Origin of the sequence: Maribacter sedimenticola (assembly GCF_900188415.1) — a bacterium.
GTDB lineage: Bacteria > Bacteroidota > Bacteroidia > Flavobacteriales > Flavobacteriaceae > Maribacter > Maribacter sedimenticola.
This window is the reverse complement of record NZ_FZNV01000001.1, coordinates 1-115343: the sequence shown is the minus strand read 5'-3', so window position 1 is coordinate 115343 and position 115343 is coordinate 1. Positions and strand designations below refer to the sequence as shown.

The 115343-nt window shown below is 36.6% G+C and carries 99 protein-coding genes, 1 tRNA gene and 1 pseudogene (1 of these 101 running past the window's edge); 33 read left to right on the top strand and 68 right to left on the bottom strand.

Features of this window, described 5'->3' with window-relative positions:
* From CHB68_RS00510 to CHB68_RS00470, 9 genes are all read left to right on the top strand, one after another.
* Positions 1-224 carry the 3' portion of a cupin domain-containing protein gene (locus CHB68_RS00510; protein ID WP_089258510.1) on the top strand. 115 nt of this gene lie to the left of the window's left edge, so the window shows 224 of its 339 coding nt (coding positions 116-339); its start codon lies off the left edge, out of view; its stop codon occupies positions 222-224.
* Positions 225-239: 15 nt separating this feature from the next.
* Positions 240-629, top strand: coding sequence for a DUF2721 domain-containing protein (locus tag CHB68_RS00505; RefSeq protein WP_089258508.1), 390 nt, complete (start codon positions 240-242; stop codon positions 627-629).
* An 87-nt stretch (positions 630-716) separates the two neighbouring features.
* Complete coding sequence (locus tag CHB68_RS00500; RefSeq protein WP_089258506.1) at positions 717-1151, top strand: hypothetical protein; 435 nt, start codon at positions 717-719, stop codon at positions 1149-1151.
* Between the two features lie 165 nt (positions 1152-1316).
* Positions 1317-1994 (top strand): succinate dehydrogenase cytochrome b subunit, encoded by a 678-nt coding sequence (locus CHB68_RS00495; protein ID WP_089258504.1) that lies wholly within the window; start codon positions 1317-1319, stop codon positions 1992-1994.
* Between the two features lie 12 nt (positions 1995-2006).
* Entirely contained in the window at positions 2007-4022 is a 2016-nt protein-coding gene (locus CHB68_RS00490; protein WP_089258502.1) for a fumarate reductase/succinate dehydrogenase flavoprotein subunit, read from the top strand.
* A 65-nt stretch (positions 4023-4087) separates the two neighbouring features.
* The gene (locus tag CHB68_RS00485) at positions 4088-4834 is read left to right on the top strand and encodes a succinate dehydrogenase/fumarate reductase iron-sulfur subunit (RefSeq protein WP_089258500.1); all 747 of its coding nucleotides are present in this window, start codon (positions 4088-4090) and stop codon (positions 4832-4834) included.
* A gap of 63 nt (positions 4835-4897) precedes the next feature.
* Positions 4898-5380 carry a very short patch repair endonuclease gene (locus CHB68_RS00480; RefSeq protein ID WP_089258498.1) on the top strand — a complete coding sequence of 161 codons (483 nt, stop codon included), beginning with the start codon at positions 4898-4900 and terminating at the stop codon, positions 5378-5380.
* A 133-nt stretch (positions 5381-5513) separates the two neighbouring features.
* Complete coding sequence (locus tag CHB68_RS00475) at positions 5514-6059, top strand: type 1 glutamine amidotransferase domain-containing protein (protein WP_089258496.1); 546 nt, start codon at positions 5514-5516, stop codon at positions 6057-6059.
* An 83-nt stretch (positions 6060-6142) separates the two neighbouring features.
* A complete protein-coding gene (locus CHB68_RS00470) occupies positions 6143-7303 on the top strand; it encodes a methionine aminotransferase (protein WP_089258494.1) in 1161 nt (386 codons plus the stop codon).
* On the opposite strand, the gene CHB68_RS00465 is transcribed toward CHB68_RS00470, so the two are convergent.
* Positions 7296-8447, bottom strand: coding sequence for a serine hydrolase domain-containing protein (locus tag CHB68_RS00465; protein WP_089258492.1), 1152 nt, complete (start codon positions 8445-8447; stop codon positions 7296-7298). The two genes, CHB68_RS00470 and CHB68_RS00465, sit on opposite strands and share 8 nt — an antisense overlap.
* A 215-nt stretch (positions 8448-8662) precedes the next feature.
* On the opposite strand from CHB68_RS00465, the gene CHB68_RS00460 reads away from it, so the two are divergent.
* Positions 8663-13075, top strand: a complete 4413-nt coding sequence (locus CHB68_RS00460) for a PQQ-dependent sugar dehydrogenase (protein ID WP_089258490.1) — start codon at positions 8663-8665, stop codon at positions 13073-13075.
* A 27-nt stretch (positions 13076-13102) separates the two neighbouring features.
* Here the strand turns inward: CHB68_RS00460 and CHB68_RS00455 are convergent, their stop codons facing one another.
* From CHB68_RS00455 to trhO, 8 genes are all read right to left on the bottom strand, one after another.
* On the bottom strand, positions 13103-13636 hold the full coding sequence (locus CHB68_RS00455) for a GNAT family N-acetyltransferase (protein WP_089258488.1): 534 nt from the start codon (positions 13634-13636) through the stop codon (positions 13103-13105).
* A 115-nt stretch (positions 13637-13751) separates the two neighbouring features.
* Positions 13752-14120 (bottom strand): hypothetical protein, encoded by a 369-nt coding sequence (locus tag CHB68_RS00450; RefSeq protein WP_089258486.1) that lies wholly within the window; start codon positions 14118-14120, stop codon positions 13752-13754.
* A 498-nt stretch (positions 14121-14618) separates the two neighbouring features.
* The gene (locus CHB68_RS00445; RefSeq protein WP_089258484.1) at positions 14619-15275 is read right to left on the bottom strand and encodes a CoA transferase subunit B; all 657 of its coding nucleotides are present in this window, start codon (positions 15273-15275) and stop codon (positions 14619-14621) included.
* A gap of 4 nt (positions 15276-15279) precedes the next feature.
* Positions 15280-15978, bottom strand: a complete 699-nt coding sequence (locus CHB68_RS00440) for a CoA transferase subunit A (RefSeq protein WP_089258482.1) — start codon at positions 15976-15978, stop codon at positions 15280-15282.
* A gap of 107 nt (positions 15979-16085) precedes the next feature.
* The gene (locus tag CHB68_RS00435; protein WP_089258480.1) at positions 16086-18434 is read right to left on the bottom strand and encodes a transglycosylase domain-containing protein; all 2349 of its coding nucleotides are present in this window, start codon (positions 18432-18434) and stop codon (positions 16086-16088) included.
* 2 nt (positions 18435-18436) lie between these two features.
* Positions 18437-18922, bottom strand: a complete 486-nt coding sequence (locus CHB68_RS00430) for a gliding motility lipoprotein GldH (RefSeq protein ID WP_089258478.1) — start codon at positions 18920-18922, stop codon at positions 18437-18439.
* A complete protein-coding gene (locus tag CHB68_RS00425) occupies positions 18915-20096 on the bottom strand; it encodes a PSP1 domain-containing protein (RefSeq protein WP_089258476.1) in 1182 nt (393 codons plus the stop codon). Before CHB68_RS00425 ends, CHB68_RS00430 begins: the two co-directional genes overlap by 8 nt.
* Positions 20097-20340: 244 nt before the next feature.
* Positions 20341-21372: an oxygen-dependent tRNA uridine(34) hydroxylase TrhO gene (gene trhO / locus CHB68_RS00420; protein ID WP_089258474.1), complete on the bottom strand. Its 1032-nt coding sequence runs from the start codon at positions 21370-21372 to the stop codon at positions 20341-20343.
* A 352-nt stretch (positions 21373-21724) separates the two neighbouring features.
* Here trhO and recA point away from each other — a divergent pair, with 352 nt between their 5' ends.
* The 4 genes from recA (at position 21725) to CHB68_RS00400 (ending at position 25375) form a co-directional block, all read left to right on the top strand.
* A complete protein-coding gene (gene recA / locus CHB68_RS00415; RefSeq protein WP_089258472.1) occupies positions 21725-22732 on the top strand; it encodes a recombinase RecA in 1008 nt (335 codons plus the stop codon).
* A gap of 78 nt (positions 22733-22810) precedes the next feature.
* Positions 22811-23236 carry a hypothetical protein gene (locus tag CHB68_RS00410; RefSeq protein WP_245838723.1) on the top strand — a complete coding sequence of 142 codons (426 nt, stop codon included), beginning with the start codon at positions 22811-22813 and terminating at the stop codon, positions 23234-23236.
* A 15-nt stretch (positions 23237-23251) separates the two neighbouring features.
* Positions 23252-23818 (top strand): RNA polymerase sigma factor, encoded by a 567-nt coding sequence (locus CHB68_RS00405; protein ID WP_089258468.1) that lies wholly within the window; start codon positions 23252-23254, stop codon positions 23816-23818.
* 33 nt (positions 23819-23851) lie between these two features.
* Positions 23852-25375, top strand: a complete 1524-nt coding sequence (locus CHB68_RS00400; RefSeq protein WP_089258466.1) for a hypothetical protein — start codon at positions 23852-23854, stop codon at positions 25373-25375.
* Here CHB68_RS00400 and CHB68_RS00395 read toward each other — a convergent pair.
* Positions 25372-26112 (bottom strand): lysophospholipid acyltransferase family protein, encoded by a 741-nt coding sequence (locus CHB68_RS00395; RefSeq protein ID WP_089258464.1) that lies wholly within the window; start codon positions 26110-26112, stop codon positions 25372-25374. The two genes, CHB68_RS00400 and CHB68_RS00395, sit on opposite strands and share 4 nt — an antisense overlap.
* Positions 26113-26182: 70 nt before the next feature.
* Here CHB68_RS00395 and trpS point away from each other — a divergent pair, with 70 nt between their 5' ends.
* A complete protein-coding gene (trpS, locus tag CHB68_RS00390) occupies positions 26183-27151 on the top strand; it encodes a tryptophan--tRNA ligase (RefSeq protein WP_089258462.1) in 969 nt (322 codons plus the stop codon).
* A 181-nt stretch (positions 27152-27332) separates the two neighbouring features.
* On the opposite strand, the gene dprA is transcribed toward trpS, so the two are convergent.
* Positions 27333-28451, bottom strand: a complete 1119-nt coding sequence (gene dprA, locus CHB68_RS00385) for a DNA-processing protein DprA (protein ID WP_089258460.1) — start codon at positions 28449-28451, stop codon at positions 27333-27335.
* 92 nt (positions 28452-28543) lie between these two features.
* Here dprA and CHB68_RS00380 point away from each other — a divergent pair, with 92 nt between their 5' ends.
* On the top strand, positions 28544-29506 hold the full coding sequence (locus tag CHB68_RS00380) for an HU domain-containing protein (RefSeq protein ID WP_089258458.1): 963 nt from the start codon (positions 28544-28546) through the stop codon (positions 29504-29506).
* A gap of 59 nt (positions 29507-29565) precedes the next feature.
* Positions 29566-30081: an acyl-CoA thioesterase gene (locus CHB68_RS00375; protein WP_089258456.1), complete on the top strand. Its 516-nt coding sequence runs from the start codon at positions 29566-29568 to the stop codon at positions 30079-30081.
* Here the strand turns inward: CHB68_RS00375 and CHB68_RS00370 are convergent.
* The 22 genes from CHB68_RS00370 to CHB68_RS00260 form a co-directional block, all read right to left on the bottom strand.
* Positions 30078-30923: an aldo/keto reductase gene (locus CHB68_RS00370; protein WP_089258454.1), complete on the bottom strand. Its 846-nt coding sequence runs from the start codon at positions 30921-30923 to the stop codon at positions 30078-30080. The two genes, CHB68_RS00375 and CHB68_RS00370, sit on opposite strands and share 4 nt — an antisense overlap.
* Before the next feature lie 10 nt (positions 30924-30933).
* Positions 30934-32157: a murein hydrolase activator EnvC family protein gene (locus CHB68_RS00365; RefSeq protein WP_089258452.1), complete on the bottom strand. Its 1224-nt coding sequence runs from the start codon at positions 32155-32157 to the stop codon at positions 30934-30936.
* A gap of 3 nt (positions 32158-32160) precedes the next feature.
* Positions 32161-32946, bottom strand: coding sequence for a DUF4292 domain-containing protein (locus tag CHB68_RS00360; protein ID WP_089258450.1), 786 nt, complete (start codon positions 32944-32946; stop codon positions 32161-32163).
* The gene (locus CHB68_RS00355; RefSeq protein WP_089258448.1) at positions 32946-33887 is read right to left on the bottom strand and encodes a tetratricopeptide repeat protein; all 942 of its coding nucleotides are present in this window, start codon (positions 33885-33887) and stop codon (positions 32946-32948) included. Before CHB68_RS00355 ends, CHB68_RS00360 begins: the two co-directional genes overlap by 1 nt.
* Before the next feature lie 15 nt (positions 33888-33902).
* Entirely contained in the window at positions 33903-34337 is a 435-nt protein-coding gene (gene dut / locus CHB68_RS00350; RefSeq protein ID WP_089258446.1) for a dUTP diphosphatase, read from the bottom strand.
* Complete coding sequence (locus CHB68_RS00345) at positions 34334-35794, bottom strand: lipopolysaccharide biosynthesis protein (RefSeq protein ID WP_089258444.1); 1461 nt, start codon at positions 35792-35794, stop codon at positions 34334-34336. The genes dut and CHB68_RS00345 overlap by 4 nt, the downstream gene beginning before the upstream one ends.
* 679 nt (positions 35795-36473) lie before the next feature.
* Complete coding sequence (locus CHB68_RS00335) at positions 36474-37694, bottom strand: TCR/Tet family MFS transporter (protein ID WP_089258440.1); 1221 nt, start codon at positions 37692-37694, stop codon at positions 36474-36476.
* Positions 37695-37830: 136 nt separating this feature from the next.
* Positions 37831-38691: an ATP synthase F1 subunit gamma gene (gene atpG / locus CHB68_RS00330; RefSeq protein ID WP_089258437.1), complete on the bottom strand. Its 861-nt coding sequence runs from the start codon at positions 38689-38691 to the stop codon at positions 37831-37833.
* 81 nt (positions 38692-38772) lie between these two features.
* A complete protein-coding gene (gene atpA / locus CHB68_RS00325; RefSeq protein WP_089258434.1) occupies positions 38773-40353 on the bottom strand; it encodes a F0F1 ATP synthase subunit alpha in 1581 nt (526 codons plus the stop codon).
* A 58-nt stretch (positions 40354-40411) separates the two neighbouring features.
* Positions 40412-40951, bottom strand: coding sequence for an ATP synthase F1 subunit delta (gene atpH / locus CHB68_RS00320; protein ID WP_089258432.1), 540 nt, complete (start codon positions 40949-40951; stop codon positions 40412-40414).
* A gap of 9 nt (positions 40952-40960) precedes the next feature.
* On the bottom strand, positions 40961-41461 hold the full coding sequence (locus CHB68_RS00315) for a F0F1 ATP synthase subunit B (RefSeq protein WP_089258430.1): 501 nt from the start codon (positions 41459-41461) through the stop codon (positions 40961-40963).
* A gap of 95 nt (positions 41462-41556) precedes the next feature.
* Complete coding sequence (gene atpE / locus CHB68_RS00310; protein WP_089258428.1) at positions 41557-41748, bottom strand: ATP synthase F0 subunit C; 192 nt, start codon at positions 41746-41748, stop codon at positions 41557-41559.
* A 42-nt stretch (positions 41749-41790) separates the two neighbouring features.
* On the bottom strand, positions 41791-42960 hold the full coding sequence (gene atpB, locus CHB68_RS00305) for a F0F1 ATP synthase subunit A (protein WP_089258419.1): 1170 nt from the start codon (positions 42958-42960) through the stop codon (positions 41791-41793).
* An 87-nt stretch (positions 42961-43047) separates the two neighbouring features.
* Positions 43048-43437: a DUF6168 family protein gene (locus tag CHB68_RS18845; protein WP_394339884.1), complete on the bottom strand. Its 390-nt coding sequence runs from the start codon at positions 43435-43437 to the stop codon at positions 43048-43050.
* Positions 43438-43442: 5 nt separating this feature from the next.
* The gene (locus tag CHB68_RS00295; RefSeq protein ID WP_089258414.1) at positions 43443-43667 is read right to left on the bottom strand and encodes an AtpZ/AtpI family protein; all 225 of its coding nucleotides are present in this window, start codon (positions 43665-43667) and stop codon (positions 43443-43445) included.
* A complete protein-coding gene (locus CHB68_RS00290) occupies positions 43645-44064 on the bottom strand; it encodes a bactofilin family protein (RefSeq protein ID WP_089258409.1) in 420 nt (139 codons plus the stop codon). The genes CHB68_RS00295 and CHB68_RS00290 overlap by 23 nt, the downstream gene beginning before the upstream one ends.
* Before the next feature lie 3 nt (positions 44065-44067).
* Positions 44068-46623: a type IX secretion system periplasmic lipoprotein PorW/SprE gene (gene porW / locus CHB68_RS00285; protein ID WP_089258408.1), complete on the bottom strand. Its 2556-nt coding sequence runs from the start codon at positions 46621-46623 to the stop codon at positions 44068-44070.
* 349 nt (positions 46624-46972) lie between these two features.
* A complete protein-coding gene (locus CHB68_RS00280; protein ID WP_089258407.1) occupies positions 46973-47692 on the bottom strand; it encodes an ABC transporter ATP-binding protein in 720 nt (239 codons plus the stop codon).
* A gap of 51 nt (positions 47693-47743) precedes the next feature.
* On the bottom strand, positions 47744-49213 hold the full coding sequence (locus CHB68_RS00275; RefSeq protein ID WP_089258405.1) for a DUF5687 family protein: 1470 nt from the start codon (positions 49211-49213) through the stop codon (positions 47744-47746).
* A gap of 106 nt (positions 49214-49319) precedes the next feature.
* A complete protein-coding gene (locus CHB68_RS00270; RefSeq protein ID WP_143815146.1) occupies positions 49320-52814 on the bottom strand; it encodes a T9SS type B sorting domain-containing protein in 3495 nt (1164 codons plus the stop codon).
* A 121-nt stretch (positions 52815-52935) separates the two neighbouring features.
* Positions 52936-54171: an RNA polymerase sigma factor gene (locus CHB68_RS00265; protein WP_089258403.1), complete on the bottom strand. Its 1236-nt coding sequence runs from the start codon at positions 54169-54171 to the stop codon at positions 52936-52938.
* Between the two features lie 5 nt (positions 54172-54176).
* Positions 54177-54524 carry a YciI family protein gene (locus tag CHB68_RS00260; protein WP_071340838.1) on the bottom strand — a complete coding sequence of 116 codons (348 nt, stop codon included), beginning with the start codon at positions 54522-54524 and terminating at the stop codon, positions 54177-54179.
* A 241-nt stretch (positions 54525-54765) separates the two neighbouring features.
* Between CHB68_RS00260 and CHB68_RS00255 the strand changes: the two genes are divergently transcribed.
* Together CHB68_RS00255 and CHB68_RS00250 are read left to right on the top strand one after the other, a co-directional pair.
* Positions 54766-55815 (top strand): ferredoxin--NADP reductase, encoded by a 1050-nt coding sequence (locus tag CHB68_RS00255; RefSeq protein ID WP_089258402.1) that lies wholly within the window; start codon positions 54766-54768, stop codon positions 55813-55815.
* 217 nt (positions 55816-56032) lie between these two features.
* Positions 56033-57883, top strand: coding sequence for an SLC13 family permease (locus CHB68_RS00250; RefSeq protein WP_089258394.1), 1851 nt, complete (start codon positions 56033-56035; stop codon positions 57881-57883).
* Here the strand turns inward: CHB68_RS00250 and CHB68_RS00245 are convergent.
* Entirely contained in the window at positions 57880-58653 is a 774-nt protein-coding gene (locus tag CHB68_RS00245; RefSeq protein ID WP_089258392.1) for a patatin-like phospholipase family protein, read from the bottom strand. The genes CHB68_RS00250 and CHB68_RS00245 overlap by 4 nt on opposite strands.
* A gap of 78 nt (positions 58654-58731) precedes the next feature.
* A complete protein-coding gene (locus tag CHB68_RS00240) occupies positions 58732-60246 on the bottom strand; it encodes a Do family serine endopeptidase (RefSeq protein ID WP_089258386.1) in 1515 nt (504 codons plus the stop codon).
* A gap of 375 nt (positions 60247-60621) precedes the next feature.
* On the opposite strand from CHB68_RS00240, the gene CHB68_RS00235 reads away from it, so the two are divergent.
* The 8 genes and pseudogenes from CHB68_RS00235 (at position 60622) to CHB68_RS00200 (ending at position 70912) form a co-directional block, all read left to right on the top strand.
* Positions 60622-61338: a TIGR04282 family arsenosugar biosynthesis glycosyltransferase gene (locus CHB68_RS00235; protein ID WP_179213117.1), complete on the top strand. Its 717-nt coding sequence runs from the start codon at positions 60622-60624 to the stop codon at positions 61336-61338.
* Between the two features lie 27 nt (positions 61339-61365).
* Positions 61366-64569, top strand: a complete 3204-nt coding sequence (locus tag CHB68_RS00230; RefSeq protein ID WP_089258384.1) for a SusC/RagA family TonB-linked outer membrane protein — start codon at positions 61366-61368, stop codon at positions 64567-64569.
* A gap of 6 nt (positions 64570-64575) precedes the next feature.
* Positions 64576-66000 (top strand): SusD/RagB family nutrient-binding outer membrane lipoprotein, encoded by a 1425-nt coding sequence (locus CHB68_RS00225; RefSeq protein WP_089258383.1) that lies wholly within the window; start codon positions 64576-64578, stop codon positions 65998-66000.
* 31 nt (positions 66001-66031) lie between these two features.
* Positions 66032-67372 carry an SLC5/6 family protein gene (locus tag CHB68_RS00220; protein WP_089258382.1) on the top strand — a complete coding sequence of 447 codons (1341 nt, stop codon included), beginning with the start codon at positions 66032-66034 and terminating at the stop codon, positions 67370-67372.
* A pseudogene (locus CHB68_RS00215) lies at positions 67357-67992 on the top strand (metallophosphoesterase family protein); the annotation flags it as partial. The gene CHB68_RS00220 and the pseudogene CHB68_RS00215, both read left to right, overlap by 16 nt.
* Positions 67993-68226: 234 nt before the next feature.
* Positions 68227-68562, top strand: coding sequence for an arsenosugar biosynthesis-associated peroxidase-like protein (locus CHB68_RS00210; protein ID WP_081819435.1), 336 nt, complete (start codon positions 68227-68229; stop codon positions 68560-68562).
* 198 nt (positions 68563-68760) lie between these two features.
* Entirely contained in the window at positions 68761-69816 is a 1056-nt protein-coding gene (gene arsS / locus CHB68_RS00205; RefSeq protein ID WP_089258381.1) for an arsenosugar biosynthesis radical SAM (seleno)protein ArsS, read from the top strand.
* 478 nt (positions 69817-70294) lie between these two features.
* On the top strand, positions 70295-70912 hold the full coding sequence (locus CHB68_RS00200) for a TetR/AcrR family transcriptional regulator (RefSeq protein WP_089258380.1): 618 nt from the start codon (positions 70295-70297) through the stop codon (positions 70910-70912).
* Positions 70913-70918: 6 nt separating this feature from the next.
* Here the strand turns inward: CHB68_RS00200 and CHB68_RS00195 are convergent, their stop codons facing one another.
* The 3 genes from CHB68_RS00195 to CHB68_RS00185 are packed head-to-tail and all read right to left on the bottom strand — an operon-like array spanning position 70919 to position 73531.
* Positions 70919-71974, bottom strand: a complete 1056-nt coding sequence (locus tag CHB68_RS00195; RefSeq protein WP_245838720.1) for a glycosyltransferase family 9 protein — start codon at positions 71972-71974, stop codon at positions 70919-70921.
* Positions 71961-72563, bottom strand: coding sequence for a DUF4254 domain-containing protein (locus tag CHB68_RS00190; RefSeq protein WP_089258371.1), 603 nt, complete (start codon positions 72561-72563; stop codon positions 71961-71963). The genes CHB68_RS00195 and CHB68_RS00190 overlap by 14 nt, the downstream gene beginning before the upstream one ends.
* 38 nt (positions 72564-72601) lie before the next feature.
* Positions 72602-73531, bottom strand: coding sequence for a DUF6427 family protein (locus CHB68_RS00185; protein WP_089258370.1), 930 nt, complete (start codon positions 73529-73531; stop codon positions 72602-72604).
* A 40-nt stretch (positions 73532-73571) separates the two neighbouring features.
* Here CHB68_RS00185 and CHB68_RS00180 point away from each other — a divergent pair, with 40 nt between their 5' ends.
* The gene (locus CHB68_RS00180; protein ID WP_089258369.1) at positions 73572-73796 is read left to right on the top strand and encodes a DUF6341 family protein; all 225 of its coding nucleotides are present in this window, start codon (positions 73572-73574) and stop codon (positions 73794-73796) included.
* 60 nt (positions 73797-73856) lie between these two features.
* Here the strand turns inward: CHB68_RS00180 and purD are convergent, their stop codons facing one another.
* The 23 genes from purD to CHB68_RS00065 form a co-directional block, all read right to left on the bottom strand.
* Complete coding sequence (gene purD / locus CHB68_RS00175) at positions 73857-75128, bottom strand: phosphoribosylamine--glycine ligase (protein WP_089258368.1); 1272 nt, start codon at positions 75126-75128, stop codon at positions 73857-73859.
* A 25-nt stretch (positions 75129-75153) separates the two neighbouring features.
* Positions 75154-76137, bottom strand: a complete 984-nt coding sequence (locus CHB68_RS00170) for a UDP-glucuronic acid decarboxylase family protein (protein ID WP_089258367.1) — start codon at positions 76135-76137, stop codon at positions 75154-75156.
* A gap of 5 nt (positions 76138-76142) precedes the next feature.
* Positions 76143-77441 carry an exopolysaccharide biosynthesis polyprenyl glycosylphosphotransferase gene (locus tag CHB68_RS00165; RefSeq protein ID WP_317043801.1) on the bottom strand — a complete coding sequence of 433 codons (1299 nt, stop codon included), beginning with the start codon at positions 77439-77441 and terminating at the stop codon, positions 76143-76145.
* Positions 77442-77522: 81 nt separating this feature from the next.
* The gene (locus CHB68_RS00160; RefSeq protein WP_089259723.1) at positions 77523-78419 is read right to left on the bottom strand and encodes a GDP-mannose 4,6-dehydratase; all 897 of its coding nucleotides are present in this window, start codon (positions 78417-78419) and stop codon (positions 77523-77525) included.
* Entirely contained in the window at positions 78403-79437 is a 1035-nt protein-coding gene (gene gmd, locus CHB68_RS00155; protein ID WP_089258365.1) for a GDP-mannose 4,6-dehydratase, read from the bottom strand. Before gmd ends, CHB68_RS00160 begins: the two co-directional genes overlap by 17 nt.
* A 7-nt stretch (positions 79438-79444) precedes the next feature.
* Entirely contained in the window at positions 79445-80590 is a 1146-nt protein-coding gene (locus CHB68_RS00150) for a glycosyltransferase (protein WP_089258363.1), read from the bottom strand.
* Entirely contained in the window at positions 80587-81633 is a 1047-nt protein-coding gene (locus CHB68_RS00145; protein WP_089258361.1) for a glycosyltransferase family 4 protein, read from the bottom strand. The genes CHB68_RS00150 and CHB68_RS00145 overlap by 4 nt, the downstream gene beginning before the upstream one ends.
* On the bottom strand, positions 81630-82847 hold the full coding sequence (locus tag CHB68_RS00140; RefSeq protein ID WP_089258357.1) for an O-antigen ligase family protein: 1218 nt from the start codon (positions 82845-82847) through the stop codon (positions 81630-81632). The genes CHB68_RS00145 and CHB68_RS00140 overlap by 4 nt, the downstream gene beginning before the upstream one ends.
* A 58-nt stretch (positions 82848-82905) precedes the next feature.
* Positions 82906-84198 (bottom strand): O-antigen ligase family protein, encoded by a 1293-nt coding sequence (locus CHB68_RS00135; RefSeq protein WP_089258351.1) that lies wholly within the window; start codon positions 84196-84198, stop codon positions 82906-82908.
* Between the two features lie 47 nt (positions 84199-84245).
* On the bottom strand, positions 84246-85433 hold the full coding sequence (locus tag CHB68_RS00130) for a CDP-glycerol glycerophosphotransferase family protein (protein ID WP_089258349.1): 1188 nt from the start codon (positions 85431-85433) through the stop codon (positions 84246-84248).
* Positions 85430-86680, bottom strand: a complete 1251-nt coding sequence (locus CHB68_RS00125; protein WP_089258347.1) for an oligosaccharide flippase family protein — start codon at positions 86678-86680, stop codon at positions 85430-85432. Before CHB68_RS00125 ends, CHB68_RS00130 begins: the two co-directional genes overlap by 4 nt.
* Positions 86681-86772: 92 nt before the next feature.
* Positions 86773-87489, bottom strand: a complete 717-nt coding sequence (locus CHB68_RS00120; RefSeq protein ID WP_089258340.1) for a phosphocholine cytidylyltransferase family protein — start codon at positions 87487-87489, stop codon at positions 86773-86775.
* Entirely contained in the window at positions 87489-88580 is a 1092-nt protein-coding gene (locus CHB68_RS00115; RefSeq protein WP_089258338.1) for an iron-containing alcohol dehydrogenase family protein, read from the bottom strand. The genes CHB68_RS00120 and CHB68_RS00115 overlap by 1 nt, the downstream gene beginning before the upstream one ends.
* A gap of 1 nt (position 88581) precedes the next feature.
* Complete coding sequence (locus CHB68_RS00110; RefSeq protein WP_089258330.1) at positions 88582-90099, bottom strand: xylulokinase; 1518 nt, start codon at positions 90097-90099, stop codon at positions 88582-88584.
* 3 nt (positions 90100-90102) lie between these two features.
* Positions 90103-90933: a class II fructose-bisphosphate aldolase gene (locus CHB68_RS00105; RefSeq protein WP_089258329.1), complete on the bottom strand. Its 831-nt coding sequence runs from the start codon at positions 90931-90933 to the stop codon at positions 90103-90105.
* Positions 90930-91787 (bottom strand): dTDP-4-dehydrorhamnose reductase, encoded by an 858-nt coding sequence (rfbD, locus tag CHB68_RS00100; RefSeq protein ID WP_089258328.1) that lies wholly within the window; start codon positions 91785-91787, stop codon positions 90930-90932. Before rfbD ends, CHB68_RS00105 begins: the two co-directional genes overlap by 4 nt.
* A complete protein-coding gene (rfbC, locus tag CHB68_RS00095; protein WP_089258327.1) occupies positions 91784-92329 on the bottom strand; it encodes a dTDP-4-dehydrorhamnose 3,5-epimerase in 546 nt (181 codons plus the stop codon). Before rfbC ends, rfbD begins: the two co-directional genes overlap by 4 nt.
* Complete coding sequence (gene rfbA, locus CHB68_RS00090; RefSeq protein WP_089258326.1) at positions 92329-93195, bottom strand: glucose-1-phosphate thymidylyltransferase RfbA; 867 nt, start codon at positions 93193-93195, stop codon at positions 92329-92331. The genes rfbC and rfbA overlap by 1 nt, the downstream gene beginning before the upstream one ends.
* 18 nt (positions 93196-93213) lie before the next feature.
* Complete coding sequence (gene rfbB, locus CHB68_RS00085; protein WP_089258325.1) at positions 93214-94257, bottom strand: dTDP-glucose 4,6-dehydratase; 1044 nt, start codon at positions 94255-94257, stop codon at positions 93214-93216.
* Positions 94258-94259: 2 nt separating this feature from the next.
* Positions 94260-95258, bottom strand: coding sequence for a hypothetical protein (locus CHB68_RS00080; protein ID WP_089258324.1), 999 nt, complete (start codon positions 95256-95258; stop codon positions 94260-94262).
* Between the two features lies 1 nt (position 95259).
* Positions 95260-96942 (bottom strand): DUF6909 family protein, encoded by a 1683-nt coding sequence (locus CHB68_RS00075; RefSeq protein ID WP_089258323.1) that lies wholly within the window; start codon positions 96940-96942, stop codon positions 95260-95262.
* A 52-nt stretch (positions 96943-96994) separates the two neighbouring features.
* Positions 96995-98494 carry a GH3 family domain-containing protein gene (locus CHB68_RS00070; protein WP_089258322.1) on the bottom strand — a complete coding sequence of 500 codons (1500 nt, stop codon included), beginning with the start codon at positions 98492-98494 and terminating at the stop codon, positions 96995-96997.
* A gap of 8 nt (positions 98495-98502) precedes the next feature.
* Positions 98503-99372, bottom strand: a complete 870-nt coding sequence (locus tag CHB68_RS00065) for a M23 family metallopeptidase (RefSeq protein ID WP_089258319.1) — start codon at positions 99370-99372, stop codon at positions 98503-98505.
* A 192-nt stretch (positions 99373-99564) separates the two neighbouring features.
* On the opposite strand from CHB68_RS00065, the gene tatA reads away from it, so the two are divergent.
* From tatA to CHB68_RS18480, 3 genes are all read left to right on the top strand, one after another.
* Positions 99565-99750: a twin-arginine translocase TatA/TatE family subunit gene (tatA, locus tag CHB68_RS00060; protein WP_079512276.1), complete on the top strand. Its 186-nt coding sequence runs from the start codon at positions 99565-99567 to the stop codon at positions 99748-99750.
* Positions 99751-100097: 347 nt separating this feature from the next.
* On the top strand, positions 100098-102563 hold the full coding sequence (locus CHB68_RS00055) for an OmpA family protein (RefSeq protein ID WP_089258318.1): 2466 nt from the start codon (positions 100098-100100) through the stop codon (positions 102561-102563).
* Positions 102564-102821: 258 nt separating this feature from the next.
* Positions 102822-102998 carry a DUF6747 family protein gene (locus CHB68_RS18480; RefSeq protein ID WP_179213116.1) on the top strand — a complete coding sequence of 59 codons (177 nt, stop codon included), beginning with the start codon at positions 102822-102824 and terminating at the stop codon, positions 102996-102998.
* Positions 102999-103112: 114 nt separating this feature from the next.
* Here the strand turns inward: CHB68_RS18480 and CHB68_RS00045 are convergent, their stop codons facing one another.
* The 3 genes from CHB68_RS00045 to CHB68_RS00035 form a co-directional block, all read right to left on the bottom strand.
* Positions 103113-104114 (bottom strand): DUF4837 family protein, encoded by a 1002-nt coding sequence (locus tag CHB68_RS00045; protein ID WP_089258316.1) that lies wholly within the window; start codon positions 104112-104114, stop codon positions 103113-103115.
* 12 nt (positions 104115-104126) lie between these two features.
* Positions 104127-105770, bottom strand: a complete 1644-nt coding sequence (locus CHB68_RS00040; RefSeq protein ID WP_089258314.1) for a LysM peptidoglycan-binding domain-containing protein — start codon at positions 105768-105770, stop codon at positions 104127-104129.
* Between the two features lie 119 nt (positions 105771-105889).
* Positions 105890-107080, bottom strand: coding sequence for a phosphoglycerate kinase (locus tag CHB68_RS00035; RefSeq protein WP_089258312.1), 1191 nt, complete (start codon positions 107078-107080; stop codon positions 105890-105892).
* Between the two features lie 125 nt (positions 107081-107205).
* Here CHB68_RS00035 and CHB68_RS00030 point away from each other — a divergent pair, with 125 nt between their 5' ends.
* Positions 107206-108366: a DNA polymerase III subunit gene (locus CHB68_RS00030; protein ID WP_089258310.1), complete on the top strand. Its 1161-nt coding sequence runs from the start codon at positions 107206-107208 to the stop codon at positions 108364-108366.
* Positions 108367-108372: 6 nt separating this feature from the next.
* A complete protein-coding gene (locus CHB68_RS00025; protein WP_089258308.1) occupies positions 108373-108768 on the top strand; it encodes a DoxX family membrane protein in 396 nt (131 codons plus the stop codon).
* A gap of 143 nt (positions 108769-108911) precedes the next feature.
* Here CHB68_RS00025 and CHB68_RS00020 read toward each other — a convergent pair.
* The 4 genes from CHB68_RS00020 to CHB68_RS00005 form a co-directional block, all read right to left on the bottom strand.
* A tRNA-Cys gene (locus CHB68_RS00020) sits at positions 108912-108982 on the bottom strand.
* A gap of 103 nt (positions 108983-109085) precedes the next feature.
* The gene (gene folB, locus CHB68_RS00015; protein WP_089258306.1) at positions 109086-109445 is read right to left on the bottom strand and encodes a dihydroneopterin aldolase; all 360 of its coding nucleotides are present in this window, start codon (positions 109443-109445) and stop codon (positions 109086-109088) included.
* A 44-nt stretch (positions 109446-109489) separates the two neighbouring features.
* Positions 109490-110443 (bottom strand): PorP/SprF family type IX secretion system membrane protein, encoded by a 954-nt coding sequence (locus tag CHB68_RS00010; RefSeq protein ID WP_449288632.1) that lies wholly within the window; start codon positions 110441-110443, stop codon positions 109490-109492.
* 16 nt (positions 110444-110459) lie between these two features.
* Positions 110460-115343 (bottom strand): T9SS type B sorting domain-containing protein (locus CHB68_RS00005; RefSeq protein WP_143815145.1); only part of this gene is annotated, 4884 nt, incomplete at its 5' end.

The following is a 115343-nucleotide window of genomic DNA, read 5'->3' as shown; positions in this document are numbered from 1 at the left end:
CGGCAACATTCAAGTCTGGCCAACGTGTAGAACTTCATAAACACGACACTATGTATGAGGTATTCCACATACAATCCGGCAAGGCAATATTTACTGTTTCGGGAAAAGAATATGAATTGGGACCGGGCATGTGCATAACCATAGAACCTGGTGAAATGCATGGGCAAAACAATCCCTTCAATGAAGATGTAAGTTGGGTATATTTTGGAATAGCAACGGATTAATTTAAATATTTACACATGGAACTTACATTAGGAATACCCGCTTTGCTATTTCCTGCCATCTCATTGACCATGTTGGCCTATAATGCAAGGTATTTGGCTATAGCGGCACTTATAAGGCAATTACATAAGAAATACCAAGAAACCGCATCTGCATCCGTTGGGCTACAGGTCAAAAAATTACGAAAAAGATTGACCATCATTAAAAATATGCAGGCCACGGCAATATTTAGCTTTCTCCTGGCCGTTATTACCATGGCCCTTATTTTTTTCAATATAGAAATCGCGGCAAATGTGGTCTTTGGAATTAGTCTGCTCTCATTGATCGCATCTTTAATACTAAGTTTTGTTGAGGTACAATTGTCTACAAAGGCATTGTCCATTCAACTGAAGGATATGGAAAAATAACAAAATTAACTGCGTTCATGTATTTGTAGGCTCTACTATGTACCAATCATAAAATATCAATATATTTAACCCTTTTGCCCTCTGTTTATGAAGCGTGTAAAAGAGCATAATATATATAATTCCATACGGGAAATTAGGGAATTTGATTTTGGTGTTTTCTATTTTTTTACGGGAGGAATCATTATTTCCGAAATGAACGAAGGAGTACTTTTTAAATGGAAAGATGCCTTAAAAATAGTACTTGCGGCAGAAGAAATTTATGGTTTGGAAATTCCTATTATATATGTGGCCAACCGTATCAATAGTTATTATGTTGTACCTTCTAATTGGGTCATGTTCTATAGGAACAGGACCAAGATGGCCCATTATGGGGTAGTGGGCCAAACAAGAGGCAGTTTTGCCAGTATTTTACTTGAAAAGCTGTTTTTTAAAAATTCAATAGCTCAATTTAAAAATTTGGACCAAGCCATAACTTGGGCAAAAAATATTTCTGAAAAGGCATTATGGCCAGATAAGGGATGACCTTTTTTGTTCAACATTTTTCGGTTAGAACGAACCTTAGCACATTCAAATCTTAAACATCGATAAAATTGATTTTAAAATCAATCTAAATAGATATACTAAACCCTTTGAAAACTTGTTAATAACTTGCTTGTGATGTAAATTCGCATATAAAATTAACAACTAATGGGCAGATTTTTTAAATCTTCGATTGGTAGAAAGTACGCAATGGCACTTTCTGCTTTCTTTTTAATGTTTTTTCTACTTCAGCATTTTGCAATTAATATTTTATCGGTTTTCAGTCCAGATGCTTTCAACGAAGCATCACATTTCATGGGTACGTTTTGGGCCGTTCAATATGTATTGCAACCAATTCTGATTTTTGGTGTTGTGTATCACTTCGTCATGGGTTTTATACTGGAAGCCAAAAACAGGGGTGCTCGGGTAAAAAAATATGCAAAAAACAACGGTGCGGCCAATTCATCTTGGATGAGCCGAAATATGATCTATAGCGGTTTGGCTATATTGGCGTTTTTGGTATTGCATTTTATTGATTTCTGGATACCTGAGATCAATACTAAGTATATTCAAGGCGATATGTCTGGATTGCTTGGGGATGGTGATGGATTTCGCTATTATGAAGAGCTGGTGCATAAATTTGTCAATCCACTAAGGGTAGGCGCCTATGTAGCGGCATTTATTTTCCTTTCGCTTCATCTTATGCACGGTTTTAGTTCTGCATTTCAATCTGCGGGCGCTACTAGTATGAGAAAAGAAAAACTACAATTGTTTGGAAAAGCTTACGCAATCTTAATTCCGTTAGGATTTATTTTCATTGCACTTTTTCATCATTTTAATCATTAATACCTATTACTTATGTCTGTATTAGACTCAAAAGTACCTAAAGGTCCGTTGAAAACGAAATGGACCGATTATAAGAACAAGATAAATTTGGTGAACCCTGCCAACAAAAGAAACATTGATGTTATTGTTGTAGGTACAGGATTAGCCGGGGGTTCAGCTTCAGCTACTTTAGCGGAATTAGGGTATAACGTAAAAACATTCTGTTACCAGGATTCTCCTAGAAGAGCACATTCCATTGCTGCTCAGGGTGGAATCAACGCGGCTAAAAATTATCAAGGTGATGGTGATTCTACGTACCGCTTATTTTATGACACGGTTAAAGGTGGAGATTACCGATCAAGAGAGGCCAATGTTTATAGATTGGCCGAGGTTTCCGCAAATATTATTGACCAATGTGTTGCACAAGGGGTTCCCTTTGCACGTGATTATGGCGGCCTTTTAGATAACCGCTCATTTGGTGGTGTATTGGTTTCAAGAACTTTTTACGCCAAAGGACAAACCGGACAACAATTGCTATTAGGTGCCTATTCTGCGATGAACAGACAGATTGCCCGAGGTAAAATTACCCCGTTCAACCGTCATGAAATGCTGGATGTTGTAAAGGTAGACGGCAAGGCTCGTGGTATTATTGCCCGTAACCTGGTTACCGGTGAAATTGAGCGCCATTCCGCACATGCGGTCGTTATAGCATCCGGTGGATATGGAAATGTCTATTTCTTATCGACCAATGCCATGGGGTCTAACGCTACGGCTGCTTGGAAAATTCATAAAAAAGGAGCGTTTTTCGCTAACCCTTGCTATACTCAAATTCACCCTACCTGTATTCCACGTTCAGGAGATTATCAGTCCAAACTAACTTTGATGTCTGAATCTTTACGTAACGATGGTCGTATTTGGGTTCCAAAAAGTTTGGACGATGTGAAGGCCATACGCGAGGGCAAGAAAAAACCAACGGATTTATCCGAAGACGAAAGGGATTATTACTTGGAACGTCGTTATCCTGCATTTGGTAACCTAGTTCCCCGTGATGTAGCCTCAAGAGCTGCCAAAGAACGTTGTGATGCCGGTTATGGTGTAAATGCTACAGGAGAGGCGGTATATTTGGATTTTGCATCAGCGATCGAGCGTTATGGGAAAGAGCAGGCAAAAATCCATAACATTACAAATGCATCCGCAGAAAAAATCTATGAATTGGGTGCTGCTATAGTGAAGGCCAAATATGGCAACCTTTTTCAAATGTATGAGAAAATCGTAGATCAAGATCCATACAAGACACCAATGATGATTTATCCTGCGGTACATTATACCATGGGCGGTGTATGGGTAGACTATAATTTAATGACTACAGTAGAAGGCTTATATTGCATAGGAGAGGCAAACTTCTCCGATCATGGAGCAAATAGACTGGGCGCCTCTGCATTAATGCAAGGTTTGGCCGATGGTTATTTTGTATTGCCCTACACAATAGGCGATTATTTATCGCACGAGATAAGAACTGGTAAAATTTCGACGGACAGCCCAGAATTTGATGCTGCGGAAAAAGAAGTAAAGGAAAAAATAAACTTCTTTATCAATAACAAAGGATCGCACTCAGTAGATTACTACCATAAGAAATTAGGTAAGATCATGTGGGATAAATGTGGTATGTCTAGAAATGCGGAAGGATTAAAAGAAGCCATGGCTGAAATTAAGGCACTACGTGAGGATTTTTATAAAAACGTGAGTGTTCCCGGAAATGCAAATGAATTGAACGCAGAACTTGAAAAGGCCGGCCGTGTTGCAGATTTCCTAGAACTTGGTGAGCTATTTGCCAAGGATGCATTGGTAAGGGAAGAATCATGTGGAGGTCACTTCAGGGAAGAGTCCGTAGAAATTGGTGGTGAACAAGCAGGTGAGGCCAAACGTAACGATGTGGATTTCGCATTCGTTTCTGCTTGGGAATATAAAGGGGAACCTGCTGATGCAGTCCTGCATAAGGAGCAACTGGAATTCAATGAAATTGAATTAAAACAAAGAAGTTATAAATAAATAGTATTGAGCTATTAGATCTGATGTTCATCAGAGATTAATACTCATTACTCAATACTTAAAATATGAATCTGACATTAAAAATTTGGAGACAACCTAATGCCCAAACCAAGGGTAAAATGGTCGATTATAAAGTGACAGAGATTTCAGAACATATGTCGTTTCTAGAAATGATGGATGTTTTAAATGAACAACTTATCAATAAAGGTGAAGAGCCTGTTGCTTTTGACCATGATTGTAGGGAAGGTATCTGTGGTATGTGTTCCATGTTCATAAACGGTGAGGCACATGGCCCGGATAGAGGCGTAACTACTTGCCAGTTACATATGCGTATGTTCAAGGACGGTGATACGATTACAATAGAACCATTTAGGGCAAAGGCATTCCCGGTGATTAAGGATTTGGTGGTAGATAGAAGCTCTTTTGACCGTATACAACATGCAGGCGGTTATATTTCAGTAAATACCTCTGGAAACACCCAAGATGCAAATGCCATACCAATATCCAAACATGCAGCGGATGAAGCAATGGATGCAGCAACCTGTATTGGTTGTGGGGCTTGTGTAGCAAGTTGTAAAAATGCATCGGCAATGTTGTTCGTTGGTGCTAAGGTTTCCCAATATGCATTATTGCCCCAAGGGCGTATAGAGGCAGTTGATCGTGTTAAAAACATGGTGGCACAAATGGATCTGGAAGGCTTTGGAAACTGTAGCAATACGGGAGCTTGCGAAATAGAATGTCCAAAAGGAATTTCATTGGAGAATATTGCCAGGATGAACCGTGAGTACTTAATGGCCAATGTAAAGGACTAATCTTGTAATCATAAAGTTTTATAAATCCCGGCCATTTTGGTTCGGGATTTTTTAATTTTAAAAATGTCCAAAAAGTATCCCGAAAAACGTATTATCGTACCAAGGTTCAATGAAGCATCTGGGTTTTATACTACACCACAGCGCTCCAAGATTATGAGCAAAATACGTGGAAAGAACACCTTACCTGAACTTGCTTTTAGAAAAGCGCTTTACGCAGCCGGGTACAGATACCGTATTGACTATAAAAGATTAATTGGCAAACCAGATATTGCCATGCCTAAATATAAAACGGTCATTTTCATTGATGGCGAATATTGGCATGGAAAGAATTGGGAGAAACGTAAGCCTAACATTAAAACCAATCGTGAATTTTGGATTGCCAAAATAGAACGAAATATGCAGCGAGATCAAGAAGTAAACCAAGAATTAAAACAATTGGGGTTTACGGTATTCAGATTTTGGGAAACCGAGATAAAGAAAAATCTAAATTCGTGTCTTGCCACAGTCATAGAACATCTAAATGAGATGCAAAGGAGCACAAAATGAATTTTTTAAAGTTCATTTAATATATGTTTAACCCTTCACAACCCTTATTTAATAAGGCCTTAACGGACCATGGGATTCATAATTTGTAATTTGGTATCAAACAAATTATTAATCTATTAAAACAATATATATTATGAAGAAGATAGCAATTTTAGCTACAAATGGTTTTGAGGAAAGTGAATTAAAATCTCCAAAAGAAGCAATGGAAAAAGAAGGTTTTAAGGTAGACATTGTAAGTTTGGAAAAAGGGGAGATAAAAGGATGGGCAGACGGAAATTGGTCCAATAGCTATACCGTAGACAAAACTTTAAATGAAGTAAGGGCCGAAGATTATAATGCCTTGGTTTTACCGGGTGGAGTAATCAATCCAGATTTGCTAAGAAGGGAAGAAACAGCTTTAAGTTTTGTACGTGACTTCTTTAAATTGAAAAAACCTGTAGCAGCAATCTGTCATGCTCCATGGACTTTAATCAGTGCTGGTGTAGTTGAAGGGCGCAAAATGACCTCTTTTAACTCCATTAAAGATGACTTGGTAAATGCAGGGGCCAATTGGGTAGACCAAGAGGTTGTTGTTGATGAAGGTTTTGTAACAAGTAGAAATCCAGATGATTTGCCGGCTTTTAATTCTAAATTGATAGAGGAGATAAAAGAAGGAAAACATGAAATGCAACATGCATAATTCATGGTATTGGAATAAAAAAGGCCCAACCTTGAGGTTGGGCCTTTTTTATGTGCATTTTTGAATTTCTTACATTTACTACCATGGAATATAGTTCACATATAGGCAACTCTAAATTACCAAAGGTAGAAACCACAATTTTTACGACCGTAGGAAATCTAGCCAGAAAACATAATGCAATAGACCTGTCCCAAGGATTTCCCAATTTTGAAGCGGACCGGACATTGATGTCTTTGGTAAATGATGCCATGCAACATGGTCATAACCAATATGCCCCTATGCAAGGGTATTATGGACTTAGGGAAGTGATCTCAGAAAAAATAGAACAGTTGCACGGTCATAGCTATAGTCCGGAACGTGAGATAACTATTACTGTGGGGGCCACTCAAGCTATCTTTACGGCCATTACGGCATTTATTCATAAAGGTGATGAGGTAATTGTCATAAAGCCGGCTTACGATTGTTACGAGCCTGCTATTAGGTTAAATGGTGGAATACCCGTATATCTTCAATTAAATGCTCCCGATTATAAAATAGATTGGCATCTTTTCCGGCAAAAATTAACCGATAAGACCAAAATGGTCATCATCAACACTCCACATAATCCCAGTGGTACAATTTTGTCAAAAAGGGATATGGAACAATTAGAAGCAATTTTAAAGCCGACCAATGTTATTTTATTAAGTGATGAAGTTTATGAACATATTATTTTTGATGGGGCAGATCATGAAAGTGCTTCCAGATTTCCAGGTTTAGCAAATAGAACCTTTGTATGCGCTTCCTTTGGAAAGACTTTTCATGTTACCGGATGGAAAATGGGGTATTGTGCTGCGCCGGAAAGCCTTATGGCTGAATTTAGAAAAGTACATCAATTTGCTGTTTTTTGTGTTGACCATCCAGTGCAACGCGCAATGGCAACCTATTTAAAAAATGCATCGCACTATTTAGGATTGAATGATTTTTACCAGAAAAAACGTGATTTCTTTCTAGATGGGATAAAATCGTCTAAATTTAAATATAAACCTTCCCAAGGCACCTATTTTCAACTATTGCAATACACTCCCTTAACTAAGGAAAGAGATGAAGTATTGGCAGAACGCCTTATAATAGAAAACGGATTGGCTTCTATTCCTATATCTTCCTTCAATGTAGCTAATAGAAATGATTATATGCTTAGGTTTTGTTTTGCCAAAAAGAAAGAGACATTGGAAAAAGCGGCAGAAATATTATGCAACCTTAATTAAATGCCGAGTTGATTTTAGTCATGAAATCCCCTATTTTGTTCGGTTCTAACCAACGTGTAACAACGACCATATTATTGGTTTTATCAATCACGATAAAATTTCCTCCAAAACCTGCGGCGTAATAAATATCTTCAGATAGACCTTGCCAATGCCTATCACCTTTTTTGTTAAGCCACCACATAAACCCATAATTTACATTAGGAATAGACGGTGTGGTTGCTTTTTTAATCCAATTGGATGAAACTAATTGTTCATTTTGCCATTTTCCATTATTTAAGAATAGAAGACCGAAACGTGCCATGTCCTCTGCACTTATAAATATACCTGCACCGGAATGCCCACCGCCAGTAACTGATTTCATTTGCAAACCATCAATTTCTGTCCAAGCATTATCATAACCAAACCACCGCCATGTAGAAGAAGCCCCAATTTTATCCATGATATGTTCTTTTAATACAAGTGGCATAGGTTTACGCCAAACATGGGTCAAAGCATAGGCAAGTACGTTAACCCTAACATCGTTATACTCCATTACGGTACCAGGCTCATTTGGGGTGTCCAGTTTCCAATCATCAATACCCCCGTTCCGTGGTGGCCTATCTGCCCAGTCCTTACCTCCCCAAAGTTCACCAGACCAAGCGGAATTTTGCTGCAATAAATGTTCCCAGGTAATCTTAGCATTGTGTGCCCCATCAAAGGTGCCGTCCCAAATATAATCGCCAACCAAATCTTTAGTGTCCCGTATCAACCCTTTATCCTCGGCCAGACCAGCCATTGTACTTAAAAAGCTTTTAGTGACGCTAAAGGTCATATCCACTCTTTTGATATCTCCCCATTGCGCAACTATGTAACCATCTTTAATAATCAATCCGGCCGGGCCTCCCCGTTTTTTGGTAGGTCCCATAATCTGGTGGAAGGGCTCGCGCTCAAAACCCTTTAATATAGCAATCCTTAAATCTCTGGATCCAGAATATTCATTGGCTTCTGCGAAAGCAACTGCTGAATTTAACTTTGACTCATCTATATGAAAATCATTTGGTGACCGTTGTTCCCAATTGGCGTTTAATTCTGGAAAATAATATTCCTGTGCATATAAATCGGCAAAGTAGAAAAGGGCAATGAGTGCTATAAATTGTAGTCTCATATAGTTAGTTTGACGTTATAAGGTACAAGGTTTAATAATAACTTGTAATTACAAAAAATATATTGTTTCCATTTTAAATTTATTTATAAAAACCCTGTAGGATTAAAAAATTGTTAAATATGTAAGAATAATACTCTAAGAATTAAGTAAATATCTTTTTAATTATAAGAAATTATTACATTAGGTGTACTATTAACACCAACTAAAACCAAGTCATGAAAAACAGATTTCTCTTAATTTTAACAATTATTATTTCACACTTTATTAGCATTATCAATGCACAGGGTGTAGGTTACGAAAACGCATTTCCCAATATAACATTTGACACTCCATTAGAAATAGTACCAAGTAATGATGGGTCAAATCGGCTATTCATTGTTGAAAAAAAAGGTTTTATATATCAAATAGATGAACAGACTGGTATCAAAACCCTAATTCTAGATGTTAGTGATAAAATTAACGCTGGGGCTTTCGATACAACAGAACTGGGGCTATTAGGCATGGCATTACACCCAAATTTTTTAACTAACAAACTTTTTTACATATATTATACCACAGGCAGTGAGCCTAGCTCTGTTAATTTAGCACAAATTACCTTGGTGGAAGGGAATCCCTCGGCAACCAAAAGTTCCTTTCCTGCTACCCCGATATTTTCGGATGTCAAGCAGACTACCCACCACACTCATAATGGTGGTCATATGGAATTTGGACCTGATGGGTATCTTTATATAGGTGTAGGCGATGGTGGATTTTCTACTAATGGTGGTGGTATAAGAGGACAACAACTAAACCATATTTTCGGGAAGATGCTTAGAATCCAAATAAATACTAACGGTACTTATTCTATTCCAGCATCCAATCCTTTTGTAAACGTAAGTGGTATTGATGATAGAATATGGATATATGGTTTAAGAAATCCTTGGAAGTTTAGTTTTTATAACAATACCATGTGGATTGGTGATGTTGGTGCAGATCAGCAAGATGAGATAAATAGAGTGCAACCTAGTCATGCAGGTAGTAATTACGGTTGGGGACATTGGGAGGGTGTTTATGAGGACACTGATATTAATTTGCAAGAAACCGGAATCTTAAGACCACCATATCTTACAAAAGATGCATCTTCTATAACCGGTGGTTATGTATATCAAGGCAACTTAACAAATCCGGAAATTGTTGGTAAATATATTTTTGGCAACCACACAACTGGAGAGGTATGGGCTATAGATCCCAATATTAGTTCAGACAGTACCAACCCAAATAATGCGACATTAACAGATGTGAATAAGGCTAATCACAATCAATTACTTAATTCAGCGAAATTATTTACCACTGCATCTGCAGATGCGTCAATCGTTTCTTTTGGAATGAACGAAAGCAAAACTGAATTGTATTTTCTACGATATGGTCAAAATTATAATATTACACCGTTTAATTATTCTCCAAATTCCGGAGCATTATTCAAAATTACTGGTCAACAAACCAATGCCCCCACTGCAGTACAAGGCATTGGAAGTTTTGATAGTTGTGACAATGATTTAAATGCACGTGTTAACGTTATTAAAGAAATTAATGGTTCACTTTGGTTAGGTGGAAACTTTACAAGTGCTGAAGGGCTACCCGTTTCCAGATTAGTCCAATATAATCAAGCTACAGGATTTAGTGCAACATATTCGATCTCTGGTGAAGTAGCTGATATTCATCAAACAACGAATGGAGATATTTGGTTAGGAGGTAATTTTACAGCAGTTGATGGAATTACAGTCAGTAATTTAGTACAAATATCTAATGGATCTATTATTAATCACAATGCTATTGGTGCCGTTTTTAATATAGATAGCGACACCAGCGGTAATGTTTACTTCGTAGGTGGAACAACAAGTGTTGGTGGAGTATCCATAAATGGTTTTGGCAGATTTAATGGCACTATTTGGGATGATATGAATACAAACCCTAATAATGAGTTTCGAACCATTGAAGTAACCACAAACGGAGATATTTATGTTGGTGGTAATTTTACAGCAATTAGTGGAACTAATGCCAGTAGAATAGCTAAATATGATGGTACTAATTGGCTATCTTATAGTGGAACGAATTCCATATTTGTTAAAGAAATTAAAGAAATTAATGGATATTTATACGTCGGGGGACAAGGTTCCGTTGGCCGTTATAATTTAACTACAAATACCCATCAGGTACTATCCAATGATATTTCTGGTGAAGTAACCTCGATTACGGCAAATGGAAATGATATTTATATTGGAGGTGATTTTGCTACTACCTCAAATAATGGAACAACTGATTTAATAATGAACAATCTGGCACAATGGAATGTTTCTACAAATGAATTTAAAGCGCTTGGACAAGGTTCAGGTTCTGCTGTTGGTACAAATGCACCTATTAATGATTTATTATTTTTAAATAATAATTTATATATGGGAGGCCAATTTAATGATATTGGTGATTACTTTGCTATTTGGTCGACCGACACGATTAACTGCCCAACAAATACGAGCTGTCCTAACGATTTAGCGAATGAAGATACTTCAGTAGTACTTTCTCCAGGCTTTATGACTGGTGGTTTAGATGAGGCAATCGGTATATCCAGCAACACTAACGGTTCAGCATGCGCTCTTCAACTTTCAAATACAGAAACAGGTCAACCTTGGACAAAGTTTAATATTACCATAGATTTAGCTTCTAATAATTTGGTCGCTGGAGATGAATTGTTCATTAGCATAGATGGTAACAGTACTAATAATGGTAACGCCAGAATAGAAGTAACGCTAGATAACCAGCCAAATACAGCACCCATGCACCACACCTTTGGGAATGGTTGGAGTACCTATTCACAAACAATTACTATACCTTCAGGTCTTTCAACCTTAAATATTTGGCTGTTTCCAAAATATGGAGAAACCACAGTTGGAACATCGTTATTTGACAATTTAATTGTACAAAAAGTTGAAGAAGAAAACGATGAGAATATTTGCTACTCTCCTTCAAATAATGGTGGTTTATCTATAGATGAAATACAGGTTTCATCATTCGATACCGGAACGGGGCCGTGTTATTTAACTGATGGAAATCTTAACACTAGGTGGAGTGATTATGGTGTTGGGAAATGGGCTCAATTTGATTTAGGTAGTGTTCAACAATTTAATGAAATTGAAATTGCCTATTTTAAAGGTGACGAAAGAACGGCAACTTTTGATTTACAAATTTCAAATGATGCATCTAATTGGACCAATGTTCTTACCGATGCTACTAGTAACGGTACTACATTGAACTTAGAAAATTTTAACTTTCCAATTCAATCAGCCCGATATATTCGTTATTACGGTAAAGGTAATTCAAGTAATCCCTGGAACAGTATTACCGAATTTAAAATTAATAATACTCAAACAAATATATGTTCGTCAGACCTTCCAAACGAAGATCAATCCGTTACACTTACCGCTGGTTTTAAAACCGGCGGTCTAGACGAGGCCATTGGTGTTTCTACTAATACAAATAATTCGCCATGCGCCTTACAGCTTTCAAATACAGAAACCGGACAACCTTGGACTAGGTTTAATATTACAATAGATTTAGCAAGTAATAATTTGGCGCCAGGTGATGAATTGTTTGTCAGTATTGATGGTAATAGTACCAATAATGGCAACGCCAGAATAGAGGTAAACCAAGACAATCAACCCAATACGGCACTTTTGCACCATACCTTTGGTAGTGGTTGGAGTACGCATTCCCAAACTATTACTATTCCTAGCGGTATTTCCACATTGGATATTTGGCTGTTTCCAAAATATGGGGAAACTGCAGTAGGAACTTCATTATTCGACAATTTAATTGTACAGAAAATAAATACTAATACTATTTGTGCAAATGACCTACCAAATGATGACGCTTCTGTAGTGCTTTCTCCGGGTTTTATGACAGCTGGTTTGGATGAAGCAGTTGGTACAAATAGCAATACCAACAATTCACCATGCGCCTTACAGTTATCAAATACAGAAACCGGCCAACCTTGGACTAGGTTTAATATTACTATAGATCTAGCAAATAATAGTTTGGTGGCAGGAGATGAATTGTTCATCAGTATTGATGGTAACAGTACTAATAATGGCAACGCCAGAATAGAGGTAAACCAAGACGACCAACCTAATACGGCCCTTTTGTACCATACCTTTGGTAGTGGTTGGAGTACGTATTCCCAAACTATTACTATACCTAGTGGAATTTCAACATTGGATATTTGGCTGTTTCCGAAATATGGGGAAACTGCAGTAGGAACTTCATTGTTCGATAATTTAATTGTACAGAAAGTAAGCACTATTGCATTAAAATCAACTTTACAATTCAATGAAAATTTAAATAATAAAGAGTTAAAGTCAGTTTTAATAACACCAAATCCAAGTTCAAGTATAGTTGAAATAAAATTACCATTTGATTCAAGTTTTGTTCATTATCAAGTAACTAGTTTGAATGGGTCCTTATTAAAATCAGGAGAAATAAGTGATAATCAACAGATTATTTTACTTAAAATTGAAGATTTTGAAAATGGTATTTACATTCTAAATTTAGAAGATAAGAAAGGTGGAAGTATTACTTATAAAATAGTGAAGAATTAAATTTTATACTAATAATAAAAGGTGCATTCAATTGTTGAATGCACCTTTTATGCTAATATGCATTAACCAATCGGTCTGCTCATCAGTACCAATGAAATATGGATGAGTATCAAATTTTTGAAATCCGTGGCGTTGATAAAATTGAATTGCGCGTTTATTTTCCTCCCACACCCCTAACCAAAGCATTTTCTTATTTTTTTCTTGAGCAATACTTTTGATATGATGTAAAAATTGTTTGCCTAGACCTAAACTTTGATATTCCTTTAAAACATAGATGCGTTCCAACTCTATGCTATCATCTCGTTTAACGTCTGATTGCGCAGAAAGCACGTTGAGCTTAAAATAGCCTACCAATTCTTCATTTCTATATACAAAGTAGAAATCACTATAAGGGTTTAAAAGTTCTGACTTGATTTTTTCAAGGGCAAAAGCTTTTTCTATGTAATTCTTAAAATCGATTGGGTCGTTATCTTTTTCAAAAGCTTTGACGAAGGTCTGCTCAGAAATCAATCTTAATTGTTCTACATCTTCAAGAGAACATTTGGTTAATGTGAGTTCCATACCACTAAAATAAAAAAAGGAGCAAATTTCTTTGCTCCTAGTCGGGGGAAATATAAATTATAGTTTAGATGGGCATTCAACGGTTAATTCATTGTAAATAATTGTAAAACTATTTTTAATTGGTCTTAAGGGCAAAAATATTGCCTTGTGCACGTATGAGCATGGTGCCTTCCTCTGTCTCTTTCATTTCCAGAACATCGTTAGGAAAATCCGTTCCGGGATAGCTAACTATATAATGACCGTTTTCATAAGTCCATTTAAAATCGGTCAGAAATACTATTTGACCATCTTTATACCCATGAAATCTGCCTAGATATACATCATTAAAGATATACTCCTCATTATCTATGACCATTTTGTTGGTATTTGTAGCGGTTTTGACCGTGTGTTTCCAAATACCTATAATTGGATCATTGTTTTCCTCAATTTTGGAACAGGACGTAAAAAATATTGTCAGTAACAGGCAATTCAACAAGAGCTTCATATTAGGTTAAGTTTATAGCGCGATTTGGGATTCACTCTAAATTACATTTCAAATATATGTAGTCTTTTTCTTACATTTTAATTTATGTGGTCAATCGCTTAAAACTTGTTGTGAAATCAAAATATTTAGAATGGCAACGTTCAACAACCTAATATTAGGGTTAGGTACAATTTTGAAAAATCAAAAAAAGAGCAAAAAAAAAGAGCGACTCAAAAAGTCGCTCTTTACATTTTGTTAAAAGTAATTTATATCATAAATAACTTTTTTGTAAGTCTCAAGAAACCGCTGATAAAATCGTTACGGTAAACTTGTACTTTTTCCTCAGAAGCAATGTGGTTAATTTGGGAGTTCATGTGGTTTTACTGTATTAAAAGGTTATCTGGTTATTTTACATCTTAAAGATACAATATAACTCCGTTATTTTTAAAATTATTGTTGTGTAGTCTTTATCTAATGTGGTAAAAAATATAAAAATCAAATTTCATCGACCAATGAACCTTATTGAATACTCATTTCGGGAACATTACCATTAACGATCAATACACCTTCCGTTGCTTCCCTAATATCATCTACAGAAACTCCTGGAGCACGTTCCAACAATAAAAAACCATCTTCAGTAACTTCTAGCACAGCCAAATTGGTCACTATTTTCTTTACACAACCTACACCGGTTAAAGGTAAGGTACATTGCTTCAATAATTTAGATTCTCCAGCCCTGTTCGTATGCATCATTGCTACGATAATATTTTCTGCAGATGCGACCAAGTCCATAGCGCCGCCCATGCCTTTGACCATTTTACCCGGAATTTTCCAATTAGCGATATCTCCGTTTTGCGCCACCTCCATGGCTCCTAATATTGTAAGATCTACATGTTTGCCCCTAATCATACCAAAACTAGTTGCAGAATCAAAAAATGATGCTCCTGGTAGGGCGGTAATGGTCTGTTTTCCTGCATTAATCAAATCCGCATCCTCTTCTCCATCAATGGGAAAAGGTCCCATACCCAAAATACCGTTTTCACTTTGAAATTCCACACTTATATCATCACGCACATAATTGGCCACCAATGTTGGGATACCAATGCCAAGGTTAACATAAAAGCCATCCTCTACTTCTTGTGCAATTCTTTTAGCAATGCCGTTTTTATCTAACATGGTTTTATTTTTGACGTACTGTTCGTTGTTCTATTCTTTTTTCGTAATCGGTACCTTGAAAAATGCGTTGTACAAAAATACCGGGAATATGTATTTGATTTGGGTCTAATTCCCCCGCTGGGACCAATTCTTCCACTTCCGCTACGGTAATAGTGGCGGCACCGCACATACAAGGGTTGAAATTTCTTGAAGTTCCCTTAAAAATTAAATTTCCCGCCATATCTCCCTTCCATGCTTTTACAAATGCAAAGTCAGCTTTAAACGCCTTTTCAAGAATATACATTTTACCATTGAACTCCCTGACCTCTTTTCCTTCTGCGACCTCTGTTCCGTAACCCGCGGGTGTATAAAAAGCCGGTATACCCGCTTGTGCGGCCCTGCATTTTTCCGCTAGAGTTCCTTGTGGTGTCAATTCAACTTCTAATTCGCCGCTAAGCATTTGTCGTTCAAACTCATCGTTCTCCCCAACATAGGATGACACCATTTTTTTAATTTGATGTTGATGCAACAATAAGCCTAGGCCAAAATCATCAACTCCCGCATTATTGGAAATACAGGTAAGATCTTTTACACCCAATCGTACCAATTCACTAATAGCGTTCTCAGGTATACCACATAGGCCAAAACCACCTAACATAAAGGTCATTCCGTCATGTACACCTGCCAATGCATCACTTACATCTTTTACAGTCTTACGTATCATTTTCTTATTAATTATCTTGTCACTAATTTACCGATTAAAAATGGGATTAAATAAAAAAAGTCTTAGCGAATGCTAAGACTTTCATAATATTTCATAGTTCAAATTTCTTAAAAATCAAGGTCTTCAAGGTCATCTTCAATATCATCTTCCTCCTTATTGGTAGCCGAAAACTTTTCACAGTCTATCTCAATTGACATATTCTCGGGCTTCTCAAAATCATCCTTGGAAATACCTAGTTCTTCATCCGCATAATTCTTGGTCATATATAACCCCCAAATAGGTAGAGCCATTGAGGCGCCCTGCCCATAGGTAATACTTTTAAAATGCACAGATCTCTCTTCGCCACCTACCCAAACACCGGTTACCAAGTTGGGTACCATGCCCATAAACCAACCATCACTATTATTTTGTGTAGTACCCGTTTTACCCGCAATAGGGTTCGTTAATTTATAAGGATACCCGGTAATGATCTCATCATACTCTCCTCTCCATTTATTAACTCCCGTTGTTCTCAATCGTGTACCGGAACCCCCTTGGGTTACCCCTTTCATCAAATCTAAAATTGCGTAAGAAACATCCTTGCTCAAAACATCCTTGGTTTCGGGTACATATTCATATAGAACAGTACCATCCTTGTTTTCTATACGTGTAACCATTACCGGTTTTACATAAACACCTTGGTTTGCAAATGCTCCATACGCACCTACCATTTCATATACATTGGCGTCCAATGTACCCAAGGCTATAGCAGGTACTTCCAGAATATCACCGGTAAGCCCTAGATTACGCACCATGCTTACTACAGATTTAGGTCCTACCTCATCAATTAATTGCGCGGTTACGGTATTTACGGAATTTGCCAAGGCCGTTTTTAATGTAAAACTCTTACCTGAATATTTTAAGTCCGAGTTTCTGGGGCACCAAGGCTCAATATTACCATGCTTACCGGCTTCTATACAATATTGTGTATCTGGTCTAGTTTCGCAGGGAGATAATCTCAATTGATCTATAGCGGCAGCATACACAAAAGGTTTAAAGGTAGATCCGGCCTGCCTAGCTCCTTGGATAACATTATCATATTGAAAATGTTTGTAATTTATACCCCCTACCCAAGCCTTTACATGGCCTGTCTGAGGTTCCATGGACATCATGGCCGTTCTTAAAAAAGTTTTGTAATAACGAATGGAATCCATTGGGGTAAGTACGGTATCCTTTTCCTTTGTATCACTGTTCCAATCAAAAACAGTCATTTCCGTTTTTTTGTTAAAAGACTCGCGAATCTCCTTTTCAGATTTTCCGGCCTCTTTCATAATACGCCACCTCTCCGATGTTTTCATGGCCCGTTCCATAATCATGGTCGTTTCCTCTGGTGTAATATCCGAAAAAGGTGTGGTCTTATTTCTAGCAGGGGTATTTTGGTTAAAGAATTCTGCTTGAAGTTTGGTCATATGTTCCTCAACGGCCTCTTCCGCATTGGCTTGCATCTTTGAATCTATGGTCGTGTAAATCTTTAGGCCGTCCAAATAAAGATTGTAACGATCACGCCCCCCATCTATGGCAGGCTTAGGATTCTTTTCTATCCACTCCTTCATAAAACGTTGAAGGTACATTCTAAAATAGGTGGCCAAACCTTCCCTATGGTTTTCAGGATTAAAATTAATATCCATTTTTAGGGCTTGTAGGGAATCTTTCTCTACTGGGGTAATGTAATCGTACTTGGCCATTTGGGCAAGTACTACATCTCTCCTATTCTTGACCATTTCTTCCCTTCGTAATGGGTTGAACAAGGATGAATTCTTGAACATACCCACCAACATGGCAGATTCCTCTGTTTTAAGATCTTTTGGTTCTTTGCCAAAATAGATACGTGCCGCTGATCTAATTCCGTCTGCATTATTACCAAAATCATAAATATTAAAATACATACTTATAATCTCTTCCTTGGTATAACTACGCTCTAACCGGATTGCCAAGACCCATTCCTTTATTTTCTGCTTTATGGCATCGAACTTACTTCTGGAACGCACACCTACAAAAAGTTGTCTTGCCAACTGTTGAGATATGGTGCTTGCCCCACCTTTGCTACCTAAATATGCAAAAGCCCTAACCGTACCCCTAGCATCTATTCCAGAATGGTCTCTAAAACGGGCATCTTCGGTTGCGATCAATGCATTGACCAAATTATCTGGCAGATCCTCAAATTTTACATCCGTGCGGTTATCGTCCAAATAAAATTTTCCTAATAGCGTACCATCGGAAGAAATGATCTGCGAAGCCAAATTGGTCTGCGGGTTTTCTAGATATTCATATGGTGGCAATTCTCCGAACAAGCCCCAAGAAGCCGATAGAAATATTAGGGCTACCAAGGCAAAGCCTGAAATGAATAAAATCCAAAACCATAAAATGAATTTGGTGAAACTATTGTTCGTTACTTTCTTTTTAACCGCTTTTGCCATAATTACGGATTGTTTTTTGTTACTTCTATTCCTACGTCTGTTATACCTTCAAGGCCAATAATACCAGTAACACTGCCATTTTTACGCATTGCATGCGAAACCTCTATAGTATATACGCCAGAAGACCCAAAAACGATGTCTTCCTTATACCATAATTTATTTTCCTTGACACTACCACTTCCTTTTCCTAACCACGTGCCGTCCGGTAAGGCCATAGCATATTCCAACGTATCTTTCGTTACCTCACCTTCCGGAGTTGTCATTGCAGCGATGATAAATAGATTGCTATATGGATATTTGGTATCATTTCGCACATTTATAAATATATTATGCGGTTGCACCGTATCATTGGTCTCAACAGAAAATTCAAGAACATTGTCCTTGTCCCAAACACCGTCCTTTAAAGATTGGTATTCTGACTGTACGATATTGGAATTACAGGAGGAAATAAACATTACCGCCAAAATGCAAAAAGATAGATTACGCATTTTTTTGATTTCTTTTACGATTTCTGTTCTTGTTCTTATTTCGGTTTCTATTCTTGTTCTTATTTCTATTGTTCTTGCCCTTGGGCTTATCAAAACGGGTTAAGCTATCTTGACCAACAACATTTTCAAAAACCACTTTTTCTTCTACATTGACATCAATTGCATACATTTCCAAACTAGCAACTTTTTCCTTCTTTTTATTCTTGGTCAAAATTGTATTCACTTGGTCCTTGGTAAGAACATGCCAGTTGCCCGGGTCTTCTTTATAGGAAAACCACAACATTTCCTTAAAAATGTCTGTCTTCTGACAAAATGCCAATCCCTTATCGGTAAATAATTTGGTGTCTTGGGAAGGAAAATCCTTTAGGGCGTCCAAATATACGTCCAACTCATAGTTAAGGCAACATTTGAGTTTACCACATTGTCCTGCCAATTTCTGTGGATTTAGAGATAATTGTTGGTAACGTGCCGCAGAAGTACTCACCGATCTAAAGTCCGTAAGCCATGTAGAACAACATAGTTCCCTACCACAAGAACCAATGCCTCCTAAACGTTGTGCTTCTTGACGGTAACCTATTTGGCGCATTTCAATACGTATACCAAAAGCTTTTGCCATATCCTTAATGAGCTGGCGAAAATCTACGCGTTCATCTGCGGTGTAATAAAATGTGGCCTTGGAACCATCTCCCTGAAATTCCACATCTGAAATTTTCATCTGAAGTTTAAGGATAATGGCAATTTCGCGCGCTCTCTTTTTAATCTCCTCTTCCCTATTACGACATTTTTGCCAAATATCGATATCTTTTTGTGTGGCCTTACGGTAGATTTTAGAAGCGCTTGTTTCGTCAAAAGATTCCTTCTTTCGCTTCATCTGTACCCTTACCAGTTCTCCCGTTAGGGTAACCATACCAATATCATGCCCGGATTGGGCCTGCGTGGCAACGATATCGCCAATAGAAAGTGAAAGATTTTCCGTATTCCTGAAAAATTCCTTCCTGCTATTCTTAAATCTTACCTCAACAAAATCGAATGGCCGTTCCCCGTTGGGGAGCGACATATTTGAAAGCCAGTCAAAAACTGTCAGTTTATTGCAACCATCTGTACCGCAAGTACCGTTATTCTTGCATCCCTTTGGTTGTCCATCCTTACCGGTAGAACAACTACTACAACCCATATTATATATATTGATTTGGCCGAATTTTTAAAAATTCACCAAAAAAGGTTCATAAAAAACTTATAGGTAAAGATACAGTTTTTTTAATGTGAAATGAAAGCATAGTTTATGGCCATCATTTAATAAAGTTACCAGAGGCGGGCCTTTAACAACGCAATTACTATTTACTTACTCCACATTTCTTTCCTAATAAAATAATGCTGATTTAAGCGCAAATCCTGTATTTTACTATATAGTACGCACATTACTTTTTAAACTTAAGCACTTCTGACCTACCTTTTTTAAAAATTTTATTACTGACCACTTTACCTTTTCTTAGTGCCTTTTGTTCTTCATATGGTAATTCATGAATTTCCTTACAAGCGTCTGAACAACAGTTGTTCATCTTTTCTGCACAACTTTTACATTGTATGAATAGTAAATGGCAAGCTTCATTGGCACAATTGACATGATCATCACAAGGTGCACCACATTGGTGGCAATTGGCAATAATGTCATCACTTATACGCTCGCCCCTTCTATGGTCGAACACAAAATTTTTGCCCCTAAATTTATTTTCAAGTTTCTTTTTTTCAACTTGGCGCGTATACTCTATGATACCTCCTTCCAATTGGTAAACCTGCTCAAATCCTTTATGTTTATAATAAGCACTGGCTTTTTCACAGCGGATTCCGCCAGTACAATACATGACCAGTTTTTTATCCTTTTTATGGTCTGCCAAATCCTGCTCAATAATATCCAATGAATCCCTAAATGTATCTACGTCAGGTGTTATTGCATTTTTAAAGTGGCCTATTTCACTTTCGTAATGATTGCGCATATCTACCAATACGGTATCAGGGTCTTCAATAAGTTCGTTGAACTTTTCTGCATCTACATGAATGCCTTTATTGGTAACATCAAAAGTATGGTCGTTTAGTCCATCTGCTACAATTTTATGCCGCACTTTCACCTTTAATTTTAAAAAAGAAAGATTGTCCTGCTCAATGGCAATGTTCAGGCGAACGTTTTCCAAAAAGGAAATGCTATCCAGATGTTGCTTGAATTTATCAAAATTCTCTGCCGGCACGGATAATTGTGCGTTAATTCCTTCATGAGCGACATAGATTCTTCCAAGGACCTCCAGTTCGTTCCAATGAATGAACAGATGATTTCTAAATATTTCCGGATTGCCAATATGTGCATAGGTGTAGAAAGAAATGGTTAGGCGCTCCTTACCCGCTTCTTCAATTAAAGCGGCTCTTTCTTTTGCACTTAATGTATTGTACAGTTGCATGCTATACCAATAGTTTTAAGTTAAAAAAATAAAGTAAGGTGCAAAAGTAAGCATTATTAAGAAATCAAAAGATATAGTGACCGTCCAGCGGTAGGTCATAAAAAGAGCCTAGGTGCATCTAGGCTCTTTTTGACTATTCCATTTTCTTTCTTCTTCATAGCATTCTTTCAGAATATAAAAAAAGGAAATAGCCACCAGTAGTCCGTTGACACTAAAACAACGGATAATATTTTTATTGAACTACGTTCAATTTTAAATAAGATGCTTAAAGATTAAAATGGTTGCGTTATCAGATTCATAATTATACAATTCAAAAAAGAAATGGTAAATTAGCCTTCCAAAAAAACAAAAAATGAGTTCGGAAAAAGAAGCAAAATTAAAAGCATTAAAGTTGACCCTTGATAAAATGGATAAGACCTATGGCAAGGGCGCTGTAATGAAAATGGGCGATAGTGTTGTTGCAGACGTTGAAGTAATACCTTCCGGCTCATTAGGATTGGATATTGCGTTAGGTGTAGGCGGATATCCAAGAGGTCGTGTAATTGAAATTTACGGACCGGAATCTTCGGGTAAGACCACATTAACCTTACACGCCATTGCCGAAGCCCAAAAAAATGGAGGAATCGCGGCATTTATAGATGCTGAACACGCATTTGATCGTTTCTATGCCCAAAAATTGGGTGTAGACATAGATAATTTAATTATTTCACAACCGGATAATGGTGAACAAGGTCTGGAAATAGCGGACAACTTAATTCGCTCTGGGGCTATTGATATTGTCGTTATTGATTCCGTAGCTGCCTTGACCCCAAAAAGTGAGATCGAAGGAGAAATGGGTGATTCTAAAATGGGACTTCATGCCCGTTTAATGTCACAGGCATTGAGAAAACTTACAGGATCGATCAGCAAGACCCATTGTACCGTAATTTTCATTAACCAATTGCGAGAAAAAATTGGGGTTATGTTCGGAAATCCGGAAACCACCACCGGTGGTAACGCCCTTAAGTTCTATGCTTCCGTTCGTCTGGATATAAGAAGGTCTACCCAGATCAAGGATACGGACGGTAATGTACAAGGTAACAAGACCAGGGTCAAAGTTGTAAAGAATAAGGTTGCACCACCATTTCGTACAACAGAATTTGATATCATGTATGGTGAAGGCATTTCTAAGGTCGGTGAAGTAATTGACCTAGGTGTTGAATATGAAATTATCAAGAAAAGTGGATCGTGGTTTAGCTATGGTGATACCAAGCTAGGTCAAGGTCGTGATGCCGTAAAAGGAATTTTACTGGATAATCCAGAACTATTTGAAGAACTGGACGGTAAAATTAGGGAGGCTATTAAAGCATTGAACGCTTAAAAGCCCATATATTAGAAAATCACAATAGCATCTACGCAACCATTGCCAGCTATTTTCATCTTATGAAAAAATATTTATATGATGAGAACAAAATTTATGCTGTTGGCCGCATTGGTAGCTTTTTTAAGCAATGGTTGTTCACTAGATGACGATGCGCCAAACTTCCATTTTACCGCATTGGAGATTGTTGATGCAGAATTACCGGAATCCTTTGATTTTAACAGAACGTATGAAATCAAGGTCAATTATATAAAACCGGACAGTTGCACAAATTATGAGGGTTTTGATGTAATCAAGGATTCATTGACCGTTAGAAGTGTCGTTGCCATTGGTTCTGTAAGATTGGATGTTGATGACTGTACGGAGGAAGCTGTGGAGCAAACCGCTTCGTTCAACTTTACCGTTATATATAATGAACCCTATAAATTCAAATTTTATACAGGTGACAACAGCGAAGGCGAAGCTGAATATTTTGAAGTAATAGTGCCGGTAAACGAACCTTAATCTAATAATCCCTTTGTGAGTCTAGAAGAGCTCATACAAAATTGTAAAAAAAACGATCGTAAAGCACAGGAACTATTGTATAGGGCCTATGCAACGACCTTATATGGCATTTGCCTAAAATATTCCAATTCCAAGTCAGAAGCGGAAGATAGCCTTCATGATAGCTTTATGACCATCTATGATAAAATTGGCCAGTATAAAGGAAAAGGCTCTTTTGAAGGGTGGATCAAAAGAATAACCATAAATACGGTACTACAGAAATATAGAAGAGAAGAATATTTAAAAGTAGTTACCGATAATGTTGAAGAAGAGGTCACTATAGATGATGCGTATAGTGACATCTGTCTTCAGACCTTGTTAAGGTATATTCAAGAATTACCTAATAAATATCGTACAACGTTCAATTTATATGTTCTGGACGGTTATACCCATAAAGAAATTAGCGAGCTACTTGGAACCTCTATAGGAACCAGCAAGTCCAATCTTGCAAGGGCCCGTACATTATTAAAAGAAAAAATAGAAGCAAAAGCTTCCCAATCAATTATTGGAATATTAATGCTGATAACAACACATGTATTTTAACGACAATTGGTTGAAAACCTGAAATCTTAAAAGATGCAGAAAAAGAAATTAGACGAATTTTTCCAAGAAAAATTCTTGGACTTCAAGGAAGCACCGGACAATAAGGTATGGCGTTCCATTGATGCGTCACTTGACAAAAAAAGAAAAAAGCGCGGTATACCCCTTTGGTGGCAAATAGGAGGTATAGCGGCCGCAATTACATTAGGGGTGTTTTTACTTAATCCGTTTACGGAAAAGGAACATTTACAGGAAATAATTGTGGATACCAATAAAAGTATTGACGATAAGGATTCCTTAAAAACTTTGGAAAATGGGTTGGATACAAATATTAAAACCGATGAAATTTTAGTTCAAGAGAACACTGCTACCCAAGCACATTCACAAGTTGAAAGTAATGGGAGCGAAAGCCATACCAATGGCCAAAAAGCTTTGGTGCGGCAAAATGACGACCCTAATGACCTAGGTAACGAATCTAATGAAAAGTCTCAACTGGCAACCCATGACCAACAAATAAATAACAATACAGAAAAAACCCCTTCCGCATCAAAATTATTTGGTCAAAGAGTATATAGTGAACAAAGTTTGGCTAACACTACCATGAAGGAGAATCAGCAAGAACATTTACACGATCAAAAATTATCATCAGGGGATGTCCTTTTGACAAATAAGGCTCAAGACACCCAAAAAGAAATCGAGAAACAAGTGAAAGGCACTACCGTTCTAAATCCTGATGAAAATGCGGTAGCCGAGAATGAAGGGAAAAAATCCATTTTTGAGGAAATTCAAGAGCAGGATACAGAAGATAAAATTGCCGTAAACAAAGATAAATGGTCTGCCGGACCAAGTGTTGCCCCTGTATACTTTAATGCCGTTGGCAAGGGGTCACCCGTGAATTCAATTTTTGTTCCTAATTCTAAATCTGGTAATATCAATTTAAGTTATGGGGTTTCCGTAGCATATGCCGTTTCCAAAAAATTGACCATACGTTCAGGTATTAATAAGGTAGATTATGGATATAATACAGAGGATGTGGCATTTTCTTCTTCACAAAACGCCTTATCCGCAAACGGACAGCTTTCAACAATTGATTATGCCGAAACCTCAAGTTCATTGACCATTTCAAGTAAAAAGGTCACTTCAGATAAATTCAGCACTGCCACTACTTCTTTTGACGTAAGTGCAAAAACTGCTGCCAGGGAGGGTTTTATGTCGCAACAACTAGGCTATCTGGAATTGCCTTTGGAAATGAATTATGCACTAATGGACAAAAAATTTGGCATTGACCTTATTGGTGGTGTCAGCTCCTTATTTTTGATTGATAATGCGGTTTCATTGACCGCTGGTGAACTGACTACGGAAATAGGCAAGGCCAACAATATAAACAGTGTCAATTTTAGCGCCAACATGGGTTTTGGCCTAAATTACAAGTTCACCCCCAAGATCAGGTTTAATATTGAGCCTATTTTTAAATACCAACTAAATACTTTTTCTGAAATCAACGGTACGTTTAGACCATATTCCATAGGGGTATATAGCGGGATTAATTTTAAATTTTAAACCATCGATGTCAAATCCTTTAAAATTAACGTTCTTACCGTATTGCGTAAATTTACGGTATCGGTTACATTCAAATTTTCTGTAGTGATAAATGAATGGACTTTGGCCCTACATTTGCCAGGGCCACCGCTAAAAAATGTAAAGGGGAAACGTTTTTTATTATCATAAAATGTCATAGGTACCACAGGAATTTGGTGCGCAATGGCCATTTTAAAGGCACCGTCCTTAAATTTATCCAAAATGATATGCTCATCCGGAACCCCGCCTTCCGGGAAAATACAAATGCTTAAACCTTGTTGGAGCCTTTTTTGCGCCCTTCTGTAAACACCCGTTCTACTGCGCGAGTCCTCACGGTCTACCATAATGCAAACCCTCTTATAAAAAAACCCAAACAAAGGAATATCAACCAATTCCTTCTTACCTACAAATACAAACGGATTTTTACTGGTTACAAGCATCAACATGATATCCAACATACTGGTATGATTGGCTACGAGCATATAACTTTTTCCTTTCTTCAATTTTTCTTCATAGGTTATCTTAGGCCAACAAAACATACCGTACAAAATAGGTTTGGCCCAAAAATTACGGGCAAGCCAAAAAAATTGGGGGTACCAACGTTCTTTTGATGCGAATATGAGCAATATGGGAAAAAACAGGATAATAGGTACGGCAACCAAAATATAAAACCAGATCCGGTAGATACTTTGACCGATTTTAGATAACGTTTCAAGCATAAATCAAAAGTAGTTATTTAGGTTAGTTTTTTTGTATTTGTTTTACCTTTGCTTCTTAGAGAAAAAGCACATGGCAAGAATTTTAACAGGTATACAAAGTACGGGAACCCCCCATTTAGGGAACATTTTAGGTGCTATAATACCAGCGATACAAATGGCTCAAAATCCAAAAAATGAATCTTTTTTATTCATTGCGGATATGCATTCCCTAACACAGATTAAAGATGGGGCAACATTAAGGCAAAATACCTATGCTACGGCCGCTACTTGGTTAGCTTTTGGTTTGGATATTGAAAAAACCGTTTTTTATAGACAAAGTGATGTACCTCAGGTAACGGAACTCTCCTGGTATTTAAGTTGTTTTTTCCCTTACCAGCGTTTAACCTTGGCACACTCCTTTAAGGACAAGGCAGATAGGTTGGAAGATGTAAATGCAGGACTATTTACCTACCCGATGTTAATGGCCGCGGATATTTTACTTTATGATGCCAATATAGTTCCTGTTGGAAAAGACCAAATGCAGCATATAGAAATAACTCGCGATGTAGCCTCGCGTTTTCATGCACAACTAGGGGAAACATTTGTACTGCCCGAAGGAAAAGTTCAAGAGGAAACCATGTATATACCGGGTACAGATGGCTCAAAAATGAGTAAAAGCAAGGGCAATTTGATAAGTCTTTTTCAGACCGATAAGCAATTGAGAAAGCAGATCATGGGTATACAAACGGACAGCACACCAATGGAAGATCCAAAGGACCCCACCAATGATAACGTTTTTGCACTTTATAAAATATTGGCAACACAGCCTCAAATAGAAGAAATGAGTGCCAATTATCTAGCCGGTAATTATGGATACGGACATGCCAAACAAGCTTTGTATGAAGTAATCTTGAACAAATTTGAAGAACCACGCGAAAAGTTCAACTATTACATGAACCATCTAAACGAAATTGATGATGCTTTGGCACTTGGTGCCGAAAAGGCAGGTAAAATTGCAGATGGGGTGTTATCTCGAGTGCGTGAAAAACTAGGATATTAAAAACTAACATCACCATATTGTAGAAACCACAAAACCGACTAAAAAGTCGGTTTTGTGGTTTCTTAGTCTGAGTAAGCCATTGAATTTAACGACATAATGCTAATTTTCAATGTTGTTACAATAATTTTTAAAGTAGGTTTAAGAAAACTGGGATAATACAGACCAATTGGTTTGTGTACTCTTAGATGGCCTCAAATAATTTCCCGGGCAAAGGCCTAATCACCCCTTTCATTTCCATACCCAACAATGTAGATGAAGCTTTAAAAATAGGTAAGCTACAATCCAAAGCTATACTGTCCAACATCTGTTTGCCGTTATTTTGCAAATAAGTATAAATACCTTGTTCGGTTTCATCTAGCTCTATAAAAAGTTGTTTTTGAATCGTCTTTTGTTTTTTTTCTTCAACTTCCCAATTCAATAAATAGACAAGGTCGGCCGCGGAGGTCATAACATGTGCCTTTTGTTGCTTTATTAAATTATTACATCCCAGGCTATATTTATCCGTAGTCCTACCGGGTACCGCAAAAACATCGCGGTTATATCCATTGGCAATATCGGCAGTTACCAAACTACCTCCTTTTTCTGCGGATTCAACTACCACGGTAGCCTCACTTATACCTGCTATAATACGGTTGCGTTTTAAAAAATTTTCCCGTTCAGGGTTGCTTGTACTCCAAAACTCAGTAAAAAAGCCTCCATTCTTAAGTACATCAGATTGGTATTTTGCATGTACTTTAGGATAGATTTGATTTAGTCCATGTGCAAGACATCCTATGGTCTGCAGGCCTTGATTTATGGCTTCCCGTTGAATACAAATATCTACACCATATGCAAAACCACTAACTATTATAGGGTTAAGCGGGGCAATATCAGCTATGAACTGTTCACAGAATGCTGTGCCATAACTGGTAATATTACGGGTTCCAACCACACTAATAATTTTTTGACGTTCTAAATCAATATTTCCTTTTTGAAATAATAGGATAGGGCCATCTATACAATGCTTTAGGTATGCAGGATACGTATCATCCTTAAAATAGGTACATGAAATTTGTTGCGCTGTAATGTATTTGTATTCATCCTCGGCAGCCTCTTGGTGAATGCCATCGAATAAATGCTTGGTGGTATGGGTACCTATACCATCTATTTTTAATAAATTTTGTCGTTTCTCCTCAAATACTGCTGACGGGCTACCACAATGTGCAATTAATTTTTTGGAAAGGGTATCGCCTATATGTGGTACATGTTGCAATCTAAGAATTGCAATGAGTTCATCCGCAGTATGTTGTGTGGTATTCATTATTTGTTCACAAATTAGAGAAAAAAATATGTTAATAAAAACTTACCAAAGGTGTTTTTAAGCCCCATATTTTTTTTCATATTTGCGCAAGTATGGTACTTGAACACTATATAAGCGATTTACTTTATAGGTACAACTGTGTGGTTGTCCCTGGATTTGGTGCGTTTTTGACACAGAGAACATCTGCAAAGATCAACCAAGATACCAATACATTTTACGCACCCACCAAATTATTGGCATTCAATGGTCAATTGACCTCTAATGATGGATTATTGGCCTCTTATATTTCCGAAACCGACAGGATATCTTTTGAGGTTGCCCACAATTTTATTGAGGAGCAAGTAAAAAAATGGGAAAGGACCTTAGCTAATGAGAGTTCTTTGTTGGTAAAGAATATAGGTGTACTTAGCAGGAACAATGAAGGGTCTTTATTATTTCAACCCGCTTCGGAAATAAATTACCTTACCTCTTCATTTGGGTTATCCAATTTTAGTTCCTTACCTATAACAAGAGAGGTATTAAAAGAGGAAATAGTAGAGCTTGAAGAAAATATACCACTTGTTATAACTTCGGAAAGAAGGCAAAGTACAGGTTTTAGACCCTATCTTAAATATGCGGCTGTATTATTATTGGCGTTTTCTACCGGTTTAACGGCATATAAAGTATTTGAAAAACAACGGACCAACGAGGAAGTTGCAAGGACAAACGCCAGGGAATATGTTACCAAACAAATACAGGAAGCTACTTTTTTTGACTTAACACCATTGGAACTGCCCACTGTTACGGTAGACGCAACAAGCTCAAAGTTGCCTTCCGAAAAAGAAGGTGAAATGCATCATATCGTTGCCGGTGCATTTAGAATAAAGGCAAATGCCGAAAGAAAAATAGAGGAATTAAAGGCCAAAGGATATAATTCTACCTATTATGGCACCAATGACTATGGGTTACATGTGGTAACATACGAAAGCTTTTCAGATGCCACCGATGCATTGAACGCATTAAAGGAAATAAAGCGCGTACAGTCCAAGGATGCTTGGTTGCTATCCAAAAAATAACCTTTACAACATTTTCTTACCATCTTACATGACCGTATCTTTGCGGAAAAATTCAGTTGATGGAATCAAAGACACCTGCACAGTCAAGAACTACGATGACCGATATGGTACTACCCAGTGAGACCAATGCACTTCAAAATCTCTTTGGAGGCGAACTATTGGCACGTATGGACCGTGCCGCAAGTATTGCTGCAGGAAGACATAGCCGTAGAATAACCGTAACGGCATCCGTAAATCACGTAGCCTTTAATTTGGCCATACCTTTGGGCAGTGTAGTTACGGTAGAAGCAGCCGTTTCAAGAGCTTATAACACCTCTATGGAGGTTTATATAGATGTGTGGATAGAAGACCGTTACAACGGAAAAAAAACCAAGGCTAATGAGGCCATTTATACCTTTGTTGCCGTTGACGAGACGGGTAAACCAACAGAAGTGCCAGAATTACGTCCAGAAACGGATTTGGAACATATACGTTATGAAGGCGCCCTAAGAAGAAAACAATTGAGTTTGGTCCTTGCGGGTAAGATGAAGCCAGATGATGCTACTGAATTAAAGGCACTGTTCACCAAAAATTAAAAATCAAAATTATCCGGGTCAGGGCCTGTGCGCTTACCATTTTCCAAGCTATCCAAATAGGCAATATCCTCCTTGCTCAGTTCAAAATCAAAAATATCGGCATTAGACTTTATGCGTTCTGCATGAACAGATTTGGGTATGGCCACAATCCCCTTTTGTAAATTATAGCGCAGGATAACCTGTGCTACAGATTTAGCATATTTCTTTGCTAATTCATTACAAATCTCCAGTTTAAAAACTTCACCCTGCATAAATGGCGACCAAGATTCATATTGAATAGCATAGGCACTACAAAAATCAATAAGGTCTTGTTGTACCACATGTGGATGAAATTCCATTTGATTCACCATAGGAACTACGGTACAATCCTCAAGGATATCCTCTAAATGATGTTGTAAAAAGTTACTGACCCCAATGGCCCTTATTCTTTTTTGGTTGTACAAATATTCCAAAGCTTTCCAAGTTTCGGTATACTTGCCCCGTACTGGCCAGTGTATTAGATAGAGGTCTAGGTAATCCAAGCCCAATCGCTCTAGACTCTGCTCAAACGCTTTAATAGTACTTTCATAACCTTGATCATTGTTCCACACCTTGCTTACTACAAACAACTCGCTACGATCAACCTTACTTTCACGCAGGCCTTTTCCAACACCTTCTTCATTTTGGTAAATGGCTGCTGTATCTATATGGCGATACCCAATCTCTATTGCCTTTTTAACCGCCTCAACTACTTCTTGTTCATTATCGGCCTGGTAGGTACCTAAGCCCAAATAGGGCATTTTTACACCGTTGTGTAAGGTAAACGACCCATTTAAATCCGAAATTGAAAATCTTTTTTCCATAAGCCAACTATTAAAGACGGTATACCCACTCCTCTGGGTTTAACCGTGATGTATCTTGATATAAATAAAATTTTAACCGTGTTTGTCCATTGGACCGATTGGTATAAACAGTGCCCAATTCATCCTTAATGGAAACCCTATCCCCTTTTTTGACCGTTAATTCAGAAAGATTATAGTACGTACTGATAAAATTACCGTGTTTTATTTGAACTCCTTTATTACCCCCCGGAACGGCCAATATTGCAATGACCTCACCTTCAAAAATAGCCCTTGCTTTGGACCCCTCGTCCGTTGCAATGATTACCCCGTTACTTTGGTGTTTTATGCCCGGATATACAGGATCGCTATAAATACCAAAACCTTGACTTTTAATTCCTTTTTCCACCGGCCAAATGAGTTTACCTTTGTTGGCCGAAAAATTATTGGCTACGATAGCTGCTTCTGGTGTCAGCACAAACTTGCTTGTACTCTTGGAAGTACTACCAGATTTTTTGTTGCTGGCGGCTATAGCGTTCCGTATCAAAAGCTCTATTTGCCTATCTATCTTCCTGGCTTCTTTCTTTTTGGCATCTATGGCGCTTGCGTATTTACTTTCATTTTTACGGATCGTTCCCAATAATGCCTTTTGTGCCTGTATTTCTGCAAATAATTGGTTTTTGGCCTTTTTGTTCTGTGCCAGTAATACCTCCTTGACCTTGCGCTCCTCGTTTAAATCCGCATTAAGTCGCGCCAATTCCTCTGTCTTTGCCAATATTTGTGTCCCTTGCTCCTTTCTATAGTCCGTATATTGCTTCATGTACTGTAGACGCTTAAAGGCTTGAAAAAAACTTTCAGAGGACAATAAGAACATAAGTCTATTTTGTTTGGATTTGTTCTGATATGATTTTTGAATCATAGCAGCATACTCGTCCTTAACTTTTTGGAGCTCGGTTTTAAGCTTTCCTATATTCCTGATGTTTGTATTGATCTGCCTATTCAATAAATTGGACTGTTGATTGGTAACACGTATGAGTTGTTGTCTTACGGTAATCTTTTTGTCCAAGGCCTCCATTTGATCCAATACATTGCCTTTTTCCTTTTTTTCCGCAAATAGTAACCGGTTAATATCCCGAATCTCTGATTGCAACCGTTCACGTTTCTCCTCTAAAGCCTTTTGTTCAGTAGTCTGTGCATTACCGGCAATTGACGCTAACAGTACAAAAAAAATGACGTGATGTCTAAGAAGGCTACACATTATTTATAGTTCTATTTCTTTAAAACCCTTTGGTATTGAATAAGGAAAATTTACCGCTCCGTTCAATTCTATATTTCTAAACTCCATCTTAATGGTGTTCTCACTATCCTTGGTCAACGCTTTAATATGGATTTCATTTGGTAAAATCTCATTATCGATTTTCTGATAATTTTGATAAGCAATCTGCAACAACCGTTGTTCTGATGGTTGTGATAGCTGTTGCAAGTTCATTTTAAAATTCTTAGGCTCTATCCTAAAGAGAATTTTATAAAGTGATCCCGGTAATTTAGGGGTAAGCCTATAGGTGTCCTCATCAATATCAATAGTATATTTTTCATCTCGCAAATCTATAATTGCCTGTCCCAATAATAAGTTTTGAAGTATTGGAAAATCTACCTCTGTTCCCAATAAATTACTCAAATAAGAGAAGTCTCCATCAAAATATTCATTTTCAAGTTTGTTATAAAAAGATACGCGGTCTGGTGTAATATATGCTTTTACAATACCCAAAGGTGCGCTTAACCAGATTGCCTCATCCTTCTTCATGCGTAAACTAACCGATACACTTTGAGAGGATTCACCATCCGAATAATTAATCTTTACCCTACCGTTCAATGAGGCAAATTTACTGCCGTTAAGGTAATGCGATTTGATAACCGATTTAGCGGTCAATTTATCGTTTACCCTTCCCTCAGTTACCACTTTAGTGCTTTTGCATGATGTAACAAAGATTAAAAAAGCCATTAGCAATAATGCTTTTGAGCCAAATGTTTTCAATATTTCCATCATTAAGAACCAGATTTAATTTTACTAAGGTACATATTTGCTTTCGTCATATTGTCAAGTGCTTTATAGGCCGCTGCTAACTCCGTATATATTAATCTTTGTAGAGAAACATCCTCAATAATATAATCCAAAGCTGTTTCTAAAGGTTCAAGGGCTTCTTCAAATTTTTGCAAACGATTAAGTGCGGTACCATTGGCATAATAAAAATAAGGCTGCGTTGGGTAACTGTCCATAGCCTCTTTGGAAATACGGAGCAAATCAACGGTGCTTGATTCAGCAATGAGTAATTTTTTAAGGTTTTCCCTATAGCCCTCAACGGAACGTAATTCTTCATTGGATGTAATGGTTTCCGTACCTTTTACCACCGTACTGGTATTCTCATACTTAGCAATGGAATCTAAAATTCTACTTTGAAGATATGCATACTGACTAGGTTCCTTTAACTTATGCAGTACTTCCAATGCAGTTTTATAGCGGGCTTTTTTAAAATAAATCTCCGCAATATTCTTTCTCAACAAAAGATCGTTCCAAGGAATATCTTGCTTGACATTATCTAATGGGGATTTGCCTGTTTCCAAGACATCAATCAGTGTTTTGGCATACCAATAATTTTCAGGTTCCCCGTTTATAGCTTCAATAGCATATTCTTGGGCAAGCATATATTGACTTTCATAAAGGTGAAATTTTGCCAATTCAAACGAAACCACAGTATTATTGGGCTGCATACGCTTACATTCTAAAAAATAGGCAATTGCCCGGTCATAATTACGAATGCCTTTTTGTTTTAATCCCTCAAAAAAGTTTTCTTGAAACGTATCTGAATATTCTTCCAAAAAAACTTCTGCACTTTCTTCTACCATAATTTGCTGTTCTTCTTGCGCATAGCCTTGCATGGTAGTAAAACCACCTGTAGCTACTATTATCAAAAAGAACCATATTTTCATTAGTAGAAATTGTTATTATTTGATACCTGTACTACCAAAACCGCCAGTACCCCTCTCGGTTTCTGACAAAGTATCCACTTCATGCCACTGTGCACGTTCATGCTTTGCAATGACCATTTGGGCAATACGTTCCCCATTTTCTACGGTAAACACCTCATTGGATAGATTTACCAAAATCACTCCTATTTCTCCCCTATAATCGGCATCAATAGTACCAGGAGCATTGAGTACCGTAATTCCTTTTTTGGCCGCCAACCCACTTCTTGGTCTAACTTGAGCTTCAATGCCCACAGGCAATTCCATAAATAGACCAGTAGGTATAATTGCTCTTTCCAACGGTTGCAAGGTAACGGGATCCTGTAAGTTGGCCCTTAGGTCCATACCTGCAGAAGCATTGGTTTCGTAAAGCGGTAATTCGTGACCGGAAGTATTGATTATATTAATCTTCATCTGTTTAAAAATAATTTTTTAAGGTTTTCAAACTCGAGTTTATATACCAAACCAAGAAACAAAATCAATAATGGAACGCCTACATACAGATTTCTATCAAAAATGTAAAATGATAGGGTAGAAAACAAGACGGACACTCCTAAATAAAAGATAATTTTTCTAAAGTTATATGGAATAGGGTAATACATACGTCCAAAATAAAACGATAACATCATCATACTACCATATGCCAATAGTGTGGCAACTGCAGAGGCCATATATCCAAAATAAGGAATAAACACAATATTGATAATTATGGTCAACACGGCACCGATCATAGATATATAAGCTCCAAATTTTGTCCGATCCGTAACCTTATACCAAACGGAAAGGTTATGATAAATACCTAAAAAGAAACTGGCCAAAAGTATTAAAGGTACAACGGGCATTGCCTCCCAATATGCGGAATCCCTAACGAACATTATTTTAAGCACATCTGAAAAAACAACAACCGCTAATAGGATAATACTCCCCAAGACCACAAAATAATTGGTTATTTGGGCATATGCCTTTTGTGGGTTTTTAGTATCGGAATGACTAAAAAAGAACGGCTCTATACCCATTCTAAATGCCGTAGCAAATAGCGTCATAAACACTGCAAGTTTTATACAAGCACCATATTTACCTACCTCGTCACTTGCTATTTCAACAGGTAATATCTTTTCCAATAATATTTTGTCAAGAACCTCATTAACGGTAAATGCAATACCAGCTACCATGACCGGCATTGCATATGCAATCATTCTTTTCCAAATATCAGTATCAAATATGTAGGGTCTCCTTAAGTAAACCCGTAACATTAACAAGAGGGTCACCGCGCTTGAAACTAGATTGGATATCAATATATATGAAATTTCAAAATTTTCCCTATACATGGAAGCCAAGATTCCCGTACTTTCCTCGGATACCAAATTTGGCAGCAAGATTAAAAAGAAGGAGTTTAAGCCTAAATTCAAAATAACGTTGATCAATTTAATGATGGCATAGCGCATGGGTCTTTCATTGGCCCTTAACCAGGCAAAGGGTATTATGACCAACGCATCTAGCGCCAATATCCAAAAAACGTACCCAATATATTCAATGGATATCTCTAGAATATGTGATAATGAATTTTTAAAAATAAACCCGATCAATAAAAAAAGTGCAGTAGAACCTAGTATGGATAACAGTGAGGTAGAGACCACCTTTTTCCTATTATCGAGCTCTTTATAGAATCTAAAGAACGCTGTTTCCATACCATATGCCAAAAAAACATTGAATATGGCAAAATAGGCGAATATTACGACCACCTGTCCATAGGAACCGGGCTGCATTACCCCAGTATAGATAGGAACCAATATTACATTGAGCATCCGTGGCAAGACAGTCGCCAAGCCATAGATAGCTGTTTGTTTAAAAAGTTTTTTGAGTGGATTCAATCACTATACAATTCAGACAATAAAAGTACCTATTAAAAGCCTAGATACAAAGCTAGTTTTAACTCTTACCACCATAAATTAGAATACCACTTTAATTTATATCCAATTTTGGATATTTAGATGGCTTATTCCTATAACAATTGAACTCCCTCAACAATGTTTAAAGAAAAAAGGGTTGAACCAAGCTTATTCCTTCATCTGTAACTGCCTTAGTTTGGATAGCTCTTGTCTTATCTGTTTAAATATAAAAAGCCCCAAAACAAATAAAAGTACTACAGAAGAAATTAAAATGTACGCATAAAATCCAGCGGACATAGTTGCCTTGAACAAAGGTAATAATGTAAAGAAACCGATAATATATACTGCTATGGAAAATGGTGTTACCAAGAAATGGACTATTTTCCTGAATATATAATACTTCGTGAGGTCATGTTTGAAAGTGGCTGAATTTTTTATAAAACTAAGCTTTCTAGACTGCCGTAAACTATAAAGTTCAAACCCAATCCTTAGTAATAAGCTTAAGATCATTAATCCGATTGCTTTGTGAGTTTCCCGAAAAGGTAATGGCAAATAAGAGTATGAACATTAAATTTTTAATTGTAGTCATCATAAGAGTTTTAAATTATTTACCCTTTAGATTCAAGAATTAAAAAATGTTACGTCAATTATATAAAAAAGTTTATTCTGGCTCTACATCCATACGTTTTATAGCAGTAGAAGCCAAAATAAATGCGCCTAATAAAAATAAAGCGGCAAGGGCATATGGAGCGCCCGGAAAATAAATAGCGGTCTGTGGGCGGATAAAATAGTAAAAAACCGGGGCAAAGATAAATTGACCCAAAATTGCAGTAATACTGACCAGACCAGTTATGGAACCTTGCAGAATTCCCTGTTCCTTTTCCGAGACCTGGTTTGAAATTACCCCTTGTACCGTTGGACCTGCAATTCCGCCCAAAGCATAGGGAATTAAAAAAGCATAGAGCATCCAAGGCTCCGTGGCAAAGGAAAAGAGAAACATACCAACGGTCCATAACAAAAACCCGAAAATAATAACTTTTCGTTTTCCAAATTTTTTCACCAGTACTCCCACTAAAAAACCTTGTACCACTGCAACCAACAAACCTACGACCATAAGGGAAAGCCCTATTTGTCTTGGGTTCCAATCATACCGTTCTATACCGTAATAAGACCATGTAGACGGTAATGCCTGACCGGCTAGGTTTGCTAGAAAAAAAGCAGATATCAATAATAAGATTCCTTTATAATTTCTAAGTGCTACCAATGAAACACCAGGAATCATTTTCAATAGATTGATCTGCCTTCTATTGGCAGGAGTCAAAGATTCCGGAACAAAGAAATATCCAAATAAAAAATTAGCGAACGTAAGACCTGCAGCAATATAAAACGGTAATCTAATATCTATTTCGCCAAAAAAACCTCCTATACCGGGTCCAATGATAAAACCTATGCCAAAAGCAGCCCCGATCAACCCAAAGTTCTTGGCTTTGTTGTCTTTTGTACTGATATCAGCTATATATGCGGAAGCTACAGTAAAACTTGCACCCGTAATCCCTGCCAAGAATCTTCCTAAGAATAACCAAGTTATTGTAGGTGCCCAAGCGTGTATCATGTAATCTACACTTAGCCCTAATAATGCCAATAAAAGAATGGGTCGCCTACCATACTTATCTGAAATTTCTCCAAGGACTGGGGAAAATAAAAACTGCATTCCCGCAAAAGCCGTGGTAAGCCACATGCCATAAATTATAGCCATATGATTACCCTCTCCGGTCAATTCCATGATTAAATCGGGAATGATGGGTAGAATTATACCGATACCAATGACATCAACAAGAATGGTTATGAATATAAAAAGTAAGGCGGTTTTATTGGATTTCATGGTGAAGACAAAAGTCGGGTAAAAAAAGGTAATTTAAAGCAATAAAAACAAAAACCCCACTGGTGAGTGGGGTTTTATTTATAGTTTAAAGCGTTAACGATTTAGACAACATGAAGTCATCTGTATTTGAACATTCTTAATTGTTCAATGCTTCTGCACCACCAACGATTTCTAAAATTTCATTAGTAATTGCTGCTTGTCTTGCTTTGTTATATGTCAATTTCAATTGGTCACGTAGCTCGGTTGCATTATCTGTAGCCTTGTGCATTGCGGTCATACGTGCACCGTGTTCACTAGCAAATGAATCCCTTATGCCCTTATACAATTGTGTTTTTAAAGATTTAGGAATCAGTTGCTCTATAATTTCAACTTTAGAAGGCTCAAAAGTGTAATCTGCACTTACATTACCTTCTATCTCCAATGGTACGATCGGCAAGAACTGTTCGGTCATAATAATCTGGGTAGCCGCATTCTTGAATTTATTGTATACAATTTCAATTCGATCGTAGGCCCCTTTTGTAAAAAGCTCCATTAAGTGTTCAGCAATATCGGCAACATTGTCAAAATTCAGGTCGTCATATACCCCGCTATAATTAGCGATTACATTATAACGTTTTCCTAAATAGTCATTTGCTTTTTTACCTACGGCAACAAAATCTACGTCTTTCCCTTGATGAACGTTCTCGGCAAGATGTACGGATTGCTTTAAAATATTGGTATTGAACGCACCACAAAGCCCTCTGTTGGATGTGATGGAAACAACCAATACCTTCTTGACCAAACGGTTATCTGCATATACGCTACCGGAATCCCCTTCTAAACTGGCACTTAAATTCTGAAGCAGTTCAGTTAATTTATCGGCATAAGGTCTCATAGCCGTTATGGCATCTTGAGCTTTCTTCAATTTTGCGGCAGATACCATTTTCATGGCACTGGTAATCTGCATCGTTGATGAAACCGATGAAATCCTATTTCGTATTTCCTTTAAATTTGCCATTTTTTTCAGTATTTAGTAAAAAGTACAACGTATTAAGTTGTTTCAACACTTTGTACTTTTTACTCAGTACTCAGTACTTTTTTAGTTCTTATATTTCGCAGAAAGCTCTTTACAAACGGAAGTCAATGTATCTGTTACTTCATCAGTAAGTTTACCTGCCTTCAATGTATCAAGAACACCTCTATGCTTAGCGTTCAAAAACTCTAAATAATCACGTTCAAATTCTTTTACTTTCTCAACAGGTACATCTCTTAACAAGTTCTTAGAACCAGCATAGATAATTGCAACCTGATCTTCTACAGTAAATGGATCATTCTGAGCTTGCTTTAAAATTTCAACGTTTCTACGTCCTTTTTCAATTACGTTCAATGTTGCAGCATCTAAATCTGAACCGAACTTAGCAAAGGCTTCCAATTCACGGAACTGCGCTTGATCCAGTTTCAACGTACCGGCAACTTTCTTCATTGATTTAATCTGAGCATTACCACCAACACGAGATACAGAAATACCTACGTTAATTGCCGGTCTAACACCTTGGTTGAATAAATCTTGTTCTAGGAATATCTGTCCGTCAGTAATAGAAATTACGTTCGTTGGGATATAGGCAGAAACATCACCTGCCTGAGTTTCAATAATTGGCAAAGCCGTTAAAGAACCACCACCTTTTACCATTGGTTTTAACACCTCTGGCAAATCATTCATTTCTTTTGCGATATCATCATCATTGATAACTTTTGCAGCACGCTCCAATAATCTAGAGTGTAGGTAGAAAACGTCACCTGGGTAAGCCTCACGTCCTGGTGGTCTTCTTAACAAAAGGGACACCTCACGGTAAGCAACCGCTTGTTTGGATAAATCATCATATATAATCAATGCAGGACGACCAGTATCACGGAAATACTCACCAATAGATGCTCCGGTAAACGGTGCATATACTTGCATTGGTGCAGGGTCAGATGCGTTAGCAGCTACAATGGTAGTATATGCCATAGCACCTTTATCTTCCAATACCTGAGCAATACCGGCAACAGTAGATGCTTTCTGACCTATGGCAACATAGATACAGTAAACAGGCTCACCGGCATCATAAAATTCTTTTTGGTTCAAAATGGTATCGATACAAACTGTAGTCTTACCAGTTTGACGGTCACCAATAACAAGTTCCCTTTGTCCTCTACCAACCGGGATCATAGCATCAATAGCTTTAATACCAGATTGCATTGGCTCAGTAACAGGCTCTCTGTAAATTACACCTGGAGCTTTACGCTCAAGTGGCATCTCGTAAGTATCACCGGCAATAGGTCCTTTGCCATCTATCGGATTTCCAAGAGTATCTACCACACGGCCAACAATACCTTCACCAACTTTAACAGAAGCGATACGTTGGGTACGTTTAACGGTATCCCCTTCACCAACTGATTTTGAAGGTCCTAAAAGAACCACACCAACATTATCTTCTTCCAGGTTAAGAACGATACCTTCAAGACCACCTTCGAACTCAACCAATTCCCCATACTGGGCATTAGCTAGTCCGTAGATTCTTGCGATACCATCACCCACCTGTAACACAGTACCTACTTCGTCCAAAGTAGCGGTAGCATCAAATCCTGATAATTGTTTCTTTAAAATTGCTGATACTTCAGCGGCTTTTACTCCTGCCATTTTTAATTAGATATAAGATATTAGGTCATGGATTAAGATCCTGGACCTTATATAGTTATTATAGACTATTTGAAAATTCTCTTGTAATATTACTTAGCTTATTGGAAATGCTAGCATCATACTGCAGATCACCCACCCTTAAAATGAAACCGCCAATAATGCTTTCATCAATTCTATTCTCAATGGTTACCTCGTTACCGGTAATATTGGCCACTTGTTTCAATACCTTCTTTTCCATTTCGGCACTTAAAGGAACCGCAGTTGTCACGTAAGCTACATCTTTTCCTTTCAATTGCTCGTTAAGAATGATATATTTCAATGCAACTTCATTCAACATTGCCACACGTTTGTTGTCTACCAACATACCTATGGTACCTTCCGTAATTGCATGACTACCTTTAAAAATTTCCGCTAAAGCACTTTTTTTGGACGAACCGGAAACCACTGGGCTTGCAAGTACATCTCTTAACTCCTTACTATCAGAAATGGTAGATGCAATTGATCGCATGTCTTTTTCAACGGCACTCAAGGCTTTTTTTTCCTTGGCCATATCCAATATTGCCTTTGCGTAACGTAATGCAGCTCTAGATTCGCTCATACTATTATCTTAGTTAAGTTTGATGTCGCTCAACATTGAATCTACCAATTTCAATTGTTTATCATTGCTAGACAATTGTTCCTTTAAGACTTTTTCGGCAATGGCAACGGAAAGTTGTGCCACTTGGTTTTTGATATCCGCAACTGCCGCTTTCTTTTCACTTTCAATAGCCACCTGTGCCTGCTTCAACATTTTATCACCTTCTGCCTTTGCTTGTTCCTTGGAATCAGCGATCATTTTCTCCTTGATCTCACGAGCCTCCTTCAACATAGCCTCACGCTCAGCACGTGCCTCTTGTAACATTTTCTCATTGTCAGCCTGTAAATTCTGCATATCTGCACGCGCTTTGTCTGCTGCTGCCAATGCATCATGAATACCAGATTCTCTTTCGTTCAAGGAATTTAAAATAGGCTTCCAAGCAAATTTCACCATTAAAAAGATTAATGCTAAAAATAAGATTGTCATTACAACGAATAACCCTGGTGAAAAATCGTTAATTATAGTTTCCATTACAACATTTTTTAAAATACTAAATCAATAATTAAAAGCATCCTCTGTAACCAACCGTTACAGAGGAATGTTTTTTTAAGTTCGCGTTGACTTAATTAACCTTTACCTAAGATTAATGCACCGAAAGCCAAACCTTCTAGAAGTGCCGCAACGATAATCATCGCAGTTTGAATTTTTCCTGTCGCTTCTGGCTGACGAGCAATACCTTCCATTGCCTTTCCACCGATTTGACCAAGTCCAATACCTGCTCCGATTACTACTAAACCTGCTCCAATTAAATTGTACATAGTAAATTGATTTATATATTAAATTAAATAAAACTCTCTTTTTTAAATAAAATCCGCTCTTACATCTTCCGCATCTGGAACATCGTGTCCACTAGCTTCATGTTCGTGCTCATGATCATGTTCCGCAACTGCCATACCTATAAAAAGTGCCGATAACATTGTGAAAATGTAGGCCTGTAAAAAGGCGACTAAAATTTCAATTAAAAAAATCAAAATTGACAAAATCAAGGATAATCCTGTTGCACCTGCCGTACCCAATGATTCCCTCAAAACAAACATGATTGCAATTAAACTCATAAAAACGATATGACCAGCAGTAATGTTTGCAAACAAACGCACCAATAAAGAAAACGGTTTAATTAAAAATGCTCCTGCCAACTCAATAATCGCTAAAACCGGCCTTATCAAAACAGGAACTCCTGGCATCCACAACATATGCATCCAATAATCTTTATTTCCACTAAACGTATAGATAATTAAAGTGAAAATTGCCAAGGCAGCTGTAATTGCAACTTGCCCAGTCACGTTAAATCCAAAGGGAGTCAGTCCTAAAAGGTTCAAAATCCATACAAAAAAGAATACAGTTAATAGATATCCTGTAAATTTTCTATACTTTTTCTCACCAATGTTTGGTTTAGCTATTTCATCTCTTACATAAATAACCAATGGCTCTAATATCCGCCCAAATCCAGTGGGGACTTGTTTCTTAGCATATTGTCTTGCTAAAGAAGAAAATGCAATTAACATGAACAACCCTACTAACAAAATTCCCATGACACTTTTTGTAATAGAAAAATCTAGTACTTTGTGCGCATTTGTTGCGTGATGCTCTTCATCAAAAATTACTGATTCGGCACCAGCATCAAGTTCATAAATTTTAGAATGTAATTTTACGAAATTGGCACCGTTCTTTTCTACGATAACTTTACCATCATCGTCATGATGAAATTGAGAGGACATAAAAGTAACCAACCCTTTGCTTGACCATAAAATAACAGGAAGTGGAAAACCTACATGCTTACGTTCCCCAGAATCAGTAGTGTAGGAAAATAAATGAAAGTCATGCGCATCTTTAATATGATGAGCAATATATGCATCTACCTCTGCTTTGGTGTCTACCGCTCCCTCTTGTCCTTCATCTGAAAATGCAAAACTTTGTAGTGAAAAACATACTGTAAAAACTAATACTAACGTTTTCAAAACTTTCTTCATCCTTTATTATTGAAAATTAAGCTCCTGAAATTTTGCGCAAAAATAGTTATTATTAACCTAATCTATGCAATTTTAGAGCTTTAAAATTTAAGCTTTTTTGCTTCTCATCAATTTTGAAATGAAAATCACTTCAAGCGGCAAAAATACAATAACCGGAATTAATAGGGAAGCCCTGTAAAAACGGGGCAATAGATTGTCCCCTAAAAGTTGTGGATAAAAAAGGCTGGTAAAAATTACGATCTTAAAAACTAGCAAACCCATATAAATGAACCCAAGTTGGTCAAAAAATTTTTTGAATTGAGCTAAAATTGTAAAGAGGATAAGCATCCCTAGTGAAAAAAACCCATGAAAAAGATAGGCCTTTTCTAACAGAGGCTTAAAAGACCCTTCATTTACCAATGTATAGAAATGAATAAAATAAGAAGTCGTGCCCACAAAAATGAACACGACCAGTAGTATGAGAATATTTTTTAACAATTGACCTATTTATTTAGGGCCATTACTTTTTTAATGACCAAATATATGGACAAAAATACGGCAAGTAATGTAATGGTATCCTCTAAATATGTTTTTTTGAACTTGACATCTAACCACTCTCCCAACAGGTTGCCTAAATAAATGGTAGCCCCCATTTGTATGGCAATACCTGATAAACTTGCTGCCGTTCTTAACAATCCGGATTTATCATGAGGCTTTTGCGGCTTCATGACTGCTATTTTTAAAGTTAGATGATCCTTGGCCTTTTTTTCCGCCCATAGTACATGAAGCATTAAACGTTGCTCCTGGTTCTACAGCCAATTTATTTACGGAAACGGTGCCTTCAATTACCGCAGATGCTTTTAAGGAAAGTAAATCAGAAACCATAAGTTCGCCGTTAAAACTGCCTTCAATATCTGCATTGACACATTCCACTTTACCGTGAATATAGCCATCCTTACCAATAACGACTTTTCCGGATGTTTTAACATTACCGTCCAATTTACCATCAATTCTAAAGTCTGCCTCTGAAATGATATCTCCTTTTATCTTAGTGTTTTTCTCAATTCTATTAGGTTGCCCACCTATCTCATTCATACTCTTAGGTTTTTGTCTGTCTGAAAACATTGTTCACGGTTTTGGGGTTAAAAGCGTATTTCTATAATCAACTATATTCTTATGTACTTGTATGATTTTATAGTTCTCTGATAAAACTACAAAATTCTCATCAGCAACGCGGTAATCCTTATTGTTTTTTAAAAGCTCCGCATACCCTAGGGCAAAATCCTTTGACTTAAACCCGTGTACTACTACGAACTGGTCTTCTAGGTTATATATATCCTTTGATACGGTATTTTTGTATCTAAGATCCTTGATGGATTTCTCTAGTAGCTCCATTAATTTTAAAGCCTTTTCGTTATTGCTTCTCTTGAACGGAAAAACCACTTTCCAGTTAGAAGTACCTTTAGAGTCCGTTTCTGGGGAAAATTCCTTAGGTTCTAATTTAGGTAATTGTTCTGCCACCATTTGTTCTGCCTTTTTGCCCTCCGGATTATTGGGGTAGGTCAAGGCCACGTAGTTCAAGGCTTCCTTAAAATACTCGAACCCCTGCAACCTGCCAACGGCATTAGCCTTAAGCATTTCAAATTTGGGAACAATAGGATCTCCGGTAAATCTGTTGATATTTTCCTCAGCACCTGTAATGACCTCTAAAAATCGCTGTTCGTTAAATTTCTTGAACAATGTTTCATATCGTTTTTCAGGACTGTCGGAGTTATCTGTAAGGATTGCCTGTGGATTCAATAAAATTTCGGCATATCTAGAATCCCTATGGTTTGCAATGATATCCGCTTTCATTTTTTCCTTTAACGGACTATTGACTTCTTCGTATATCTTATACAAATTGTACTTGGACGGTAGTATAAGACGTTCCTCTGCATTGGAGGCTAAAACATCTTCCAGCTTGCCGGCTGCCAAAAGATTTTCATTGAATTTTTCTTTATATATCAAGCCTAATTGATAATTTGCAAAATTGCGTTCTGCCTTTAAACTATCTATTACGACAACATCTGTAGGTAAACGGTCCATATAATAGTCCAAGGAGAATTTTTCATCTTCACTAACCACACTAGTACTATCAGTGGCACCTATAGTAGTCTGCTGAACCACATTTTCCCTAGTACTTATAGTTTTATCTGACCAACGCCAATCATCGGATAACTCCCTATTGCCCCAACGGTTCTTAAAATCATTCTGGCCATACCCTAAACTGGTAATATTATAAAAGTAAAATTTTCCCTTGTTTTCCTTTCCGCCCTTACTTTTGTTAAAAGCGGCAAAACCTTCTGTTATCCTGTCCTTCTCTTTTTTCTGGGCTGCTTCTTCTGCTTTTTGTAACCCCTCTATATGCTTGCCAAAATAGGCCAACTGCTCTTCTTTGGACATATTATACAATGTTAGAACACTGTCCGAATATTGAACAATATCCTCATACTTGATGACATCTTCCAAATTGTCCAGCTTTCTTTTTATGGAACGATATTTTTTGGTGTTTTCCGCCAAATTTGTGAGCATACTGTCATAATATGCACCCGCAGCTTTGTAACTGCTTCTGTCAAAATTGTATTCCGCAAGGTTTTCATAGTTCAGCGCATTGAGCTTAGGTTTGTTTTGCGAAGCCCTGAGCGACTTATTGAAATAAGAAATTGCCAAACTATCTGAAGCTTCGGCCAAGTGAAATTCAGCAATCTGCCTATATATTTTGTCTAAAAAAGGCCTATTCTCCCTGTTTTCTTCCATATAGGTCAGGAATTCCAACACTTCCTCCCTATTCTCTGGAGTTATCTGAGTATTTTTTAATTTTTCTATCTCGGCATTGATCATATATACCCTGGGAGACTTCCTGTTCAGTTCAATGACCTTGTCAAAAGCATAGTTGGCGCTATCCTTATATCCCAGCTGATTATATAATTGCCCAATAATATAAAAGTATCTACCCTTTTCCGGATTCTTTTTAGTGTAATGTGATGCAATCTTAAGATTTTGCACTGCGGTATCCGGCGCATTTAGATTAATATATGCCTGGGCCATCATTGCACGGGCATCTGCATATTCCTGATCCTTTAATTGCTCATATTTCATTAACCGTTTAAGGTTTTTAATGGCAAGGTCATCGTTTTCCAAACGTATATTGACTTTTTCTCTCCAGATACTGGCCTCGTTCAGTTTGTCACTTTCAGTGTATTTGTTAAGAATGTAATTAAAGGATTCTAGAGCAGGTATGTAACGTTCGTCAAAATAACGTGCCTTTCCCAATAAAAGAAAAGCCTCATCCGTTTGTGGATTTCTTTCCTCGTCCTTAATATCCATACTATGCCGCTGTATGGCTTTTGTGGCTTTTTCTTCTGCCTTTATAAAATTAGGATTATTATCTTCTGAGTCCAATTTAACCTCTCCACTTACCTCTAGGCGTTCAATGGGGAGCAATTCATAATAATCATCTTGGTATGAATCGTTTAGGGTATTACGCCCTTCCTCAAAGGCGATATTACCATTGTACAGCGTGTTGTATTTGGTATTTAAGGCATGCCAATTACGATTGATAAAGGCATCCTTTTTTGTGGAACATGCAGTAAAGAGCACAATTCCCAAAACACCGGATAAAATAAGTTTTTTTCTAAGGTTCAAAATACTAGGTATACGTATGTATGTTTAACTTAAAAACCGTCATATTATTATACAGTTCATCGGTAAAACACATATTTGTCCCAGACCGATCTTAATGATTCAACTATTTTACAATAGAATTTATAGACTGGCGGGTTTGTAAATGGCCCTAAAAGTAAGAATTGAGTTTAAAATCAACGTTTTAACGATCTATTCAAACAAATACCCGATCGTAAATTATTTTTAAGGAGGGCACAAAATCACTAAACAGACCAATTAGTCTTTTAGTATTGGGTACAAATGCTGTTGACAGTAAAAAGAAGCTTTAATAGGTAAAAAGATAATGTCCCTAAAAAAGTATGGTTTCAGTTTATACAATGGCTGTTTTTGCACTCTCCGCTCCAAAAAAGACTTCAAGCTCTTTTAAGGTTTCCGCAGAAGTAACAATATCCTTTACCACTTCTCCTTTATTCAAAACCACTATACGCTCACATACTTCGGTTACATGAATAAGATCATGACTAGATACCAATACGGTTACGTCTTTTTGGGCCGCCAATTCTTTAATAATCTGCTTTAATCGTATTTGGGTGGTTGGGTCCAAATTTGCAAAGGGTTCGTCCAAAATGACCACCTTGGGGTTTCCAATAAAAGAGGCAACGATACCCGCTTTTTTCTGATTTCCTTTAGACAGGTCCCTTAAGTATTTTTTCTGGCCTAAAATCTCACCATGAAAAAAATCCTGATATTGTTCCAACAACGTATCCACATCTGCCTTATTCTGCCCTCTGAGGTCCCCAATAAAATAGAAATATTCCTCTGGTGTTAGATACCCTATCAAAAAAGTTTCATCTATAAAGGAAGATGTAAAGGGTTTCCATGCTTCACTAGCATTCACCTGGACTTCATTATTAATTATATGCCCCGTTGTAGGTTGTATTAAATCAAGCAACAAACTAAAAAGGGTTGTTTTACCTGCGCCGTTATTGCCCACCAAACCAAAACTTTGACCAGAAGGAATCTGCAACGATTCAATGTTCAATACTTGCTGTGTTCCGTATTTTTTGGATAAGTTTTCTATTGTTATCATAAGCTTATATTCTATTTTTTATTTGTTTAATCTGCACGATTTTAAAAACTGCTAACTGGCCTTTTCCTTAAAACCGGCAATCATTCCATATTTCTTTTTCTTGTACTGTTCCGTAATAATATTCAACAGATAATTTTTCATTGAAAATCCAATAATACCCAATACAGATAATACAATTACCGCAACTTGCAAATTAAAAATGTAATAAAAGATGGAAAAGATAATGATGGGAGCTACCAATACCGGGAGCATAATTAGAAATTGCGTGGCGCTGGTTCCTTGCATGTTTCCGAACGGACTTTGATCTAATTCTATTCTTTTCTTATTAAAGGAGCCAAAGTATAAAATGACCGGTATATTAACTCCTAAATTGTATAGTGCACAACCAAAATTAATGGCTAAGGCATCCCATCCAAAATATACATAAGGAATAGTCAAAAAGAACATGGCTACCACACTAACCGTTATAAGGGAAGCTTTTGAATCCAAATATTTTCGCATAGGTATGTTCTGCGACATCATCATACTATAATAACTGCTGTCCCAAGCTGGAATAAACTGTCCAAAATTGCTTAGGAAAATACCTGTCATAAATATGCCAACAAAAGCTTTCATAGGCATCATACTACTATAAATGTCCTGGGTGTAGAATACGAGGCCATAGAATACAAAAAGTATGGAAATAAAAACTTGAGATTTGGTACGTTTATTTCGCCAAATCATTTTAAGATCTAATTGGAGAAAGGACCCCATTTCGCCAAATCTTCTAGTCCAGGACATATCTGATGTATTTGCCTGAACGGATTTTGGTTTTAAGGTTGCATCCAAATAAATCTTGTTACGTAAATATCCATAATTGATATAGTACACCAATACGGCCAAGGCAATGGGCACAAATACTGTAATGGGATAAGCATAAAGGGCATGAAAAATAGGGGCAAAAAATGTTTTTACTGAAAATATCCCAAAATAATCCAACCCATAGCCAAGGGCAAGTACACTACCTATACCAATGAGTACTTTTTCGTTTTTATTGACTAATAAATTGACATAATTAATGCAAAATACAATGGCCATAACGCCAATTGTCCATAATACAACATTAAGCACAGGGTAGTTGTTGAACAATAGCACAATCGCAAAAGGTACAATAAAGAACAAAGTCAATAAATTATAGATAGATGCCGCAGACCTTCCCAAGATATAATGTGCTATGGTACTTTTCTTTACTGGAGTGGTTAAAAAAGGCTTTATATCCATCACCGGAAGTTTTTGCATAAAATACCGCAAGAACAATTCAATCAATATCCAATACACAAAATATTGGCTAATGCTCCACATTGGGCTTTGATCGGGAAATACTTTCTTTAAAATGAAATACATACCCGTACCCATACCGGCAAGGGACAAAAGCATATAGACTCCAAAAAAACCCATTAAGATTTTAATGCCAAGACTTTTGCCAAGGTTGGATGACCTAAAAAAAGATTTCCATTGTAAGGAAGAAAAGCGTTTGAACATTGAGTTGGTTTTTAGCGTACATGCTATAAGTAATAAAAGACTTTGAATTGTTACAAGACATATCAAGTTTATATTTCTAAACTACTTAAAATCAACCTTAACCTAGTTATCTTTTCAAAGCAAAATGACCTGTAATTCTTTGATTATCTGAATAGACATATTTAAACCAATAATCCGATGCGGGCAACGGATTTCCATTATAGCTTCCATCCCACCCTTTTGAATTGGGGGATACTTGTACTATGAATTTACCGTAGCGGTCATAAATGAACAGCTGAGACGCCGGGTAAAGCTCCGCACCAATGATGTTCCAATGTTCATTCTTTCCATCTCCATTTGGGGTAAAAAAACGTTGATAGCCAATAGCGATTATTTCTTCCGATATAACCCTGCACTCCAATAAATCTCTAACAAACACTGTATGCTTTCCAGGGAAGACCACAAATTTATTACTGGCTTGATAGTTTTCACCATCTACCGAATATTCAAAAGGCCCTGTACCTGTTGCGGTAACTGTAATATCTATCTGATCTGAAAACCCGTTGACCTCAACTTCCATGGTTTCCGGTGCCCCAGATGATAACACCTCAAATGAACGGGAGTTTTCACAACGTACCCCATTTGTAGTTTTTCTTACGATTAATTGATATGTACCCAAAACAGAAACATTAAAATTTCTGTTAGTACTTAGTTCTACACCTTCGGAACTTTGCCATGACCAGGTCTCAAAATCACCTCCATCTAAAATCAAATCTGGACTATCGGGGCAGATGACATAGCGTTCCTCAATGTTCATTTGTGGCAATGGGTTCACGATTAGGTTGTAACTGGACACGTCAAAACAACTTTCCAAATCGGTATGTTGGATTCTTGCCCAAAGGATTTCGTTTAGATTGGTATTTTGGTAATTGGCCGTGGAAAGAGGAGCAATGTTGTTCAATGCATCGTTCTCGGAACCATGGTAGCTGACATCATAGTACAATGGGTCCTGACCGTTCAACACTTCAGCATCCTTTTCGGAAAGGTCAAAATAGTAGCGTCCCGTTTCATCCGTATCACAAATAATAATGTCCGATGCCGTATAAGCCCTTGGAGTATCGAACACCTGTAATTGAAAGGATGATACCGAATAGCATTGGGCATTGTTCGAATTTTCCAATCGGAAATAAATGGTCTGGGGATTGCTTATATTTTGGTAATTCCCTGTAATCCCATTTTGTGCCGTTTCTGCATCCGTTTGTGAGACGTAAAAAGAAATATTTGTTCCTGTACTTCCGCTTAGAATTTCGGTTTCCTTTTTGGAAAAGTCGAAAAAATAAATACCGTCATTATTATCATCGCATACCTGCCAATCGGCGACTTGAGGTACTACGGGCGTATCGTAAATATTCAGATTAAAAAATGTAGAAGCGTAACAGGACGTATCCAAAGCATTTTCGACCCTGACATATATTGTATTTTGGTAAGTGGTGCTCAAATAGGAACCAGCGCTCAGGGGATTCACTCCGCTATCCGCATCAGTTTGAGTTTCGTGATAGGTGAGGTTTAAACTATTCGGGTTTTGGGTTCCAATAATTTCGGTCTCTGTTTGTGTCAGGTCAAAAATCGCTTGCCCATCATTGTTATCATCACAAAAGGATAGGTCGGTAGGTTGGTTGGCCGTTACTCCGGGAATCACTTCAATGACAAAACTACCCGTTCGGAAACAGTCGGTATACGTGCTATTCTGAAATCTAACATAAATGGTTTCCGTAGCAGCGGTATTGGTATAGTTTGTTGGCAGGGGATTTGTCCCCGCGTCGGCATCTGCTTGGGAGGCGAAATACAGTATTTCAAACTTGGTTTCGTCCTGACCGTTAAAAATCTCCGTGGTCTTTTGGGAAAGGTCAAAAGTGAAAAGTCCGTCCGTATCATCATTGCAGACCGTCCAATCAGTAATAGTATCCACTAACGGGGCTTCCCGGGCGATGATATTGAATTGGGTGGTGTCATAGCATTGTATGTTACTTCTATTTGATACTCGGACAAAAACAGGGGTTGTTCCATATTCAAAGGAATGAATGGTTTCCAAGGCATTGACATTGCCATCCGCATCGGCCTGGGACAAAAAATAGGCGACACTAAAATCGTTAGGGTCCTGAGCGCCCAAAACAGTCGTATCTAAAGAGGGCATATCCAAATTGTAACTTCCGTAGGAGGTGCATCCTATCAAATCTGCAGGCGTATTGGCCACCGGGGTTTCATAAATGGTAATATCCTTTGTCTCCGTTTTTGTATCGGTGGCCGTATTCGCCGTAACGTTTACGGTAAAGGTTCCAGAAGCTGCATAGACATGTACCGGTTCTTCATCCGTGGAGGTGTTTCCGTCCCCAAAGTCCCAGGTTATCGAAGTAATGGGGCCTGAGGTCTCTACGGAAAATTCGGTTCCCTGACCCAAACAAAAATTTTGTGCCTCAATGCCCACATAAAAGAAACTGGTGATGAATGGTGGTAATCCCAACATACTGGTTGTACCGGCACCCAAATACACCCCTTCTTCCACCATATTACAGCCAACGCCCAAAACCTCCGGATCGTTGACGACCATCAAAAAAGGCCTTCCCAACCGAGCCACATAGATTTTTCCGTCTATTCCCATTTGTATGGCCCCGGGAAAATCCGTATAATAATAGTCAGGGCCCAAATAATCTTGGGTCAACGTGGTGCGGGAAGCCATAATGGTATTGCGGTCATAACTGCTTACGTCATACTGGTAGACCCCACTGCGCGTACTAACGTACAATAAGTTGCCACTGGCAGAAAATTCAACCCCATAGGCATGGGCACGGTCATTTGTATCATCAAAGGTACCTTCCAAACTTAAAGGGTCATACACCGACCCAGTTGCAGTATCGAACCTATATAGTTCCAACTTACCATCCTGGGCATAGGCAGATGCCAACATACTCCCATCTTGGCTGGCCTTTAACTGGCCCACAAAGGCATAGTAGGGGCTTCCCAAAACTGGCATATTGGACACTACGGGAACCGTATTGATACCCGTATCATCTATTAAATAGGCCAAGAATTGGTTGGTATCGTCCGCCCGGGTAATGACCCAGATACTTTGCCCATTGGCATGTTCCACGGCCGTAATACGTTCGCTAATTGGGGTCCATAACAGCACATTTTTTTCTGAAGTTACATCGCCCAAGCCGCCATTGAGGGACATATCCACCACATTATAGGTGAGGCCATCAGCTCCATATTCATTATCAATGACAAAAACGTAGAACAAATTGGGGTCACCGGGATGGGGTACGATCATGCCGGACTGTGAGGAAGAAGGATCACCCAACAATCCCGTACCATTGGGCATAGTATTATGGTTACGGTCCCAAATGGAAATACCATCTGTATAGAACAAGAGATTGCCCACATTATCCGAAATGGTGGCACACCCTTCACGTGTATAAATCTGACCATCCACCAAGGGTACCGGAGTACCGGACCTAAAATCCAGACCGGCATTCCTACCAAAATACCAGATAGCGGCTTCTTGTTGGGCTTGAAGGGAATAACTACTAATTAACATGATTAGGATTGAGAGAAACTTTTTCAAGTATAGTCGTTTTGTCGGTCTAGCGCTAATTTAACTATTACAACACATAACGTAAGTAAAATACTTCATAGTGTTGAAAACCTCGATAAGCTGTTTTATATTTAGTTTGTTTACCTCCCTATCATATTAATCCCTCTTTCTTCCCCATCAAAAAATCTCTCTCTAACCTATTCGTAGTCCCAGCCAATGCTTTGTCCAAAAAAGAGATTGCCAAATCTTTCTCTCCTATTTTCATATAATATTCCGCATAACAGCCGTAATATAAATAGGTCCTTTGACCAAGTTCTGCAACATCAATGCGCTTTAACAATTGATGTGTTTTTTCAAAATCAGATAACTGAAGGCATACTGTTGCATGATTTAACAACGTAAACATATTTGGTTTAAACATATACAATTGTTCATACCAATAAGAGATGTTTTTCCAATTGGTATCTTTAAATGTTTTGGCATTTAAATGCTCAGAAGCTATCGCAGCTTCAAAATGATACACAGAAGTATTTTCATATTCCGTAGCTTTAAGCATGGCACTATTTCCCATCTTTATCAATGGAAAATACCATTTGGTACGGTCTTGGTGTTGCAAATTAACTATTTGATTGTCAGAGGAAACTTTGCTTTCCAGTCGTGACATATGAAAACAAAGCAATGCAAAAAGTGCGTACAAACTGCCACTTCTAAATTGTTCCTTTTTTAAAAGTAATTGACAAAGGCGAATAGCTTCGCCACATAAATCTTCTTTAATTAATTTTTCCTTGTTTGTAGAATGGAAGCCTTCATTGAACGTTAAGTAAATGACTTCCATAACCCGTGCCATTCGTTCTTGAACAGTTTCAGGGCTTGGGTATTGAAACTGAATATTCTTATCGCTGATCGTTTTTCTTGCCCGGAGCAATCGCTTAGCAATAGTTTCCTCTTTGGTCAACAAGGCAGCGGCAATTTCTTTGATACTAAAGCCGGAAATGGTTTTAAGTGCAAAGGCTATTTGTTCGCTAGGGTGTAAACTTGGGTGACAGGCAACAAAAATCATTCGCAACTGGCTATCTGCAACCTCATGATCTAAAAACAGTTCGTCTATTTGTAAAGATGATGCTCCAGTTGTAATGCTAAGGTTTCTATTCTTTTCTGCTTGTATACTACGAAGAATATCAATGGTTCTGTTTTTGGCGACACGGTTCAACCACCCCTCTGGATTATCTGGTATTTTAGTCCGCCATTGCGAAGCTGCTTTTATAAAGGTATCCTGTACCGCATCTTCAATGGTTTCTATATATGACAATCCGAAAAAACGGGTTAAAATAGCGACCATCTTCCCATAATGATGTCTAAAAAGATGGTCTACTACTTTATGTTCCATTTAATTTACTGCTCAAAAACCATTACTTCCCTAATCTCAACAGTACCGTCTAAATCATAATCTGGATAATCTTTGGCGATTTCAACTACAGCTTCGGCATTCTCTGCCTGTACAATATAGTAACCGCCGATCAATTCTTTACCTTCGATTAAAGGGGCATCGGTAACGGTACGGTTTGGTCCAGATACTCTTTTTACTTGGGGCATTAATGCATCGCCAGATTTAACAATACCTTGTTTTTGCATTTTTTCGTTCCAAGCAAACCATTTCCCCATACGTTCCTGTAATTGTTCTGGTGATAGACCTAATTCTTGGTAATCTGCACCAATGAAAATCATCATAAAATCTTTCATAATTTAACTGTTTTAGTTGTTCATAGAACTTGCTCTAAGTTCTCATGTTTACCCCATGACGTTACCGAAATCAAATTAGGGACAATTTTTATAGGTTTTTTTCAAAAAAAGATAAGTTAAGAATTATTTAATATGATAAAAACCCTTCAAATACCATTGATGGTTAGACTTTTTTGACAAATGTCATATGATATCGCAAAAGCATGCTTAATTTTGTAGATCGATTTAAAGAAATGAACATATGTCGCAATTTCACCCATTAACGGTAAAACATATTAAAAAATTAACGCCAACATCTGTTGCCGTTACATTTTCAATTCCTAAAGAATTGGCACAGACTTTCACCTTTACGGCGGGTCAGTATATCACCATAAAAAAAGAAATAAAGGGCAAAGAACTTAGAAGAGCATACTCCATTAGTTCATCTCCTGAAAAAGATGGCATCACAATTGGGATCAAAAAAGTGGACAATGGCGGATTCTCTAATTACGCCAATTCACAATTAAAGGTAGGCGATACTTTAGAGGTTATGGAACCAGAAGGTCGTTTTGTTTTTAAAAGAACAAAAGAGGTACAGAACATTGCCGCATTTGCAGCAGGTAGTGGTATTACCCCTATTATGAGCATTGTAAAGTCCGTTTTAGATAGTAACCCAAAGAATACATTTGTTTTGGTGTACGGTAACAAATCGTACGAGGAGACTATGTTCTATACAGATTTGGTGAAATTGGAATTAGAATATGCCAATCGGTTTTTTGTATACTTTACCAATAGCCAAACCAGAGAAGACAAGGCTTTATTCGGTAGAATAGATACCTCAACAGTAAATTATGCATTATTGAACAAGCATAAGGACGTTGATTTTGATGGATACTATTTATGTGGACCAGAGGAGATGATCCGTTTGGTACAGGATACTTTAATAGAGAATGAAGTTGACAAGGATAAAATCCATTTTGAACTTTTTACACCTACTGAAATAAAAGAGGAACTACCTATACAGGCCGATGGTCAAACAGCAATTACGGTCCTTGTTGATGATGAGGAATTTCAGTTTACGATGGACAAGAAAACCTTAATTCTTGATGCCGTTCTTAAAGAAAACATTGATGCACCATATTCTTGCCAAGGTGGGGTATGCAGCAGTTGTATAGCCAAAGTAACAGAAGGCCATGCAGAAATGGTCATGAACCAGATTCTAACGGACAAGGAAATAGCGGACGGATTTATTTTAACTTGCCAGGCACACGCCACTACACCTACCATAAAGGTAGATTATGATGATGTATAGATAAGCGTAATACAAACTTTATTGTAACGCCTTTGTAAGCGTACTGAAGCAATCTGTTGATTAGATATTCCTATCCATCAAATTGTTTAGCACCATGCAAAGGCGTTTTTTGTTTTTTATTTAATCTTTCCTTATCAAATCCAAAATTTAAATGGATTGAGTTATCCTTATTGAGCAGTTGAAATACCTTTGATAGAATTTTCAATAATTTAAAGGTATGACCATAGAGATCATTGGTGTTTTTATCATCATTGCGGCAGTTATTTTTCTGTTTGCGTTTGAGATATTTCCAATGGATAAGATTTCCTTTTGCATCATAGCCGCACTTTTACTGACAGGTTTGGTGTCTCCAGAAGAAGCTGTAAGCGGTTTTTCAAACAAAGCGGTCATCACCATACTATGTTTGATGATTTTAGCGATCGGACTAGAAGAGAACGGTGCAATTTCATATTTGGCCAAAGGACTAAAAATTTTGAAAAACTGGCCCATTGTTTTGGCCATGCTTGCCATTATGCTCATTGCAGGAAGCATTTCCGCTTTTGTAAGTTCTACAGCGGTAGTCATTGTATTCATTAAGATCGTAGCGGAATTACGGGAAAAATACCAACTCCCCCCGGGCAAATTATTGTTGCCTATTTCCTTTGCCAGTATATTGGGCGGTAGTTGCACCTTAATGGGTACCTCTACCAATTTATTGGTCAACAATATTGCAGCAAGGTACACCGGGGAAAAACTTGGGTTCTTTGAATTTTCGTTAATGGGCGTCATCTTTTTAGGCATCTCCATGGGTATCATTGCAGTATTCTATCGCTTTTTGCCAAAGGACACAGGTGAACTATCCGATAACTATGACCTTAATCGCTATTTATTGACCCTTACGGTTGAAGCAGATTCCCCTCTGGTAGGAAAGCCAATTGGCGAAAGTTTTATGTTCAAGGAAACGGATATTACCGTTTTACGACTCACCAGAAATGGCTATGACCAGAATTTATTGAATCATGAACTATTAATTCAACCTAAAGATATTATCCTTTTGCATTGCAGTCTGGAAAATCTTCAAAAAATGCGTGGCGAAGGTTATTTTGAGATTGATGTTGAGAAAAATGACAGGTTCCAATCTACGAAAAACACCCAGATCAAGAAGGTTAGTGATTCTGACAAAAAGAGCGAAGAAGTTAAGCAGTCTAAGGATGAAAACTTATTGTTGGAATTATTGCTGTTACCGGGATCTAAATTTTTAGGTAGAAATTTAACCGAGCTTAAAACCATGTTGATTCCAAGGGCAATACCACTAGCGGTCAACAAAAGAAAGAAATTAAGAATATTAAAAAACCGACTTCACCAGAGCAATCACGAATTTACCCAACTTCATGTGGGCGACCGGTTATTGATACAAACAAAACCGGAATATGTTTCAAATTTTGAGAACAGTAACAATTTGGCGGTACTTAACCAATTTGAAGGCCGTACACCTGCCACACCTTTTAAAAGAAACCTATCTATTATAATTCTTGTCGCCACAATTGCAATGGCCGCAACGGGTGTATTTGAGGTGATGACCAGTGTTATTACCGGAACATTGGCCATGCTATTGTTTAAATGTGTTGAATTAAACCGTATATATGAAAAGATAAATTGGCAGATCATTTTTTTATTGGCAGGTATGATTCCATTAGGAATTGCAATGAGCAATGCCAAAGCAGACACTTGGATCACAGAGGAGCTATTATCCTTAATGGCAGGTCAACAACCACCATTTATTATTGGGTTATTGTTTTTGACCACCATGCTGTTTAGTAGTGTCGTTTCCAATAATGCTACGGCAATTATAATGGCACCGATAGGTATTTCATTGGCCAGTGGTTTAAGTTTGGACCCAAAACCTTTCATTTTATGCGTTATGTTCGCGTCCAACTTTAGTTTTTTCACCCCATTAGGCTATCAAACCAACGCATTGATCTATAGTATGGGAATATATAAGTTCAAACATTTTTTGGTAATTGGTGGAGTAATTTCCTTAGTCCTGTGGGGTGTAGGTACCTTATTATTGAGTGCCATGCTCAACTAGTTGGGTAAAATTGCGCTTAATTTACGGACGGCGGTCTCATACCCAATGGCATAGGCCTTTTCAATACCTCTACGGTCCAAAATACCTATATGTTCCAGTTCCTGTGGTTCAATGATCAAGTCGCAATTATTTATTTTTTCCCTATTTATGGCATAAATCATAAGGCCAGTGACCCTTCCGGTCAATTGAAATGAATTGTTCAAATGCTTTTTCTCCAATTTGGCAACCAATGACACGTTACTGCCAATGACATAATCTACACGTTTTACCACCGGTTCCGCCGGAAAGTTATTCATAATACCACCATCTGCATGTAGTGCGCCATTATATTCAATGGGACTAAAAACGGGCGGTAAAGCTGCAGACGCCAAGAGCGCACGAATTAATGCCCCTTCATTGATAAACACTTCTTCACCTTGCTCCAAATTAGTGGCCACAACAAAAAGTTCTCTTTTAAGGGCCTCGAAACTATCTTCAGGAAAATAATGCAGAAACGCATCTATAAACCGTTCGGTATTTAAAAGACCGGGTTTGGCAACAGCAAAATAATTATATTTAAAAAGTGGTGTGTCCTTAAAAAAACAAAGCATATCTACCACGGATTTGTCTGCTGCGTACAAGGCACCTACCAATGCCCCTACACTACTTCCGGCTACGACCTTTGCTTCCAGGCCAAATTCCTGCATGGCCTTGATAACACCTATATGTGCCATACCGCGCACACCACCACCTGAAAGTACCAATCCTATGGATTTTGAACGTATTTGCATCTATCTAGAATTAATTTCAAAAAAAATGCCAAGTGGACAACATTATCCACTTGGCATAAAATTAATCATTAAAGCGGACTATGAATCCAATCCGAAGGCATAATAATATTTAGAACCATCTTCATATACACCTTCTAACATTACCCCACCTTTTTTATTTTCCAATAATGAGGCAATATCATTGATGTCCTTAATACGCTTACCATCAATATGGGTTATAATGAACCCTTCTCTCATTTGTGTTTCCTTTTTTATTTTTCCGGGATAAAGTTTTGTAACCTGAACTCCACCATCTATATCCAACTTCTTAGCAAGGTCTTTGCTCAAGTTTTCAAAATCGGCTCCAAGAAGGTTAAATACCTCTTTCTTTTCTTTTTTGATAATATCTGTACCTCCTTGAGAATTATGAAGCTCTACTTCTAATTCTTTCTCCCTGCCATTTCTATTAATGGTAACCATTACTTTGTCTCCAGGTCTTTTGCCAGCAATAATTTCCTGTAATCTAGGGGATGTGGCGGTTTCCTTACCATTGACACTTACAATAATATCACCAGCTTCTATACCGGCCAAATCTGCACCACTGTCTTCACCAACTTGCTCTACCCAAACACCTTTTGTAAAGTCCACATCCTTTTCCTTAGCCAAGTTACTGTCCATGGTACGTATGGTCACCCCTAACATACCACGCTGAACATTGCCATATTTTAAAAGGTCTTCTACCACTTTGGTAACAATATTACTTGGAACGGCAAAACCATAGCCGGTGTAGGTTCCTGTTCTACTTGCTATAGCCGTATTGATACCGACTAGATTGCCATCAAGGTTTACCAAAGCACCTCCACTATTGCCCGGATTAATGGCCGCATCTGTTTGGATAAAACTCTCCACGGCAAATTTGTCCGTATTAATATGTATACTTCTTGCCTTTGCACTTACAATACCAGCGGTAACCGTAGAATTTAATCCTAAAGGATTACCAACGGCCAAGACCCATTCACCCACCTCAACATCATCAGAATTCACTAAGGCCATTGTTTTAAGGTTATCTGCCTTAATCTGTAATAATGCTAAATCAGTAGTTGGGTCTGTCCCTATTACCGTAGCTTTATATGATTCGTTGTTGTACAAAGTAACTTCTACCTCATCTGCATTGTCAATTACATGGTTATTGGTTACGATATACCCTTTATCATTAATGATGACACCAGACCCGGTACCAACACGTGGTCTGGACTGCATACCTTCAGGAGATTGTCCTTTGAACATATCACCAAAAAATTCCTTGAACGGATCGGGCAATTCACGTGCACCTTGATTTCCATAGCTGGTTCCATTTTGGGTAGATTTTATATGCACTACCGCATCCAGCACTTTTTCTGAAGTGTCCGTAAAATCCAATGGTTTAATATTTCCTTCATTGTCCGCGGTATACAGGACACGGCTACCCGGCACTGATTCTACAACGGTAACACCTGAAGTTGATTTGGTCTGTTCCTTGGTCAACTCAATTACCCCATAACTGACCGCAAATGCAATCAACGCTGAAAATAAATATATTTTCCAAGCACTTTTAGTATTTGTATTTGATTTCATATGACATAAATTTAATTAAATTCTTTTAACCTTAAGTTGTCAATAGGTGTGCCATAAGGTCGATTATAAATGCTAAAATATTTTTAAAAATAAATGAAATTTTAAGGGATTTTTTAGACTAACCAGTCTGTAAGCTTAAAAAAGATCCTTAATTAATGATGAAGATTGACTTTTAATCCGATTTTTTCAAGCCAATTTCGATGATGTACCATATGTAGTCTTATTTTTTGATAGATAAAACCGACTGAATGGTTTACACTGACATTTTGACTTATTCAATCTATTTGATTCATTTATTAAATTCAGAAATTCCAAAAAAAATAAACCATTGCAATATTTTTACGTAAGTTTAATAACAAGAAAGAAGTCTGCCCATTGAATGCATTGAACAGTACGGCTATATTATTATTTGCCAATTCTTCCAGACGGGAATTGGTTTGTAAATCTATTGTACGCAGTGAAAAACTGTTCGATATACTTACGCAAGTAACCCTTGGCAAGGCTAAAAGAACGGGGTTGCCGGTATTCCATTTCACGGAAAAAGAGCAAATTGGCTCAAATTTTGGCGAAAGGTTTACCAATGCAATGACAGCCATATATGATAAAGGTTTTCATAATATTATCGTAATAGGAAATGACACTCCGCAGTTAACAACTCAACATTTAACATTTACCGCAAAACAGTTAGCTTTAGGAAAACCCGTAATTGGCGGTTCTATTGACGGAGGTTTCTATTTATTGGGACTGCAAAGAGTAAATTTTGACAGCAACGATCTAAAAAACCTTCCTTGGCAAAGGTTTGGTCTGTTCAACCAAATATCATTGTCCCTAAAGAAAAAGTCTCTAGAGGTAGTTCAATTACCCGTATTACAAGACCTTGATACGGAAAAGGATCTAAAATCCATATTGTCATTTTCTTATAGTTTGTCAACTACACTGTTGTTGCTCATCCTAAGTATATTAAGAAATATTGAACACCTATACTACACCCTCCATAACTATATAGATAGCTATGCTACCCGCTGCTACTTTAATAAAGGCTCTCCAGCAGATTCATTTATCCCAATCCCCCTTTATCCAACAGTTGGATAAATGATAATGTAGTACAAAAAGCCTTTTATGAAACACATTTTATTTGTGTTGACCTTGCTGTTACTATGCAAGGCCAACGCTCAAGATACCATTACTGGTACAGTTAGCGATGTTAATGGTAACCCAATACCTTTTGTCAATATCTTGTTGGTAGGTACGTCTACCGGTACCATTACCAATGACGACGGTTATTTTTCCATCTCCGTACCTTCACGCACCGGAGAATTGGAGTTTTCAGCATTGGGATATACCACCCAAATATTAAAGATTAATAATCAAAAAAACATTTCCATTGCCCTAACCGAAGCTACAGAAATTCTTGAAGAAGTAGTATTGACCGCTTTAGGATTGAAAAGGGAAACCAAAGAGTTGGGTTATGTAGTCCAAAGTTTGGATACCGAAGGAATTACAGAAGTTAAGTCGGTTAACTTTTTAGATAATCTATCGGGTAAACTTGCAGGTGTCACCATTAATCAAGGTGCTACAGGCGTAGGTTCCTCTTCAAAGATTACCATAAGGGGCGAGGCCTCGTTTTCCAATAACAATCCGTTATTTGTGGTAGATGGTATACCCATCAACAACGCTTCCATTTTCAATTTTACCAATGAGGCAGCTGCAGGTTTTCAGGAGATTGATTTTGGAAATGGTGCAATGGAGGTAAATCCAGATGATATTGCAGAAGTTTCGGTTTTAAAAGGTCCCAGTGCCGCTGCTCTTTACGGTACTAGAGCCTCTAACGGTGTTATAATTATAGAAACCAAAACAGGTAAAAACACAAAGGGTTTGGGAATTAGTTACAATACCAGCTTTTTTATGGATACCGCTTTTCAATTACCGGATTTTCAAAATGAGTACGGACAAGGAAATTCCGGTGCTTTTGCATTTGTGGACGGATTGGGCGGAGGAACCAATGATTTGATAACATACAGCTGGGGGCCCCGTTTGGATGTGGGCAACCTTGTGCCCCAATTTGATGGTCCGGTTACTTTGGCAGATGGTTCAACAGTACGTGGCGGAGATACTTCCCTATATAATGGCAATACCATTACACCAACTGAATTTAGGTCCTACCCGGATAACCTAAAGGATTTTTATAGAACGGGTACTACTTTTATTAATAACATATCCGTAGCATCAGGGTTTGATAAGGGCAATTACCGACTGTCGTTTACCGACATGCGCAGTGAATCGATAATTCCCGGTGTTAATTTGGACAGACAGACCATTGGCACTCGACTAAATTTTCAACCAATTGACAAATTAACGATTAATTCATCTATTAGTTATATCAACTCAAAAAGTGATAACCGCCCTTCTAACGGTTACGGTTCCGAAAATGTCAATTATTCCCTTGTTGCCTGGGGACCACGTTCGCTTAACATCAATAATCTTAAAGACTACTGGCAACCAAGCCTAGAAGGCGTTCAACAGTATTCCTTTAATTATACTTACTTTGACAATCCCTATTTCATCCTTTATGAAAATAGAAACTCCTTTAATAGGGATCGTATATTTGGTAACATTTCTGCCAGTTATGACATAACGGATCACATAACGGCTTCCATAAGAACGGGTATGGACTATTCTAGTGAATTGCGTCAACTACGAAGGGCATATAGTTCCAATCGTTTTAAAAATGGTGGTTATGCAGAGCATGATGTGTTCTTTAGAGAGATAAACAGTGATTTTTTATTAAATTATACCAATCGGTTCAATGATGTTAGTGTAGATGTATCTATAGGGGGAAACAGGCTGGACCAACAAGCGTTTACCTCACAATCACAGACCACAAGTCTGGCACAACCGGGTATTTTTAGGTTATCCAACGCGGCATCACCAATAGAGGTTTTTGAATATGAATCCAACAAGCGCATTAATAGTTTGTATGGTTTGGCCAAATTTGGTTATAAAAATTACCTTTATTTGGATATAACCGGTCGAAATGATTGGTCCAGTGCATTAGCCACACCGTTTTCCGTGGAAAACACCTCTTTCTTTTATCCTTCGGTTTCCAGCAGTTTTATTTTGTCGGAGGTAATTGGTCTGCCTAAAAGTATATCGTTTGCAAAACTAAGGGCAAGTTGGGCGCAAGTAGGTAATGACACCAATCCGTACCAGACCAGTAGCACTTTTATTGCACAGACACCATTTAATGGCCAACCTACCTTTAGTAACACAGATATCATTGCCAATCCTAATTTACAGCCAGAACGCACCTCTTCTTTTGAAGTTGGAGCTGATATAAGATTGTTCCGTGATCAACTTCATTTTGATATATCCTATTATAATGCATTGACCAAAGATCAAATAATTGCATTGCCCATAGGTATCTCGTCAGGTTATACCCAACAGGTTGTCAATGGCGGCGAAGTCCGCTCAAAAGGCTTGGAAGTCATATTGGGCATATCGCCCATAGTCAGTGAAAATTTTAGCTGGAACAGTACCGTGAATTTTAGCACCAACCGTTCAACAGTAGAAAGTCTGCCACAAGAAGATGGCCGTTTAACGCTGGCCTATTCACGAATATATGACAGTCAGAACCAAACGGTATTTTTTCAGGTAGAAGAAGGAGGTAGAATTGGTGATATGTATGGAACAGGTTATTTAAGAAATGAAAATGGTGATTTTATCTTGACGGATGAAGGACGATACATCCCCAATAACGATCTACAAAAATTGGGTAATTATAATCCTGATTTTATGGTAGGGTTTAATAATCGGTTCAACTACAAAAATTGGAATTTAGGCTTTCTTTTAGATTGGAGGCAAGGAGGTATTTTGGTTTCAAGGACAAAAGCATTGGGTAACGTGGGTGGCCAGTTGGCAGAAACCGCGTTTAGACCAGAATTCGGTATTGTACCCGAAGGTGTGGTCAATACGGGTACGGAAGAGAGCCCTGTGTATGTTCCTAACACCATAGCAGTTTCCGCAGAGAGCTATTACCGTCAATTTTATGATAGAAACCATGAAGAGAACAATACGTATGACGCCTCATTTTTAAAATTACGGCAATTGGCTATTGGCTACACATTCAATAATCTGAACCTTTTTAATACAGATGCAACATTGAACCTGTCCATAATTGGAAAAAACCTGTTCGCAATAACGGAAAACCCACATTTTGACCCAGAACAATTGGCCGTACAGGGCAATGGTTTTATAAGTGGCGTAGAGGACATGTCCTACGCTACCACTAGAAGTATAGGATGTAAGGCCTCATTTAATTTTTAAAAAAACATGAGAAAATTTTATAACATATTCATTTTGTTGGTTTTTGTTGGATGTACTAGAGATTTCGAAGAAATAAATACCAATACCAATGCCCCCGTTACCGTGCAACCTAGCCTCTTGCTGAGACAGGTCATTTATGATTATGGTGAGCAAATGTCCTATGAAGGATTTACTGCCGGTAATTTATTGGGCCAATACAGTACCGCTTTGGATTTTAACCTTTTTGATCGTCATGATCTAAAATCACCTCAGTTGGGTGGAAATCCTTGGCCAATACTGTACCAAAATTTAAGGGACAACGAAATACTATTGAACCTTTCCCAGGAAAATACTGCATTTGCGGTATATGAAGGCCCTGCAAGAATCCTAAAGGCATATATGGCCGCCACATTGACGGATTTATATGGGGATGTCCCTTATTCGGAAGCTTTTAAAGGCAATGCTGAAACGGTAACGCCTGCTTATGATAGTCAAGAAGCTATTTATTTGGATAACGGGGGCATATTGAACAACCTTGAATTGGGAATAACTGCATTGGAAAACTATACGGGCACAATTGGTTTAGAAGGTGACATCTTATACGAGGGCGATTTATCAGGATGGATTCGTTTTGCAAATTCGTTGAAGATAAAATACCTAATGCGTATTTCTGCTAAAGTAGATGTAGCTCCCCAATTACAATCCATTTTTAATGAAGATAACTATATAGGCACTAACATGCAAAATGCCATTTTTAATTTTACGGATGGTGAGCCCAATAATTTTAGGTTGGCAAGGCTAAGGATAGGGGATTTCAATAATTATGTGCTATCGGAAACTATGGAAGATATTTTGAAGGCATTGAACGATCCACGTATTGAAAGGTTGTATAGACCTATAGGTAATGCTGGCGACAACACCTTTAAAGGCCTGCTGAACGGTATTGATGCCTCTACCGGGGTTTCTGTTGCGGATTATTCGTTACTGGGAACAATTTTTAGGGAAAATACAGGTTTGTTGGATGCCAACTTCATGACCAGTATGGAAACACATTTTTTATTGGCAGAGGCCGCATTAAAAGGATATATATCCGGTAATACTGAAAGTCTATACCAAATGGGTATTTCCCAGGCCTTTGAGTATTGGCAAGTACCCCTTCCCGAAAACTATATAATGAATAATGCAGCCCTTGAAAATGGGGTGGAACTAGAAAATATCATCACTCAAAAATGGATTGCCAATGCGATCAACGGTTATGATGGTTGGATAGAATATAGAAGAACTGGATTTCCTCAATTACGTACAATATCGGCAAGTTTGAACAATAATATTATTCCAGTAAGAATGCCATATCCTGCAGAAGAAGAAGCATTGAACAGTAACAACTATGCAGAGGCCGCAAATAAAACCGATGGCAATAGTATAAATGTTCCGGTTTGGTGGGATGAATAATCAAGTTAGGAGTTAGTAGAAAAAACAAAAAATGACTGAAGTAAATATTTGGCAATGGGGTTTAATTATAGCATCGAGTTTGATGCTGTTTTTACTTTCCCCTTTGGCAAAAAATACCAATCAGTTTTTTAAAGCGGTTCAGAATAAGAAAGCCCCAAATACCTTAATGCTTACGGGCAGTCTGATTATTTCATGGATTTTTGCAAAAAGCATAACGAATGCGGCCAATTTAGGGTTGGACTATGGTATTGTGGGAGGTGTGGCCTATGCCGGATATTATCTGTCATTTGCCATAGCCGGGTGGATAATTTATAAGATGCGGTTGCAAGGAAGGTATACCAGTATTCACCATTTTCTTTCTTCCAAATTTGGGCAATCTGCTATATCGGTATTTTCTATCCTTATTGCCATTCGTTTGTTCAATGAGGTATGGAGCAATACTATGGTCATAGGTTCCTATTTTGGCCCTATGGGTTCTCCCGTATATTATTGGTCGATCTTAATATTCACGGCATTGACATTGGCTTATGTCATTAAAGGAGGAATGAGCAGTTCTATTTTTACCGATGTTGTTCAAATGGGTCTGTTTACCATTCTTTTGGCGGTAATATTGTTCACAATTTTTGGAAATTCTAATGCCGTTACGGTAACAGAGGTAGTTACATCTGGAACTTGGTCCTTTGGCACGGGCTTAAATTTATTGTTTGCAGCAGTGCTGCAGTCATTTAGCTATCCGTTCCATGACCCTGTATTAACAGACCGCGGCTTTATTAGTAGTCCTAAAGTAACCCTTAAAAGTTTTGTTTGGGCCAGTATATTAGGTGGGCTATGTATTATATTGTTCAGTATTATTGGTGTGTATGCCCAATCTCAAGGAATGGAAGGACAGGCTGCCGTAGAGGTCGGCAAGGCCTTTGGTATTGTAATCTTGTTGGTTATTAATTTTATTATGATAACCTCAGCGGCATCTACTCTTGATTCTACATTTTCCTCATTTTCAAAATTATTGGCCGTAGATTTAAAATTAGGGAATACGCTTACCATAGGTAGATGGTCTATGGTAATCATTGCTATAGTAGGTACCATACCTGTATTTCTAAATGCAGAAATTTTATCTGCCACCACAATTAGCGGTACTATGGTAATAGGCTTAACGCCTATTTTCATTTTTTGGAAGGACAAGGCTACTAGACTGAGCTTTCATTTAAGTGTATTTGGAGGAATATTTTTTGGATGTATACTCCTTTTAAACTGGTTTCCGGCAAGATTGATATTTACGACCGGCAAGTATGCCGATTTACTTTGGGTTAATTTTTGGGGCATAATTTGTTGCCTTTTTGCTTATCATATACCAACATGGATAAAGAAATAAAACATATTGGCACAAAACGCGGAAAGCTGTTGCTTTTTGGGGGTGTATATAGTAACCTTCAGGCATTGGAGCGTTTGATAACCATTGCCCAGGAAGAAGGTATTGCACCGGAAAATTGTATATGTACCGGTGATATTACAGGTTATTGCGCACAACCAGAAGAAACCGTTCAGCTATTTAGAAAATGGGGTGCTATCAGCATAGCTGGTAATGTTGAGCTACAATTGGCCAATGATAGTGAGGATTGCGGATGCGATTTTAAGGAAGGCAGTAGATGTGATGATTTTTCAAAAATGTGGTTCCCTTATACCAAAGGGCATCTTTCACAAACTTCTTTGGATTGGATGAAGGAAATACCGGAATACATAACTTTTGATTACGGGAACAAAAAAGTAACCGTAGTACATGGTAATTTTGGTAATACCTCTGAGTTCATATTTACTTCCAACGCGGACCAAAGTAAACAACAAGCTTTTAGGGAGACCCAAAGTGATATCATCGTTGCAGGACACTGTGGACTACCCTTTCATCAGTCCATAAAAGAAAAATTGTGGCTAAATCCAGGGGTCATAGGTATGCCCGCAAATGACGGTACGGCCAGGGTTTGGTATATGATAATGGATACGCATGATGATAAAGTTCTCTATTCCCATAAATCATTTGACTATGATGCAGGAACCGCTCAAAAATTAATGTATGCCAACCATTTGCCAGAAGCTTATGGAGATACACTTACATCCGGTATATGGGACAACATGGAAATTCTGCCCGAAGTGGAAAAAATGGGACAGGGAATTCCAATATACTTTAATCAAGATCAAAAAAATTCACAACAAATTAAAACACAGAAAAAAATGGCAAATACGTATTATGACCCGGCAGATTTAAGGAAATTTGGAAAGATTACCGAATGGAGCGAAGAACTTGGCACCAAATTTTTTGATTATTATGGTAAGGTTTTCGAAGAAGGTGCACTAAGTGCTAGGGAAAAATCATTAATAGCCTTGGCCGTTTCCCATGTGGTTAAATGTCCATATTGCATAGATGCTTATACCAAAGACGGATTACAAAAGGGGATTACGAAGGAAGAAATGATGGAGGCCGTTCACGTTGGCGCTGCCATTGAAAGTGGGGCAACTCTAGTACATGGCGTGCAAATGATGAACAAGTACAATAAATTATCCATGTAAATTTTGTTTAGGTTGTTGGTTGTTCCAAGCATCCACCTCTAGAAGCCAATTCACTTAAATTTAAATAAGATATTGCAAATAGGGTGTTTACCATAAACATCTATTAAAAAGAAAAAGAAATTATATGTTGTAATGTTAGAATTTGAAGCATTTTAAATAATACCGACAACGAACAACGAACAACGAACAACTAAAAAAATGGCTACAAAATCATTAAAGGCAAAAGGAAACGATTTAGCGGTTTCCAATAAACAACTTGAAATACTTAATGGCGGAATATTTGCTGATGGGGAACTACCTTATTTTAAGGATCAAATTGCAAAAATTGGACATTTTCCACTTCGCCCTAAAAAATTGGAAATCCTGCAAATTAATGTAGGCTATATGTGCAATCAAGTTTGCGAGCACTGTCATGTGGATGCAGGACCGGACCGTAAGGAGATTATGACCAGAGAAACAATGCAATTATGCCTGGAGGTCATTAAAAACACAGGGGCCCACACGTTGGATTTAACGGGTGGAGCACCGGAAATGAATCCGGATTTTAGATGGTTCGTTGAAGAGGCCGCCAAAGCAGGAATCAAGGATTTTATCGTGCGATCTAACTTGACCATCATACGTGCCAATAAAAAATATCATGATCTGCCGGATTTCTTTAAAAAACACAATGTGCACGTCATATCATCCATGCCACATTACACCAGAGGAAAGACAGATAAGCAACGTGGAGACGGTGTTTTTGACAAATCGATAAAAGCATTGCAAGAACTTAATGAAAGAGGATACGGGCTACCGGGCAGCGATTTAAGGTTAGATTTGGTGTATAATCCATCTGGAGCATATTTGCCCGGTGATCAGGCAGCTATGGAAAAAGATTTTAAAAAAGCGCTGAAAGAGGATTTTGGCATTCAGTTTCATAATCTCTTTGCGATAACCAATTTACCTATTGCCCGCTTTTTGGATTATTTGATCGCATCTGAAAATTATGAGGACTACATGTATGCACTAGTAGAGGCATATAACCCCAGTGCAGTTGCCAATGTAATGTGTACCAATACCATTTCCATTAGTTGGGACGGTTGGCTTTATGATTGCGATTTTAACCAAATGTTGGATTTAAAAGTGGCCAGTAAAGTAAAACATATAAAAGACTACAATGAGGATATATTAAATGATAGGAATATCATTATTTCCCAACATTGCTATGGCTGTACCGCAGGGGCCGGTAGTAGTTGCCAAGGTACGGTAGCCTAATTTTAAAAATTCAAGGATGATTTACAATCAATAAATCATCCTTGAATTTTCGGCATTGACATATATATACAGCACTTAAACTATTTCCGGACCTCATTGTTAAGCTAATATCAATCCGCCAATAATAATTCCAGGTTTTTGTGAAACAATAAAATGCAGCTTATGCTTTTTTGTTCAATTCTCTGACAATTATAGATTGTGGATTCTAACTGGTTCATCATATTTTGAAAACCTCCATTTTCAAAAATCAGACCGTTGTCAATTTTAATAATCAGTATCTACTTTGTAACTTTCTATAAAACAACATATTATAACAGACTAATGAGTTTGTTTTTGGTAAAAATTTCCTTGTATTTCATCGGTAAAATCAACTTTTACCGAGTTTACTGTGCCGTTCAACTAGAAATATACTTCCACAGTACATAAAATCTGTTCTTTGAATAGACCATATGGTCGGTTAGACCCAAATCTACATATTATGAACAAGAGCCTAAAGCGCATGGCCACCATGCACAGAATTCAAGTTACCGGACTACAGTTATTTTATTCCAAGGGATATTATAATACAAGTGTAGATGATATTTTAAAGGAGTTGAACCTTTCTAAAGGGGCTTTCTATTATCATTTTGAATCCAAAGAGGATTTTTTTGTACAGATCATTCAGAATTTAATGGCCCGTAAAGTGTACAGTACATTAATTGAACCATTAGAAGGTCATGAAAATCCTTTAAATTTGATTACTGCCTGTTTTGATAATGCCATGGAAACGGCCGTTCACAATGATATGGATTACGGTTGTATACTTCATAATTTCATTGCCGAGTTTAATGGAAAGAATGATGTTATAATGCAGCATTTAAACGAAATCGTTACGGTTTGGGAGGTCAATTTAATTACCGCATTACAGAAAGGAAAGTTCAACGGTTTTTTGGACAGACATGTAGATTGCGAAGCTGTAACCACTTTTTTAATGAGTTCTTATTTTGGCGTGCGGACCTTAATGGTAGGCAGTTCACCCAGTGCCAAAAAATATAGGTTTATGGCACAATTGCGACAATATTTTAAAAGTTTGGAACCCAAAGCCGTTACCACTTAATCCAATTTAGGAAGACTGTTCACTTAAAATCTCATTGATTTTTTGAACAACGGATTCCGGGGTAATGGTTCTCATTACATCTTCGTAACCCTCTGGCACCTTATTTCCATAAATAGAAGTAGGTATTTTTGGATATTGTTCTCGATCGGCCAATAAAGCGTTTGAAATTGGTTGTTGAAAAGGATAAAAACCGGCATAGGGATGTGTAACGCCCCATAATGTTAGTGTAGGTACCGAATACATAGCTGCCAAATGGGCATTACCGCTATCCATGGCAATCATTAAATCTAAATTGGATATCACGGCCAATTCATCTTTAAAATCATACATACCTGCAATATTCTTTACTTGTGTAAATGACTTTTCCCATACGGTCAGTTGCTTTTTTTCCTGTTCCGATCCACCAAAAAGAACAATAGAATACTTTTTGGTATTATCTAGTAAAGCAATAACCTTTTCCATTAACTCCGTTGGATATGTTTTGCCTGCAAACGCTGCAAAAGGCGCTATACCAATATGAATTTTGGTTTGTGTTACAACAAATTCCTTCTTCTTTAAAGGAATTTGTTTCTTAGGCAAGGAATGCATTTCATTGATACCTATGGGATAACCAAGCTTGTCAAAAACAGCAGCATAGCGCTCAAATGTAGTTTTTAATGGCTTAAAAAACTTCCTGTTTGGATCGGTCAATTGTTTCTTGTCCTTTCTTCCCTTATCCATTTGTATAAAGGGAACAGATTGCAACCTAAAGAATTGTTTTAAAATTGAGCTACGCAATACATTGTGCAAATCTGCAACACCATCAATATTCAACACCTTTAGCTCGCTATACAGTTTCCAGAGCCCAAAAAATCCTTTATGTTTTTGCTTGACATTGGCAGGAACAACCTTGACTCTAGGTATTTGTGCTATAATTGGGCTAAAAAAAGGTTTGGTAACAACCGTTATATGTAAATCTGGATATTTTTTTATAAGTCCGTACAGTATGGGTACGGTCATGGCAACATCTCCCATGGCAGATAAACGGATAACCAAAATATGGGGTGTTCTATTTTTTTCCACGAAGGATGGGGTTTAGTTCCTCATCGTTATACATTTTCATTTGTTTGTACACTTTCATGTATTTGTTGCCGTTCTCAATATCCAATATCAATTGGTCTATTGCCTGGGAAAGATCTTTCTTTTGCTCCAAAAGAATATCCAATTTGGATTGACATTTGGCCTTATGTTCCTCAGAAGCATCTATACGGCTTGCTTCCTCCTTCATATGATAAATCTTTAACGCTAAAATAGAAAGACGGTCAATGGCCCAAGCAGGACTTTCCGTATTGATAGTAGCTTCACTTTTTACTTGTACCGATTGGTATTTGTTTAGGAAATAACTATCGATATATTCAACCAAATCCGTTCTATCTTGATTACTGGCATCAATTTTACGTTTTAAGACCAATGCGTCCTTAGGGTCAATTTCAGGGTTACGTATAATATCTTCATAATGCCATTGGACGGTATCTATCCAGTTTTTTCTATAAAGTAAATGTTCAATACTATCTGCCGGATACGGATTGGTGAAATCCTGATAAACATCATCCTTAAGATGATAATTATCTATACTCTCGTTAAAAATGGTAAAAGCAAAGTTGCTGAACATATTTTATTTTTTACAAAGATAAAGTTTAAAGAACAAACCTAAAGTTTGGTGAAGAATACTATTAAAGGGGCAACAATACTAGTTATAAGTATTAATTCTAGAAATTTTGGTTTTTTTATAGATTCAAGATAATTCACCATAAATATTACTGAAGGAAAAAATGTGATCATGACCGCATTTGTATTTTCAGAAGCTACCAGTAAATTGACCACTAAACCAATAATAAACGAAAGGGCAATGAGCCTCATAACCGTGACCTTACCGGTGCCTGTACTGCCCAACCTAATAAAAATCCAAAACCCAAGACCAATATTCATTAATGCATACAAGGTCAATTTTATACTTGACCACCATTTAATGGGAAACAATGAATTAAAATCAACGGCAAAATCATAGTGATCGGTTAAGAAGGATGTTTTGCCCATAAGCACTAGAACACTATATAAAATCATAAAAAAACAAAAACCAACGGATAGGAAGATAAGCCAATTTCTAATATTTTTAGGTTCATAGATGTAAATTGCCGCAAAGACCAATATTAAATATAGCAAGGCCCATTCATAAAAAATGCTAGCAATACATATCCAAAGAGCAGCATCAAATATTTTTAGTTTAATATTCTTAAGAGATTTTATACTCAATAAACGACGCATGGCCAGTAAAAGAAAAAAGGTGGTAAAAATTGCGTTACTATCTCCCAGTGTTTCCGGAAAAACCACGAAAAGAATGGTAAAATATAGGATTGCGAAAGAATTATTCGCCGTTAATTTATTTCTTTTAACAATAAAATCTACCACGAAAACGCTAAACAGCACGGTGCCCAAAATGCCTATGGTTGCTCCTATTTTTAAATCTAAAATAGTGTTGTTAAGCAAGTAAAATTGAACTCCCCAATAAAAAAGAAACAAAAAAACAAGGAGAATTATAAAATTGACTGGTTTTGTTTTCTCAAAAATGCTTGAAATCATCTAAGCTTTTTATATTTTTGCTGGTAAATATAGTAATAAGATGAAATCATTTTTTGAAGGTATAGCCGATTTGTTTGTAAATGTGATATTCAAATACACGATGGACCCTTTTAGATTTGCTGAAAGCTGGACCCTGTCTAACATCGTAAACTGGTTGTTTATGTTAATCGGGACCGCTGCATTTATTTATTGGATGCTCGAGCTAAAAAAGTATAATGATAAAGGGGATGAGGATTCCACTAGTACTTCTCACTCTTACCTATAGTTTACAAGAATTCCAGAATGGCCTTATAGAAGTACACGAAACTTTTATAAGGCCATTCTTTTATAGGTCAAAACCTAAATCTTTTCTATAATTCATTCCTTCAAAAGAAAGTTTTTCCACATTTTTATACGATGTGTTCAAGGCCGACTTAAAGTCATCGCCAAACGATGTAATTGCCATTACCCTACCACCGTTGGTAACTACCTTACCATCAAGTAATGTGGTTCCTGCATGAAAAACCAAAGAATCATCGATAGACGCTATACCGGTAATTTCCTTACCCTTTATATATGATCCAGGATAACCTCCGGATACGGTCATTACTGTAGTTGCCGTACGACCATCTAATTGAAGATCAATGTTGGACAAGGTCTGGTTGGCAACCGCTTCAAAAACCTCAACCAAATCATTTTTTAATCTTGGCAAGACTACTTCCGTTTCCGGATCGCCCATGCGTACATTATACTCAATCACCTTTGGATCGTTACCAACTTTGATAAGTCCAATAAAAATAAATCCCTTATAGGGTATATTATCCTTTTTAAGTCCTTCTACCGTCGGTTTAACTATTTGGTGCTCTATCTTGTCCATGAACTCCTTACTTGCAAAAGGAACGGGTGAAATTGCCCCCATACCTCCTGTATTAAGTCCGGTGTCACCTTCACCAATTCGTTTATAATCCTTTGCCGTAGGAAGAACTTTATATGAAATACCATCTGTAAGTACAAAAACACTTAATTCTATTCCATCCAAAAATTCTTCTATTACCACAGTGGTACTGGCAGACCCAAACTTTTCATGGACCAACATGGCCTTTAATTCCTTTTTGGCATCATTAAGGTCATTGAGAATTACGACACCCTTACCAGCTGCAAGACCATCGGCCTTTAAAACAAAAGGAGGATTTAATTCCTCTAAAAATTTAAATCCATCTTCAACAGTATTTGCCGTAAAACTTTTATACTGTGCAGTGGGTATATTATGGCGCATCATGAATTCCTTTGCGAATTCCTTACTGCCCTCTAAGGTTGCGGCAAGTTTTTCAGGTCCAATGACCGCAATGTTCTTTAATTCATCATCCTGCAAAAAATAATCATGTACCCCGTTGACCAAAGGATCCTCCGGACCCACAACTACCATTGCTATCTGTTCTTTGATTACAAAATCCTTAATTGCCTCAAAATCATTTACACCAATTGGTACATTAGTTGCAATTGTGGCTGTACCAGCATTTCCTGGAGCTACAAAAAGTTTTGAAAGTCGTGGACTTTGAGCCAACTTCCATGCAAAAGTATGTTCTCGTCCACCCGATCCAAGTATTAAAATATTCATGTGTAATTTTTTGATGAAATAAGGTTTAATTAGTTTTATCCGTAAAATTTCTATGTTCCTTCTTCTGAAGTTCCTCTGGAGACAACGATTTGAAATAATCGTATACGATTTTAAGTCCTTCTGCCCTGTTTACTTTTGGCTCCCAGCCCAGTAGTTTTTTTGCTTTGGAAATGTCTGGTTGACGTTGAGTGGGATCATCTTGTGGCAATGGCACGTAAATTACTTTTTGTTTTGTGCCTGTAAGTGCAATAATTTCCTCCGCAAATTCCTTTATGGTAGTTTCGTGTGGATTTCCAATATTTACCGGTTCTACACAATCACTAAATAACAAACGGTATATTCCTTCAACCTGATCATCAATATAACAGAAAGACCTAGTTTGTGAACCATCACCAAAAACGGTCAAATCCTCGCCTCTTAAAGCCTGCCCCATAAACGCGGGTACCACCCTTCCATCATTTAAGCGCATTCTAGGCCCATAGGTATTAAATATACGTACAATACGGGTATCTAGTCCATGATGTCTATGATACGCCATCGTAATGGACTCCATAAACCTTTTTGCCTCATCATAGACCCCACGTGGACCTATGGGGCTAACATTACCGTAATATTCTTCATTTTGGGGATGCACCAAAGGGTCGCCATAAACTTCTGATGTAGAGGCTACCAAAATTCTTGAATTTTTTTGTTTGGCCAATCCTAAAAGGTTAAGGGTCCCTAGAGAACCAACCTTTAATGTTTCAATAGGAATCTTTAAATAGTCTATAGGGCTGGCCGGTGATGCAAAATGCAGAATATAATCCAGTTTACCTTCTAAATGAACAAAGGTAGAAACATCATGATGGTGAAATTCAAAATGTTCCAGTGGAAAAAGATGGGCAATATTCTTTAAATCGCCTGTAATAAGATTATCCATGCCAATTACATGAAAGCCCTCTGCAATAAACCGATCACATAGATGGGAACCCAAAAATCCTGCAGCTCCAGTTATTAAAATTCTCTTCATATTATTTAATATGCTTTTTCCTCTCCCCTAATTGCATTGAGAACAGTTTGTACTATAATTTTAAGATCAAGAAAGAAAGACCAGTTTTCCACATAAAATATATCAAATTTAATTCTATTCTGAATGTCACTTTCTTTTTCGATTTCACCCCTATATCCACGTATTTGTGCTAGTCCTGTTATACCCGGCTTCACAAAATGACGTAACATATACTTATCTACCCTACTTGCATATTCGTCTGTATGCTTCAACATGTGGGGGCGCGGCCCTACTACGGACATATTTCCAAAAAGTACATTATAGAATTGTGGCAATTCGTCTATACTGGACTTTCTGATGAACTTACCTATTTTGGTTACCCTCATATCATTTTTACCAGCTTGCATAAGATCAGAAGATTCGTTGACCGCCATAGATCTAAACTTAAAGCATTGAAACTCCCGATTATCAAAACCTGTGCGTTTCTGAATGAAGAATACTGGCCCCCTGGACTCCAATGTTATCAAAAGTGCTAGCAAAGGCCCTAACCAAATTAAAATTCCAAAAATGACAAATAATGAGAAGGCGATGTCAAAAGCTCTTTTAAGAACTGCGTTTACCGAATTATGTAAAGGAATATCCCTTAAGGACAAGATTGGCAAATAGTCGTAATATTCAAACTTGAGTTTCTTGGAAAAGATATTTTTATTGTCCGGTAAAAACTTAAGGGTTTTTAGATTGTTATCCGCAAAATTTATAAAGGCATTCAGTTTTTTATTTGACATTTCAGAAACTGAACAGTATATTTCATCAATATTATTATTGACAATAAACATAAAACATGACATGATATCAAAATTTTTACCTTTCGCATCAAATTGTTTTACAAACTCGTAACCAAACTCTTCGCGTTCATTGAAAACCTGTATCAATTGATCAGTTTTACTGTTTTTACCAATGATTACCACTCTGCGAATATTTCCTTTCCACAATCCCCTATATTGCATTAGCAAAACATAGCTTAAAAACTTGAAAAAAGCGACGCCTACAAATACTAGAACAAAATATTGACCCAAAGCTAAACGACTCATTAATGGCTGTTTAAAAAAACCGATATAAGCATACAGTATGAGAAAGAAAAAAATAAATTGTGTAAAGAGTTTTCTTAATAAAGCAACCACTTTAGAATATCTGTGTACTTCATAGAATTCATTTTTAAATGACAATACAACCCACGCAAGGGTTATATAACTATGGAAGAGTAATGGATTTTGAAAATTTATGGGCAGAAAATTGGTAAATAGGTTAACCACCAATAAATCCATAATATAGGATAATGGTGTTATAAACCCAGAATATCTACCTTGTGTGAAAAGCATAGTAATTAAATAGTTTTACCATTCAAATTAATTTGTTAGCATTTCAGAAAGTGTAGTCTCTAAAGTTTTAAATTTAATAGAACCGCCTAATATATTAAAAAGTTTATCTGTACTACCCTTAAGTTCTACAATTTCATTTTTCCTAATAAACAAAGGGTTTACTTCTACTTTTAAATAATGCCCAGTTATTTTCTCTAACATACCTAAAATTTCGCCTATAGAATATGTTGATCCACTACAAATATTTACTTTGTCCGAATGGAATGATGAATTTAGTAGTTTAATATAAATTTCCGAAAATGAACTTACGTTATTATATTCTCTAAAGGTATGTAGATTTCCTAGTTTAATTGTACTATTTTTTTCACGAAAATGTTGTACGATTTTTGGTATTAAAAATGAATTGTTTTGTCCAATACCTGTATAGTTAAAGGGTCTAGCAATAATTATTTCAAACTTATTATAATAGCTAGCCACCATATTTTCCATCACTAGCTTACTATTTCCATAATGATTTACGGGTTTAGGACACAATGATTCATTTAATACTCCTTCAATATTACCATAAATAGCTGCACTACTAGCTAATAATACTTTTTTAATATCTAACTTTAACTCATCAAGACACTCAAGTAAGTTTAGTGTTCCTAAGATATTGGTATTATAAATAGCTGTAACATCCTTGGATGCTACAAATGATATCGCAGCTAAATGAATTATAAAATTAGGCTTAACAATAGAAACAACTTTTAATAAGCATTCCTTATTCAAAATATCGCATTGATAATGATTTTCTTTTAAAGCAATAGAATTTGTTGTTCCAAAAACTCTATAACCTATTTTTGTCATTTCTGCCTCTAAATGAACACCCGTAAATCCCCCTATACCTGTTATTAAAACGGTCTTTTTAAAAGGTTCCTCCATTTTTATTTCGTTCAATGTCTTTTTGTACCATCATATTGCACAATTCCCCTAAAGACGTTTTTGGTTGCCAACCTAATTTTTCATTTGCCTTTGAAGCATCCCCAATCAACAAATCAACTTCTGCAGGTCTATAAAATTTTGAATTTACCTTCACTAAAGTTTTTCCTGATTTATCATCAATTCCAACTTCATTCTCATCCTTTCCTTGCCAAATTAAGTTAATCTCAACAGCCTTAAAAGCCAATGTTACAAAATCCCTAACCGTTTGGGTTTGATTTGTTGCCAAAACAAAAGTACCAGGCTCATCTATTTGAAGCATTTTATACATTCCGTCCACATATTCTTTAGCAAAGCCCCAATCTCTTTTTGCATTCATGTTTCCTAATTCTAAGAGTTCTTGTTTTCCTAAATAAATCTTAGCAGCCGCATCTGAAATTTTTCTTGTAACAAACTCTTTACCTCTTAATGGTGATTCATGATTAAACAATATTCCACTAGTAGCAAAAATATCATACGATTCTTGGTAATTTAATGTTGCCCAATGTGCAAAGACTTTCGCAACGCCATAAGGACTTCTTGGGTGAAATGGAGTTTCTTCGTTTTGCGGAATAGCATGGACTTTTCCGAACATTTCTGAAGTAGAGGCTTGATAAAATTTTATCTTGGGGTTTATTGCTCTAATAGCTTCTAATAAATTCAATGCTCCAATTCCGGTAATTTGAGCAGTAGCAATTGGCTGAGTAAAAGAAACTCCAACAAAGCTTTGAGCCGCTAAATTATATATTTCATCAGGCTCTGTTTCCGATATTATTCTATAGGCACTAGAAAGATCGACCAAATCGTATTCTAACAAAATTAAATTTGGATCATTTTCGATTCCTAACTCTTCAATTCTCCAAAAATTAGTTGAGCTTGTCCGTCTATAAGTACCATATACTTTATACCCTTTGTTTAACAAAAGTTCTGCCAAGTAAGCTGCATCTTGACCCGTAATACCCGTTATAATTGCTTTTTTCATATTATTCCTAATTATTTTTCCAATCTTTATATAAAGCCTCTACTGTTTCTTTAAATTCCGTTTCAAATCTTTCGACACTAAACCTTTGGGCGTTCTGTCTTATGGTTTCCTTGTCAAAAACTGCAATGTTTTTATTAAAATAATCCACAGCATTCAAAAGTGATGAAATATTTTGTTCTTCATAAAAAACGCCAGTAGATGAACTATCTATTGTTTTCGCCCCTGGAAATTGTCCCTTGACAGTTTCCAAAATACCTCCTTTGCCATAAGCTATTACAGGAACTCCAGCCGCTTGTGCTTCAATTGGAGCAATGCCAAAGTCTTCCTCGGCCGCAAATATAAATGCTTTAGCCCTTTTAATTAAACTTAGTACTTTATTCTTTTCTACAAAACCCAATAATTCTACATTGTCAGCGGCAAGCTGCTTTATTTTTTGATAATCTGGACCTTTGCCAATTACAATTAACTTATTATTGGTAAGTGAAAAAGCTTCAACAATTAAGTCAATTTTCTTATACGGTACCATTCTGGAACAAGTAATATAATATTCCTCAGTCTCATTAGAAATGGTAAAAGACTTGGTATCTACAGGAGGGTAAATAATGATAGACTCTTTATTATATGTTTTTTTTATTCTTTCAGCTACATATTTGGAAATTGCAATATAATAATTAGGTCTATTTGCTGTAGAATAATCCCACAAACGTAATTTATACAAAAAGTATTTAGCCAGCATACCTTTGAATCCTTTTTCAAGGCCAGATTCTTTTAAATACTGATGATAGAGATCCCATGCATATCTAACAGGAGAATAAACATAAGAAATATGAAGTTGATCAGGTCTTGTTAAAACTCCTTTTGCAACTGAAGAAGAGGAAGATATAATAACCTCGTATTCACCAAGGTCAAATTGTTCTATAGCCAACGGAAACAATGGTAAGTAATTTCTATACTTACTTTTTCCAAATGGTAATTTTTGAATAAAAGAATTGGTGGTTGGTTTACCTTTTAATATAATGTTTCTGTTTTCCAATGACAAATCATCTACTAAAGAATAATGATCAAAGTCTTGCCAAATATTTGTAATGCTTTCGACACACCGTTCTGCACCTCCATAGACCGTATACCAATCATGTATTAACGCCTTTTTCATTCGCTTAAATTTGAAATTATTAGTTCAAGTTTTTTACTGGAATCTTTCCAATCAAACTTTTTAACGTTTTTAAGTCCTAATCTTTTTAAGTCTTCTCTTTCCTTTTCGTTTCGCACTAAATCAACTATAGCTTTTTTTATTGAACTAACTGATAAAGGATCACAATATCTAACCGAACTTCCATAAATTTCAGGCAAACTAGTTGTATTGGATAATATGCAACTACAACCACTTGCTTGAGCCTCTAAAGGAGGAATACCAAAACCCTCAAACAAAGAGACATAAATAAAGATTGAGGCAGTATTATATAGTCGAATCAAATCATCATCGCTTAAATATCCAGTAAATATAATTTTTGAGTCTACTGTATTGTGCTCATATATAGTGCTAGAAAAACTACCATTGCTTTTACCAACAATTACTAGTTTATAATCAGATTCTATTTCTTGAAAAGCATTTATAACCCTTTTTAAATTTTTTCTAGGATCTAATGATGAAACCGTTAAAATTATTTTCTCTCTTTTTAATTTAAGGTTTACAAATTTTGTTGAAGGAGCGGCATATATGACATCAATAATTTCCTTTTTAATGCCATAAGTATTGTGTATATCCAATTTAACATATTCACTGTCAGTAACAATACGTTTGGCATTTTTAACGCTAATAGGAATTAACAGGTTATATGTTTTTCTGAATGTAAATGAAAACCATTCAGGATGATGATAAAAAGCTAAATCATACAGTGTTAAAACCTTATTTTTATATTTAATAGGACCTATGCCAACTAAATTAATCAACAAAGGGTTTCCATTTTTTTTTAAAAACAAGGGTAATTCGATTTGTTCCCAAAGATTATTTCTCAATCTTCCAACTATTATAATCTTCTTATCATTTTCAAAATTATTGATTTTATTTCCTTTAGGACACACATAAACAACTTCTTTACCCTCAATATAATTAGGTAAATTTTCACATATTTCCAATGCAAATCGTTGAACGCCCGTAATAGTTTGTGTTAGAAACCTAGCATTAATTACAATCATTCTTTTAGATAAGATTTAAAATAAAATAAAGAATTAAAAATAGTAAAAACCATTATTCCAGTATTTCGACTGAGAACATTCTCAAATAACAGGCACAGATAAAAAAATATTAAAAAAAACAAATAATTTCCATCCTTTGAATGTATGGCTTTTTTTATAAAAATAATGAAACTAATAATTATTAAAGTAAATCCTATAGGCCCAAAAGCTAGATAGTAGAAAAAAAATTGATTATGAGAATTATATGTGGTTTTATTGTAAGCATCAGTTTCATACATACTAACATAACAATCGTTTAGCTTAATCTGCACATCTCCTGACCCATGTCCGTTCCACGGCGTATCCATAATAATTTCACTTACACAATTGTATATTCCCAATCTTAGAGTAAATGAATTATAATACTCCCCTTTAGGATATAAATGTTCAATGTTCCTTATTTCTAAAATTCTACTTTTCAAAGGAGTGGTAATGCCTATTACGATAGTTACCATCAAAAAACATAATACAATTCCTAAAGCTTTTAATTTAAATCGATATTTATAAAAAATTATTCCAACAATGACAAGAATTAGGGCTAAAATTGGTCCACGGCTACTTGCGAGTAACAACCCTAAAATTAATACTATACCAATTAATAAGTTAATGTAACCATTGCAAAATTTATAAAAGAATAAAAAAATAATTGCCGTACCCAATAAAATACTTAAATAGATTGGGTGCTCATTTACAAAAGGAATTTTATCAATATGCTCTCTAACTTTTAAAACAAAATGATAATTGGATAAATCAAAAATTATGTCTGTATTCAAAAAAGTGATTATAATGAATACCAAGACAGATAAACTTAAAATTGCACTACTGAAAATATAAATTTTAACAAATCTTTCAACATTAATTATTTTCTTAAATGGTTTGCCTCCAAAAACAGCTAAAGGGATAATTAGAAAACTCAAATTTCTTTCAACAAATGACAAATTACTAATAAAGTTATTCTTAAAAATTAAAGATAACAGGCAAAGAAATAAGGGTAATGACATCCAAAAAATTATCGTCCATTCACTAAAATATTTTATATTTTTTTTAGATTCTTCCCTGTCATAATAAACAAACGTTAAAGTAAAAAAAACAAAAATTGCTATACTGGTTGTGGCTAAATTAAGAATAGGTAAAATCGCTAAAATATATATGTAATGCTTTTTAAAAAATCTCATAACACTTTCTTCCTATTTAATTTTTACGAACATTTGCAATTAAACAAACTTTCCATTTCTATTTATTTAAAATAGAATCATAATTTGAATCAAGCGCAAACGGAATTGCAAAATAACTCCAAATAAAAACCATTATGAATGAAGGAAAAGCACAAAAAGATATCAGGAGCGCAACTACTCCAGCAAAAATTGATGATTTTCTTAACTTATAGGATTTGTAAATCAATATTAATAGAAAAGAGCAATATAGCAAAAACCCAATAATTCCATATTCGCTCCAAACTTCTAAATATATATTGTTCGGGATAGCTCTAGTGTTTTTCCTAGCAAAATATGAAATTGCGAATTCACTGCTTTTTAAATTTTCTACTTCATCTTCAATGTCATTGTACTCATCATAATGCAAACTATAATTGTAAGGACCCACACCAACAATTGGGTTGTCAATACCTAACTTAAAAGCTATTCTCGAGGTTAAAAGTCTATCTACTTTAGAAAGATTATAAGTTGTTAACGTAGTACTGGGTGTTGCAATTTTTTTGTAAACATAATCTTGATAAAATGAAGTTTGAACAAAAAAATACATTCCTATAAAAATAAATGGCAAAACCCCAATAAAGTATTTAAAATTATTTTTCTTAAAAATTACAGTTCTATAATAAATAATCACAAAAAATAATGAACTAATAATTGAAATTGAAGATAATGTAGTGAAAACAGACAGTAATAAAAACTTACCAGATTTGTTTTTATCTAAAAAAAAAGCCACAGCTGAAGACAAAATCAGATATAAACCAAAAAAATTACCTTCTAAAAAAGTCCCTGACCTCACAATACCATATAAGGTTTGTGGACTATCAAGCATTCCAGGCAATTTTAGGTAGGGTATTTCTAACGCTGATGAAATAAACAAATACCAAGAGTATAAAGCTACTATAACCGCCCCTTGGACCCAGTATTTTAAAACCTCAGGATTTCTTGAAATAAATTTCTTTGAAATAAAATACGTAGAGTAACAAATAAATATATAAAAAAGTCTTAAAAAACTATCTCCTATAGCATTTATTCTAAATGGTATTTCCTTTAAATTATAAGTATAATCCCAAAAACTATTTATAATGAAAGACAATATTGCCAAAAACATAAAACCAGATAGTACCACATTTGAAATCGGAAGTTTACTAATGAATACATAAGCTTTTATTTTATTTAAATACAGAAAAATTAAAAATAAAATAATAACCTCTGAGATTTTTAATGCAAATCCAATATTTAATGTTAAGGCCTGTGTAAAAGGTAGAAAAAAAAGAAAAAGGGAAAAAAAAAGACTTGTCTTTACATTAATTCTCATGAAACAAATGTTTATATGCGATATTTCTATATATCTTGTATCTCAAACTAATCTGGCATATTCATTACAAAATTATAACTTAAAAAAGTTGCGTTTCTTGTACTAGAATAAAAGTCTTCTTCTAATGATAAATATTCCATCACATTCTCCCAAGTTTTATAAATAGGACCTATTTTTAAATTTTCATAATCATAATAAAAATCCACCTCTTTAGAATATAATTCTAAATCATACGGTAAAAAAACTATTGGTTTATTTAAAAACAAATAATCGAAAAAAACACTAGAATAATCAGTAACTAGTGCATCAGAATACTTTAACAATGGATAAGGGTCAGCATACTGATAAACATAAATATTATCATATTCCTGAGCTATTTTTGACACCTCATCAAAATCTAAGAAATGGGCTTTTATAACAAATAAGTAATTTTTAGATTTACAAAGCAAATCCATAGCATTTAAATCAAGTTTTGAATCTTTTATGACGTCAATAATTGTCTTGTCCCATCTTCTTCTTTGTGTAGGTAACCATGCAATAACTTTAGAATATTTCTCTTTAAATTTTTCTAACATTTTCTTTTCAGGAAATAATTCCTTTGACATATAAAAATCCTTATCAAAACAAATAGTTCTAGGATGACGAGCTAAATAAATATTATTTGCAATTTTTTTATTGCGAAATGAATTTGAAAATGGTTCAATAGAGTTAATCTTAGATATTTCACAAGAGGCATATAAAATATCACACTTCATATAATATGAATAAGGAAACCATTTACTTGCAAAATCTTTTAACTTTCCTTTTACACCAACTTTATACCAATCTCCACCTACTCCAATTTTCCGTAGGGCCATTGCATGCCACAGCTGAATAATTTTGGCACCGCCAATTAAGGGGCCGTTTATATCTGCTAATTGGTGAGAAATATATGCTTTTGAAGCTCTTAGTACAGTATAAACACCTTGAATTGTGTATAAATATTTTGCAGGTAAACCTTGCTCATTTAAATTTTTAACAACTGTCTTATTTTTAGAAATCCACACTAATTTTATCTTAGGTTTTGATAATGAATAGTGATGTATAAAAAAATATTTTGAATTGTCAGAAAAGTGCTTACCTAAAGATGAGCCAATAACCGCTAAATTTTGGTTTTTTGGAAAAACTATTGAAATAAAATATATAGGTGCGCCAACAAAGATGGTCACAATTAACTTAATAATATTAGATTTCATAATTTGAATTTTATAATTCCTTTTTTTACTAAACTCCTAACTCCATACATTCTTATTATAAAAACTATGGTTTGTGTTACTATTAACAAAATAATCATAATATACACCGAGAGAAAAGTTGATATAATTAGTAGAATAATTATGTGAATTATACTTGCAATCACAACACTATAATTCGCATATTTCTCATACCCAAAAGCACCTAATAAGGGGTAACCTATAAATGTAGTCGGAACTAATAGAACGGCTAATAAACAATATAATCTTAATAGTATTGAACTTTCTTCATAACCACTCCCAAAAACAAAAATTACTATTTGAGAAGCCATTAAAAATGTAAATGTGCAAACAATTACATTAAAAATCATAGATCCTATTAATACTTTTTTAAAAAGTTTTAAATCCTTTTTTTGAACCATATATGGATATATAGCGTCTGATAATGGTGTATAAATTATGGTCATCGCAGTATATAATTTTTCAGCTACTCCAAAAATTCCCGCATAAAACTCGCCAAGTAATAAACCTATTACAAAATTATTCCCTTGAGAATATATCGACACAGATGCCCTTGAAAAAAAGTATTGAGTACTATTGTTTATTTGAATTCTAATTTGTCTTAGATTAGGGATTGAATAAGCAATTCCAAATTCTTTATAAGCAATATACAATGAAAATGTTGCTGCTATTACAAATCCTATTGAATACAAAAGTGGAACTAATATATAGTCCTTCGACTCCTTTATTATTATAAAAATTAGTACTGTAAAAGTCAGTTTCGAAATCAGGTTAACTATAGCTACATACTTCATTCGTTCCATTCCTTGAAACAACCATAAAGGGGTAAAAGTCTGTCCAACTACCATACCAAAACCTAAGAAGTACACTTCTTTATTTTCTTCTACAATAGGTATTAATTTCGCCATAAATAATAGTAGAAAAAATGTAATAATAAGCAGTATAACTTTTATAGAAATTATACTGCTATAAATTAAGTTTACCTTTTTAATATTAAATCTTTCCCTAGATATTTCTTTGGTTGCAGAAAGATTAAATCCATAGTCATTCAAAACAAAGAGCAATTGCATAATTGAATAAACCATGAGTACAACACCATAATTAGAAACCCCTAAGATTCTAGCTAAATAAGGCATTGTTAAAAACGGTAAAATTAAATTTGCAATCTGAATGGTAGATAATGCCAGAAAATTTTGAACTAAAATATTACTTAAAAACGTTTTTTTCATTAAATAAAAATTAACTCACTTTTCTTCAAGGCAAATTCATAATTCTTTCGAATCAATGCTTATTAAAAAATCATTAGTTTAAATTACAGATATTAATTGCCAAATAGTTTCTTTGCTTTTTGATAATCTTCCTCAAAATCAACTTCTACGAATTTGTTGTCCAATATATCCAAAACACTGATTTTAATGTCTTTATTGTCTATAGCACTTTGTACTGCGGACTCCATATAAAGATTAAGATTTCCTTCCTTAAAAAAATTTTCGGCCTTTTCTTTAAAATAAGGTACGGTATTTTTACTGAACTTTGCAATACCTAAAAACTCCCCTTGAGATTTCTCTGGGTTTACTTCTTTGGTAATATCCAAAAGCATGTTGTTTTCATCAAGTACTACCTTCATTTCTTCTTCACCACATTTTTTACGTTCAAATGGCAATACCATATCTTCATTGGCCTGCAATAACATTTGCCAAATATCAAGTTCTGCCAAGGTATCTGCATGCAAGAACAAGAAATCATCATCAATTTTGTCCAATGCCATATATAGTGAACCTAGTACATTACAATGATTCCAAAAGGGATTGTAAACGATCTTCACTTTTGGGTTTTTGGCAGTGTGATTTTCAATAAGTTTACTGTTAAAACCGGTAACGATTAAAATTTTATCAACATTTAATTGATCAAGAATATCAAGATTATAATCTAAAAGAGTTCTACCCTTATTATTTAAAGGTAAAAGGCTTTTAGGCAAGTTAGTGGTATAATCACCCAATCTACTTCCTTTGCCTGCTGCCATTATTACTGCTATCATTATATTGCTAATTTTAAGATATTTATTATACTTTCAACATTCTCATATGAAGGATCTGCTTGGACGTTTCCTGAAACCGAGGATGCTATTTCATCAATGTCTTTAAGGTCGATTCCTAATTTTAAAATTCCATAATCTAGATTTAATTCTTTCTTTAGATTATTGACCCTGTTTAAAAATTCTTCCGTAGACATATTTAAATCGGACGCTAGTTGATTTAGCTCATCAATTTTTTCATTATATAAATATTGCAACCATCCTTTATAAATAGCAATTAAGCCCTGAGCATGGCTTGTTCCTGTCATTGGACCTATAACATACTGTATTCTATGTGGCAGACAAGTAGAGCTAAAGGCAAGGTTAATCCCCATAAGAGATGAAGCAATAGCCACTTTTTCCATGTCCTCAATAGAATTTTCCTTACATGACTTTGTTAGATGTTGAAATATAACCTGTATACAATTAACAGACTGGTTCCTTACAATAGGATTACTTTTTTTAGAAATATAGGTCTCAATTGCATGCGTTAAACAATCAAAGCCCACCTCTGCCTTTAAATGAATTGGACAGCCATTGTGAAGGTTTGCATCTATAAATACATAGTTTGGCTGTATTATTTCTCCCCGTATACCTCCTTTTTTTCCTTTATCCTTATCATAAATTATTGCACCAAATGAAAGTTCGGCGCCTGTACCTGCAGTTGTAGGTATGGCAATAAGTGGAATCTTAGTTGTCGGAACCGGGGTTTTACCGTAAAAAACATCTTTATAGGAGACATCACCAAATGCTATTGATAGCGCTTTTGCAGCATCTATTGTAGACCCCCCACCTATAGCTATAATAGTATCTATGGAAACCTGTTTTAACTCATCCAAAACAAGGTCAAGGTCTTCAAAGGGTGCATCTGGTCTAATATGATTGAATATATGTACTGAACTCTTTTTCCTTAGTTCATCAAAAATATCTGGTAAGCCATAATTTTGACTTACTGTTTTTGATGTTATGATCAATACTTCCTTACCAATTGGAAACTGTTCAAAAGATTTAATATCAACTTTTCCAATTGAAATAACAGGTTTTATATAATACATACTATAGATTGCTAATAGTTTCGGAAGAAAAAGATTGTACTTTATCCCTTATTTTTAAATGAGAATTATAAAGGGGTAACAATTGATCGTTCAAGCTTTTATAAAAAGAGAAAAAATCTTTATATATCCTATGGTTCGCTTCAGAGGGGTTGATGACTTTTCGTACACGAATGATCTTAGCTGCGGCCTCTTCTACAGAACTAAACTTTTTTAAACTTAACAGCAATAAAATAAATGCACCAACGGATGTACTTTCAAAATTCTCAATAACCTTTATTCTCTTATTGGTCACATCTGCCTTTATTTGATTTATAAGGTCAAATCTAGCTAGTCCGCCACTAACGGACAATGAGTCTACCTCAACTCCATTTTCAAGGATTAATTGCAGTAAATCGTTTGATACATAGGCTGTAGATTCAAATACAGCCCTGGAAAATTCTTTAATTGTACTTGCCCTATCTATTCCGAAAAAAGTTCCCCGTGCGTTTGGACTTTTAAAAGGAGCCCTTTCACCTAGCATGTACGGCAAAAAGACTATTCCATGGGCTCCCATGGATACTTGATGCGCATTATTCTCCATGATATAATAAACATTCCTGTCATTTTCATCATAAAAAGCTTGCTTTAACCATTCAATGATTCCACCCCCTAAATTATTGGAAGCCCCTATTAAATAATTTTCATGATTCCCTAATTTTTGGGACAAGATGGGACCTTTTTTGGTGATTAAACCTTTTTTGGTTAATACTCGAACAGAAGTTACCGTCCCTGATACATCACACGCTGTTTTTGAATCTCCATCAAAAGACCCAATAACTGCACAAATTGCATCATAGGTCGTAAGCACATACTTACATGTTTTTTTAAACCCATATTTATTGATTAATTTATCGTGCAGCGGCAATGAAAACCCAATATCTTTTACCTCGGGCAACGTAGATTTATCCAAACTAACAGCACTAAGGATTTCATCTAGGTATTTACCATTGTGATATAAACCTTTACTTGCATTTAAAGAATCTGTAAATACTTCATGAGTGAAAAAATAGTTTAAAAATTCACCGGCGCCCATCCAAAATTTAACCTTTTCAAATACTTCTGGCTTATTGCGCTTAAACCAAATTGCTTTGGGTATAATTGAGGAAGATGGACATTTTAAATCCGTTAAATCTGTTTTCTCCTTAATAACCTGTTCAACCAACTCCGCTTCCTCATGTGCCCGCTTATCCGATACCATCATAACCTTTGTGGCTGGTGCTCCTTTAACGTCCATACCATATACGCAAGATGAACTGGTAGTGGAGGTTATGTATTCAATTTTATCTTTTAGATAATCAATAGATGAGATTTCTTCCAAAATCTCCTCTAGTTTTGAACGCCATTCTTTTGCGTCTTGTTCAACTCTATTATGGAATAGTTTTGAGAATACCGGTTTTGAAGTTACAAAAACCTGCATACCATCATCGTTGAAAACAATGCCTCTAATTGATTTTAATCCTAAATTGATTATTAAGTACATATCTTATACAGTGTATTCTAATAAATATTGCTCAAAAAAGTTTGATAGACCTTCAACCATTTTGGTATGGTATGAAATTTCATTATAAAGACTGTTATTGGTGGCAAACTCTTTTAAGATATCTATAGTTTCTTTCTTTAATTGAGTGGATATATTAATCTTAACTACTCCATAGGATATCGCCTCTTTAATGACTTCCTTTGGTAGACCGGTACCGCCATGTAATACAAAAAGTTGTTCTGGATGTAACTTTTTGCTTGCTTCTTCTAAAATAGACAAGTCTATCCCTTCTAAATTTTCATAAAATCCATGGGCATTTCCTATGCCTAATGCCATAAGGTCAATCTTAGTTTCTTCAACATAACGAATAATTTCTTGAATTTCCGCATAAGAAGAACCCTCTTCTCCAAAACCGTCTTCAACGCCGGATACTTTTCCTAATTCTCCTTCAACCAAACAATTAAATTTTTCAGCATGTTCTTTGACGATTAATGAATTCTTAATGTTTTCGTCTATCAAGAATGCAGATCCATCGTACATTACAGAATCAAAACCTGCTTCTATACAAAATTTAATAAAGTCTATATCAATGCAATGGTCAAGGTGAAAATAAGTATAATCAGATTTAAAGTTTTCCATAATGAACTTTACAGAATACTTATCTTCTAAAAATCTTAAAAATCTTTCTGAAAACTGAATTATGACAGGAAGCTTTAATTTTTCCGCTGTTATTTTACAGGCCTCTAACTGATAAAAATTCTGAACATTAAAAGCAAATGTTGACTTTTGTTTTTGCCTTAGTTCATTTAATGCCGTATGTAGTGGTTTTCTCAAAGTTTATTAGTTTTTATACAATTCTCTAGACTTTTCCTCCAATAAGGAATCGTTAGATTAAAAGTCTCTTTAATTTTAGTTTTATCCATTATACTGTTGGAAGGTCTTTTTGCGGGAGTTGGATATGCTTCTGTTTTAATTGGGGCTACCTTGATTTTTATGTTGGCAATTTCAAAAATAGTAACAGCAAAATCATACCAACTAGCTACTCCTTCATTACTATAATGGTAAAGGCCGTAAGATGTAGCATTTTTTTGAATTAAGTCTAAAATAACATTCGCTAGGTCCCCAGCGTAGGTCGGAGTACCAATTTGGTCCACAACAACACTTAATTCATCCCTTTCGGAACCTAATCTTAGCATGGTTTTTAAAAAATTGTTCCCATGTTCAGAATACAGCCAAGATGTTCTAATTATAAAATGTTCATTTAAAATATTTGCTATGGCCCTTTCTCCTTCCAGCTTAGTATTACCATAAACACTTAGGGGTTGTGCCAAGTCCTCCTCTGTATAAAATTTCGTTTGCTTACCATCAAAGACGAAATCTGTTGAAATATGAATTAAGGTTATATTGTAATCCTTACATGCGTATGCAAGATTTTGTGCACCAACATAATTTACTTGCTCGGCCAATTCATGATTAGATTCCGCATTATCCACGGCTGTATATGCAGCACAATTAATACAATAATTAAAATTATTTTGTTTAAAATAACTAATGACCGCATTTTTATCTGTAATATCCAGTGCATCTATATCTACATAAACAATATGCAATTCATTATTATTTTTGGTAATGTCGTTTATACAGTTTGCCAATTGTCCTTGGCCACCTGTAACCAATATTTTTTTCATAATCTTGCCGACTTCAATGTAGGTAAAACCAAATCTTTCTCAGATACCTTTATTTTTGAGCTTTCAATTTTCCAATCAATTTGAAGATTCTCATCGTTATAAACAATACCCCCTTCAGATTCCTTGTTGTAAAAATTATCACATTTATAAAAGAATTCTGCAGTTTCCGACAAAACGGAAAAACCATGACCAAAACCTCTTGGTATAAACAGTTGTTTTTTATTTTCTGCACTTAATTCTACGGCAATATGTTGACCAAATGTTGCCGAATTCTCTCTAAGATCTACTGCAACATCAAGAACACTACCACTTAAAACTCTTACTAATTTAGCTTGTGCGTTATGCCCCACTTGATAATGTATACCTCTAACGATACCATAAGCTGAAAAGGTTTGATTGTCTTGAACAAATTTTACACTTTCACCAACACCCTCAGAAAAAGTTTTTTCGTTAAACGATTCAAAAAAATATCCCCTATCATCTGAAATCACCCTTTGTTGTAATATAAAGCAGCCTTTTAGCTTTGTTTCGGTAAATGTCATTAATTCTTGTTTAAGATACCTAATAAGTTTTTTCCATAACCACTTTTCATTAAAGGTTCCGCAAGGGCTATAAATTGTTTTTTGTCTATATAGCCCATATCATATGCAGCTCCTTCAATAGCTCCAATTTTAAGCCCTTGACGTTCTTCTATAACTTCAACAAATTGTGAAGCCTGCATCAAAGATTGAAAAGTTCCGGTGTCAAGCCAAGCTGTACCCCTATCCAAAATACTTACAATTAATCTACCCTGTTTTAAATATTCTTTATTAACATCTGTTATCTCTAATTCTCCTCTAGGGCTAGGCTTTATATTAGCAGCAATCCGTACCACATCGTTGTCATAAAAATAAATTCCAGGAACCGCATAATTTGATTTTGGTTCCAAGGGTTTTTCCTCTATACTTATGGCGACACCATCATCATCGAACTCGACAACACCATAACGTCCCGGATCATGAACCCTATAAGCAAAGATAATACCGCCTTCCGGTTCATTGTTGGATTGAAGTAATTTAGCAAGACCGGAACCATAGAAAATATTGTCGCCTAGTATAAGTGCCACCTTGTCTTTTCCAATAAAATCAGCTCCTATGATAAAGGCTTCTGCAAGACCGTTTGGAGCTTCTTGAACCGCATATGAAAATGAACATCCATGTTTTTTTCCATCTCCCAATAATTCTTCAAACAATGGTAAATCCTTAGGTGTAGAAATAATTAATATTTCTCTAATACCTGCATACATTAACGTTGAAAGCGGATAGTAAATCATTGGTTTGTCATAAATAGGCATTAGCTGCTTACTTACGGAAAGTGTTAGTGGATGTAATCTTGTTCCTGAACCCCCTGCTAGGATAATTCCTTTCATACTTGGATTTTATAATATTTACGAATACATTTTAGAATAATATTCCTTGTAGTCCCCAGAAGTAACATTTTTTAGCCACTCGGAATTATTTAAATACCAATCTACTGTTATTTCCAACCCTTCTTCAAATGTAACCGTTGGTTTCCAACCTAGCTCTTTATTTATTTTACTGGCATCAATGGCGTATCTTAAATCATGTCCAGGTCTATCTTTTACATAGGTAATCAATTGTTCTGATTCCCCTTGAGACCTGTTTAACTTCTTATCCATTACACTACATAATAATTTGACCAAATCTATATTTTGCCATTCATTGAAACCTCCTATGTTATAGGTTTCACCATTATTTCCTTTATGAAATACCAAGTCTATCGCTTTAGCATGGTCTTCTACATATAACCAGTCCCTTGTATATTTTCCATCCCCATATACCGGAAGGTTTTTTTTCTCGATAATGTTATTTATAAATAATGGAATTAATTTTTCAGGAAAATGATACGGGCCATAATTATTGGAGCAATTCGTTACTACATAGGGCAGACCATATGTTTTGCCATAGGAACGTACAAAATGATCTGAACTAGCCTTGGATGCGGAATAGGGAGAATTTGGATCATAACTGGTTTCTTCGGCAAACAAACCTTCGCTACCAAGAGAACCATAAACCTCATCTGTACTTATATGATAAAAACGTTTACCTTCAAAATTATCTTTCCAACTATCTTTTGCGGCGTTTAATAGGTTAACTGTTCCTATTATATTGGTTCTTACGAAGGCTAATGGATCTTCAATAGATCGATCTACATGAGATTCTGCCGCCAAATGTATTACGCCATCAAAATTTGTGCTTTGAAATAATTTATTAATGTATTGACTATCTACAATATCTCCTTTTAAAAAATTATAATTATGATATGTATCTATATCTATTAAATTTTCAAGATTGCCAGCATATGTCAGAGCATCTAGATTAAATATAGTATAATTAGAGTAATTTTTTACAAATCTTCTTACTACATGGGAACCTATAAAACCAGCTCCACCTGTTACCAATATATTCATATTTAAAATTTTAACTCTTCAGATTTTACATTTAAATATTTTAGTATTGAGATTAAAAAGAACAATCCTAAAAACAAACTGGGAATAAGTACTATTTTCTTTCCAAAAAATGATTTTTGAACTTGTTGTGGTTGTCCAAAATTTATAATTTGAATTGCTTTTGTGTTTTTCAATAATTCAAGTTTTTTAGTTTCAATATCTCGTATTAAATCATTTTTTAAACTAAAAAGCCCTGTGATATTTACAGTCTCTTGGTTATCCAAAACTATTCTATCATTTCCAGCTATATTGTCTTGGCTTCCCATTTTCTTAGAATAATTAGTGATTATTAAATCTACTTGATCTAAAAGTTGTTTGTCCCTTTCTATTCTATCTTTAGCATTTTCTACATAGATATCTAGCATTTCTGAAAAATACTCATTGTTATTCAAGTATTCCATAACCTTTTCTGAAAACTCCTTCCCTGCTTTTTGGTTTTTATAAAAGAAGGTTATACGATGGTTAAATGAACTTTTATTCTGAAGTTCTGCTCTAACGATATCGGCTATAGCTTCTGTGTTCTCAAAACTTTGAAGTAACTCCAGATATTTAGCATCGGTTTCGGATGTGCCTTCCTCTACCACTCTATTTATAACAACTTCTAAACCTTTAAAATCAATTTCATTAATACCTAAAGACTTAAAGAACAACGTGTCTTCTGCTTCTATATTAGCTTGTATTTCATCTATGGCATCATATAAGTAATTCTTACTTTCAAATTGAGGTTTAACAATAACTTCTCTTTTAAGTTTTTTGGTAATTATCTTACTTAATCCATAACCTACACCAAAACCAAGAAGAATTAAGCCAATCAATAAAAATATATTCTTTTTGAGGTACAGAAATATCCTTAATACAAACCTGAAAATGGAATTAAATCCTTTTTTTACTAATTGTAACAATTGTCCCAAGTCGATTTCGTCAGAACTATGGTTGTTTTCTGGTTTTAGATTCTCGGCCATTTTATGAATTAAATATTTGCTTTAAAATTTTATCCGTAATTAAATAGGTTGGTTTTACACCCGTAGTCCCCAAGCCACCGGATGCTAATGTACTTCCTGTTTCTAATGGGTTATCAGATGCATAATAGGCATACCTCACCTTTACGCCTTCACCTATACTTTTTCTGATTTTTGATGCAGACTGTATTGCTTTTTGATAGTGCACCCCTTCCATTTCCAAGCCAATTACGTTCCAAGTAGATTTATGGAAAAACTTAAGTATATCCTTGTTTTGTAATGAAGTTCCTAAAACCGTAACCATGGTTCCTTCAAAAACTTTTAATCCATGGCCTTCAAAATCCTTTGCACAAAGTTCGTTCTTAAACGGGTAATTATCTGCGGTACCTTCAAAAATATGAGCTGAAGGAATCATTAGATCTCCTTTTCCTCCTTCTAAAATACCAGCTTTACCCATAATTGAAACCGAATCTACATTTATTAAGGATTCATCGTTTTTCTTGATATTATAGGGTTTTAAAAGCTCATCTATAGTCTCATATGCTTGTTCCCCAAATGCGTAATCCATTACAAATATAACAGGTTTTTTATGATTGTCTGCCGTTGGTAATTCATATGAACTAGCGCCTTTTCTAATTTTAGCCGTATCAAAAATTTGAACGTCAATATTGGTTCCCGAGGTGTCGTCTATGGAAATCATTCCATTTTTTTCGGCCAAGGAGGTTACTTTTTTACGTAAATGTCCGTTCTCCGCACTGCTTAAAGCCTCATAAATCTCCAAATCCGTAGCCTTGGGGAATTCCTTGGACAGAGCACTTTTAGCGAACATTGAATTCATTACACTATGCATGTTTGCAGAAATGATATGAATCGGCCTTTGCAACAAATCTTGCTTGGACAGTACACTTTTTATATTATTGGCCCAAATTTCCCCATGAATATGGTGGCCTAAACGCTCACGCAACAATGTACTGAATGTAATAGCTCTTTTTTCACCAGTTATTTCCTCTTCCAGTGCCAATTTTCCAAGCCAATAAATCACCTTTAAAAAACGCTCAGGATTGGCCTTTGTGCTAAATTTTTTATAAACCTCAAGAATCTCCTCAAAGGACCTGCCTAATATATTTGCGGTATGTATTAAGGCTATTTCACGTTCTTCTTGCGTCAGTTCTTTTTTATGTACTGCGGCTTCAAGTTTTGTCCAATCCCTTATCGTTTTCTCCGTATCCGGAATTAGAACACGTTTACAGATTTTTTCGGATTCAATAAACAAAAAGGTTAAATGGGTAAGAATGTCATAAATATCGGAACGACCCCTGGTAATTTCAATATTCATCTGTTCATTGTCTATACGGTAACAATTTCTCCTTCTTTTAGGAGGTATGATAGGATGAATATGAGATATTCCATATCCTTCATCAGACGTAAGACTTATGAACCTACATTGTTCAATACCTTCTGGCAAACGTTCCAAGACATAGATAAGTCCGCTTAATTCTGCCTTATCCTCCCCAACAGATCCGTAAATTTCAGGCCGTAGTTGTAATAAAGCATTTTTTAGCGCTTCTCCAGAAACACCGTTTGGTTTATAAAATCCGCGATTGAACAAGTGGCGCATAGTAATGTACATGCGCTCGATCGCATTTGTCGATTCTTGTGCTCTTGTGGTTGTGATTGTTTTTCCCATTGATGATTTCAAACAAAACTACAATTTATAATTTGTTAATTATAGACCGGGTTTATGAGATTTTATATTTTGATAGGGCATCGGCAACTTTACGGTCGTTGGATAATCGCTGAACTTTATTCTGTCCACCTAGCTTTCCAATGGATTTCATATACTCCATAAAACCGCCCTGTTGTATCGAAGTTATTTTTAATGGTTGTAAAACTTTGCCCACTATTAAGTCATAATAATAACTATTTTGTTGTTGTAGGGCCTCATCTAAATGCGTAATGAATTTACCCATATCATCTGGTGTCTTTTCAAACTCAATGAACCATTCATGATAAGGTAATTGCATATCTTCAGGGGAAATTTGTGGGGCTACGGTAAATTCACTTACGCTGGCATTCGTTTTATTGGTCGCAATTTGCATGGCTTCTTCCACCTCTTTGGCAATAACATGTTCCCCAAATGCGGAAATAAAATGTTTTATACGTCCAGAAACGACAATTTTAAAAGGATTAAGAGAAACAAACCGAATGGTATCTCCTAAATTATAGGCCCACAAACCGGCGTTCGTCGAAATAATCATTACATAATCTACGTCTATTTCTACATCCTTTAATGTATGTCTTTTAGGATGTTCCGTAAAAAACTCATCCGTCCTTACAAATTCATAGAATATACCTGCATCCAATAAAAGAAGCATTCCTTTTTCCTTTTGTGAATTTTGATAGGCAAAAAACCCTTCGCTTGCCGGAAAAAGTTCAATGCTGGCAACTTTTCTTCCTATAAGGGTTTCAAACTTCTTTCTATAAGGCTCATAATTTACCCCTCCATAGATAAACAGTTCAAAATTCTTGAACAAATCTCCAATATGCTGATTGGTATTTTTCTTTAACTTTTCAAAATACATTTGAACCCAAGAAGGTATACCGGCAATTACGGTCATATCCTCATTTTTGGTTTCTTCCACTATGGCATTGACCTTTGTTTCCCAATCCTCTATACAATTGGTTTCCCATGACGGCATACGGTTTTTTTGAAGATAATTAGGTACATAATGGGCGGAAATACCAGATAACCTACCCAATTTTATCCCGTTTTTTTCTTCAAGAACGGGACTACCTTGTAAAAAAATCATTTTACCTGTTACAAAATCTGCCTTTCCAGTTTCGTGTATGTAGTTCAAAATTGCGTTTCTAGAAGCTTTAACTTGTTCCTTTATGGATGCTTCTGTAATAGGAATATATTTTGCGCCAGAGGTTGTTCCGGAGGTTTTTGCAAAATATAAGGGTAAGCCTGGCCAAAGCACATCTTCTTCTCCGTTCACCACTAAGTTTACATACGTTTTCAGTTCCTCATAGTCCCTTATTGGAACATGTTTTACAAAATCATTGTGATGATGAACAAAACCGAACCCATGATCTTTACCAAACTTGGTGGATTTTGCTTTTTGAATCAATTCCTTGAACACCTTTTCCTGTGTTGCAATAGGATTCTGCACCCATTTTTGGGTTCTTTTATCTATACGGTGAGCAAATATTTTAGCAGCAAAGGTCTTTATAGACATGTAGAACGTTAATTAAAATCTATATAATTCAATGGATCTATGGGAGTACCATTATCCCACAACTCAAAATGTAAATGCGGCCCCGTTGTGAATTCCCCCGTGTTTCCCACTGATGCAATTACCTCACCGCCTCTAACAATGTCCCCTTGAAATTTGGATAAGGAACCATTGTGTTTATATACGCTTAAGAGTCCACCTTCATGTTCCAGGATAATTACATAACCTGTATCCGCTGTCCATTCGGAAAATATTACGGTTCCGTTGGCTATTGCCTTGACGGGGCTGTCCCGGGTAGCGGTAACATCTACGGCGTAATGTTTTTCCTTTGGTTCGTATTTCATGGAAATTGCACCTGTTACAGGCGCGAACAACACTAAATTTTTCTTATCGATAACACGTTCAAACAGATTGTATTTGTCTTCCAAGGCAACCTCTGCCCTTAACAAGGAATCCTCCTTTATCGGGTTTAGATCAACGGTGGATGGGTCTAACTTATATTGTTGAAACAAGGAGTCGCGGTTAACCACGGTATTCTCAATATCCCCTTTGAGTACCATTCTAATATTATCCAAATACTTATTGGTATAATTCAAGGTTCTAACCAAAGAATCCGTTTTATAGGTCAGTTCGGTAGCTTGTTTTTTTAATCTAGTAGAAGAATACCCTGGTATATACTCTCTTAATGGGGTAAATGCAATTAGCAAGGTGGTTAAACCAATAAGGGCGATCATAAATAATGAGCCTGTTACAAATACGTTCAACCTGCTTAGTTTAAAAGAAATTTTTTCTTCAAAAGTATTTTCGTTCAAAATAACCAAACGGTACTTGTGCAGCAGCTTGCGTTTAATTTCCTTACGTTTTTTAACTTTTTTGGCCATCTTAACAAAGATATACTTACAAATATATTATAAAGCGTTTTAGTCAACAATATAGTGGCTATCCCCAAATTTTAGACCCCTATAATGCACAATAATAAGTTAAATTCTATAATATTGTCAACCTATCCAATATTACTCAGTTTTCTTTGGTAGATTTTAGTATCTTTGATATCCATTTAAAACAAAAGTCTTATGACAATCTTATCTACTTTTTTGGCCATAGGTGCTCCACAGATTATTCTGGTGGTAGTGGTTGTACTACTATTATTCGGAGGAAAGAAAATTCCTGAACTTATGAGGGGTTTGGGTAGTGGAATCAAAGAATTTAAAGACGCCTCTAAAGAGGATGAACAACTAGAAGAAAAGAAAAAGGATTAGTACTATAATAATCTTATCTCTTATATAGAAGCCCCATTCATTGGGGCTTTTTTTATGTTTGTATTCACATCATATTTAAAATCCACTTTTAAAATTTTTACCTAAAAGCTGTTATTCAACTATTTAGGTGTTTCTACTACAATTAATGAATTATTGTTGCTAACCAAAATAAAAAGCAACTGTTACGCCTAGGTTCACGACAAAAAACATCTGTTTCACAACAAATAATCGATGAAATACTACTTTACGTCTAATTTCGTAAAGCTTGTAATGGCAACAGCTATTAATTAAACTGTCCTTATTTGCACTTTTACCAATAAAACTATGTTGGTCAAGCAATCATACATATGAGAATATTACTGTACATATATTTTTTAAGTTTCGCCATTTTTGGCCAAAGTCAAGATTTTCAGGCAGATACTACATCTGAAGGATATCAAGAACCTATAGTTCATTCACAACCCTCCAAGTCACTTACGGACGGTAAAGAGTTTGAACTTGCGGCACAGGCCTATGATATTCCACAAAAGACCTTTAGAAATATTGATGGTGCAAAAAATGGCTATTATGTAGTTGCGGGTATATTCAGAAAAAGTGAAAATCTAGATGCCCAAGTAAAAAAATTCAATAGAAAAGGATTTGAATCCGGATACTTTCAAAACCCTGAAAACAAATTATACTATCTATACCTTAACCATTACAACTCTTGGAAAACAGCTTTTGCGGATTGTAATACCAAATTTGACAACCGTTATAAGAAAAATATCTGGGTGTTGAAAATGCAAAACGGTGTTCCTGTTGCTAAATTGGAACCATTGGAAGATGCCACAAATGACATGGTGAAGGAGACCAAACAGAATAACGCATTAAAGAATAACAGAAAAGAAGAAAGATTAAATACATCCCCTTTAAAGGAAACCAAGGACAAACTTATACAAAAGGCAGATGAGTACTTTGACAAAATGTGGTATGCTGAAGCTGCGGCATTATATGAAAAAGCCTTAACAAATTCCAAATCTCCCTATTCAGAAGATGTTTTGAAAAAAGCGGGTGATGCCCATTACTTTAATACAGATATGGAAAAAGCGTACAAATGGTACCATTTACTATATGAAAAGTATGAAAAGGAATTGTCCACGGATTATTTATTTAAATATGCTCACTCCCTAAAAGGTACTGGTAATTATAAAAGGTCCAAACGCCTGATGAAACTTTATAACCGAAAATTAGATGGTGATAAACGGGAACTGCAAAATGAACGTAATGAAATTGTGTTGGACGGACTTTTACGAATGAAAGATAGGTTTGACATTAAAAACCTCAATATCAATTCCAGCAATTCTGATTTTTCCCCTATGTATTATGATGAGGACGAAATGGTCTACGCTTCATCCAAAGATTCTACCATTTATAATACCAGACGGTATAAATGGAATAATCAACCGTATCTAGATCTATATGTCGCCAAAGTCAACAAAGAATCCAAGGATCTAAAAGATGCCATAAAATTTTCAAAGGAAATCAATACCAAATATCATGAAGCGTCGGTCACATTTTCCGCGGACAATGAAACCATGTATTTCACTAGGAACAATTATGGAAAAAAGTTAAAAAGGGATAAAAATGGTATTAATCACCTTAAAATATATCGCTCAAAAAAGGTGAACGGAGAATGGACAGAAGCAGAGGAAGTATCTTTTAACAGTGACGATTATTCTACCGGCCACCCTGCACTAAGTACAGATGGTAAACAACTATACTTTGTATCTGATATGCCGGGCAGTATAGGTGAAACGGATATTTTTGTAGTAGATGTACTTGAAGATGGATCGTTTTCCACACCTAGGAACCTAGGTCCTGAAATCAACACGGAGCAAAAAGAAATGTTTCCGTTTATTAATGATAAAAAATTATATTTCTCATCTAACGGACATGTTGGCCTTGGGGGCTTGGATATTTTTGAAGTAGCCTATAACGAAGATGATGGCTTCTTGGAAGCTAGAAATTTGGGGAAACCCGTAAATAGTAAAAAAGACGATTTTTCGTTTATAGTAGATGAAGATTCCCAAGAAGGTTACTTTGCTTCTAACAGAGATGGCGGTAAGGGTGATGATGATATCTATTCCTTTAAAAAATTGGAACTAGAAGAAACACCGTCCAATATAAATGCTATTGCGGGCGTAGTTACAGAATTAATATCTGGAGATGTTATGCCAAATGCAATGGTGGAATTGTTGGATGAAAACAATATCAAACTCAAAGAAATGGAAACCGATGAAAACGGAAGTTTTGTTTTCGAGGATTTGGATAGTGATACCCGGTATGTCCTTAAGACTACAAAGGATACATATTATGAAGATATAAGGGAATCTGCCACTGCAGAAAACGATACGGTAAATGTAGCCGTTACCATGCGTAAACTTCATGACGCCATTGCTGTTGAAAATGGTATAAAAAAGCTAAAGACAGAAATGATTCATTTCAATTTCGATAAATCCTTCATACGTAAGGATGCCGCCCTGGAATTGGATAAACTTGTTGCCGTTATGAAGGATTCACCTACCATGGTCATTAAAATTGAGTCGCACACGGATTCACGTGGTGATGCATCGTATAACAAATATCTTTCTGACAAACGTGCAAAATCAACTAGGGATTATATGATTTCTCAAGGTATTGCACCGGAACGTATAGAAAGCGCAATAGGTTATGGTGAGGAAAGATTACTTAACGAGTGTAATGGTAGAATACCATGTACAGAAGAGCAACACTATCTAAACCGTAGGTCTGAGTTTATCGTTGTAGAAATGTAATCTTGATATTGTTAACGATAAATTTGTAAAAACAGGTATTAACAATTTGCGTCAGGTTCAAAACATCCTATTTATAAGCACTTTACCGAATGCAGGTATACAATCATACACGTTGTTCAACGAGTATTTCTGCCATACAAAGTAACATGTATAATCTGTTTGTTTTTTAAAGGGGAATTCATCCCTTTACCTAATCTTTTCCATAAGGGTTAAATTAATTTGGAACTTTAGATGACAGGAACAACTAAATTTTACATTATGGAAAAGATTATACTTGTTAAGGAAATATATACAGAGGCTTTTAGAAACTGGAGAAGCTACTTACTTGAAAACTATTTTAAACTGTTTTCATGGCTATGTTTTATATTGATAGGGCTTGCCATGTATGCATTGATATACAGGGTGTCTACAGGGTTTTCCTTTAGTAACCTATAGTATTGGAATTTAATATTGGTAGTTTACTAAATTCCCGATTGAAGTAAATACAGAGCGGCCCATGTTAAACATGGGCCGCTCTGTATTTTCTTATCTTATTTTTTTACTTAAAAACTATTCTTTTGTGCTAACGTCATATGAAACGGATTTTAGGATTGCTTCAAGTTCAAACATATAATCCCTTTTTTTCGTGGCAGGGGCAAATACAAACCCTTCTATGACCAATTTTCTGTTGTTCTCCTTATCGTTGATGATATAGGTTAAAAACGGCCCTGCCATAGGATATGCGGACATTTCCCAAATTCCCCTGACCTCTGCCGCTTTTTTGCCGGAAACTTCGGCAGGAAAGACATATGGCGAAAATGCCTTTTCCGTAATCATATGGTTTTTCTTGCCCGGAATATCTTCTCCGGGTATATAAAGGCTTCCTATAGAATCACGCATTTTAATAATATCCTTCGTAAAAGTAGAGTCTCGTTCAAAACTGTCCCAAGGCATAGTATAGGCAATAATGTTCATGTTCCCTTTTTGAATTTCACGGGATATCCAAACAAAATTGTCCTCTTCCCTTCCTACCCTATACACAGAAGGTATATTCATGGAAATATTGAATTTGTCTTCCAAAGCCTTTTCCTTGTTCAAAGATTTTGTAAACCTTTTCTGTGCCTTGCTGATTTCCAGGGTCCTGAAATCCTCTATAAATTCTTTTGAGGTCTTGTGTATATTCTCAATTAATTCTTCTTTGTTTCTACCTTTTAAAACTCCCACCTTTTGTGGCTTTGCATACATGTTGGACTTCATATGGGCCACATTCAAGGAATCTTCCATAACATATAGAATTGAACTTGAATTTTGAACGGAACCAGAAAACACTTGTGGTGGAATTTGGGTTACACTAAATTGTGCTTCGTCCCAGGTAAGTCCGGGAACAGCTGCCGTATAATTTTCACGTATGGCATCCCCAACGCTACTTTTCCATAATTCATTGTCAATTACTACCGTTAAGGTATTCATTGCGCCAACGGATTCCGGCAGGTAATCTGCCTTACCGTTTTCCTTACAGGCATTTAAAAGTCCTAAAACTGCAAAAAAACAAAGTACTAATCTTTTTTTCATTTGGTATTTTATTTACGATGAACAATCACACAATTTAAGTTTTGTGCCCAACTTTAAATTGTTACCGCTAATACCGTTCCATTTTCGTAAATTTTCTATAGTAACTCCAGGATATTTTCTGGAAATGGTCCACAAAGAATCGCCGCTCTTCACTTCATGAACTTTAGAAGTGCTGGTAACCGCAGTTCTGGTTGGGGTTTCCCTTGGCTTTACAGAGGTCCCGGAATTTTTTCTGGGATAGATAGTTAATCGTTGCCCAATTCTTAAATTATTGCTTCGCAATCCGTTCCACTGTTTAAGCTGGCTTACACGAACACCATACCTCTCGGCAATTTTTCCGAGGAAATCACCGTCCTTAACCCTATACCGAATACTATTCTGTTCAGCTTGTTTCTGTATTTCTGCAACTATTTCCTCTTTTTCTTTAAGTTCATTCTTTACATGGGCATAAATTGCTTCTTCATTAGCTACGAATTTTCCCATTTTTCGTACAGGTAACCTCAATGCGTTCGGTTTTCCTTCTACATAAGGGATAACTTCTAATTTGTAATGTGGGTTAAGAATTTTTAATTCATCCTTATCTATGGCCGCCAATTCAGAGATTTGATCGAATGTGATCAGACTTTTAACATGTACGGTATCTGTTTCAAAATATGCACGGTCTACTTTCTTGGATTTTAAACCATGTTCCTCAGCATATTCAAATATATACATGGTAGCCTGAAAAGCAGGAACGTACCCTGCCGTCTCTCGTGGTAGATTTCTTCTAATGTTCCAGTAATTTCTTTGACCACCACTTCTGCGAATAGCTTTGTTTACATTGCCCGGTCCAGAATTATAGGCAGCCAGTGCCAAATCCCAATCATCATATATTCTATACAATCTGTTAAGGTAATTAGCAGCAGCTGCGGTAGACTTGATAGGATCGCTACGCTCATCTACATAACTATTGATGGTAAGTTTCATTTCTTTACCGGTACCGTACATAAATTGCCATAATCCTGTTGCACCTACCCTTGAGCGGGCTTTAGGGTTCAATGCAGATTCCACAATTGACAAATATTTCATTTCTAAAGGAATATTTTTATTGTCAAATTCCTGTTCAAATAAGGGGAAGTAAAATTGGCTTAGCGTCAACATGCGCTCCATTAGACCTCTCTTTCTGGTCAAAAATGATTTAATGACATTTTCCAAAGATGCATTATATTCAATATTAAATGGTGTTCGTTCGTTCAGACGAGCCAACCTAAGTTTCAAAGTGTCCGTGTGTAAGTCATAGACAACTGTAGAGGTAGTGTCAAGTTCCAACACCTCTTGATACATTTCATTAAATAAAGGGGCTGCATCTACGAGCTCTTTCATCCAAAGGCTATCAAATTTTGCAGCTAAGGCATGATCTTTTAAATCATAAGTAGAAGATTCCGTCGGCTTAAAAAGGCTGAGCTCCTTACCCAATGGGTTGTTCGTAATATTAATAGTGTTCTGCGCGCGGATGGTATCTTTAACAGGTAAAGCCTCGTTTACCCTATTAATCACCGCTTCAGAATTGATTGAATCCACAACTACTTGTGTACTCTCATTGTCCTGGGCCAAGACAAAAAAAGGACAGAACAAGAGTCCTAATAAATAACCAGAAGAAAAAGTAAGTTGTTTCATTTTGAGGTGAAATTAATTAACGGAACAAACGAAAATCGTACATTTTTTAAAGAGAATAAAATTAATTCTCTTAAAATGCACAAATTTTCGCTATAAACCGTTTATCGATAACACCTTGGCTACGCTAATATTGCGGCGATACCAGGTAATGTTTTACCTTCTAAGCTTTCTAACATGGCTCCTCCGCCTGTTGATACATAGCTAACCTTGTCTTCAAAACCAAATTGTTTTACAGCGGCTACAGAATCTCCGCCTCCTACTAAGGAAAATGCACCATTCTTTGTTGCCTCATCAATGAAGTTACCTACAGCAATAGTTCCTTTGGCAAATTTTTCCATTTCAAATACTCCAATAGGGCCGTTCCATAAAATGGTTTTAGAGGCCAAGATTACGCTCTTAAAGTTTTCAAGGGTTCGTGGACCTGCATCCAACCCTTGCCAGCCTTCCGGTATTTTATCAACATCTACAATTTGAGTATTGGCATCGGCATTAAAATCGTCAGCAGCCAAAACATCTACCGGAATATGTACTTTGACACCTTTTTCCTTAGCCATGGCCAAAATTTCCATTGCCAAATCCATTTTATCATCCTCACAAATAGAGTCTCCTACCTTACCGCCTTGGGCTTTAATAAATGTATAGGTCATTCCCCCTCCAATGATAAGGTCGTCTACCTTATCCAATATATTTTCAATAATGGTAATCTTGGATGAAACCTTTGCGCCTCCAAGGATGGCCAAAACAGGTTTTTCTCCAGTTGCCATAACTTTTTCAATAGCATCAATTTCCTTGGCCAATAGATATCCAAAACATTTTGCGTTTGGAAAGAATTTGGCAACGATTGTAGTAGAAGCGTGAGCCCTATGTGCAGTACCAAAAGCATCGTTTACATAAATATCACCCAGTTTTGATAATTTTTCGGCAAATTCCTCGTCCCCTTTTTCCTCTTCATTATAATAACGAAGGTTCTCCAACAACAAAACCTCTCCATTTTTTAATTCTGCAACGGCCTTTTCTGCCTTTTCTCCAACACAATCATCTACAAATTTCACGGACACCCCAATAATGTCAGAAACAGCATCACAAATATGGCTTAACGATAGGTCGGCATTTCGCTGGCCTTTTGGTCTGCCTAAATGGCTCATTAATACGGCGCTACCCCCATCTTCCAATACTTTTATAATAGTGGGTTTCGCTGCTTCGATCCTATTTGTATCCGTTACTTCAAATTTATCATTTAAGGGAACATTAAAGTCCACTCTTATTAACGCTTTCTTATCTTCAAAATTAAAGTCATTCAATACTTTCATTGGTTTTTCCTTTTGTTAGGTCACAAATGTAAAGATTAATAGGCTTGTGTTAAAGTGCATACAGGGTTAATTTATACGCTATCGCAATAATTTTGTTATGCTTTAAAACAACTATATTTGAATCTATGTTATTTAAAGATATTTTAGGCCTCTCGCATATAAAAAAGCATTTGTCCTCAAGTGCAGATGCCGGTCGTATACCTCATGCACAACTTTTTGTTGGTCCGGAAGGATGTGGTCTTTTACCAATGGCACTGGCCTATGCCCAATATATAATTTGCGGAAATACTGGTGGCGAGAACAGTGGTCCCAATGAAGCTTGTAATTTAAAGTTCAATTCAATTTCTCACCCCGATGTGCATTTCGCTTTTCCCGTTGCAAACTCGGATAAAGTAAGTTCAAAAGCGGTCAGTGACCATTATATGAAAGAATGGCGGCAATTTATTGTGGAACAGCCCTACGGCAACCTTTTTGACTGGTACAGGTTTATTGAAATTGAAAAAAAACAAGGTCAAATAGGAGTTCACGAAGCTCAGGAAATCGTTAAGAAACTTTCTTTGAAATCTTATGAAGGAGGGTATAAGGTCATGATTATTTGGATGGCCGAAAAATTACACAATGCGGCTTCTAACAAACTACTGAAGTTAATTGAGGAACCGCCCGATAAAACCGTTTTTTTATTGCTGTGCCAAGATGAGGAACAAATTATACAGACAATACAATCACGTTGTCAAATTGTACATTTTCCTCCTTTGGCAGAAGAAGCGGTCGCAAATGCATTGATTGAAAAGGGAGCGGCCAAACCAGAAGCTATGAGAATTGCGCATGAAGCAAATGGAAATTTCAACAAGGCATTGGACTTGCTGAACAATGATTCTGAAGACTTAGTCTTTGAGAACTGGTTTATACAATGGGTTAGAAGCGCGTTCAAGGCAAAAGGCAATAAGGCGGCCATTCATGAACTATTGTTATGGGGAGAAGAAGTTGCAAAAACGGGAAGGGAAACACAAAAGAATTTTCTTCATTATTGTATAGTGGTAATGAGGCAGGCATTAATGATCAATTATGGTGCAGAAGAACTTGCATACCTTAAAATACATAATGATGGATTTCAATTGAAGAAATTTGCGCCTTTTGTACATGAGAACAACATACTGGATATTACCAAAGAATTGGAAGATGCTATTTACCATATAGAAAGGAATGGTAATGCAAAGATTATTTTTACGGACCTATCCATAAAACTTACACGGCTTTTACATAGAAAAAAAGCGGAACTTAATTAATATATCATGAAGACCATCCTTGAACATGCTACCGAAATCTTATTGTTACTTTTTATGTCCATCACCTTTTTACAAAGCGGATTGGACAAAATAACGGATTGGTCTGGAAATATTTCATGGCTTAAAGATCATTTTGCCAAAACACCCCTTAAAAACATAGTGCCATTTATGGTAGGTACTGTGCTGATTACAGAGGTAGTGGCCGGTTTTTTATGCTTGGTCGGAATCTATCTGTTAGTTAGTGAAAACGATGCCACTATTGGTTTTTATGGGGCCGTTTTAGCATGTGTAACGCTGTTGATGCTCTTGTTTGGACAACGCGTGGCAAAGGATTATGAAGGGGCCAAAACCATAGCTGTTTATTTCATACCTGCAATTTTCTTGGTTTTCCTACTGCAGTGACCAAGCAATATATTTTAGCCTATTTATGGCCAAATAAAGTATGTGATTAAAGATGCTTTAGGTGGGTAAAGGATATATTATTTTATTAACTTCCGGTAATTCATCATAAGCAAAAAACCCTTCCAAGGAAGGGTTTTTTTTAGAGGCATCGAGCGGATTCGAACCGCTGTACAAGCTTTTGCAGAGCTGTGCCTAGCCACTCGGCCACGATGCCATTATTTTTAAGAGAGAGCAAAAATAAACAATTATCCTGTTCTAGGACAAATCAAAGTAAAAAATTAAAAATCTTACCATCTTCAGGGCTCTTCATAAGTATACTATTTTCTCTTTAATTTCAAGGCTACGGTAACTTTCTCAACATCTCCGTTAATTGGAGGATTAATCTTAGAAACCGAAATTTTAGCTTTCTCAACAGTGGGCAGTTCCAAAAATATTCTATCCGAAATTCTTTTGGCCACATGCTCCAATAATTTGGATGGTATGGCCATTTCCTGTTTTACTATCTTATTGATATGGACATAATCTACCGTGTCAGATAATTGGTCGGAGATAGATGCTTTGGTCAAATTTGTTGTAACAGAAACATTGACCAAATAATCACTGCCAATATTGGTTTCCTCCTTTAAGCAGCCATGGTGGGCATATGCTTTAATATTTTCTAACTGAACTTTACCCATTATCTACAATCTAAATAGCAAACATAATCAATCTGCCCGAAGATTTAATAGGTACATCTACAATTACTGATTCCTTGGAAAAGGTCAACACCTACGGTGATAACATGGGTACCCGTGCTATATCCTAAAATTTCGTTCAAAATAATTTGGTAGGAATATCCAAAATAAAAGTTACTCTTTTTAAGGCCAAAAAAAGGAGCTATATATAAAGGATCCCCTATTTGGTCATTTAAGAAACGATAGTTCACCCCAGCATAGTAATAATCCTCAAATTCGTACCATCTAAATTTAACGTTAAGATCTGTTTCTGACCTGCCGTCACTTTCAAAAATCTTGAACAGTACTGAAGGTTCAATTTCTAACTGGCTATTTCTATTTTTGGTATATCTATATCCGGAATATAAATAATAGTTTCTCAAGGCCGTAGGCTCGTTTAAACTTGAAAATGTAGATAGATCTATTTCCTTGTCCAATAAGTTGGATACGTTTGCACTCAAGAAAAATTTATTGAGTCTATAGAGCATACCAACATCAAAATTATGGTTGTTCGTCAACCTATTGTTGATGTTTGGGTCACCGCTGTTCTGTGCATCTTCGTTATCTATTCTAAATCCGTTATAGTTATATGAAATTCCAAAGGACAAAAATTCATCATCATATTTGTCCAAGGTCAAATGGTGTGCAAATGACACCCTGGCCCCTTGTTGTTTGGTGTCTCCATTGGCGTCATTATATAAAAAGACCCCAACTCCAGATTTTTCACCTACCCTCATATCTGCCGCTAATGATTGGGTCCTGGGCGCATCTTTGATACCTACCCACTGGGCCAACCCATTTAACCTGATTTTTACATGGTCACCAATACCCGCATAGGTAGGCGACAAGACAAATGGATTGTCTGCCAAGTACTGCGATAATTGAGGCGAATTAAGCTCCTGACCTCTTAAAGCATAGGCACTCAGTAAAAAAACCAACATCAATAGACTGTTCCGCATCATCATTTTAGGTTAAGTTTTAACGATATAGAGTAAAGTGCCCTACAAATTCCCTTTCATCTCTTTCTCCATTCAGTTTGATCACATACCAGTAATCACCAGTAGGTAAAAATTTGCCCGAATATGTACCATCCCAGCCTTCTGAGTCTGCAAATTGTTGGGAAACTACCCTACCATAACGATCAAAAATCTTTATTAGTATTTCTGGAAACTGTTCCATGTTTCTAGGTATCCAAAAATCATTTTGACCGTCCCCGTCAGGAGTAAAGAAATTAGGTAATTCAATGTCTATAAATTCCATATAAATATTGGCAATGGACTCACAGCCGTTTTGATCAACGACGCGCACCTCAAACGTATCGGTTCTATCAATGAAGAACGTATTGCTGTTACCATTATCGATACCGTCAAAATAATAGGTGTAATCTTCTCTACCTCCTTCTGCCACAGCAGTTATCTCATTGAGGTTATGTTGTTCCAACGTCAATGACAATGGGTCAAAAGCTTCAATTACAAAGTCTATAGTCTGTAAACATCCATTGGCATGTGCTATGGTAATATAATGGTTGCCCGGTGCAGAATCCCTGAAATCTGGGTTTAACTGTAAATCTTCCGGATCTACGGAGTCAATGGCATAAAGGACATCTCCTATGACACTATCGTCCTCCAAGGTAATGTTCACATAATTATTAGGCATATCGCTAGAGCATTCGTAAACCGGCTCTACCGTCGCGTTCAAGTTGACTCCTCTTTCTATATCAACGATCACATTGGTTTCACAACCATTGGCATCCCTAACAAAGATCAAATAATTATCCGCTGCCATATTTATAAACTCAGTCCTTCCAAGAACAAAATCCGCATCGCCATTTGCATTGATGGCCGTACTGTAAGGTGCCGTTCCTCCTAATATCTCAAGGACTATAGAACCATCTTGGCTATCCACGCAGATTTCCGGAGTAACCGTTGGGTTAACGACTAACATATCAGGTTCTGAAATGGTATAGGTCAAATATTCAAAACAGCCGTTCCTGTCCTGGGCAAGTATGGTGTATTCTCCCGGTGCAAGGTCTGTAAATGTATTTGTCGTAAATGCTTGGTTCAAGTTTGGAGAAATAGCATATTGATATCCTCCAGCCCCGCCAGAAAGGGTAACCGTTATTTGTCCGTTGTTCTCTCCAGCACAACTTACGTCGATTATACTCTCTGTATAAGATAAAGGAATAGGATCTTCTATGATTACCTCTTCTGCTTGGGTGGTACAATCCTCACTTGTTACAGATACATAATAAGTACCCGCGGACAAGTTTCTGAAAACACCTTGAATTTGAGGTCCGGCAATCCTTGATGCTGGGGACAAGGAACTATCGGTGAATAATTCATATTGATAATTTCCTAATCCACCTTCCGCAGTTGCGTAAATAATGGCGGTGTTTTCACCTGAACAATTTAATACTGCTGCAGTATCATCTACTGTGAGGGTCAACGGCAGAATCTCATTTTCAGTAATGGCATTTGACAATGCGGCCTCACAACCATTTATAGCATCACGTACATAGAATTGATACCTTCCATGTTGGTAGATACCTGCTTCCGGTAATCCTAATGGATTTGTAGTCATTGGTAAATAGGTAATATTGTCAACACTATATTCATACGTACCGCTGCCACCTGTGGCCGTTAATTCAAATTCAGCTCCAGTAGCACAAGTTAATGGGTTGGTTCTCAATAAAGATGCCTGTATTTCAGTTGGTTGTGTAATTTCTACCGTGTTGGTGGTCATATCACAATCCCAACCATCAACCACAGTTATACTATAAATACCAGCACCTAAATCATTGAAATTAGGATTGTTCTGTATACCCGTAGTATTTAAAATGGTTGTACCCGAAGCATCATAATAATTTAATTGATATCCATATGAACCACTTCCTCCTCCGGTGACAATAGCACTTATTACGGCGCCAGTATCCCCATAACAGGCCAAATCCGTAACTATAGGTGTGGCATTGGCAATAATAGGAGTAGCAGGTATAAGTGTTTCTGTCCTGGTGATAAAACATCCTACGTTATCCGCTATTTGAATGGTATAATCTCCAGCCGCAAGGTTGCCAAATGTCATTTCCTGAACATTTTCAACTGTTATGTTTTCTCCGGTTAAGGTATTCGTCAACGTAATATCATACGGCTTATAACCTCCACTAGGAGTTACACTGATTTCACCTTTATCATTGGTACACGTAACTTCCGCAATAGGGTTCACTACCGCATCCAAAGGTCTGTCCGGAGATGCTATGGTTACTACATTGGTGTTTTCCGAGCACAATGGCACAGAGGTTTCCGTAATCTGAACATAGTAATTGCCTCCAGAAATATTTCCTACCTGTCTTGGGTTTACACTTGTATCCGTAGAGACCGTACTTCCAATGGCATTACCTGCAGTATCAAAAATTTGATAGTCATACGTTCCGGAATAGCCATCGATATTAATTGACAATCCACCGTTAGTATCCCCATAACAAGTAACTACAGAGGTTGCCGTAGCGGTTGCTGTTATAAAATCAAAAGGTGCAATAGAATATGTGTCCGTTACTACATAACAACCGGTATCCAAATCTGTGACACGGAAATTATAGGTTCCTACGGCACTTAAACTAAATTCCGCCGTTGTTGCCGTACTTGCCGTAAGTGTTCCGTTACTATTTCCAATTGGTAAAAGTTCAAAGCTATAAGTGTGCGCCAAACCATTGTCCGTAACTGAAATTGTCACTATCTCATCATTCGTACAAGTGATGGCTAAATCTCTGGTCACTGTAGCGATAAACGTATTTATAGGTTGCACCGTTACCGAAGTAGTTTCTGTACATCCATTATCGTCTTTTACAAATACATCTATAATTTGTTCACTACCGTTATCCGCAATATTGAACGTATTGGACCTTTGGAAAATTACATTGTCCAAACTATATAGGTATGGTGAAGTACCTGAAGAAACACCAGAAGTGGTTGCTCCATCCAATACATTCACAGTAATCGTGGCAGTGTTCACAGAGTTATTTGTTGAACAAGTAAACTCCGTTACCGTGGCATCGATCAATAACTGTGTAGGCTCTGAAACCGTCTCGTTCTTAATGCCTTCACATCCTCTGCTCGATACTACACGCACCTGATAATCACCCGCAGCTAATCCAGTAAATAACGGATTATCCTGTAAGGGGGCAATTGGAGTTACCAAATCACTAGTACTATAAAGTTCATATTGATATGCTGGATTCGAATTAGTCGATGGATCTATATTAGCTCTAATACTACCGTCACTTCCACCAAAACAGCTTACGTCTACAATTGTAGCATCCAATAGTACTGGAACTACCGGAGCGTCCAGCACCTGTGTCGCCATGGTCTGGCACACCGGGTTGGTGGTGTCAAGGTCCCTGACCGTGAAAGTGTACGTGCCCGCATCGACCAGGCCGGTAAAGACAGGGTCGTTCATCTGGACAACGTTAGGTCCGCTAGGCGGGGTCATCTCGAACTCAAGGTTCGCGGAACCGCCCGTTACGTTCACCGTAATCGTTCCACCAGGTGTACCTGTACAATCAATAGCTTTATCCACTGTGGTAGTTGCGGACAATTGCTCGTAAAGCTCTACGGGCGGCGTGGTGAAGCTACAGCCCCATTGGTCCGTGATCGTCACCTCGTAGACTCCTGCGCCCAGACCCGAGAATACCCTCGTGTTCTGCGGTGCACGGAAATCGCTGCCGTCCAATATCAATTGGTACGTATAGCCGCTTCCCTGTCCGCCGGTGGGTGCGCTCACCTCGAGCACTCCCTGTAGGTTCGTACAGTTCTCCTGCACCACCTGAAGCGTTGCCGCTATAGGAGCGGGGACGTCGAGTACGATATTGTCCTGGATCAGCCTTTCACAGCCCGCGCCGTCCCTTGCCCATGCCTGGTAGGTGCCAGCCGTAAGTCCGCCGAACGTGGCGTTGGGAACAAAGTCAGTCGGTGCGCTAGGCGCGGCCGTACCCACATAGTAGGTATAGCCTCCCCATCCACCGGCCACGTTGGTAATCGTGATCGAACCGTCGTTGTCCCCAGTGGCACAGGTAATGTCCGTCACTACGGTAGTTCCCGTAATATCGGCACTTGGGCCGCTTATCGTGAACGACTCCCTGTTCGTACAGAACGGGTTGCTGTCCTGGGTCACCGAAACATAATAGTTCCCCGCTCCAAGGTTCACCGTTGGGGCGGCCTCGTCGCCTGTAGCTACGCTAACATCGTCCAGGATATCGTTGGGCGTGCCGTTGGTATCAAACACTTCCCAGTCGAACCCGGCGGCATATGTCGCATCCACAAGTGAGAAGGTCACCTCGCCCGTATCCGTTCCGTAACAGATCACGTCGCTGCTCTTCGCCACATCGATCGTGAACGTATTGGGTTCCTCGATACGTGCAGATGTTGTTACTATACAGCCCGTATCCACATGTCTTACCAAGAAGTTGTACGTGCCAGCGGCAAGTCCGCCGAATACGTTCGTGGAAACATAGGTGGCACCGTTGTCGATACTGTACTCGTACCTCGTGTCGTCGCCCGCTGTGGACGTCGCCGTAACGGTGATCTCGCCCTCAGATCCGGGCGCACAGGTCTCCGTAGTGGTCACCGCAGCGGAAGCCCCGGTCATCTCGTCGAAAGGTAGTACCGTAGCGGTAGTGCTGCCGGAACATCCGTTATCGTCGTATACGTTTATCGTATAGCTCTCACCGGTTCTGTCCGTTACCGTCAGCACGTTGGAGGCGCCCGACTGTACAACGTTGGAGGCGCTATCGATGAACTCATAGATTACATAATTGCCGCTACCGCCCGTAATGCCGCCGTTGACCGTTACCGTGGCATTGTTATCGTT

Coding starts and splice junctions, on each gene's coding strand:
- CHB68_RS00505 (WP_089258508.1), top strand. CDS start 240: ATGGAACTTACATTAGGAATACCCGCTTTGCTATTTCCTGCCATCTCA.
- CHB68_RS00500 (WP_089258506.1), top strand. CDS start 717: ATGAAGCGTGTAAAAGAGCATAATATATATAATTCCATACGGGAAATT.
- CHB68_RS00495 (WP_089258504.1), top strand. CDS start 1,317: ATGGGCAGATTTTTTAAATCTTCGATTGGTAGAAAGTACGCAATGGCA.
- CHB68_RS00490 (WP_089258502.1), top strand. CDS start 2,007: ATGTCTGTATTAGACTCAAAAGTACCTAAAGGTCCGTTGAAAACGAAA.
- CHB68_RS00485 (WP_089258500.1), top strand. CDS start 4,088: ATGAATCTGACATTAAAAATTTGGAGACAACCTAATGCCCAAACCAAG.
- CHB68_RS00480 (WP_089258498.1), top strand. CDS start 4,898: ATGTCCAAAAAGTATCCCGAAAAACGTATTATCGTACCAAGGTTCAAT.
- CHB68_RS00475 (WP_089258496.1), top strand. CDS start 5,514: ATGAAGAAGATAGCAATTTTAGCTACAAATGGTTTTGAGGAAAGTGAA.
- CHB68_RS00470 (WP_089258494.1), top strand. CDS start 6,143: ATGGAATATAGTTCACATATAGGCAACTCTAAATTACCAAAGGTAGAA.
- CHB68_RS00465 (WP_089258492.1), bottom strand. CDS start 8,447: ATGAGACTACAATTTATAGCACTCATTGCCCTTTTCTACTTTGCCGAT.
- CHB68_RS00460 (WP_089258490.1), top strand. CDS start 8,663: ATGAAAAACAGATTTCTCTTAATTTTAACAATTATTATTTCACACTTT.
- CHB68_RS00455 (WP_089258488.1), bottom strand. CDS start 13,636: ATGGAACTCACATTAACCAAATGTTCTCTTGAAGATGTAGAACAATTA.
- CHB68_RS00450 (WP_089258486.1), bottom strand. CDS start 14,120: ATGAAGCTCTTGTTGAATTGCCTGTTACTGACAATATTTTTTACGTCC.
- CHB68_RS00445 (WP_089258484.1), bottom strand. CDS start 15,275: ATGTTAGATAAAAACGGCATTGCTAAAAGAATTGCACAAGAAGTAGAG.
- CHB68_RS00440 (WP_089258482.1), bottom strand. CDS start 15,978: ATGATACGTAAGACTGTAAAAGATGTAAGTGATGCATTGGCAGGTGTA.
- CHB68_RS00435 (WP_089258480.1), bottom strand. CDS start 18,434: ATGGCAAAAGCGGTTAAAAAGAAAGTAACGAACAATAGTTTCACCAAA.
- CHB68_RS00430 (WP_089258478.1), bottom strand. CDS start 18,922: ATGCGTAATCTATCTTTTTGCATTTTGGCGGTAATGTTTATTTCCTCC.
- CHB68_RS00425 (WP_089258476.1), bottom strand. CDS start 20,096: ATGGGTTGTAGTAGTTGTTCTACCGGTAAGGATGGACAACCAAAGGGA.
- trhO (WP_089258474.1), bottom strand. CDS start 21,372: ATGCAACTGTACAATACATTAAGTGCAAAAGAAAGAGCCGCTTTAATT.
- recA (WP_089258472.1), top strand. CDS start 21,725: ATGAGTTCGGAAAAAGAAGCAAAATTAAAAGCATTAAAGTTGACCCTT.
- CHB68_RS00410 (WP_245838723.1), top strand. CDS start 22,811: ATGATGAGAACAAAATTTATGCTGTTGGCCGCATTGGTAGCTTTTTTA.
- CHB68_RS00400 (WP_089258466.1), top strand. CDS start 23,852: ATGCAGAAAAAGAAATTAGACGAATTTTTCCAAGAAAAATTCTTGGAC.
- CHB68_RS00395 (WP_089258464.1), bottom strand. CDS start 26,112: ATGCTTGAAACGTTATCTAAAATCGGTCAAAGTATCTACCGGATCTGG.
- trpS (WP_089258462.1), top strand. CDS start 26,183: ATGGCAAGAATTTTAACAGGTATACAAAGTACGGGAACCCCCCATTTA.
- dprA (WP_089258460.1), bottom strand. CDS start 28,451: ATGAATACCACACAACATACTGCGGATGAACTCATTGCAATTCTTAGA.
- CHB68_RS00380 (WP_089258458.1), top strand. CDS start 28,544: ATGGTACTTGAACACTATATAAGCGATTTACTTTATAGGTACAACTGT.
- CHB68_RS00375 (WP_089258456.1), top strand. CDS start 29,566: ATGGAATCAAAGACACCTGCACAGTCAAGAACTACGATGACCGATATG.
- CHB68_RS00370 (WP_089258454.1), bottom strand. CDS start 30,923: ATGGAAAAAAGATTTTCAATTTCGGATTTAAATGGGTCGTTTACCTTA.
- CHB68_RS00365 (WP_089258452.1), bottom strand. CDS start 32,157: ATGTGTAGCCTTCTTAGACATCACGTCATTTTTTTTGTACTGTTAGCG.
- CHB68_RS00360 (WP_089258450.1), bottom strand. CDS start 32,946: ATGATGGAAATATTGAAAACATTTGGCTCAAAAGCATTATTGCTAATG.
- CHB68_RS00355 (WP_089258448.1), bottom strand. CDS start 33,887: ATGAAAATATGGTTCTTTTTGATAATAGTAGCTACAGGTGGTTTTACT.
- dut (WP_089258446.1), bottom strand. CDS start 34,337: ATGAAGATTAATATAATCAATACTTCCGGTCACGAATTACCGCTTTAC.
- CHB68_RS00335 (WP_089258440.1), bottom strand. CDS start 37,694: ATGAAATCCAATAAAACCGCCTTACTTTTTATATTCATAACCATTCTT.
- atpG (WP_089258437.1), bottom strand. CDS start 38,691: ATGGCAAATTTAAAGGAAATACGAAATAGGATTTCATCGGTTTCATCA.
- atpA (WP_089258434.1), bottom strand. CDS start 40,353: ATGGCAGGAGTAAAAGCCGCTGAAGTATCAGCAATTTTAAAGAAACAA.
- atpH (WP_089258432.1), bottom strand. CDS start 40,951: ATGAGCGAATCTAGAGCTGCATTACGTTACGCAAAGGCAATATTGGAT.
- CHB68_RS00315 (WP_089258430.1), bottom strand. CDS start 41,461: ATGGAAACTATAATTAACGATTTTTCACCAGGGTTATTCGTTGTAATG.
- atpE (WP_089258428.1), bottom strand. CDS start 41,748: ATGTACAATTTAATTGGAGCAGGTTTAGTAGTAATCGGAGCAGGTATT.
- atpB (WP_089258419.1), bottom strand. CDS start 42,960: ATGAAGAAAGTTTTGAAAACGTTAGTATTAGTTTTTACAGTATGTTTT.
- CHB68_RS00295 (WP_089258414.1), bottom strand. CDS start 43,667: ATGAAGCCGCAAAAGCCTCATGATAAATCCGGATTGTTAAGAACGGCA.
- CHB68_RS00290 (WP_089258409.1), bottom strand. CDS start 44,064: ATGTTTTCAGACAGACAAAAACCTAAGAGTATGAATGAGATAGGTGGG.
- CHB68_RS00280 (WP_089258407.1), bottom strand. CDS start 47,692: ATGATAACAATAGAAAACTTATCCAAAAAATACGGAACACAGCAAGTA.
- CHB68_RS00275 (WP_089258405.1), bottom strand. CDS start 49,213: ATGTTCAAACGCTTTTCTTCCTTACAATGGAAATCTTTTTTTAGGTCA.
- CHB68_RS00265 (WP_089258403.1), bottom strand. CDS start 54,171: ATGGAACATAAAGTAGTAGACCATCTTTTTAGACATCATTATGGGAAG.
- CHB68_RS00260 (WP_071340838.1), bottom strand. CDS start 54,524: ATGAAAGATTTTATGATGATTTTCATTGGTGCAGATTACCAAGAATTA.
- CHB68_RS00255 (WP_089258402.1), top strand. CDS start 54,766: ATGTCGCAATTTCACCCATTAACGGTAAAACATATTAAAAAATTAACG.
- CHB68_RS00250 (WP_089258394.1), top strand. CDS start 56,033: ATGACCATAGAGATCATTGGTGTTTTTATCATCATTGCGGCAGTTATT.
- CHB68_RS00245 (WP_089258392.1), bottom strand. CDS start 58,653: ATGCAAATACGTTCAAAATCCATAGGATTGGTACTTTCAGGTGGTGGT.
- CHB68_RS00240 (WP_089258386.1), bottom strand. CDS start 60,246: ATGAAATCAAATACAAATACTAAAAGTGCTTGGAAAATATATTTATTT.
- CHB68_RS00230 (WP_089258384.1), top strand. CDS start 61,366: ATGAAACACATTTTATTTGTGTTGACCTTGCTGTTACTATGCAAGGCC.
- CHB68_RS00225 (WP_089258383.1), top strand. CDS start 64,576: ATGAGAAAATTTTATAACATATTCATTTTGTTGGTTTTTGTTGGATGT.
- CHB68_RS00220 (WP_089258382.1), top strand. CDS start 66,032: ATGACTGAAGTAAATATTTGGCAATGGGGTTTAATTATAGCATCGAGT.
- CHB68_RS00210 (WP_081819435.1), top strand. CDS start 68,227: ATGGCAAATACGTATTATGACCCGGCAGATTTAAGGAAATTTGGAAAG.
- arsS (WP_089258381.1), top strand. CDS start 68,761: ATGGCTACAAAATCATTAAAGGCAAAAGGAAACGATTTAGCGGTTTCC.
- CHB68_RS00200 (WP_089258380.1), top strand. CDS start 70,295: ATGAACAAGAGCCTAAAGCGCATGGCCACCATGCACAGAATTCAAGTT.
- CHB68_RS00190 (WP_089258371.1), bottom strand. CDS start 72,563: ATGTTCAGCAACTTTGCTTTTACCATTTTTAACGAGAGTATAGATAAT.
- CHB68_RS00185 (WP_089258370.1), bottom strand. CDS start 73,531: ATGATTTCAAGCATTTTTGAGAAAACAAAACCAGTCAATTTTATAATT.
- CHB68_RS00180 (WP_089258369.1), top strand. CDS start 73,572: ATGAAATCATTTTTTGAAGGTATAGCCGATTTGTTTGTAAATGTGATA.
- purD (WP_089258368.1), bottom strand. CDS start 75,128: ATGAATATTTTAATACTTGGATCGGGTGGACGAGAACATACTTTTGCA.
- CHB68_RS00170 (WP_089258367.1), bottom strand. CDS start 76,137: ATGAAGAGAATTTTAATAACTGGAGCTGCAGGATTTTTGGGTTCCCAT.
- CHB68_RS00165 (WP_317043801.1), bottom strand. CDS start 77,441: ATGGATTTATTGGTGGTTAACCTATTTACCAATTTTCTGCCCATAAAT.
- CHB68_RS00160 (WP_089259723.1), bottom strand. CDS start 78,419: ATGGAGGAACCTTTTAAAAAGACCGTTTTAATAACAGGTATAGGGGGA.
- gmd (WP_089258365.1), bottom strand. CDS start 79,437: ATGAAAAAAGCAATTATAACGGGTATTACGGGTCAAGATGCAGCTTAC.
- CHB68_RS00150 (WP_089258363.1), bottom strand. CDS start 80,590: ATGAAAAAGGCGTTAATACATGATTGGTATACGGTCTATGGAGGTGCA.
- CHB68_RS00145 (WP_089258361.1), bottom strand. CDS start 81,633: ATGATTGTAATTAATGCTAGGTTTCTAACACAAACTATTACGGGCGTT.
- CHB68_RS00140 (WP_089258357.1), bottom strand. CDS start 82,847: ATGAGATTTTTTAAAAAGCATTACATATATATTTTAGCGATTTTACCT.
- CHB68_RS00135 (WP_089258351.1), bottom strand. CDS start 84,198: ATGAGAATTAATGTAAAGACAAGTCTTTTTTTTTCCCTTTTTCTTTTT.
- CHB68_RS00130 (WP_089258349.1), bottom strand. CDS start 85,433: ATGAAATCTAATATTATTAAGTTAATTGTGACCATCTTTGTTGGCGCA.
- CHB68_RS00125 (WP_089258347.1), bottom strand. CDS start 86,680: ATGAAAAAAACGTTTTTAAGTAATATTTTAGTTCAAAATTTTCTGGCA.
- CHB68_RS00120 (WP_089258340.1), bottom strand. CDS start 87,489: ATGATAGCAGTAATAATGGCAGCAGGCAAAGGAAGTAGATTGGGTGAT.
- CHB68_RS00115 (WP_089258338.1), bottom strand. CDS start 88,580: ATGTATTATATAAAACCTGTTATTTCAATTGGAAAAGTTGATATTAAA.
- CHB68_RS00110 (WP_089258330.1), bottom strand. CDS start 90,099: ATGTACTTAATAATCAATTTAGGATTAAAATCAATTAGAGGCATTGTT.
- rfbD (WP_089258328.1), bottom strand. CDS start 91,787: ATGAAAAAAATATTGGTTACAGGTGGCCAAGGACAATTGGCAAACTGT.
- rfbC (WP_089258327.1), bottom strand. CDS start 92,329: ATGACATTTACCGAAACAAAGCTAAAAGGCTGCTTTATATTACAACAA.
- rfbA (WP_089258326.1), bottom strand. CDS start 93,195: ATGAAAGGAATTATCCTAGCAGGGGGTTCAGGAACAAGATTACATCCA.
- rfbB (WP_089258325.1), bottom strand. CDS start 94,257: ATGAATATATTGGTAACAGGTGGAGCTGGTTTTATAGGTTCCCATGTA.
- CHB68_RS00080 (WP_089258324.1), bottom strand. CDS start 95,258: ATGGCCGAGAATCTAAAACCAGAAAACAACCATAGTTCTGACGAAATC.
- CHB68_RS00075 (WP_089258323.1), bottom strand. CDS start 96,942: ATGGGAAAAACAATCACAACCACAAGAGCACAAGAATCGACAAATGCG.
- CHB68_RS00070 (WP_089258322.1), bottom strand. CDS start 98,494: ATGTCTATAAAGACCTTTGCTGCTAAAATATTTGCTCACCGTATAGAT.
- CHB68_RS00065 (WP_089258319.1), bottom strand. CDS start 99,372: ATGGCCAAAAAAGTTAAAAAACGTAAGGAAATTAAACGCAAGCTGCTG.
- tatA (WP_079512276.1), top strand. CDS start 99,565: ATGACAATCTTATCTACTTTTTTGGCCATAGGTGCTCCACAGATTATT.
- CHB68_RS00055 (WP_089258318.1), top strand. CDS start 100,098: ATGAGAATATTACTGTACATATATTTTTTAAGTTTCGCCATTTTTGGC.
- CHB68_RS18480 (WP_179213116.1), top strand. CDS start 102,822: ATGGAAAAGATTATACTTGTTAAGGAAATATATACAGAGGCTTTTAGA.
- CHB68_RS00045 (WP_089258316.1), bottom strand. CDS start 104,114: ATGAAAAAAAGATTAGTACTTTGTTTTTTTGCAGTTTTAGGACTTTTA.
- CHB68_RS00040 (WP_089258314.1), bottom strand. CDS start 105,770: ATGAAACAACTTACTTTTTCTTCTGGTTATTTATTAGGACTCTTGTTC.
- CHB68_RS00035 (WP_089258312.1), bottom strand. CDS start 107,080: ATGAAAGTATTGAATGACTTTAATTTTGAAGATAAGAAAGCGTTAATA.
- CHB68_RS00030 (WP_089258310.1), top strand. CDS start 107,206: ATGTTATTTAAAGATATTTTAGGCCTCTCGCATATAAAAAAGCATTTG.
- CHB68_RS00025 (WP_089258308.1), top strand. CDS start 108,373: ATGAAGACCATCCTTGAACATGCTACCGAAATCTTATTGTTACTTTTT.
- folB (WP_089258306.1), bottom strand. CDS start 109,445: ATGGGTAAAGTTCAGTTAGAAAATATTAAAGCATATGCCCACCATGGC.
- CHB68_RS00010 (WP_449288632.1), bottom strand. CDS start 110,443: ATGATGCGGAACAGTCTATTGATGTTGGTTTTTTTACTGAGTGCCTAT.